The 115343-nt window shown below is 71.1% G+C and carries 94 protein-coding genes, 1 tRNA gene and 3 pseudogenes (1 of these 98 cut by a window edge); 46 read left to right on the top strand and 52 right to left on the bottom strand.

Annotated features, from left to right (window positions below; genetic code table 11):
• Positions 1 to 592, top strand: partial view of a LacI family DNA-binding transcriptional regulator gene (locus tag ABZ464_RS17470; protein ID WP_359277376.1) — the 3' portion only. The gene continues 464 nt to the left of window position 1, outside the view; only the last 592 of its 1056 coding nucleotides appear in the window; its start codon lies beyond the left edge, outside the window; it ends in the stop codon at positions 590 to 592.
• Positions 593 to 662: 70 nt separating this feature from the next.
• Here the strand turns inward: ABZ464_RS17470 and ABZ464_RS17465 are convergent.
• The 5 genes and pseudogenes from ABZ464_RS17465 to ABZ464_RS17445 all read right to left on the bottom strand — a co-directional run.
• Positions 663 to 1157 (bottom strand): annotated as a pseudogene (locus ABZ464_RS17465) (GNAT family N-acetyltransferase); the annotation flags it as partial.
• Positions 1158 to 1243: 86 nt separating this feature from the next.
• Positions 1244 to 1316: transfer RNA gene (locus tag ABZ464_RS17460), tRNA-His, on the bottom strand.
• Between the two features lie 117 nt (positions 1317 to 1433).
• The gene (orn, locus tag ABZ464_RS17455) at positions 1434 to 2036 is read right to left on the bottom strand and encodes an oligoribonuclease (RefSeq protein WP_359277374.1); all 603 of its coding nucleotides are present in this window, start codon (positions 2034 to 2036) and stop codon (positions 1434 to 1436) included.
• A gap of 292 nt (positions 2037 to 2328) precedes the next feature.
• Complete coding sequence (locus ABZ464_RS17450) at positions 2329 to 3558, bottom strand: helix-turn-helix domain-containing protein (RefSeq protein WP_359277371.1); 1230 nt, start codon at positions 3556 to 3558, stop codon at positions 2329 to 2331.
• A gap of 377 nt (positions 3559 to 3935) precedes the next feature.
• Positions 3936 to 4304, bottom strand: coding sequence for a hypothetical protein (locus ABZ464_RS17445; RefSeq protein WP_359277368.1), 369 nt, complete (start codon positions 4302 to 4304; stop codon positions 3936 to 3938).
• Between the two features lie 354 nt (positions 4305 to 4658).
• Between ABZ464_RS17445 and ABZ464_RS17440 the strand changes: the two genes are divergently transcribed.
• The 3 genes from ABZ464_RS17440 (at position 4659) to ABZ464_RS17430 (ending at position 6972) form a co-directional block, all read left to right on the top strand.
• Positions 4659 to 5186, top strand: a complete 528-nt coding sequence (locus tag ABZ464_RS17440; RefSeq protein WP_055632286.1) for a universal stress protein — start codon at positions 4659 to 4661, stop codon at positions 5184 to 5186.
• A 162-nt stretch (positions 5187 to 5348) separates the two neighbouring features.
• Positions 5349 to 5912 (top strand): GPR1/FUN34/YaaH family transporter, encoded by a 564-nt coding sequence (locus ABZ464_RS17435; RefSeq protein ID WP_359277365.1) that lies wholly within the window; start codon positions 5349 to 5351, stop codon positions 5910 to 5912.
• A gap of 217 nt (positions 5913 to 6129) precedes the next feature.
• Positions 6130 to 6972 (top strand): FkbM family methyltransferase, encoded by an 843-nt coding sequence (locus ABZ464_RS17430; RefSeq protein WP_359277362.1) that lies wholly within the window; start codon positions 6130 to 6132, stop codon positions 6970 to 6972.
• A 55-nt stretch (positions 6973 to 7027) separates the two neighbouring features.
• Here the strand turns inward: ABZ464_RS17430 and glmS are convergent, their stop codons facing one another.
• Both glmS and ABZ464_RS17420 read right to left on the bottom strand, forming a co-directional pair.
• Complete coding sequence (gene glmS / locus ABZ464_RS17425) at positions 7028 to 8845, bottom strand: glutamine--fructose-6-phosphate transaminase (isomerizing) (RefSeq protein ID WP_359277359.1); 1818 nt, start codon at positions 8843 to 8845, stop codon at positions 7028 to 7030.
• A 39-nt stretch (positions 8846 to 8884) separates the two neighbouring features.
• Complete coding sequence (locus ABZ464_RS17420; protein WP_133911795.1) at positions 8885 to 9142, bottom strand: hypothetical protein; 258 nt, start codon at positions 9140 to 9142, stop codon at positions 8885 to 8887.
• Between the two features lie 186 nt (positions 9143 to 9328).
• On the opposite strand from ABZ464_RS17420, the gene ABZ464_RS17415 reads away from it, so the two are divergent.
• The gene (locus ABZ464_RS17415) at positions 9329 to 10891 is read left to right on the top strand and encodes a metallophosphoesterase family protein (RefSeq protein ID WP_359277356.1); all 1563 of its coding nucleotides are present in this window, start codon (positions 9329 to 9331) and stop codon (positions 10889 to 10891) included.
• 76 nt (positions 10892 to 10967) lie between these two features.
• On the opposite strand, the gene ABZ464_RS17410 is transcribed toward ABZ464_RS17415, so the two are convergent.
• From ABZ464_RS17410 to ABZ464_RS17355, 12 genes and pseudogenes are all read right to left on the bottom strand, one after another.
• Positions 10968 to 11861, bottom strand: coding sequence for a DUF4429 domain-containing protein (locus tag ABZ464_RS17410; protein ID WP_359277353.1), 894 nt, complete (start codon positions 11859 to 11861; stop codon positions 10968 to 10970).
• A 23-nt stretch (positions 11862 to 11884) separates the two neighbouring features.
• The gene (locus ABZ464_RS17405) at positions 11885 to 13435 is read right to left on the bottom strand and encodes an RICIN domain-containing protein (RefSeq protein WP_359277350.1); all 1551 of its coding nucleotides are present in this window, start codon (positions 13433 to 13435) and stop codon (positions 11885 to 11887) included.
• A 135-nt stretch (positions 13436 to 13570) separates the two neighbouring features.
• Positions 13571 to 15340, bottom strand: coding sequence for an IucA/IucC family siderophore biosynthesis protein (locus tag ABZ464_RS17400; protein WP_359277347.1), 1770 nt, complete (start codon positions 15338 to 15340; stop codon positions 13571 to 13573).
• On the bottom strand, positions 15337 to 15870 hold the full coding sequence (locus tag ABZ464_RS17395; RefSeq protein WP_359277344.1) for a GNAT family N-acetyltransferase: 534 nt from the start codon (positions 15868 to 15870) through the stop codon (positions 15337 to 15339). The genes ABZ464_RS17400 and ABZ464_RS17395 overlap by 4 nt, the downstream gene beginning before the upstream one ends.
• Entirely contained in the window at positions 15867 to 17156 is a 1290-nt protein-coding gene (locus ABZ464_RS17390) for a lysine N(6)-hydroxylase/L-ornithine N(5)-oxygenase family protein (RefSeq protein WP_359277341.1), read from the bottom strand. Before ABZ464_RS17390 ends, ABZ464_RS17395 begins: the two co-directional genes overlap by 4 nt.
• Positions 17140 to 18582: a lysine decarboxylase DesA gene (gene desA / locus ABZ464_RS17385; protein ID WP_359277338.1), complete on the bottom strand. Its 1443-nt coding sequence runs from the start codon at positions 18580 to 18582 to the stop codon at positions 17140 to 17142. Before desA ends, ABZ464_RS17390 begins: the two co-directional genes overlap by 17 nt.
• Before the next feature lie 146 nt (positions 18583 to 18728).
• A pseudogene (locus ABZ464_RS17380) lies at positions 18729 to 18896 on the bottom strand (SIP domain-containing protein); the annotation flags it as partial.
• Between the two features lie 141 nt (positions 18897 to 19037).
• Positions 19038 to 20087 carry an ABC transporter substrate-binding protein gene (locus tag ABZ464_RS17375; RefSeq protein ID WP_359277335.1) on the bottom strand — a complete coding sequence of 350 codons (1050 nt, stop codon included), beginning with the start codon at positions 20085 to 20087 and terminating at the stop codon, positions 19038 to 19040.
• A 188-nt stretch (positions 20088 to 20275) separates the two neighbouring features.
• Positions 20276 to 21436 carry an acyl-CoA dehydrogenase family protein gene (locus tag ABZ464_RS17370; RefSeq protein WP_359277331.1) on the bottom strand — a complete coding sequence of 387 codons (1161 nt, stop codon included), beginning with the start codon at positions 21434 to 21436 and terminating at the stop codon, positions 20276 to 20278.
• A 5-nt stretch (positions 21437 to 21441) separates the two neighbouring features.
• On the bottom strand, positions 21442 to 22383 hold the full coding sequence (locus ABZ464_RS17365; RefSeq protein WP_359277328.1) for a hydroxymethylglutaryl-CoA lyase: 942 nt from the start codon (positions 22381 to 22383) through the stop codon (positions 21442 to 21444).
• On the bottom strand, positions 22380 to 24299 hold the full coding sequence (locus ABZ464_RS17360; RefSeq protein ID WP_359277325.1) for a biotin carboxylase N-terminal domain-containing protein: 1920 nt from the start codon (positions 24297 to 24299) through the stop codon (positions 22380 to 22382). The genes ABZ464_RS17365 and ABZ464_RS17360 overlap by 4 nt, the downstream gene beginning before the upstream one ends.
• A gap of 14 nt (positions 24300 to 24313) precedes the next feature.
• Positions 24314 to 25930, bottom strand: a complete 1617-nt coding sequence (locus ABZ464_RS17355; RefSeq protein WP_359277322.1) for a carboxyl transferase domain-containing protein — start codon at positions 25928 to 25930, stop codon at positions 24314 to 24316.
• Between the two features lie 109 nt (positions 25931 to 26039).
• On the opposite strand from ABZ464_RS17355, the gene ABZ464_RS17350 reads away from it, so the two are divergent.
• The 3 genes from ABZ464_RS17350 (at position 26040) to ABZ464_RS17340 (ending at position 28865) form a co-directional block, all read left to right on the top strand.
• The gene (locus tag ABZ464_RS17350) at positions 26040 to 26633 is read left to right on the top strand and encodes a TetR/AcrR family transcriptional regulator (protein ID WP_359277318.1); all 594 of its coding nucleotides are present in this window, start codon (positions 26040 to 26042) and stop codon (positions 26631 to 26633) included.
• A gap of 150 nt (positions 26634 to 26783) precedes the next feature.
• The gene (locus tag ABZ464_RS17345; protein WP_359002721.1) at positions 26784 to 27941 is read left to right on the top strand and encodes an acyl-CoA dehydrogenase family protein; all 1158 of its coding nucleotides are present in this window, start codon (positions 26784 to 26786) and stop codon (positions 27939 to 27941) included.
• A gap of 36 nt (positions 27942 to 27977) precedes the next feature.
• Positions 27978 to 28865, top strand: a complete 888-nt coding sequence (locus ABZ464_RS17340) for an acyl-CoA thioesterase II (RefSeq protein WP_359277316.1) — start codon at positions 27978 to 27980, stop codon at positions 28863 to 28865.
• Here ABZ464_RS17340 and ABZ464_RS17335 read toward each other — a convergent pair.
• Positions 28862 to 29656, bottom strand: a complete 795-nt coding sequence (locus ABZ464_RS17335) for a phosphatase (protein WP_359277314.1) — start codon at positions 29654 to 29656, stop codon at positions 28862 to 28864. The two genes, ABZ464_RS17340 and ABZ464_RS17335, sit on opposite strands and share 4 nt — an antisense overlap.
• A gap of 62 nt (positions 29657 to 29718) precedes the next feature.
• The gene (locus tag ABZ464_RS17330; RefSeq protein ID WP_359277311.1) at positions 29719 to 31248 is read right to left on the bottom strand and encodes a helix-turn-helix domain-containing protein; all 1530 of its coding nucleotides are present in this window, start codon (positions 31246 to 31248) and stop codon (positions 29719 to 29721) included.
• Between the two features lie 110 nt (positions 31249 to 31358).
• On the opposite strand from ABZ464_RS17330, the gene speB reads away from it, so the two are divergent.
• Genes speB through ABZ464_RS17315 form a run of 3 tightly spaced genes read left to right on the top strand, consistent with a single transcriptional unit; the run spans position 31359 to position 34900 of the window.
• A complete protein-coding gene (gene speB / locus ABZ464_RS17325; RefSeq protein ID WP_359277308.1) occupies positions 31359 to 32327 on the top strand; it encodes an agmatinase in 969 nt (322 codons plus the stop codon).
• A complete protein-coding gene (locus tag ABZ464_RS17320) occupies positions 32324 to 34009 on the top strand; it encodes a thiamine pyrophosphate-binding protein (protein ID WP_359277305.1) in 1686 nt (561 codons plus the stop codon). Before speB ends, ABZ464_RS17320 begins: the two co-directional genes overlap by 4 nt.
• A 15-nt stretch (positions 34010 to 34024) precedes the next feature.
• Positions 34025 to 34900 (top strand): GNAT family N-acetyltransferase, encoded by an 876-nt coding sequence (locus ABZ464_RS17315; protein ID WP_359277302.1) that lies wholly within the window; start codon positions 34025 to 34027, stop codon positions 34898 to 34900.
• A 20-nt stretch (positions 34901 to 34920) separates the two neighbouring features.
• Here the strand turns inward: ABZ464_RS17315 and ABZ464_RS17310 are convergent, their stop codons facing one another.
• From ABZ464_RS17310 to ABZ464_RS17295, 4 genes are all read right to left on the bottom strand, one after another.
• Positions 34921 to 35271 carry a peptidase inhibitor family I36 protein gene (locus tag ABZ464_RS17310; RefSeq protein ID WP_359277298.1) on the bottom strand — a complete coding sequence of 117 codons (351 nt, stop codon included), beginning with the start codon at positions 35269 to 35271 and terminating at the stop codon, positions 34921 to 34923.
• 102 nt (positions 35272 to 35373) lie between these two features.
• Complete coding sequence (locus tag ABZ464_RS17305) at positions 35374 to 35979, bottom strand: hypothetical protein (RefSeq protein WP_359277295.1); 606 nt, start codon at positions 35977 to 35979, stop codon at positions 35374 to 35376.
• Between the two features lie 164 nt (positions 35980 to 36143).
• Positions 36144 to 36950, bottom strand: coding sequence for an endonuclease (locus ABZ464_RS17300; protein ID WP_359277293.1), 807 nt, complete (start codon positions 36948 to 36950; stop codon positions 36144 to 36146).
• Between the two features lie 230 nt (positions 36951 to 37180).
• The gene (locus ABZ464_RS17295; protein WP_359277290.1) at positions 37181 to 39511 is read right to left on the bottom strand and encodes a glycosyltransferase family 39 protein; all 2331 of its coding nucleotides are present in this window, start codon (positions 39509 to 39511) and stop codon (positions 37181 to 37183) included.
• A gap of 154 nt (positions 39512 to 39665) precedes the next feature.
• Here ABZ464_RS17295 and ABZ464_RS17290 point away from each other — a divergent pair, with 154 nt between their 5' ends.
• The 5 genes from ABZ464_RS17290 (at position 39666) to ABZ464_RS17270 (ending at position 47552) form a co-directional block, all read left to right on the top strand.
• Positions 39666 to 40520 carry a serine hydrolase gene (locus tag ABZ464_RS17290; protein WP_359277288.1) on the top strand — a complete coding sequence of 285 codons (855 nt, stop codon included), beginning with the start codon at positions 39666 to 39668 and terminating at the stop codon, positions 40518 to 40520.
• Between the two features lie 69 nt (positions 40521 to 40589).
• Positions 40590 to 41618 (top strand): esterase-like activity of phytase family protein, encoded by a 1029-nt coding sequence (locus ABZ464_RS17285; RefSeq protein WP_359277285.1) that lies wholly within the window; start codon positions 40590 to 40592, stop codon positions 41616 to 41618.
• A 166-nt stretch (positions 41619 to 41784) separates the two neighbouring features.
• Entirely contained in the window at positions 41785 to 45504 is a 3720-nt protein-coding gene (locus ABZ464_RS17280; protein ID WP_359277282.1) for an ABC transporter ATP-binding protein, read from the top strand.
• 115 nt (positions 45505 to 45619) lie between these two features.
• Entirely contained in the window at positions 45620 to 46036 is a 417-nt protein-coding gene (locus ABZ464_RS17275; protein WP_359277279.1) for a hypothetical protein, read from the top strand.
• Positions 46037 to 46139: 103 nt separating this feature from the next.
• Positions 46140 to 47552, top strand: a complete 1413-nt coding sequence (locus ABZ464_RS17270) for a S28 family serine protease (protein WP_359277275.1) — start codon at positions 46140 to 46142, stop codon at positions 47550 to 47552.
• A gap of 56 nt (positions 47553 to 47608) precedes the next feature.
• Here the strand turns inward: ABZ464_RS17270 and ABZ464_RS17265 are convergent, their stop codons facing one another.
• From ABZ464_RS17265 to ABZ464_RS17245, 5 genes are all read right to left on the bottom strand, one after another.
• Positions 47609 to 51733, bottom strand: a complete 4125-nt coding sequence (locus tag ABZ464_RS17265) for a trypsin-like peptidase domain-containing protein (RefSeq protein WP_359277272.1) — start codon at positions 51731 to 51733, stop codon at positions 47609 to 47611.
• A 5-nt stretch (positions 51734 to 51738) separates the two neighbouring features.
• Positions 51739 to 52059 (bottom strand): CU044_2847 family protein, encoded by a 321-nt coding sequence (locus ABZ464_RS17260; RefSeq protein ID WP_359277269.1) that lies wholly within the window; start codon positions 52057 to 52059, stop codon positions 51739 to 51741.
• 115 nt (positions 52060 to 52174) lie between these two features.
• Positions 52175 to 53959, bottom strand: coding sequence for a glycoside hydrolase family 3 N-terminal domain-containing protein (locus ABZ464_RS17255; protein ID WP_359277266.1), 1785 nt, complete (start codon positions 53957 to 53959; stop codon positions 52175 to 52177).
• 252 nt (positions 53960 to 54211) lie between these two features.
• Positions 54212 to 55078 carry a haloalkane dehalogenase gene (locus ABZ464_RS17250; protein WP_359277263.1) on the bottom strand — a complete coding sequence of 289 codons (867 nt, stop codon included), beginning with the start codon at positions 55076 to 55078 and terminating at the stop codon, positions 54212 to 54214.
• 93 nt (positions 55079 to 55171) lie between these two features.
• Positions 55172 to 56068 carry a LysR family transcriptional regulator gene (locus ABZ464_RS17245; protein ID WP_359277424.1) on the bottom strand — a complete coding sequence of 299 codons (897 nt, stop codon included), beginning with the start codon at positions 56066 to 56068 and terminating at the stop codon, positions 55172 to 55174.
• 88 nt (positions 56069 to 56156) lie between these two features.
• Between ABZ464_RS17245 and ABZ464_RS17240 the strand changes: the two genes are divergently transcribed.
• Genes ABZ464_RS17240 through ABZ464_RS17230 form a run of 3 tightly spaced genes read left to right on the top strand, consistent with a single transcriptional unit; the run spans position 56157 to position 59000 of the window.
• Complete coding sequence (locus ABZ464_RS17240) at positions 56157 to 57122, top strand: EamA family transporter (RefSeq protein WP_359277260.1); 966 nt, start codon at positions 56157 to 56159, stop codon at positions 57120 to 57122.
• A 4-nt stretch (positions 57123 to 57126) separates the two neighbouring features.
• Positions 57127 to 58362: a 3-phosphoshikimate 1-carboxyvinyltransferase gene (aroA, locus tag ABZ464_RS17235; RefSeq protein ID WP_359277257.1), complete on the top strand. Its 1236-nt coding sequence runs from the start codon at positions 57127 to 57129 to the stop codon at positions 58360 to 58362.
• Entirely contained in the window at positions 58359 to 59000 is a 642-nt protein-coding gene (locus tag ABZ464_RS17230; protein WP_359277254.1) for a GNAT family protein, read from the top strand. The genes aroA and ABZ464_RS17230 overlap by 4 nt, the downstream gene beginning before the upstream one ends.
• A gap of 86 nt (positions 59001 to 59086) precedes the next feature.
• Here ABZ464_RS17230 and ABZ464_RS17225 read toward each other — a convergent pair whose 3' ends face one another.
• The 3 genes from ABZ464_RS17225 to ABZ464_RS17215 form a co-directional block, all read right to left on the bottom strand.
• The gene (locus tag ABZ464_RS17225) at positions 59087 to 60235 is read right to left on the bottom strand and encodes an ATP-binding cassette domain-containing protein (RefSeq protein ID WP_359277251.1); all 1149 of its coding nucleotides are present in this window, start codon (positions 60233 to 60235) and stop codon (positions 59087 to 59089) included.
• Positions 60232 to 60774: a PadR family transcriptional regulator gene (locus ABZ464_RS17220; protein WP_359277248.1), complete on the bottom strand. Its 543-nt coding sequence runs from the start codon at positions 60772 to 60774 to the stop codon at positions 60232 to 60234. Before ABZ464_RS17220 ends, ABZ464_RS17225 begins: the two co-directional genes overlap by 4 nt.
• Before the next feature lie 90 nt (positions 60775 to 60864).
• Positions 60865 to 61797, bottom strand: a complete 933-nt coding sequence (locus ABZ464_RS17215; protein WP_359277245.1) for a LysR substrate-binding domain-containing protein — start codon at positions 61795 to 61797, stop codon at positions 60865 to 60867.
• 49 nt (positions 61798 to 61846) lie between these two features.
• Between ABZ464_RS17215 and ABZ464_RS17210 the strand changes: the two genes are divergently transcribed.
• Complete coding sequence (locus tag ABZ464_RS17210; RefSeq protein WP_359277242.1) at positions 61847 to 62449, top strand: alpha/beta hydrolase; 603 nt, start codon at positions 61847 to 61849, stop codon at positions 62447 to 62449.
• Positions 62450 to 62618: 169 nt separating this feature from the next.
• Here the strand turns inward: ABZ464_RS17210 and ABZ464_RS17205 are convergent, their stop codons facing one another.
• On the bottom strand, positions 62619 to 63665 hold the full coding sequence (locus ABZ464_RS17205) for a LacI family DNA-binding transcriptional regulator (protein WP_359277238.1): 1047 nt from the start codon (positions 63663 to 63665) through the stop codon (positions 62619 to 62621).
• 293 nt (positions 63666 to 63958) lie between these two features.
• Here ABZ464_RS17205 and ABZ464_RS17200 point away from each other — a divergent pair, with 293 nt between their 5' ends.
• From ABZ464_RS17200 to ABZ464_RS17165, 8 genes are all read left to right on the top strand, one after another.
• A complete protein-coding gene (locus tag ABZ464_RS17200; RefSeq protein ID WP_359277236.1) occupies positions 63959 to 65110 on the top strand; it encodes a Gfo/Idh/MocA family oxidoreductase in 1152 nt (383 codons plus the stop codon).
• Positions 65107 to 66261 (top strand): dihydrodipicolinate synthase family protein, encoded by a 1155-nt coding sequence (locus tag ABZ464_RS17195; protein WP_359277233.1) that lies wholly within the window; start codon positions 65107 to 65109, stop codon positions 66259 to 66261. Before ABZ464_RS17200 ends, ABZ464_RS17195 begins: the two co-directional genes overlap by 4 nt.
• A gap of 41 nt (positions 66262 to 66302) precedes the next feature.
• Positions 66303 to 67100 (top strand): sugar phosphate isomerase/epimerase family protein, encoded by a 798-nt coding sequence (locus ABZ464_RS17190; protein WP_359277421.1) that lies wholly within the window; start codon positions 66303 to 66305, stop codon positions 67098 to 67100.
• Between the two features lie 152 nt (positions 67101 to 67252).
• The gene (locus ABZ464_RS17185) at positions 67253 to 67627 is read left to right on the top strand and encodes a DUF6507 family protein (protein ID WP_359277230.1); all 375 of its coding nucleotides are present in this window, start codon (positions 67253 to 67255) and stop codon (positions 67625 to 67627) included.
• Positions 67624 to 70101 carry a hypothetical protein gene (locus tag ABZ464_RS17180; protein ID WP_359277227.1) on the top strand — a complete coding sequence of 826 codons (2478 nt, stop codon included), beginning with the start codon at positions 67624 to 67626 and terminating at the stop codon, positions 70099 to 70101. The genes ABZ464_RS17185 and ABZ464_RS17180 overlap by 4 nt, the downstream gene beginning before the upstream one ends.
• A 15-nt stretch (positions 70102 to 70116) precedes the next feature.
• On the top strand, positions 70117 to 70983 hold the full coding sequence (locus tag ABZ464_RS17175; protein WP_359277224.1) for an immunity 49 family protein: 867 nt from the start codon (positions 70117 to 70119) through the stop codon (positions 70981 to 70983).
• On the top strand, positions 70980 to 71465 hold the full coding sequence (locus ABZ464_RS17170) for a hypothetical protein (protein WP_359277222.1): 486 nt from the start codon (positions 70980 to 70982) through the stop codon (positions 71463 to 71465). Before ABZ464_RS17175 ends, ABZ464_RS17170 begins: the two co-directional genes overlap by 4 nt.
• Before the next feature lie 7 nt (positions 71466 to 71472).
• Entirely contained in the window at positions 71473 to 72882 is a 1410-nt protein-coding gene (locus tag ABZ464_RS17165; protein WP_359277219.1) for a DUF6177 family protein, read from the top strand.
• Between the two features lie 14 nt (positions 72883 to 72896).
• Here the strand turns inward: ABZ464_RS17165 and ABZ464_RS17160 are convergent, their stop codons facing one another.
• Both ABZ464_RS17160 and ABZ464_RS17155 read right to left on the bottom strand, forming a co-directional pair.
• Complete coding sequence (locus tag ABZ464_RS17160) at positions 72897 to 73160, bottom strand: hypothetical protein (RefSeq protein ID WP_359277216.1); 264 nt, start codon at positions 73158 to 73160, stop codon at positions 72897 to 72899.
• Complete coding sequence (locus tag ABZ464_RS17155) at positions 73157 to 73294, bottom strand: hypothetical protein (RefSeq protein WP_359277213.1); 138 nt, start codon at positions 73292 to 73294, stop codon at positions 73157 to 73159. The genes ABZ464_RS17160 and ABZ464_RS17155 overlap by 4 nt, the downstream gene beginning before the upstream one ends.
• A 326-nt stretch (positions 73295 to 73620) precedes the next feature.
• Here ABZ464_RS17155 and ABZ464_RS17150 point away from each other — a divergent pair, with 326 nt between their 5' ends.
• Positions 73621 to 73893 (top strand): GntR family transcriptional regulator, encoded by a 273-nt coding sequence (locus ABZ464_RS17150; RefSeq protein ID WP_359277210.1) that lies wholly within the window; start codon positions 73621 to 73623, stop codon positions 73891 to 73893.
• 90 nt (positions 73894 to 73983) lie between these two features.
• On the opposite strand, the gene ABZ464_RS17145 is transcribed toward ABZ464_RS17150, so the two are convergent.
• From ABZ464_RS17145 to ABZ464_RS17115, 7 genes are all read right to left on the bottom strand, one after another.
• Complete coding sequence (locus ABZ464_RS17145) at positions 73984 to 74520, bottom strand: ricin-type beta-trefoil lectin domain protein (RefSeq protein WP_359277207.1); 537 nt, start codon at positions 74518 to 74520, stop codon at positions 73984 to 73986.
• A gap of 182 nt (positions 74521 to 74702) precedes the next feature.
• Positions 74703 to 75923, bottom strand: a complete 1221-nt coding sequence (locus tag ABZ464_RS17140) for a hypothetical protein (protein ID WP_359277204.1) — start codon at positions 75921 to 75923, stop codon at positions 74703 to 74705.
• Positions 75924 to 76180: 257 nt separating this feature from the next.
• The gene (gene rbsD / locus ABZ464_RS17135; RefSeq protein WP_359277201.1) at positions 76181 to 76570 is read right to left on the bottom strand and encodes a D-ribose pyranase; all 390 of its coding nucleotides are present in this window, start codon (positions 76568 to 76570) and stop codon (positions 76181 to 76183) included.
• Positions 76567 to 77475: a ribokinase gene (locus ABZ464_RS17130; RefSeq protein WP_359277198.1), complete on the bottom strand. Its 909-nt coding sequence runs from the start codon at positions 77473 to 77475 to the stop codon at positions 76567 to 76569. The genes rbsD and ABZ464_RS17130 overlap by 4 nt, the downstream gene beginning before the upstream one ends.
• A gap of 65 nt (positions 77476 to 77540) precedes the next feature.
• A complete protein-coding gene (locus tag ABZ464_RS17125) occupies positions 77541 to 79499 on the bottom strand; it encodes a substrate-binding domain-containing protein (protein ID WP_359277195.1) in 1959 nt (652 codons plus the stop codon).
• On the bottom strand, positions 79489 to 81027 hold the full coding sequence (locus ABZ464_RS17120; RefSeq protein WP_359277192.1) for a sugar ABC transporter ATP-binding protein: 1539 nt from the start codon (positions 81025 to 81027) through the stop codon (positions 79489 to 79491). Before ABZ464_RS17120 ends, ABZ464_RS17125 begins: the two co-directional genes overlap by 11 nt.
• Positions 81024 to 82118, bottom strand: coding sequence for a LacI family DNA-binding transcriptional regulator (locus ABZ464_RS17115; RefSeq protein WP_359277189.1), 1095 nt, complete (start codon positions 82116 to 82118; stop codon positions 81024 to 81026). The genes ABZ464_RS17120 and ABZ464_RS17115 overlap by 4 nt, the downstream gene beginning before the upstream one ends.
• Before the next feature lie 180 nt (positions 82119 to 82298).
• Here ABZ464_RS17115 and ABZ464_RS17110 point away from each other — a divergent pair, with 180 nt between their 5' ends.
• Positions 82299 to 84551, top strand: a complete 2253-nt coding sequence (locus ABZ464_RS17110; RefSeq protein WP_359277186.1) for an ATP-dependent RecD-like DNA helicase — start codon at positions 82299 to 82301, stop codon at positions 84549 to 84551.
• A 231-nt stretch (positions 84552 to 84782) separates the two neighbouring features.
• Complete coding sequence (locus ABZ464_RS17105) at positions 84783 to 86072, top strand: citrate synthase (RefSeq protein WP_359277184.1); 1290 nt, start codon at positions 84783 to 84785, stop codon at positions 86070 to 86072.
• Positions 86073 to 86964: 892 nt separating this feature from the next.
• On the opposite strand, the gene ABZ464_RS17100 is transcribed toward ABZ464_RS17105, so the two are convergent.
• The 4 genes from ABZ464_RS17100 to ABZ464_RS17085 form a co-directional block, all read right to left on the bottom strand.
• A complete protein-coding gene (locus tag ABZ464_RS17100; protein ID WP_359277181.1) occupies positions 86965 to 89211 on the bottom strand; it encodes a heavy metal translocating P-type ATPase in 2247 nt (748 codons plus the stop codon).
• Between the two features lie 19 nt (positions 89212 to 89230).
• Complete coding sequence (locus ABZ464_RS17095; protein WP_359277178.1) at positions 89231 to 89470, bottom strand: heavy-metal-associated domain-containing protein; 240 nt, start codon at positions 89468 to 89470, stop codon at positions 89231 to 89233.
• Between the two features lie 73 nt (positions 89471 to 89543).
• Complete coding sequence (locus tag ABZ464_RS17090) at positions 89544 to 90494, bottom strand: PrsW family intramembrane metalloprotease (RefSeq protein ID WP_359277175.1); 951 nt, start codon at positions 90492 to 90494, stop codon at positions 89544 to 89546.
• Positions 90495 to 90636: 142 nt separating this feature from the next.
• The gene (locus ABZ464_RS17085) at positions 90637 to 91296 is read right to left on the bottom strand and encodes a TetR family transcriptional regulator (RefSeq protein WP_359277172.1); all 660 of its coding nucleotides are present in this window, start codon (positions 91294 to 91296) and stop codon (positions 90637 to 90639) included.
• 141 nt (positions 91297 to 91437) lie between these two features.
• Between ABZ464_RS17085 and ABZ464_RS17080 the strand changes: the two genes are divergently transcribed.
• Together ABZ464_RS17080 and ABZ464_RS17075 are read left to right on the top strand one after the other, a co-directional pair.
• The gene (locus ABZ464_RS17080) at positions 91438 to 93762 is read left to right on the top strand and encodes an MMPL family transporter (protein WP_359277169.1); all 2325 of its coding nucleotides are present in this window, start codon (positions 91438 to 91440) and stop codon (positions 93760 to 93762) included.
• Entirely contained in the window at positions 93722 to 94765 is a 1044-nt protein-coding gene (locus ABZ464_RS17075) for a zinc-dependent alcohol dehydrogenase family protein (RefSeq protein WP_359277166.1), read from the top strand. Before ABZ464_RS17080 ends, ABZ464_RS17075 begins: the two co-directional genes overlap by 41 nt.
• Positions 94766 to 94844: 79 nt before the next feature.
• On the opposite strand, the gene ABZ464_RS17070 is transcribed toward ABZ464_RS17075, so the two are convergent.
• The 3 genes from ABZ464_RS17070 to ABZ464_RS17060 all read right to left on the bottom strand — a co-directional run bounded on the left by ABZ464_RS17070 (position 94845) and on the right by ABZ464_RS17060 (position 97443).
• Positions 94845 to 95045, bottom strand: a complete 201-nt coding sequence (locus ABZ464_RS17070) for a MerR family DNA-binding transcriptional regulator (protein WP_359277164.1) — start codon at positions 95043 to 95045, stop codon at positions 94845 to 94847.
• 359 nt (positions 95046 to 95404) lie between these two features.
• Positions 95405 to 96238: a helix-turn-helix domain-containing protein gene (locus ABZ464_RS17065; protein ID WP_359277162.1), complete on the bottom strand. Its 834-nt coding sequence runs from the start codon at positions 96236 to 96238 to the stop codon at positions 95405 to 95407.
• A 269-nt stretch (positions 96239 to 96507) separates the two neighbouring features.
• A complete protein-coding gene (locus tag ABZ464_RS17060) occupies positions 96508 to 97443 on the bottom strand; it encodes a sugar phosphate isomerase/epimerase (protein WP_359277159.1) in 936 nt (311 codons plus the stop codon).
• 158 nt (positions 97444 to 97601) lie between these two features.
• Here ABZ464_RS17060 and iolC point away from each other — a divergent pair, with 158 nt between their 5' ends.
• The 10 genes from iolC to ABZ464_RS17010 all read left to right on the top strand — a co-directional run bounded on the left by iolC (position 97602) and on the right by ABZ464_RS17010 (position 112511).
• On the top strand, positions 97602 to 98552 hold the full coding sequence (iolC, locus tag ABZ464_RS17055; protein ID WP_359277157.1) for a 5-dehydro-2-deoxygluconokinase: 951 nt from the start codon (positions 97602 to 97604) through the stop codon (positions 98550 to 98552).
• Entirely contained in the window at positions 98549 to 99439 is an 891-nt protein-coding gene (locus tag ABZ464_RS17050; RefSeq protein ID WP_359277154.1) for a deoxyribose-phosphate aldolase, read from the top strand. The genes iolC and ABZ464_RS17050 overlap by 4 nt, the downstream gene beginning before the upstream one ends.
• A gap of 7 nt (positions 99440 to 99446) precedes the next feature.
• On the top strand, positions 99447 to 100271 hold the full coding sequence (gene iolB / locus ABZ464_RS17045) for a 5-deoxy-glucuronate isomerase (protein ID WP_359277151.1): 825 nt from the start codon (positions 99447 to 99449) through the stop codon (positions 100269 to 100271).
• Positions 100268 to 102148: a 3D-(3,5/4)-trihydroxycyclohexane-1,2-dione acylhydrolase (decyclizing) gene (gene iolD, locus ABZ464_RS17040; RefSeq protein WP_359277148.1), complete on the top strand. Its 1881-nt coding sequence runs from the start codon at positions 100268 to 100270 to the stop codon at positions 102146 to 102148. Before iolB ends, iolD begins: the two co-directional genes overlap by 4 nt.
• A 14-nt stretch (positions 102149 to 102162) precedes the next feature.
• Entirely contained in the window at positions 102163 to 103665 is a 1503-nt protein-coding gene (gene mmsA, locus ABZ464_RS17035; RefSeq protein ID WP_359277145.1) for a CoA-acylating methylmalonate-semialdehyde dehydrogenase, read from the top strand.
• Positions 103666 to 103892: 227 nt separating this feature from the next.
• Entirely contained in the window at positions 103893 to 105290 is a 1398-nt protein-coding gene (locus tag ABZ464_RS17030) for an APC family permease (protein WP_359277143.1), read from the top strand.
• A gap of 128 nt (positions 105291 to 105418) precedes the next feature.
• The gene (locus tag ABZ464_RS17025) at positions 105419 to 108058 is read left to right on the top strand and encodes an alpha/beta fold hydrolase (protein ID WP_359277141.1); all 2640 of its coding nucleotides are present in this window, start codon (positions 105419 to 105421) and stop codon (positions 108056 to 108058) included.
• Positions 108055 to 108909 (top strand): ABC transporter permease, encoded by an 855-nt coding sequence (locus tag ABZ464_RS17020; protein ID WP_359277139.1) that lies wholly within the window; start codon positions 108055 to 108057, stop codon positions 108907 to 108909. Before ABZ464_RS17025 ends, ABZ464_RS17020 begins: the two co-directional genes overlap by 4 nt.
• Positions 108910 to 109005: 96 nt before the next feature.
• The gene (locus ABZ464_RS17015) at positions 109006 to 110523 is read left to right on the top strand and encodes a von Willebrand factor type A domain-containing protein (RefSeq protein WP_359277137.1); all 1518 of its coding nucleotides are present in this window, start codon (positions 109006 to 109008) and stop codon (positions 110521 to 110523) included.
• Between the two features lie 68 nt (positions 110524 to 110591).
• The gene (locus tag ABZ464_RS17010) at positions 110592 to 112511 is read left to right on the top strand and encodes an AMP-binding protein (protein WP_359277133.1); all 1920 of its coding nucleotides are present in this window, start codon (positions 110592 to 110594) and stop codon (positions 112509 to 112511) included.
• A gap of 63 nt (positions 112512 to 112574) precedes the next feature.
• Here ABZ464_RS17010 and ABZ464_RS17005 read toward each other — a convergent pair whose 3' ends face one another.
• Both ABZ464_RS17005 and ABZ464_RS17000 read right to left on the bottom strand, forming a co-directional pair.
• A complete protein-coding gene (locus ABZ464_RS17005) occupies positions 112575 to 112982 on the bottom strand; it encodes a rodlin (protein WP_359277130.1) in 408 nt (135 codons plus the stop codon).
• A gap of 191 nt (positions 112983 to 113173) precedes the next feature.
• A complete protein-coding gene (locus ABZ464_RS17000) occupies positions 113174 to 113584 on the bottom strand; it encodes a rodlin (protein WP_359277127.1) in 411 nt (136 codons plus the stop codon).
• Positions 113585 to 113771: 187 nt separating this feature from the next.
• Between ABZ464_RS17000 and ABZ464_RS16995 the strand changes: the two genes are divergently transcribed.
• From ABZ464_RS16995 to ABZ464_RS16985, 3 genes and pseudogenes are all read left to right on the top strand, one after another.
• Positions 113772 to 114185, top strand: coding sequence for a rodlin (locus ABZ464_RS16995; protein ID WP_359277124.1), 414 nt, complete (start codon positions 113772 to 113774; stop codon positions 114183 to 114185).
• 196 nt (positions 114186 to 114381) lie between these two features.
• Complete coding sequence (locus ABZ464_RS16990) at positions 114382 to 114633, top strand: chaplin (RefSeq protein WP_359277121.1); 252 nt, start codon at positions 114382 to 114384, stop codon at positions 114631 to 114633.
• 101 nt (positions 114634 to 114734) lie between these two features.
• Positions 114735 to 115343, top strand: a pseudogene (locus ABZ464_RS16985) (hypothetical protein); the annotation flags it as partial.

The raw sequence follows: 115343 nt of genomic DNA, 5'->3' as shown, positions 1-115343 counted from the left end.
CCCGGCGGTGATCAGCGGCCCCCGGTCCGCCGCGGAGACGCTGCCCTCCGTGGACTCCGACAACTACGGCGGCGGCCGCTCGGCCGTCGAGCACCTCCTTGCCCGGGGCCGCACCCGCATCGCCCACATCACCGGCCGCCTCGACGTGTACGGTGCCCAGCGCCGCGTCGACGGCTACCGCGACGCCCTGCGGGACGCGGGGTACAAGGCGGACGAGGCGCTCGTCGAGCCCGGCGACTTCACCGAGGAGGGCGGCCACCGGGCGATGGTCGCGCTGCTCGCCCGCGATCCCTCGCTGGACGCGGTGTTCGCCGGCTCGGACGTGATGGCGGCGGGCGCCCGCCAGGCCCTCCGGGAGGCGGGCCGCCGTATCCCCGAGGACGTGGCCCTGGTCGGCTACGACGACTCGGCCATCGCCCGCCACATGGAGCCGCCCCTGACGAGCGTGCGCCAGCCGATCGAGGAGATGGGCCGACGGATGCTGGACCTCCTCCTCACGGAGATCGCGGACCGCCGCCCGGCGGTGTCCCGTGGCCTGGAGCGGCGGCAGGTGGTCCTGGCGACGGATCTGGTGGGGCGGGCCTCGTCCTAGAGCCTGTGGCGAAAGCGGCTGCCGCGCGACGCACCTTGCCCCAGGGCCCGTCCGAGCCGTGGGGGAGTGGCGGGGCGGTGAGCCGCCATCTGATCTCGCCGTCCTGCTTCTCCTCGGTGGGGGAGAGCCCGGCCGCGCGGGCCACGGTGGCGGAGGCGTGGTGGTCGGGGTGGACGTGGGCGGTGATCGTACGGATGCCCTGTCGCCGTAGCCGCTCCACGAGCCCTCGGGCCGCCTCGGAGGCGAGACCGCGGCCCTGCCAGGGGGTGCCGACCACCCAGGCGATCTCGGCGTGCTCCGGGCCGCTCACCGTGGCCTGGACGGTGCCGGCGAGGCAGTCCTCCTCGGTGAGCCGCAGGACCCAGTTGTGCCAGGAGACGGTCGGGTCGGGGGAACCGGCGACCAGGCGCTCGTAGCGGGCGCGAAGGGCTTCGGGGGTGCTGGGGGCGCCGCCGATGAAGGTGTGGAGGGCGGGGTCGGCCAGAACGGCGGCCATCTCCTCGGCGTGCTCCACCCGGAGGGGGAGGAGAGTGAGCCGGGCGGTGGTGATCGGTTCCGTACGCAAGGCGCGGCTCCCTGTGTTTCCCGTGCTCCCCGGAAACGCATCAGCCGGTGACCTCCCTTTCGGGAAGTCACCGGCTGATGACTCAGGGTGAGTGACGGGACTCGAACCCGCGGCATCCTGGACCACAACCAGGTGCTCTACCAGCTGAGCTACACCCACCAAGACCGGCTGTTGACTTTGTGTCGTCTCCGACCGGCCGAGAAAAAGTGTACAGGGTCCGAAGGGGTGCTCGCGCACGGCTTTTCCCGGGGCCGTCCGAGCGCCGCTTTCGGCGCGCTACTGGGAGGGCAGCACGTGCTTCGCGGCGATCGTCCTCGCCGTGTCGGAGTCGGGGCCGGGCTGCGGTACGAAGACGGCCTCGCGGTAGTAGCGCAGTTCCGCGATCGACTCGCGGATGTCGGCGAGGGCGCGGTGGTTGCCGTTCTTCTCGGGGCTGTTGAAGTACGCCCTCGGGTACCAGCGGCGGGCCAGCTCCTTGATGGAGGAGACGTCGACGATCCGGTAGTGGAGGTAGTCCTCCAGGGTCGCCATGTCCCGGGCGAGGAAACCGCGGTCGGTGCCGACGGAGTTGCCGCACAGCGGGGCCTTGCCGGGTTCCTTCACGTGCTCTCGGACGTAGGCGAGGACCTGTTCCTCGGCCTCGGCGAGCGTCGTGCCGCCGGCCAGCTCCTCCAGCAGGCCGGACGCGGTGTGCATCTGGCGCACCACCTCCGGCATCGTCTCCAGTGCCTTGGCCGGCGGCCGGATGACGATGTCCACCCCCTCGCCGAGGATGTTCAGCTCGGAGTCGGTGACGAGGGCGGCAACCTCGATGAGCGCGTCGTCGGACAGCGAGAGGCCGGTCATCTCGCAGTCGATCCACACCATGCGATCGTTCATGCGACCACCCTAAAGCGGAGGCCCGCTTTTGTGGCGTCCCCGTGCTGCTGCGGGCCTCACCCGAAGGGGAGGGGGCAGGGCGGGCGCCTCCCACCCGGCTCGGCTGGGAGGAAGGGCGGGTGCCCCCACTCAGGCCGTCCGGCGTTTTTTGAGGACGAGGCGCCTTCAGGGCCGAAAGGGGCGTCCGGGGGCGCAGCCCCCAGCGGGGTCGAAGGGGCGGAGCCCCTGGGGGATGGGAACGGGTAAGGGCGGCGGGGGCGAAATCATCGTCCCCGCCGCCCCACTCACGCTGTTACATCCCGCTCCGCTGCCCCGGCAGGCTCGCTCGCGACGCCGCATACGCCTCGCGCGCGTGGTCGGACGCGAGGCCGGCGCCCAGCGCGCCGGAGGTCGCCGTGCGTCGGATCTGGGGCGGGACCGGGCCCGGACCCTCCGAGTGGAGGGAGGGGGGCGGACCCGCCGGTGACGGTGACGGCGGCTCGGGCTCCAGCACTCGCTCGCCCTGCGGCCGGCGCGCCCGGTACGCCGCCCGGTAGGCGGCCGGGGACGAGCCGAGCTGACGGCGGAAGTGCCCGCGCAGCGCCACCGGTGAGCGGAAGCCGCAGCGGCCCGCGACCTCGTCCACCGAGTAGTCCGACGTCTCCAGCAGGCGCTGCGCCTGGAGGACCCGCTGTGTGATCAGCCACTGCAGCGGCGCGCTGCCGGTCAGGGACCGGAAGCGGCGGTCGAAGGTGCGGCGCGACATGTACGCGCGCGCGGCCAGCGTCTCCACGTCGAACTGCTCGTGGAGGTGTTCCAGCGCCCAGGCGACGACCTCGGCCAGCGGGTCGGCGCCGATCTCCTCCGGTAAAGACCGGTCGAGGTAGCGCTCCTGGCCGCCCGACCGGCGCGGGGGGACCACCAGACGGCGGGCCAGCGCCCCGGCCGCCTCGTTGCCGTGGTCCGTCCGCACGATGTGGAGACAGAGATCGATTCCGGCGGCCGTGCCCGCCGACGTCAGGACGTCGCCGTCGTCCACGAAGAGCTCTCGTGGATCCACGTGCACCGACGGATAGCGCTTGGCCAGCGTCGGTGCGTACATCCAGTGGGTGGTGGCCGGGCGGCCGTCCAGCAGACCCGCGGCGGCCAGCACGAACGCGCCGGTGCACAGGCCCACGATGCGGGCGCCCTCTTCATGCGCCCGCCGCAGCGCGTCGAGCGCGTCCTCCGGTGGCGGAGAAGTGATCGAACGCCAGGCCGGCACGACGACCGTGCCCGCCCGTGAGATCGCTTCCAGGCCATGCGGCGCGGTCAGTTCCAGGCCTCCTGTGGTCCGCAGCGGGCCTTCTTCGCCGCCGCACACCAACAGGCGATATCGCGGCACGCCGGCGTCCTGGCGGTCAATCCCGAACACCGACAGCGGAATGGAACTCTCGAAGATGGGGCCGCCGCTGAACAGCAGCACCGCGACGATCTCCTTGCGGCGTCGCCCGGACAGTTTCCGGGCCGCGGCTTCCGGCGCGGCAGTGGAGTCGTGGCTCATCCTGCTAAGCCCCCCTCGGTGGTCGCGGCTCCTCGGTTGTGTCGCTCCTGCACGTTTCCCCTCGGTCCTGCACGAGTCCCCCGCCGTAGACAGTCAAGATCGAATCTACTGTGTCGCGCGACGCCGGAGTGGCCAGTTCAGCACCCGGCGGATTGTCGACTTGGCAACTTGGCGTGAAGCATTCGATCACGAAGCGTTGCACTCGTGGAGCGTGCAGGGAAGTGCGCCTCGTCGTAGTGGCCAATCCCCGTAGGGTGCGCAGGGCTCCCGAGGGCTTATACGCGCAGGTGGCACGGGGGGTGGGGGGTGGTTACGGCAAGGGATGCACAGGAGGCGGAAGTTGGCTGAAAAGCACCGGTCCGGTGCGTGAAAACCGGTCAACCGGCCGGTGAGTTTCCCCCGGAGTGACGACCGCCACGATGGGACCCCGTTCCGGTGCGCTGCCGGCGCCCCCGGTGATGCGCCTGCGGCGCGTGTTCCCCGGCCTCCGCCCCTGCAGTCGCCGCCGTCTCCTCCTCGGCGAGCAGCCGGGCCGCGCCCCGCTCCGACTGCCTCAGCAGCAGCCGGCAGACGGCCGTGACGGCGGCGAGGCCCAGGGCGGTCCCGGTGGCGCCGGCGAGGGAGGTGCCGTACCAGAGGAGGACCACCGGCACGAGGACACAGGAGAAGGCGGCCCAGCGGATCAGATCGGTGGTCGTGCGCTCGCTGCCGGGACGGGGGGCGGACGGCGGGCGCGACGGGGCCATGGGGCGGGTTCCTCCGTGGGGCGGCGGGTGGGGCGGTGGGTGGTGCGCGGCCGGGGCGGTCCCGGCGCACGGTGCTCAACGCCGACGGGGGCGGAGGGTCACTCCGCACCCCCCTCCGATCGGCCACGGGTAAGTGAATCCTGTGCAAACCGCCTGTACCGGGCAGCAACCATTGCGTTACGGGCGCCCCCTCGTGCATGCTCCCTGGAACCCCCACCGAGGGTGCTCGGGGTCTGGGCGTAGGAGGAGTGGCGCCGTACCCTTGGGGGTATGGGGTTGGGAAGACAATTCCCGGACACAGCTCCGACGCTCAAGCCGTCCAACCCATACAAGGATCGATACGCCGAGACAGCCATGGCCGGTCACGAATTCTTCGAACCCGCGGACCGCAAGCGGCCCGTCGCCGACCCCACGGCGGCCGAGCCCCTGGCGGCGGAAGAAGCACGCCCCACCTGCGATCCCGCCTTCAAGCACGGCGTGGTCGTCGGCTTCGACGGCTCCACCTCCAGTGAACGCGCGCTCGCGTACGCCATCGGCATGGCCCACCGCTCGCGCGCGGGCCTGATCATCGTCCATGTCGCCAACCGGCTGCCCACGACCGTGTGGGCGGGCTGCGAGCCGCCGGTCTTCGTCGACGTGCCGGACCACCGCACCGAGGTGCTCGGCCTCGAGCTCGCCTGCGCGGAATACCTCGCCGAGGTGCCGTGGATCCTGGTCGAGCGCGGCGGTGACATCTGCCACGAACTCGAAGAGGTGGGGCGGGAGTACGAGGCGGACGCGATCGTCGTCGGCTCCACGCACGGCATCGTGGGCCGTATCTTCGGCTCCGTCGCCGGACGCCTCGCGAAGCGGGCGAAGCGGCCGGTCATCGTCATCCCGTAGCTCTCCCACGGTTCTTCCGAGCTCTGCCGCCCCTCCTGCGTGCTCCCTTCGTACGGTGTCCGCGCGCCCCCCGAATTCGCTTGCTCCCGCAGGTGTTTGTGCCCTTGTGAAGGGCATATATCGGTCACCGCGCATCGCACAACCGCATGAAGGGAGCCCGCCGTGGACAATGATGTCTCCGCGGGAAGCACCACCACGATCGTCGGCCGACTCGCCCTGGGCATCACCCTGTTGGCGTTCGGACTCGGGTCCACCGACCTGCTCGACGGCGTGACGACGGCGGACGCCGTGACCATCGCTCACTACATCGGCGGCGTCGCCCTGTTCGTCGCCGGCCTGCTGGCCCTCCGAGACCGCGATACGGCGGGCGGTACGGCCTTCACCGTTCTCGGCGCCTTCTGGTTCACCTGGGCCGTCTCCGCCGGCTCCCAGGCCTCCGACAACGCCGCCGGACTCTTCCTGCTCCTGTTCGCCCTCGTGGTGCTCTCCCTGACCGCGGCGGGCGGAGACCAACTCACCCGTGGGACCTACGGGTTGTTCCTGGTGGCGCTGGTGCTGATGGCCGTCGCCGCGTTCGCCGGCAACGACTCGCTCACCAAGGTGGGCGGTTGGTTCGCCGTCGCCGCGGGAGCGGTCGCCTGGTACGCCGCCACGGCGGCGATGGCCCACTGGCCCACCGCGCTCCCGCGACGGGCTGCCGGCCGCGGTGTGACGGCCGCCGGCTGAAACGGCAGCCGACGCCGGGGAGTTCGGGCAGCCCCCGGCCAACCGAGCGGACCCCCGCGGCCGATGGCGTCGCGCGGGGTCCGTTCTCTGTTCGGCGTTCCCTGTTCCCCGCCTGGAGTTCACCCCTCCGTCGCCTTCGACGCCAGGCTTGTGATCAGGTCTTTTTCAATGTCGCGAAGCCGATGACAGAACCTGACCCCCGCTTTAGCATCGCCGGATGCGTATGTCCCAGCTCCACGAAGCCAACGCCCGCATGCTGGCCCACGCACCATCCGTCCGGCCGGTCTCCACGGGTGACATCATCCGCACCCACCGCAAGAAGTTCCCGTACCGCGGCTTCGCCGAGATCGACTCCCCGTACTGTCCGCCGTTCGTGATGTTCTGCATGAACGACGACGCGGTCGCCCTCGACACCCTGTGGAACGGCGGGTTCGGCTACGAGCCGGGCACCCTCTCCACCTGGTCCCGGCTGGCCGCCCGGAGCACGACCGTCGCCGACGTCGGCGCCCATGTCGGCTACTTCTCGATGATCGCCGCCCTCGCCAACCCCGGGGCGAGGATCCACGCGTTCGAGCCGGTGGACATGATCCACGCCCGGCTCTCGGAGAACGTCCGCGCGAACGGCGTCCAGAACGTCAAGCTCCACCAGGCCGGGGTGTCCGGCGAGGAGGGCTGGGCCGAGATCAGCGTCCGCTTCTCCGGGAACCTGCTGTCGACGGGCTCGACCCTGGAGCACGCCGCCGCCGACGCCGAGCTCAAGCGGATCCGGCTGCGCACGCTCGACGAGGTCTTCGCCGACACCAGGCTGGACCTGATCAAGATCGATGTGGAGGGGCACGAGCCGGCGGTCCTGCGCGGGGCCCGCCAGGTGCTCAAGCGCGACCGGCCGACCGTCATGCTGGAGGCCCTGCGCGACGCGCCCCTGGAGACCCTGACCGCGGAGTTCGACCCGCTCGGCTACGACTGCCACTGGGTCACCGAGGCCGACGGCACCCTGGTGCCCTGGCACGAGCCCCGGCCCCCCAAGACGCGCAACCTGATCTTCACCCCGCGGGGATGAGAACGCGCCGGGCGATCCCTCACGCCCGGCGCGCTGTTTCCCGTACCGCCGACTGCTACTCGACCGTGACCGACTTCGCCAGGTTGCGCGGCTTGTCGATGTCGCGGCCCAGGGCCTTCGCCGTGTAGTAGGCGAGGAGCTGGAGCGGGATGCCCATCAGGATCGGGTCGAGCTCGTCCTCGTTCTTCGGGACGACGATCGTCCGGTCGGCCTTCTCCTGGTGCTCGTGGGCCACCGCGAGGATCCGGCCGCTGCGGGCCTTGATCTCCTCCAGGGCCGCGCGGTTCTTCTCCAGCAGGTCGTCGTTCGGGACGATCGCGACCGTCGGGAGCGCCGGCTCGATCAGGGCGAGCGGGCCGTGCTTGAGCTCGGAGGCCGGGTAGGCCTCGGCGTGGATGTACGAGACCTCCTTGAGCTTCAGGGAGGCCTCACGGGCCACCGGGTAGCCCCGGACCCGGCCGATGAAGAGCATGGAGCGGGCCTCGGCGAACTCCTCGGCCAGCTTCTTGATCTCCTCCTCGTGGGAGAGGATCTCCGCGATCTGCCCGGGCAGCTTGCGCAGCCCCTCGATGATCCGCTTGCCGTCGCGGACCGAGAGGTCGCGGGTGCGGCCGAGGTGCAGGGCGAGGAGGGCGAAGGCCACCGTCATGTTGGTGAAGCACTTGGTGGAGACGACGCAGACCTCGGGGCCTGCGTGGACGTAGATGCCGGCGTCCGCCTCGCGGGCGATCGCCGAGCCGACCACGTTCACGACGCCGAAGACCCGCGCGCCCTTGCGCTTCAGCTCCTGGACGGCCGCCAGCACGTCGTACGTCTCACCGGACTGGGAGACGGCCACGTAGAGGGTGTCGGGGTCGACGACCGCGTTGCGGTAGCGGAACTCGGAGGCCGGCTCGGCGTCGGCGGGGATCCGGGCCAGCTCCTCGATCATCTGGGCGCCGATCATGCCCGCGTGGTACGAGGTGCCGCAGCCGAGGATCTTCACGCGGCGGATCTGGCGCGCCTCGCGGGCGTCCAGGTTGAGGCCGCCGAGGTGCACGGTGGAGAAGCGGTCGTCGATGCGGCCGCGCAGCACGCGGTCCACGGCGTCGGCCTGCTCGTGGATCTCCTTGTGCATGTAGGTGTCGTGGCCGCCCATGTCGTAGGAGGCGGCCTCCCACTCCACGGTGGTGGGCTCGGCCGTGGTGCGGGTGCCCTCCGTGGTGTAGGTGCGGAAGTCGTCGGCCTTGAGGGTGGCCATCTCGCCGTCGTCCAGCGTGACTATCTGACGGGTGTGGGTGACCAGCGCGGCGATGTCCGAGGCGACGAACATCTCCTTCTCGCCGATGCCGAGGACGACCGGGGAGCCGTTGCGGGCGACGACGATCCGGTCCGAGAAGTCGGCGTGCATGACGGCGATGCCGTACGTCCCCTCGACGACCCGGAGGGCCTGGCGGACCTTCTCCTCCAGGGTCTCCGCCTGCGAGCGGGCGATGAGGTGGGTGAGGACCTCGGTGTCGGTCTCGGAGAGGAACTCGACGCCGTCCGCCTCCAGCTTGCGGCGCAGGTCGGAGGCGTTGTCGATGATGCCGTTGTGGACGACGGCGACCTTGCTGTCGGCCGACATGTGCGGATGGGCGTTGACGTCGGAGGGGGCGCCGTGGGTGGCCCAGCGGGTGTGGGCGATACCGGTGGTGCCCTTGAAGCGCGCCGGGACCTTGGCCTCCAGGTCGCGGACCCGGCCCTTGGCCTTGACCATCTTCAGACCGGCCGTCTTCGGCGAGGTCACGACGATGCCGGCCGAGTCGTAGCCGCGGTACTCCAGCCGCTGCAGGCCTTCCAGCAGCAGCGGGGCCACGTCACGCTTCCCGATGTATCCGACGATTCCGCACATATAAGAGGTATCCCCAAGCTTTCCTGTGGCTTTTTTCTGTCACCCGTAGACGATGCGCCGCAGCTGCCGGATGGACAGCTCCGGCGGCGCGACCGCCCGGTACTGAAGGTCCGCCGCGATCCGTTCGAAGATCTCCGCGTTCACCAGGCCCTCGGCCTGCAGCTCGCGGTGGCGGCGACGGACGTAGTCCTCGGTCGTCTCGTCGAAGAAGGCGAGCACGTCCTGGATCACCCGCAGCGCCTCGCCCCGCTGGAGGGGCGTGGACCGCGTCAGATGATCAACCAGTTCGTCGTGCACCCGGTAGATCCTGAGGTACGCGAGCGGGTTTCGCAAGAAACCTGCCCGATTTCGGGCAGGGCCCTGTTAAGAGGTCTTGGGGGAACCTTGAATGTGTTATGAGCGCCTGTTCGCGAACCGTCCATTTGGCGTCTTGCGGTCCGTCGCCCGGGGCGACGAGTTTCAGACGTCATGGACACTCCTCGCATGGGCGTACCCGACCAGCTCGCCGAGCGCATGAGCATGGCCGAGCAGCACGAGTACCTGCGCGCAAGATTCTCCCGGCGCACGATGATCAGGGGCGGCGCGGTCACCCTGGGCGCCGTCACCGGTGGCGCGTTCGTGACCGGGGCCACGGCCCAGGCCGCCGTTCCCACGCAGCCCCTGTCGCACACAGAAGAGGTCGACGGCTCGCTCGTCGCCCCCTTCGGCCGTCACCTCGCCTGGGGCAACGACCCCCGCACGGAGATCACCGTCTCCTGGCAGGTCCCGGTCGCCGTGAAGAAGCCCTTCATCCGCATCGGCGCCCACCCCTGGGACCTCTCCCGCAAGATCGAGGCCGAGGTCCGCACGCTCTACACCCCGGCCGGGGTCGGCGCGTCCGGCGACCACACCCAGTACTACCTGCACGCCAAGCTCACCCACCTGCGCCCGGGCCGTACGTACTACTACGGCGTCGGCCACCAGGGCTTCGACCCGGCCGAGGCGCACCTGCTGGGCACCCTGGGCACCTTCACCACCGCCCCCGCCCACAAGGCGCCCTTCACCTTCACCGCCTTCGGCGACGAGGGTGTCAGCTACCACGGCCTGGCCAACAACAGCCTCCTCCTCGGCCAGAACCCGGCCTTCCACCTGCACGCCGGTGACATCGCCTACGCCGACCCGGCCGGTCAGGGCAAGACCGCCGACACCGGCTTCGACTCGCGGATCTGGGACCAGTTCCTCGCCCAGACCGAGTCCGTCGCCAAGTCGGTGCCGTGGATGGTGTCGTACGGCAACCACGACATGGAGGCCTGGTACTCGCCCAACGGCTACGGCGGCGAGGAAGCCCGCTGGAACCTCCCGGACAACGGCCCGGACAAGAAGAACCTCCCGGGCGTCTACTCCTTCGTCTACGGCAACACGGCGGTCATCTCGCTGGACCCCAACGACGTCTCCTTCGAGATCCCGGCCAACCTCGGCATCTCCGGCGGCACCCAGACCACCTGGTTCGAGGGGCAGCTGAAGAAGTACCGCGCCGCCAAGGACATCGACTTCGTCGTCGTGTTCTTCCACCACTGTGCGTACTGCACCTCCACCGCCCACGCCTCGGAGGGCGGTGTCCGCCAGGAGTGGGTGCCGCTGTTCGACAAGTACCAGGTGGACCTGGTCATCAACGGCCACAACCACCAGTACGAGCGCACCGACGTGATCAAGGGCAACACGGTCACCAAGAAGCTCCCGATCGGCGGCACGGCCTACCCCGAGACCGAGGGCGTCGTCTACGTCACGGCGGGCGCGGCCGGCCGCAGCCTGTACGCGTTCACCGCCCCCGACTCCTACGAGGGCCACCTCAACGAGGTCGACTCGGTGGCGTCCTTCATCAACACCAAGGACGGCAAGGTCAACGAGACCGTCGCCTGGTCCCGGGTCCGCTACCTGAACTACTCCTTCCTGCGCGTGGACGTCACCCCCGCGCCGAAGGGCCACTACACCACCCTGAAGGTCCAGGGCATCGCCGAGACCGGCGACCGCATCGACCACTTCACGGTGGCCCGCAAGGCCAAGTAGCACAGCCGTACGCCCGGAAGGCGGGGCGTACCGGCCACGCGCCAATCCTCCCCCCGGCAGGCGGTCCTCACCGGCGTCACAAGCGCTTGAGGACCGCCTGTTTGGCGAGGGTGAACTCCTCGTCCGTCAGCACCCCGTCCCGGTGCAGCGCGCCCAGCTCCCGCAGCCGGCGCAGCAGCGCGTCGTGGTCGTCGTCGGCCCGGGCGGCGGGGATCTGCGGCTCCGGGCCGGACAGCGGCACGGCGGCCCCTACGGCCTCCCCGGGGGCGCCGGCCGGATGCGGCAGCCGGGCCTGCACGGCCGCCGCGACCAGCGCCATCAGCGGATCCTTCTTGAAGCCCCACAGCTCGACGGCGTTCGGGTCGTACTTCGGCGGCGCCTTCGTGGGCGCGTGGCGCACCGTGAACCGCAGATGCCCGTTCTCCAGGCCGACCGCCGGCTGCCACTCCACGCCCACGACGTCCTCGACCCGGATCGTGCGGGTCCCGGCGGCCGCCTTCGCGTCCTCCGTCTTCCAGTTCCACTCCAGCCGTACGTGCTCGCCGTCGAAGCTCGCCGTGCCGTCCCCGGCGGAGAAGGACAGCGGCACGGCCGGGCCGGGCAGCAGATACCCGTCCACCGGACCGGCCGGCACCCGGTCCAGCAGCAGCGCGTGCCGCACCTCGTCCACGAAGTACTCGGCCACCCCGTACCGGTCGGCGTCGACGAGCAGCTGATACGGGTCGTGCGGTTCGGTGAGCCGGCCGCCGGTGGCGTGCAGCAGCGGATCGGCGCCGTCCCGCAGCCGGAGCCTGAGCCGCCCGGTCCGCTTGCCCTGCTCGAACGAGATCCCCGCCAACGCCCCCAGCGGGACCACGAGTTCGCCGAGTTCCTTGCGCAGCAGCCCGACCCCCTTGTCGCGGCCCGGCGTCAGCCGCAGCGCGTCACCGTCGAAGACCCAGGTGCCGTCCTTCTGGAGGATTTCCGCCATGGGGTGATTCTGACACCGGGCCGTCAGAGCCCCAACGCGTTCGCCGTCGCGTCGTCGACCCCGTCCAGGGAGAAGCGAACTGCCTTGCCCGCCGCGGGAGTCGACCGCATCCGGACCTCTCCGGAGCGCACCCCGAGCGCGATCCGCGGATTGTCCTGGCAGACGACGGTGAACGCGTCCTCGCCCGCCCGCTCCACCAGGAACGCCTGGTCCTCCGGGAAGGGCGCGTCGGCCTGGTCGTAGGCGCACGGCCGCTGCTGCATCCCGTCGCCCGCGACCCGCTCGCCCGCGATGTCCAGGCAGAGCTTCGACGCGACGTTCACCAGGGCCACCGCGCCGCCGTCCAGGGCGACGACCCGCCACTGCTGGGCCTCGCGGCCGTCGCAGGCGGCCAGGACGGGATCGGGGGCGGGCACCGGGCCCTGGGTCGGGTCCGCGGACGCGCCTCCCGTCGGGCCGGTGACACAGCGCCCGTTCGCCACGCTCTTCAGGACGACGGGGACGACCGCGGCGGCGGAGGCGCCGGACGCGGAGGGGGACGGCGACGCGGTACCCCCGGTGGCGCTCGCGTCCGGGGTGACCTGTGGCTCGGCGCCCTCGGCGGGGTCGGAGCCGGACAGCTGCCGCAGGACGGCGGTGGTGAGGAGGGAGGTCAGCACCACGGTGACCGCCACCATGAGCACCGACCGTCTGCGCCGGCCCGGCGCACGGGAGAACGCCTCCTGGGCAGGCGAGGCAGACGCGTCCGGCGTGGCCGACGGGGCCCCCGGTCCGGCCGACGGCCCCCGCCCGGCAGCCCGCCCCGCGACCCGCCCCGCCGACCGGGCCTTGCGGTAGGCGGCCCCGCCCCACACCAGCACCTGGTCCACCAGCAGCCGCCGCGCCTCCTCCGCCTCGCCCGAGGCGAGCGTGCGCAGCTGCCGCAGGTCGTGGGCGCAGAACCGGCAGATGTCGAGGTGCTGCCCGAGATCGGCGGGGGCCTCGCGGTGCGTGCCGCGGGCGATCGCGCCGAGCATGCCGCCGTAGTGGAGGCATCTCGGGTCGGCGGTGCGGTCGGCGCGCACCCGCAGAAACGTGTCGACGAGCCGACCGCGCGCCGACTGCGCCAGGGACTCGGCGAACTCCTCGGTGGTGCTCAGCAGCCGGGCCGCCTGCGCCGACTCGCCCTCCTCGGCCAGACACAGCCACAGCGCGGCCCGTGACTGGTCGGCGAGCTGCTCGAAGGCGGCCAGCAGGACCGAGCTGTGCTCCACGCGGCGCAGGGTGTCGACCGGGCCGAAGTTGTCGGCGGCCCGCCGCGACCAGGCGCGGAACTCCGGGCGCAGCAGCGCCGCGCGTTCGTCGCGCAGCCAGCCGTGGGCGGTGCGGCGGACGTCGGCGAGGAGGGCGGTGCGCAGGGCGGGGCCCGGTCGCCGGGGGCCGCGGGTGAGGACCTGGGCCGCCAGGTCGGTGGCGTCGCGCGGCCTCGCGCAGAAGGCCTCCGCGTAGGCGTGGACCGCCGGGGCGTGTTCCGGGAGGATCCCCGGCCCGGGCTGTGGGTGGTGCGGGGCTTGCTGTGCGAGGTGCTCGGACATGGTCGGTCTCCCCGAAGGAGCGGGCACGGCAAGGTGAGGACCGTAGTGCCGCTCCCTGTGGGGGGTCTGTGGTTCCCCCCGGAGACGCCGACGGGTTCCCCCGAGGACCGTACTCGGGGGAACCCGCCGTCTTGATCAGAACCCTGTGACGGGATTTTTCAGGGTGCCGATCAGCTGGAGGGCGCCCGAGGGGTCGCTCAGGTCCACCATCTGCCTGTTGTCGCGCAACTGGAGCCGGTTGAGGCAGGACAGGGCGAACTCGGGGGCGAACATGTCGTACTGGCGGAACTTGTCGGCGAGTTCGGGGTTCGCCTCCTGGTAGGCGCGGGTGACCTCGGCGACCGTGCGCCAGAAGTCGTCCTCGTCCAGGATCCCCTCGGTGGCGAGGTTCGCCGCGAGGAAGCGGAAGAAGCAGTCGAAGACGTCCGTGAAGATCGACAGCAGTTTCTTGTCCTCGGGCACCTCGACCCGGATGCGCCGCACCTCGGGCGGCAGCACCGCGTCCGGGTCCAGGACGGCGATCTCCTCGGCGATGTCCTTGTAGACCGCCCGCTGCACGATCCCGTCCCGCAGCACCAGGATGGTGTTCTCGCCGTGCGGCATGAAGACCAGGTCGTAGGCGTAGAAGCTGTGCAGCAGCGGGGTGTAGTACGCCTCGAGGTAGTGGCGCAGCCACGCGGCCGGGGCGAGCCCCGACTGCTCGACGAGCGCGCCGGCCACCGACTTCCCCTCGTGGTCCACATGGACCAGGGCGGCCATCGTCGCGAGCGACTCGCCGTCCTGGAGGGAGGGCACCGGGCTCTCGCGCCACAGCGCGGCGAGCATCTTGCGGTACGGCGAGTAGCGGTCCGTCGCCGCCTCGTACTCCAGGTGCCGGTAGCCGACGGCGGCCCGCTCCCGGATGATCGACAGGCCGGTCGACTTCAGCACCGGGTCGTTCTCGACGAGCTGGGCCAGCCAGTCGTTGATGGCGGGCGTGGCCTCCATGTAGGCGGCGGAAAGCCCGCGCATGAAGCCCATGTTGAGGACGGACAGGGCCGTCTTGACGTAGTGCTTCCCGGGGTGCGAGGAGTTGAAGAAGGTCCGGATGGACTGCTGGGCCAGATACTCGTCGTCGCCCTCGCCCAGGCACACCAGGTTCTTCCGGGCGACCTCGGCGGAGAAGGTGACGGTGAGCTTGTTCCACCACTGCCAGGGGTGGACGGGGATGAGGAGGTAGTCGGCGGGGTCGAGATCCTGCGTGCGCAGGATCCCGTCGAACCGCTCGACGGTGGCGGCGCCCAGCTCCTCCCGCAGGAAGCTCTCGTACTCGATGCCCACACCCGCCGTGAAGGCCGCCCGTGACCGGTGGGCGGCCAGCCACACCAGCCGGACCGGGCTCGCGGTCTCCGGGGCGTACGACAGGTAGTCGTGGACGCCGAAGCCGAGCCGTCCGTTGTTGGCGACGAAGCAGGGGTGGCCCTCGGTCATACCGGTCTCGACCGCCTGGAAGCCGCTCCTGACCAGCTCGGCCGAGGTGACCCGCGGCTTGGTGAGCTTGTAGCAGGTGCCGGAGAGGGTGGAGGAGATCTCCTCCAGGTAGACCGGCAGGATCTCGTCGCTCAGCCCGAGGGCCTGCTTCAGCTCGATGAAGAAGTCCAGTGCGGCGAGCGGGAGTTCGGCGCCGTCGCGGGTGCGGGCGATCGAACCGGCGTCGACCTCCCAGTGGTCGAGGGCACGGCGGACGGCGGTGAAGCGGTAGGACGTCAGACCGTCGTCGCTGCGGACGACGTACCGCCCGTCCTGCTCCTCGGGCGTGATCAGCCGCTCGTGCGCGAACTCCGCGAGGGCTTTGCGGACGAGCAGGCGGTTGGCCTTCTCCCAGCGCTCGGGGGAGAGGTGGGCCACGGCGTCGGAGAGACTCACGCGGCCACCCCCGTCGCGGCGAGGAACCGTCCCCGGGTGCAGAAGCTCAGCAAGGCCCTTTTCTCCGGCTTCTCGATCTCGCGTGCGGCGACGAAGCCGACGGCCTCGTTTAGGGCGTGGACCGCCGTGTTGGCGACGTCCGGCTCGACGACGACCCGCTCGACCGCCGGGTCGTCGAAGAGGTGCGCCATCACGGCGGTGATGACCGCGCGGGTGAAGCCGTGCACGGGCGTGTCGGTCGCCGGGGTGAGGAAGTGCATGCCCACATCGCCCGGCAACGGCTCGTACAGGCCGACCAGTTCACGGTGGACGGGGTCGTACTTCTCCATCAGGAAGACCGGGGTGCCGTCCTCGTCGAGGCCGAGCAGCGCGTGGTGGTGCGGGTCGGCGGCGACCTCCATGTAGGCGCGCTCGACGTCCACCAGCGAGGCGTCCTGCATCATCCAGTAGGCCGCTTTGGGATGCGTCACCCAGGAGTGCAGCAGCTCGGCGTCCCGGAGCGGGTCGAGCGGGCGGAAGGTGAAGGTCATACGGCGAACTCCTGGAACGCGATGGTCTTCTCGACCGGGTAGTACTCGCTGCCGAGCAGCTCACGGATGATGGAGCTGTTGCGGTACGGGCCCATGCCGAGGTCGGGGGACGTGATGGAGTGCGTGTGCACGCCGGCGTTCTGCAGGAACACGCCCCGGCCGGTGGTGTCGATGGCGTAGTTGCGGGCCACGTCGAAGCGGCCGTGCTCGTCGAAGCGCAGGCGGTCGCGGACCGGGGCGAGGAAAGCCGGCGGCTGGTAGTGGTAGCCGGTGGCCAGCACCAGGCCCTCGGTGGCGATCTCGTAGTCCTTGCCCTGCTCGTCCTGCCGGAAGCCGAGCCGGTAGTGGCCGTCCTCGTAACGGGCGCTGTTCAACGTGGAGTTGGTGAGCAGCCGGGTGGGGACGGGCCGGTCGCCGTGCTCGACGTTCTTCTGGTACAGCAGGTCGAAGATCGAGTCGATCAGATCCGAGTTGATGCCCTTGAAGAGGCCCTTCTGCTGCTTCTCCAGCCGGTAGCGGGTCTCCTCGGGCAGCGCGCGGAAGTAGTCGATGTAGTCCGGGGACGTCATCTCCAGGGTCAGCTTGGTGTACTCCAGCGGGAAGAACCGCGGGGACCGGGTGACCCAGTTGAGCTGGTAGCCGTGCACGTCGATCTCGGCGAGCAGCTCGTGGTAGATCTCGGCGGCGCTCTGCCCGCTGCCGACGATCGTGATGGACTTCTTCGTTTGGAGCTCGGCCTTGCGCCGCATGTACTCGGCGTTGTGGAACAGCCCGCCCGCAAGGCCCCGGCAGACCTCCGGGACGTACGGGGTGGTGCCGGTGCCGAGGACCAGCCGACGGGCGCGGAAGACGTGCCCGTCCGTGGTGCGCACGGCGTACAGCGCCTCGCTCTCGTCGTACGTCACCTCGGCGACGGTCGTCGAGAAGCGCACGTTGCTCAGCTTGCCGGCGGCCCAGCGGCAGTAGTCGTCGTACTCGACGCGCAGCGGGTAGAAGTTCTCGCGGATGTAGAACTGGTAGAGCCGCCCCTTCTCCTTCAGGTAGTTGAGGAAGGAGTACGGCGAGGTCGGGTCGGCCAGGGTGACCAGGTCCGACATGAACGGCGTCTGGAGGTGGGCGCCGTCGAGGAACATGCCGGCGTGCCACTCGAAGTCCGGCTTGGACTCCAGGAACACGCCGTCGAGTGCGTCGATCGGCTCGGTGAGGCAGGCGAGGCCGAGGTTGAAGGGGCCGAGCCCGATCCCCACGAAGTCATAGGTGCGGCTGGCTTCACGAAGCGCGGTCAAGGGACTCTCCCAGGTACTGCTCGGCATGGCCGGCGATCAGGTCGAGGACGGCGGCGATGTCGGCCGCGGTCGTCTCGGGGTTGAGCAGGGTGAACTTCAGGTAGTGGCGGCCCGCGACCTTGGTGCCCGCGACCACCGCGTCACCGGAGGCGAACAGGGCCTTGCGGGCGTAGAGGTTGGCGCGGTCGATCTCGGCCGGGTCGGTCACGGCCCGCGGGATGTAGCGGAAGACCAGGGTGGACAGCGAGGGCCGCACGACGACGTCGAAGCGCGAGTCGGCGGCCAGCAGGCCCCAGCCCTCGACGGCCAGGTCGCACACCTCGTCGAAGAGCTGTCCGATGCCGTCGGCGCCCATGGTGCGCAGGGTCATCCACAGCTTGAGCGCGTCGAACCGGCGGGTGGTCTGCAGGGACTTGTCCACCTGGTTGGGGATACGTTCCTGCACCATCCGGCGCGGGTTCAGGTACTCGGCGTGGTAGGTGGCGTGCCGCAGCGTGGCCGCGTCCCGGACCAGCACGGCCGACGAACTCACCGGCTGGAAGAAGGACTTGTGGTAGTCGACGGTGACGGAGTCGGCGCGCTCGATGCCGTCGATGCGGTGCCGGTACTTCTGGGAGGCGAGCAGTCCGCAGCCGTAGGCCGCGTCGACGTGCATCCAGGTGCCGTACTGGTCGCACAGCTCGGCGATCTCGGGCAGCGGGTCGATGGAGCCGAAGTCGGTGGTGCCGCCGGTGGCGACGACGGCCATGGGGACGAGACCGGCCTTCTGGCAGCGCTCCAGCTCATGGGCGAGCGCGACGGTCTGCATCCGCTTGTCGTGGTCGACGGGGATCGACACGACCGCGTCCTGCCCCAGCCCCAGCAGTTTCGCGGACTTCTTCACGCTGAAGTGGCTGACCTCGGAGGCGAAGATCCGCAGTTTCGCCAGGCTGTCGGTCTTGGCCTCCTCGCGGGCGAGCAGCAGCGCCTGGAGATTGCTCTGCGTGCCACCGGAGGTGAACACCCCGTCGGCGGCCGGGCCGAGGCCGATGCGCTCGGTCGTCCAGTCGATCAGTTTCCGCTCGATGAGCGTGCCGCCGGCCGACTGGTCCCAGGTGTCGAGGGAGGAGTTGACGGCGGACAGCACGGCCTCGCCGAGCACGGCCGGGATGACGACCGGGCAGTTGAGGTGGGCGAGGTAGCGCGGGTGGTGGAAGTAGATCGCGTCGCGGAGGTAGACCTCCTCCAGCTCGTCGAGCACCGCGGCGGTGTCGTACAGGGGCTGGTCGAGGTCGATGCCGTCGATACGGGGGGCGAGGGCGTCGACCGTGACGCCGGTGAACGGACGGTCGGTGGCGGCGAGTTTGGCGGCCACCCGCTCGACTCCCTCGGTCACGGAGCGGCGGTACTGCTCCGCGGTGGTGTCGTTGAGCAGGTGCGAGCGCATGGGGAGCCTTCCGGGGGTGGGGACGGGTCCGCTGCGGGACGGACTGAGGGGCGGAGCCCCGGGTTCAACTTAGGTTAGCCTAACCTAATTTATTTCCCGGGGGCTCCGCCCCTCTTATGACGGTGATCACGTCACGCGGTCATGGCTCACTCGCGTTCGCGCAGCTGTTCCTCCGTCAGCCCCTCACGCCAGTACCCGACGAAGGTGACCCGCCGCCGGTCGATCCCGCACTCCTGCACGAAGTGCCGCCGCAACGCCTTCACGGACCCGGACTCACCGGCGATCCAGACGTACGGCCGTGCGGCGGGCGGCAGAAGCGGAACGGGGCGGCAATGGCCGTAGTCATGGGGGAACTCCTGAAATGTGCGGCAGGGCGAGGCTTTTCAGGGGCGCGGGGAACTGCGCGACAAGCCACATCGGACCCGCAGCTCACCCACAACATCAGGCCACCCTGATCAGGCGACCTTCTTCGCCTTCTCCAGAGCCTCGGCGAGGTTCTCAAGAAGCGGCACACACTTGTCGTACGAAAGGATCGGCTCCGGCGAACGGGCGATGACCTGACCGGCCTTCACCGCAGGAAGCTTCTTCCAGGTCGCCTCGGTGATGTCAGCGGGCTGAATCGTCGAGGTCCGGTCGTCCATCATGATGATGTCCGCCGCGTACTTGTCGACGTTCTCCCAGCTCAGCGACTCGTACCAGCCGCCACCCTGCTTCTTCGCGCTCTCCGGCGGCTCCACGAAGTTCACGCCGAGCGCCTTGAAGTACTCGAGGTCGATGGAGAGGTTGGAACCGGACACGTAGAACAGCTCGGCGCTGGCGGACCCGGCCATGACCTTGATGTCGGGCTTGGCCTTCGCCGCGGCGCGCAGCCGCGTCGCCGCCGCCTCGAACGCCTTCTTCGCGTCGGTCACCTTCGCCGCGGTCATGTCCGCACCGAGCGACTCGGCCAGCTCCCACATCCGCTCCAGCGGAGCGGTGAGCTGACGGTCGTACACGGATATGCCGACGCTCGGGGCGAGCTTGGCGATCTTGTCCTTGGACGCCTCGGGGACGTACCAGAGGGTGCCGGCGTCGTCGAACATCGTGGAGATGAGGACGTCGGGCGCGAGGGCGGCGTACTTCTCCACGTTGAACTCGTCCCAGACGTTGCCCAGGATCGTCACCTTGGAGATGTCCATGTCGCCGGCCTGGACGTCGGCCTTGCCGTCGGTGGTCTTCGTCGGGCCGAACACGCCCTTGACCTGGATGCCGTAGTCGTAGAGGGCCGCGCCGACACCGGTGAACGCGACGATGTCCGCCGGGATCCTGTCGAGCTTCACGGTGGTGCCGCGGTCGTCCTTGAAGGTCCAGGGACCGGACTTGGCGGAGGCGCTCGCCGACGAGTCCGAGCCACTGCTTTTCGCGTCGTCGTCCCCGCAGGCTGCGAGCACGGCACCGAGGCCGAGGGCGCCACCGGCGGCGAGGATGCCGCGGCGGGTGAGGTGGTTGGCTCTGGCGTTGGGCATGAGAGTGGCTGCTTTCGAACGTGCGGATCACCGCCGGACAAGTTCGAAGGTAGGTTAGCCTAACCTCAGATCTTGTCCAGGGCGGGGGTGATGTGATCCCGAAACTGTGGGATGTCTGTGCACGCTCGGATTACGCCAACTTGCCGGAATTGACGGCAAGTTGACGGTGTAAAAACGATGACTTCCAGTCAGCCCGCGAGCCCCAGCTCACGGGCGATCAGCATCCGCTGCACTTCGCTCGTCCCCTCCCCGATCTCCAGGATCTTGGAGTCCCGCCACATCCGGGCCACCGGATACTCGTTCATGAACCCGTACCCGCCGTGCACCTGGGTGGCGTCCCGGGCGTTGTCGACGGCGATCGTCGACGAGTACAGCTTCGCCAGCGCCGCCTCCTTCTTGAACGGCTCGCCCGCGACCAGCCGCGAGGCCGCGTCCCGCCACGCCAGCCGGGCCGTGTGCGCCTTCATCTCCATGTCGGCGATCTTGAACTGGATGGCCTGGTTGGCGCCGATCGGCCGCCCGAACGCCTGCCGCTCCCGCGCGTACTTCACCGACTCGTCCACACAGCCCTGCGCCAGCCCGGTGGCCAGCGCGGCGATCGCGATCCGGCCCTCGTCCAGGATCCGCAGGAACTGCGCGTACCCGCGCCCCTCCTCGCCCAGCAGGTTCGCCGCCGGGACCCGCACGTCGGAGAAGGACAGCTCCCGGGTGTCGGAGGCGTTCCAGCCGACCTTGGAGTAGGGCTGGGCCACCGTGAAGCCCGGGGTGCCCGACGGGACGATGATCGCGGAGATCAGCGGCCGGCCGTCCGGCTTGCGACCGGTGACCGCCGTGACCGTCACCAGCCCCGTGATGTCCGTGCCCGAGTTGGTGATGAAGCACTTGGTGCCGTTGATCACCCATTCGTCCGTCTCCGGGTCGAGACGGGCCGTCGTCCGGGTCGCCCCCGCGTCACTGCCGCCGTCGGGCTCGGTCAGCCCGAACGCGCCCAGCATCTCGCCGGAGCACAGCCGCGGCAGCCACTGACGCTTCTGCTCCTCGGTGCCGAACAGATGGATCGGCATGGCGCCCAGCGAGACACCCGCCTCCAGGGTGATCGCCACCGAGGAGTCGACCCGCGCCAGCTCCTCCAGGGCGATGCCGAGCGCCAGATAGTCGCCGCCCATCCCGCCGTGCTCCTCCGGGAACGGCAGCCCGAACAGGCCCATCCGGCCCATCTCACGGACGATCTCGTACGGGAACTCGTGCCGCTCGTAGAAGTCGCCGATCTTCGGCGCCACCACGTCGTGCGCGAACTCCTCCACCGTACGGCGGAGTTCCTCCAGCTCGGTGCTGAGACGGTGGTCCATGCTGATCACTGGTCCTTGTGGGAGAGGGCGCGGACGGTACGGGACGGGCTGGGTCGGCCCAGTTGTTCGGCCATCCACACGCTGGTGGCGACGAGGCGGCCGAGATCGACCCCGGTGTCGATGCCGAGACCGTGCAGCATCCACACGAGGTCTTCGGTGGCGAGGTTGCCGGTGGCGGACTTCGCGTACGGGCAGCCGCCGAGGCCGCCCGCGGAGGCGTCGACGGTGGTGACACCGTGTTCGAGGGCGGCATAGGTGTTGGCCAGCGCCTGCCCGTAGGTGTCGTGGAAGTGCACGCCGAGGACGTTCGTCGGCACGCCCTCCTCATTGAGCAGGGAGAGCAGTTCGAGGACATGGCCGGGCGTCGCGACCCCGATGGTGTCGCCGAGGCTCAGCTCGTCGCAGCCCATGTCCTGAAGCGCCCGGCAGACCCGGACGACCTGGTGCAGCGGGACCGCGCCCTCCCAGGGGTCGCCGAAGCACATGGAGACATAGCCGCGGACGTGCACCCCCTCGTCCTTGGCCCGCCGTACGACCGGCTCGAACACCGCGAGCGACTCGTCGAGCGTGCGGTTGAGGTTGGCCTTGGCGAACGACTCGGTGGCGCTGGCGAACACGGCGACCCGGCGGGCGCCCAGCGCGAGGGCGCGGTCCAGGCCGCGCTGGTTCGGCACAAGGACGGGCAGCGCCACGGAAAGGTCGGCGACCTGCGGGAACAGATCCTCGGCGTCGGCCAGTTGAGGCACCCACTTGGGGTGTACGAAGCTCGTCGCCTCGATCGTCGTCAGACCGGCGTCGGCCAGCCTGCGGATGAACTCGGCCTTCACCTCGGTCGGCACGGCCGACTTCTCGTTCTGCAGACCGTCGCGCGCGCCGACCTCGTGGATCCGCACCCGGACGGGCAGATCCTGCGCGGGCACGGTCATCGGGAGCCCTTCAGCGGTCATTCCGAGACCTCCTCGTACGGGGTGACGACGGCCAGCACCTGGTCCATGGCGACCGTCGTGCCCGGGGTGACGTCCAGTTCGGCGACCGTGCCGGCGTGCGGGGCGGAGATGACGTGCTCCATCTTCATCGCCTCGACCACCAGCAGGCTCTGCCCGGCGGCGACCTCGTCCCCGACGGCGACCTTCACGACCGTCACCGTGCCGGGCATGGGCGCGGTGAGCGAATCGGCACCGGCGTGCGCGGAGCCGGTGAGGGAGGCGGCGACCGGGTCGTGGTCCCGGACATGCCAGGAGTCACCGTCGCGGCCCACCCAGTCGGCGGCGCGGTGGAAGGTGTGGCGGACCCCGTCGAGGGTGACCGAGACCTGGTCGTCGGTGACGGTGTGGGTGCCTCTCGGGACGTACTCCACGGGTTCGGTGACCCGTAGGGGGAAGCCCACCGGCTTCGGCGCGCCCCCCAGCCGCCAGCCGCTCGGCACCGAGAAGGGATCCGTCCACCCGCCGCCCGTCTCCGGCTTCAGCGCTTCCAGCCGTACGGCCGCCGCCGCCTCGTACACCTCCTCGGGCACCTCGGCCGACACGAGGGAATCGACCACCCGCTCCACCAGCCCCGTGTCCAGCTCGCCCGCCACCACCGCCGGATGGCCCAGCAGCCGCCTCAGGAACCCGGCGTTCGTCTGCACGCCCAGGGTCACCGTCTCCGCGAGGGCGGCCCGGAGTTTCCTGAGCGCGGTCGGGCGGTCGGGGCCGTAGGCGATGACCTTGGACAGCATCGGGTCGTAGAGGCTGCCCACCTCGGTGCCCTCGCTGAGCCCGGAGTCGGTGCGCACGCCGTCGCCCTGGGGTTCGCTCAGCCGCAGGACCGTTCCGCCGGAGGGCAGGAATCCGCGGGCCGGGTCCTCGGCGCAGATCCGCGCCTCGATCGCGTGCCCGGTGAGCCGTACGTCCTCCTGGGCGAAGTCCAGCTTCTCGCCCGCCGCGACCCGCAACTGCCACTCCACCAGGTCCAGCCCGGTGACCAGCTCCGTCACCGGATGCTCCACCTGGAGGCGGGTGTTCATCTCCATGAAGTAGTACGACGAGGGGTCGCCGCCGGGGACGATGAACTCCACCGTGCCCGCGCCCCGGTACCCGCAGGAGCGCGCCGCCTGCACGGCCGCCTCGCCCATCGCGGCCCGGATCTCCTCGTCGAGGAGCACGCTCGGCGCCTCCTCGATGACCTTCTGGTGCCGGCGTTGCAGCGAGCACTCGCGCTCACCGAGATGGACGACGTTGCCGTGGCCGTCGGCCAGGACCTGGATCTCGATGTGCCGGGGGCGGTCCACCCAGCGCTCCACGAGGAGCGTGTCGTCGCCGAAGGAGGCGCGGGCCTCGCGGCGGGCGGCGGCGATCTCCTCCTCCAGCAGGGTCAGGTCCCGCACCAGCCGCATGCCCTTGCCGCCGCCGCCCGCGGACGGCTTGAGCAGGACGGGCGCGCCCAGGGCGCGGGCCGCCTCGGCGAGGTCGGGGTCCCGTCCACCGGGGACGACGGGCACCCCGGCCGCCTGGACGGTCTCCTTGGCGCGGATCTTGTCGCCCATGAGGGAGATGGCCTCGGCGGGCGGCCCGATGAAGACCAGCCCCGCCTCCTCGCAGGCGCGCGCGAAGGCCGCGTTCTCCGCGAGGAAGCCGTACCCCGGGTGGACGGCCTGCGCGCCGGTGCGGGCGGCGGCCCCAAGCAGCCGCTCGGCCGACAGATAGCTCTCGGCGGCCGGCGCCGGACCGAGCCGTACGGCCGTGTCGGCCTCCCGGACGTGCCGGGCGTCGGCGTCGGCGTCGGAGAAGACCGCCACCGAGCGCACGCCCAGCGAGCGCAGCGTACGGATGACCCGGACGGCGATCTCGCCCCGGTTGGCGACCAGCACTGTCTCGAACATCGGTGGCAAGCCCCTCACATCCGGAAGACGCCGAACTGGGGGTCACCCAGGGGCGCGTTGGCACAGGCGGTCAGGGCGAGGCCGAGCACCTGGCGGGTCTCCAACGGGTCGATGACGCCGTCGTCCCAGAGCCGGGCGGTGGCGTAGTAGGCGCTGCCCTGACGCTCGTACTGCGCGCGGATCGGGGCCTTGAAGGCGTCTTCCGCCTCCAGTGGCCAGCTCTCGCCCCCGGCCTCCAGCTGGTCCCGCTTGACGGTCGCGAGGACCGACGCGGCCTGCTCGCCGCCCATGACGGAGATCTTGGCGTTGGGCCACATCCACAGGAAGCGGGGGGAGTAGGCCCGGCCGCACATCGAGTAGTTCCCGGCGCCGTACGACCCGCCGACCACCACCGTCAGCTTCGGCACGCGTGTGCAGGCGACGGCCGTCACCATCTTGGCGCCGTGCTTGGCGATGCCGCCCGCCTCGTAGTCCTTGCCGACCATGAACCCGGAGATGTTCTGGAGGAACACCAGCGGGATCCCGCGCTGGTCGCACAGCTCGATGAAGTGGGCGCCCTTCTGGGCGGACTCCGAGAACAGGATGCCGTTGTTGGCGACGATCCCGACCGGGTGGCCGTGGATCCGGGCGAAGCCGGTCACCAGGGTCTGCCCGAACTCGGCCTTGAACTCGGCGAACCGTGAGCCGTCCACCACGCGCGCGATGATCTCCCGTACGTCGTAGGGGGTACGGGAGTCCACCGGGACCGCGCCGTACAGCCCGTAGGGGTCGGCCTTGGGCTCGACGACAGGCCTGACCTGCCAGGGGAGCGGCCCGCGCGCGGGGAGCGTGGCGGCGATGGTGCGCACGATCCGCAGGGCGTGCGCGTCGTCCTCGGCGAGGTGGTCGGTGACCCCGGAGACACGGGAGTGCACCTCGCCGCCGCCCAGCTCCTCGGCGGTGACGACCTCACCGGTGGCGGCCTTCACCAGCGGGGGACCGCCCAGGAAGATCGTGCCCTGGCCGCGCACGATCACGGCCTCGTCGCTCATCGCGGGCACATACGCCCCGCCCGCCGTGCAGGAGCCGAGGACGGCCGCGATCTGCGGGATCCGGGCCGCCGACATCCGGGCCTGGTTGTAGAAGATCCGCCCGAAGTGCTCCCGGTCCGGAAACACCTCGTCCTGCATGGGCAGGAAGGCGCCGCCCGAGTCGACCAGGTACAGACAGGGCAGCCGGTTCTCCAGGGCCACCTCCTGAGCCCGCAGGTGCTTCTTCACGGTCATCGGGTAGTAGGTGCCGCCCTTGACCGTGGCGTCGTTGGCCACGATCACGCACTCGCGCCCGCTGACCCGCCCGATCCCGGCGATCACTCCGGCCGCCGGGGCCTGCCCCTCGTACATCCCGTCGGCCGCGAGCGGCGCGAGTTCGAGGAAGGGCGAGCCGGGGTCGAGCAGCCCGTCGACCCGGTCCCGGGGCAGCAGCTTCCCGCGCGCGGTGTGCCGCGCCCGCGCCCGCTCGCCGCCCCCGAGCCGGGCGGCGGCCAGCTTGCCGTGCAGTTCCCCGACGAGCTCGCGGTGCGCCCGCTCGTTGGCCCGCCAGGCCTGAGACGCGGGGTCCGCCGTGCTCGTCAGCTCCGGTGCCTGCTCCATCCTGCGGTACCCCTCACCCGGCGTCCGTCGTCGGCGTCGTCCTGTTAATGAGCGTTAACCATTCCCTTCAGGTTAACGAGCGCTAACCTCGCTGTCTAGAATTACTTTCATGGCCACCAGAACCGACGCCCCCACCCGCCGCGAGCAGATCCTCAAGGAGGCCGCGCGGCTGTTCGCCGAGCGCGGTTTCCACGGCGTCGGGGTCGACGAGATAGGAGCGGCGGTCGGTATCAGCGGCCCCGGTCTGTACCGGCACTTCCCGGGCAAGGACGCGATGCTCGCCGAGCTGCTGGTGGGGATCAGCGGCCAGCTCCTGACCGGCGCGAAGCGCCGGCTGGCGGAGGCCGACGGGGGTGCGGCGGAGGTGGTCCTCGACTCGCTCATCGAGGGGCACATCGACTTCGCGATCGACGACCGCCCCCTGATCACCCTGCACGACCGCGAGCTGGACCGCCTCCGCGACAGCGACCGCAAGCTGGTCCGCCAGCTCCAGCGGCAGTACGTCGAGCTGTGGGTGGAGGTGGTCCGCGAGATCTACCCGGCCCTCACCGAACCGGCGGCCCGCTCGGCCGTCCACTCCGTCTTCGGCCTCCTCAACTCCACCCCCCACCTGGCCCGCCCCGGCTCCGTCCCGGGCCGCACGGCGACGGCGGCACTGCTGCACCGGATGGCCCGGGGGGCGTTCGCGGCGGCGGGGGCCTGACAGGGTCTTCGGGGCTAGCCTGTCGGCGTGACGAGCGTTACGGGTGCTCTGCCCCGAAGGCTCTGGACTCCTCTCCCTACCCACCGGTACGGTAATCATCTGAGCAAGCGCTTAGATATGGACCCTTTGAGCCAGGTGGAGGTGGCGGCGGTGCGCCGTACGGTGTTCAACGAGGATCACGAGGCGTTCCGGGAGACCCTCCGGGCCTTCATCGAGGCCGAGGTCGTCCCCGTCTACGACGCGTGGCTCGAGGCCGGCCAGGCGCCGCGCGACTTCTACTACAAGCTCGCCGAGCTGGGCGTCTTCGGCATCCGCGTCGACGAGGAGTACGGCGGCGCCGGCATCGACTCGTACAAGTTCGAGGCCATCCTCTACGAGGAGACCGCCCGCGCCGGCATCACCTTCGGCGGCTCCGGCGTGCACGTCCTGCTCGGCCTGCCGTACATCAAGCTCCTCGCCACCGACGAGCAGAAGAAGCGCTTCCTGCCGAAGTTCGTCTCCGGCGAGGAGATGTGGGCCATCGCGATGACCGAGCCGGGCACCGGCTCCGACCTCGCCGGCATGCGCACCACCGCCAAGCTCTCCGAGGACGGCACGCACTACGTCCTCAACGGCGCCAAGACCTTCATCACCGGCGGCGTCCACGCCGACCGCATGATCGTCTGCGCCCGCACCTCCGCGCCGACCGCCGAGGACCGCCGCCACGGCATCTCCCTCTTCGTCGTCGACACCAAGGCCGAGGGCTACTCCGTCGGCCGCAAGCTCGACAAGCTCGGCCTGAAGACCTCCGACACCGCCGAGCTGGCGTTCGTCGACGTCAAGGTCCCCGTCGAGGACCTCCTCGGCGAGGAGAACAAGGGCTTCTACTACCTCGGCCACAACCTGGCCTCCGAGCGCTGGGGCATCGCCTACGGTGCCTACGCCCAGGCCAGGGCCGCCGTCCGGTTCGCCAAGGACTACGTCAAGGAGCGCACCGTCTTCGGCCAGACCGTCGCGTCGTTCCAGAACACCAAGTTCGAGCTGGCCGCCTGCCAGGCCGAGGTGGACGCCGCCGAGGCCGTCGTGGACCGCGCCACCGAGGCCCTGGACGCCGGCGAGCTGACCGCCGCCGAGGCCGCCTCCGCCAAGCTGTTCACCACCGAGGTCGCCCACCGCGTCATCGACCGCTGCCTCCAGCTGCACGGCGGCTACGGCTTCATGAACGAGTACCCGATCGCCCGTCTGTACGCCGACAACCGCGTCAACCGGATCTACGGCGGCACCAGCGAGATCATGAAGTCGATCATCGCGAAGGACATGGGTCTGTAAGGTCCCGGCAATTACCGGCCGCTACAACTGGAAGCCATGAACCAGGCACTTCAGGGTCTCCTCGATCTGCTCGACCTCGAGCAGATCGAGGAGAACATCTTCCGCGGCCGGTCCCGCTCCGCCGTCGTCCCCCGGGTCTTCGGGGGACAGGTGGCGGCGCAGGCGCTGGTCGCCGCAGGGCGTACGGTCCCCGCCGACCGGCACGCCCACTCCCTGCACGCGTACTTCCTGCGCATGGGCGACCCGGGCGCGCCCATCGTCTACAACGTCGAGCGGATCCGCGACGGCCGCTCCTTCACGACCCGCCGCGCGGTCGCCGTCCAGCACGGCCGGCCGATCTTCGCGCTGTCGGCGTCCTTCCAGTCGTACGAGGAGGGCCTCGACCACCAGGCCCCCATGCCGCCCGCCCCCGACCCCGAGACGGTCCCCACCGGACAGGAACGGCTGCGCGGCTACGACCATCTCGACCCCGCGATCGTCGAACGGTTCCTCGAGGCCCGCGAGGCGATCGACCTGCGGTACGTCGACGACCCGCCCTACGGCAGGTTCGGCGAGCCGCGCGAACCGCACAGCCAGGTCTGGTTCCGCACCAACGGCAAGCTCGACGGCGCCATCGACGCACCGCTGCTGCACGTCGTCCTCGCCACCTATGTCTCCGACATGACCCTCCTCGACTCCATCCTGCTCGCGCACGGGCGCGGCGGCTGGGCCGTCGGGGACGTCGTCGGGGCCTCTCTGGACCACGCGATGTGGTTCCACCGCCCGTTCCGCGCCGACGAGTGGCTGCTCTACGACCAGGAGTCGCCGTCCGCGTCCGGCGGGCGCGGCCTCGGCCAGGCCCGCATCTACACGCAGGACGGACGGCTCGCGGTCTCGGTGATCCAGGAGGGCGTGGTCCGCGTCCCCAGGGCCGACAAGCCCTAGCCTTCCTTGAGGCCGGCCTCCGCCAGCAGGTACGCGACCATCGGGTCGTAGTGGCGCGGGGTCGGCACATGGTCGTCGAGGGGGACCGCCACCTGTACGGTCCCCTCGGCCTCCGCGATGAACAGCGCCGGGTCGTTGCAGTCGGCGTACCCGACCGAGTCCACGCCGTGCTGCCCCGCGTACCCGGCCCAGCCGTGGTCGGCGACCACCAGGTCGGGCAGCGGGCGGCCCGCCCGCTCCAGCGCGGTCAGGATCGCCTTCATCGGCGCGCCCGAGTGCGTGTGCCACAGGGTCGCCCCGTGCTCCAGCACCGCCACCCCCGCGACCTGCCAGACGTACCCCTCGTCCGTCTGCAGCCCGTCCGGGATCACCACGATCTCGCAGCCGGCCGCCCGCAGCGCGGCGGAGGTCTCGTGGTGCACGTCCAGCAGACCGCCCGGGTGACCGGTCGCGAACAGCACCCGCTGCCGGTCCTCGGCGGCCTTGCGCAGCCGCGCGGCCAGCCGGTCCAGACCGTCCACGGTCAGCTCCGGGTCGATGGTGTCCTGGCCGTAGCGGTGCTCGGCGTCGTCGTTGACGCCCACCCGCTCCGCCATCACCGCGAGCACGTCCTGCTCGTCCGTCCAGCGGTCGCCGAGTTCCAGACCGAACCAGTAGCTGCGGTTGCCGTTCGCGAGCTGGCGGTAGTGGGAGAGGTTGTTCTCGCGCGGCGTGGCGACCTCACCCGCGATACGGGTTCTGACGAGGTGGTCGACGAGTTCGGCGCGGCTGGGGGTCCCGGGTATCGGCATGGTTCCCATTGTGGGGCAGCGGACTGTGGCCGTCGTCACCGTTCCGGGCGCTGGGACGTGCGTCACTGGTCGATCACGCGCAGGGCGAACCACAGCTCCGCCCGGACGTCCGGGTCGTCCAGATCCGTCCCCAGCAGGGTCGCGCAGCGGGCGATGCGCTGGCGGACCGTGTTGCGGTGCACGGAGAGGGCGACCGCGGTTCTGTCCCAGCTGCCGTGCAGGGAGAGCCAGGTGCGCAGGGTTTCCTTCAGGGCGGGGGTGCCGGTGAGGGGGGCGAGGAGGGTGCGGGCGTCCTCCGGGGGGAACAGCGAGGCGAAGGGTCTGTGGGGGGTGTGGCGGACGAGGGGGGTGCGGGTCGCTCGGGCGCGGGCCAGGGCGCGGGCCGCTTGGGCGTCGGCGGTGGCGAGGTGTTGTGCGGGTACCTCGTCGCTTACGCCGAGGGTCCAGTCGGGGTGGGGTTCCGGTGGGTGGTCGGCTGGTACGAGGATGCGTACCACGTCGGATCGGAGGTCGACCAAGGGGGAGCCGAGGGATGCGCCCAGTGTGGTGGCGGAGAGCTGGTCCGGCGGGTGCGGGTGCGTGGGGGCTTGTCGCGCCCCGCGGCGGAGCCGCATATCGACAGGGCCCCGCGCCCCTGGGTTGGGATGCTCCCCTTGGCTGGAAGGTGAGGCGTGTACTACTAGCCATCGGTCGCCCGTGTCCAGCAGAGGGGTCACCTCCTCCGGTGTCGACCCCAGGAGCAGGCGTACCAGGGCCGAGGTGCGGGCCGTTGCCGAGCCCGTCTCCTGGGTGCTCGTGAGGAGAGTCAGGAGGACCGCCGCGACGGAGGCGATGGTGTGGTCGCCCGGTTCGCGGGTCGGGGTGGCGACGGTCAGGACGAAGTCGTTGCCCAGGGCGTAGGCCGTGAGGTGGGCGCCCGTGGGGGTGGTGGCGCTGGCGGTGGTGGAGCCGCGGGCGGTGAGCTGGTGGGCGAGGGCGGACAGGGAGCCGTCGGGGTCCGCGGCCGTACCCGCCGTCGCGATCTCGGTGCCCTCCGGGCCGTACAGGACCGCCCTGCCCCGGATCCGCGCGGCCAGCCGGCGCAGGACGGACGGGACCGGGTCGGGGCGGGCGGCGGCCGCGGCGAGGCTCTGCTGGGCCTCCGTCACACGGCGCAGTTCGGCCGTCCGGGCCCGCTCCATGAGCTGCCAGACCGCGCGGGCCACGGCCGCGAACGTCGTGCGGGGCGGGACCTCGACCAGGGGGAGGCCGTGGGTGTCGCAGGCCGCGATCAGGGCGGGCGGGACGGTGTGGTGCACCGGCGCCACACCGAAGCCGAGGGCCGCGCCGCCCCCCGCCACGATCCGGGCCACGTAGTCGTCGAAGTAGGCGCCCGATCCAGCCGCCTCCGGGATGTGGACGCCTGCCGTCAGCAGCAGCTCACCGCCCAGCAGATACGGGTACGGGTCGGCCATCTCCGAGGTGTGCGCCCCGTGCAGGACCGTGCCGGGGTCGGCGGGCCCGGCGATCTGCCGCAGGGCCAGGTCCTCACGGGCCAGCAGCGCGGCCAGCGGGACCGGCGGGGTGAGGGGAAACGCGGGCTTCTCGGGCATGGTGTGCGTTCCCTCCATTTCCTGGACTCCGTATGGAGGAAACGTACGCTTCGCAGCCGCCGGCCGGCCACCTACCGTGGAGGCACCCCCCAGAAAGAAGGCCTGTGACCATGAGCGGCAACGACACGCCTCGCGGACCCGTCGACTCCTCCCGCATCCCGCGGTACGCCGGGCCCGCGACCTTCGCCCGGCTGCCCCGCCTCGACGAGGTCGGCCGGGCCGACGTGGCCGTGGTGGGTGTGCCGTTCGACTCGGGTGTCTCGTACCGGCCGGGCGCCCGCTTCGGCGGCAACGCGATCCGTGAGGCGTCCCGGCTGCTGCGCCCCTACAACCCCGCGCAGGACGCCTCCCCCTTCGCCCTCGCGCAGGTCGCGGACGCCGGCGACATCGCCGTGAACCCGTTCCACATCAACGAGGCCGTCGAGACGGTCGAGGCGGCGGCGGACGAGCTGCTCGGCACCGGCGCCCGGCTGATGACCCTGGGCGGCGACCACACCATCGCGCTGCCCCTGCTGCGGTCCGTGGCGAAGAAGCACGGCCCGGTCGCGCTGCTGCACTTCGACGCCCACCTGGACACCTGGGACACCTACTTCGGGGCCGAGTACACGCACGGCACGCCGTTCCGGCGGGCGGTGGAGGAGGGCATCCTCGACACCGAGGCCCTCTCGCACGTCGGCACCCGCGGTCCCCTGTACGGCAAGCAGGACCTCACCGACGACGAGAAGATGGGCTTCGGCATCGTCACCTCGGCGGACATCTACCGGCGCGGCGCCGACGAGGTCGCCGACCAGCTCCGGCAGCGCATCGGCGACCGGCCGCTGTACATCTCCATCGACATCGACTGCCTGGACCCGGCGCACGCGCCCGGCACCGGCACCCCCGAGGCCGGCGGCATGACCTCCCGCGAGCTCCTGGAGATCCTGCGCGGACTCGCCTCCTGCAACCTGGTCTCCGCCGATGTCGTCGAGGTGGCGCCCGCGTACGATCACGCGGAGATCACGTCGGTGGCCGCGTCCCACACGGCGTACGAACTGACGACCATCATGTCCCGGCAGATCGCGGAGGCTCGCGCGCAGTGACCCACGACCACGACCTGGTGCTCCGCCCGACCGCCGCGCAGACGGAGGCCGCGCTCAACCCGCCGCTCGGCCGCATCGGCGGAGACCTCGTCGTGGAGACCCTGGCCGCGCTCGGCGCGACCACGGTGTTCGGGCTGCCCGGCCAGCACGCGCTGGGCGTGTTCGACGCGCTGCGCCGCTCCTCCCTGCGGTATGTCGGCCTGCGGGTGGAGAACAACGCGGGCTTCGCGGCGGACGGCTACGGCAGGATCACCGGGGAGGCCGCCCCGCTGCTGCTGTCGACCGGCCCGGGCGCGCTGACCTCGCTCGCGGCGCTGCACGAGGCGGCCGCCGCCTCGGCGCCCGTGCTGGCGATCAGCAGCCAGATCCCGACGGCGGGACTGGGCGGCGGCCGTCGTGGCTATCTGCACGAACTCCCGGACCAGTCGGCGTCCTTCCGGGGCGTGGTGAAGTCGGTCCACACGGTCCGCACCGCGTCACAGATCCCCTCGGCCGTCGCGGCGGCCTGGACGTCGGCGCTGACCGCCCCGCACGGCCCGGTGTGGGTGGAGATCCCCCAGGACGTGCTGCTCGCGGAGACGGCGATCCCCGTGGTGACCGGCGTCGACGCCTTCCCCGAGGACCTGCCGCCCCGCCCCGAACTGACGGCCGTGGCGGCCGACTTGTTGTCGCGGGCCGAGCGGCCGGCGATCATCGCGGGCGGGGGAGTGGTGCGGGCGGACGCCTCCGGCAAGCTGCGGCAGCTGGCGGAGCGGCTCGCCGCCCCCGTCGTCACGACCTTCGGCGGCAAGGGCGCCTTCCCCTGGACGCACCCGCTCTCGCTCCAGTCCTGGCTGGAGGACCGGCACACCACGGACTTCCTGGAGGACGCCGACGTCCTGCTGGTGATCGGCTCGGGCCTGGGCGAACTCTCCTCGAACTACCACACCTTCAAGCCGCGCGGCCGGGTGATCCAGATCGAGGCCGACCTCGGCAAACTGGAGTCCAACCATCCGGCCCTCGGCATCCACGCCGACGCCCGCCTGGCCCTCCAGGCCCTGCTGGAGACGGTGACCCGACGCGCGGACCCGGAGGCCCCGGCGCGCGTACGGGCCCTGCTGGACCGTGTCGCGGAACGCATCGCCGCCCAGGACCTCACCCTGGAGCAGGACCTGCTGAGGTCGATCCGCAAGGCCCTCCCCGCCGACGCCCCGTCCTTCTGGGACATGACGATCCTGTCCTACTGGGCCTGGTCCGCCTTCGACCCCAAGGCCCCCAACTCCATGCACTCCGCGCAGGGCGCGGGCGGCCTCGGCTACGCCTTCCCGGCGGCCCTCGGCGCGGCCGCCGCCGACCCGACCCGCCCGGTCCTGGCGGTCTCCGGCGACGGCGGCGCCCTCTACTCGATCGCCGAACTGGCGACGGCGAAGCAGTACGACCTCCCGGTCACCTGGCTCGTCGTCGACGACGGCGGCTACGGCATCCTCCGCGAGTACATGACCGACGCGTTCGGCGCCACGACCGCGACGGAACTGACCCGCCCGGACTACGTCGCCCTCGCCGAGTCCTTCGGGGTCCCGGCACTGCTGACGTCCCCGGAAACCCTGGAACAGGACCTGGCCAAGGCCCTGTCGGCGCCGGGCCCGTCGGTGGTCGTACTCCCGGCCCTGCTGCGGATGTTCGCGCCCACGCATCTCGGCTGAGGCATCCTGGGGGGCATGGAATGGGCTGAGCTCTCGGAAGCGGACGTACCGGCCGTCGTGGACCTCGCCGTCCGCTGCGCGGCTGTGGACGGCGGACTCCCGGCCACCACCTCACCCGGTTTCCTCGGAAGGCGGTACGCCGGCGAGGGCGTGACCGCCGTCGGCGCCTTCCAGGACGGCCTGTTGACCGCCTCCGGCTCCGTCCGTGGAACGGGCGGGTCGACGGTGGTGACAGGCCAGGTGGATCCGTCCCATCGCGGCCGGGGGCACGGCACCGCGCTTCTCGACCGCCTCCTGGAGACGGCCCGGCGCCGAGCCGACGCATTCCGAGTGGAGACGGAGTCCCTGACACCCGAAGCCGACGTCCTGTTCACCTCACGGGGCCTCCACCGGACGTTCGCGGAGGACGTCATGCGCCGCGACCTGCGAGCCCCCTTCCCCGAGGCGGTGTTTCCGGCCGGGGTCGAGGTCGAGGAGTGGAACGACACGAACCGGGTGGACTTCTTCGAGGCCTACGCCTCGTCGTTCGCCGACCGACCCGGCTTTCCCGGCTGGTCCCAGGACCACTGGATCGACTGGACGGCGGGAGACGACGACTTCCGCCCTCCGTACTCCCTACTGGCCCGCTCCGCCGACGGCTCCGCACTCGGCTTCGTCACCTGCGCGCGGGACTTCCTGATCCAGGTGGGCACGGTTCCGCCCTGGCGCCACCGTGGCCTCGGCCGCGCGCTCGCGGTCACCGCCCTGACCCGTATGCGGGACACCGGCGAGCCCGAGGTCTTCCTCGACGTCAACCTGAACAATCCCGCGTCCGCCACCCTCTTCCGGCGCCTCGGCTTCACACCCGTCGCCCGAAGGGCCCGCTACGAACTCCGCCGGGACGTCGGCTGACGTCCCGGCGGACCCACGCGTCAGCAGGCCCCCGCGCCCACCCCGTCGATACGGCCGCCGAAGTCGCCCTGGTAGCGGGAGCGCCAGTCGCCGTTGAAGACGTCGCGCTTCTCGACCGGGCCCCAGTTGATGAAACAGGCGCGGGTGGAGGCCACGAACGAGCCGACGTGGTCGTGGAGGGACGGGGGCATGTCGCGGTAGCCGCTGCGGGACGTCCACTCCCAGCTGCTGCCGCTGAAGTTCTCGCCGCTGTAGAAGCAGACCGAGCCGTCGGAGCAGGTCGGGACGGCCGCCGCGGTGGCGGTCTGGGCGGGCAGGGCGAGCGCGGTCAGGGCGAGTGCGGCCGCTAGGGACCAAGTGCGAAGCGTCATGATCTCCATGCTCGCGGCCCGCCCCGCGACATGCCCGACCGGAAGATCCACATCACCGGTGTGAGGTAACTAGTCGTATCAGCGGTCGTATCAGCGGTCGTATCAGCTGAACCAGAAGAAGATCGTGTCGTCCCTGCGCCCCAGCCGCCGTGCCGTCTCCCACTCCTCCGCCTCGAACCGCATCAGGTCGGCCAACCTCCCCGCCGTCTCCGTGAACTCGCGGTCCAGCCGGTTCAGCACCCTCTCGTACGCCTCCGCCAGCAGCGCCGCCCGCTGGGCCGGCAGCACCCCGATCTGCGGGATCGCGTCACCGGGGTGCGGCAGCCGCAGCGGCGGTCCGCTGAAGAGGTAGGTCGCGGGCAGGACCTCCGAGGGGACGCCGTGCCGCGCGAGTTCGGTGTCCAGCGCGTAGAACCAGGACGGCCGGTGCCACACCCCGAGGTCGGTGGTGTCGGAGAAGTGCGGGGCCACGGCCTCCCGGAAGGCGTACGTGTACGCCGGGCAGAGCTCCGCGCCGGGCGGGCCGCCCTCGACGAGTTCCTCCAGCGCCCGGACGACCGACACCCGCAGGTCGACGCCCTCCTCCCGCAGCCGTGCGTCGGTCTTCTCGCACCGCTCGCGCACGATGGCGAGCATCCGCTCCTGCTCCTGTGTCCGCTCCACCGCGGTGAGCAGCCGGATCACGCCTCGCATGTCACCGGTGCTCATCTCCAGGCAGTAGCCCACTGGTTCGTCCTCCCCGCTCCCACGCCGGCCCTGGCGATCATCATGACCATGATCCACCAAGTCGCCCATGACACAGGGCCCTCCCGGGAACACTCCGGGAGGGCCCTGTGGTGGGGCTATGGGGTGGGGCTATGGGCCGCCGTGTCCTACCAGATCGCCTCGACCCACTCCGGGTGGTCGATGAACGGGTTGCGGTTGTGCTGGTAGGTGTCGTAGATGACCTGGTTGCGGCGCTCCTCGAAGGCGCTCGGCGGGTCCGCCTCGTTCCAGGCCTTGAGGACCGAGAGCTTGCCCATGTAGGGGTTGGAGCCGTTGTTGACGTTCTCGTTGGGCTCCAGGTCGGCGAAGCCGTCGCCGCCGTCGTAACGGACCGCCATGTAGAGGATCATGCGGGCCACGTCGCCGCGGTCCGCCGCGCGCGGTGCGAAGGAGTCGGAGTCGACGGTGCTGCCGCCGCCGTTGGTGACCGCGCTGCCGCCGTTGTCGAAGTCCAGGTTGCCGCGCGTGCTGTTGACCTGGACGTCGCAGGCGCGCAGGTGGTGCAGGTCGGTGCCGGGGCCGATCGCCTCGCCGAAGTCGCCGTGGGACTTGGCCCAGGTGTGCTCGCGGTTCCAGTCGCCGACGTCGCCTCCGTTGAGGGACTTGCTGCGCGAGACACCGCTGTACAGCAGGAGCACGTTGCTGGTGTTGTTCGGGTCCTGGTCGGTGACCTTCAGCGCGTCCCAGACCGCGGAGTACGAGATCTTCGAGACGTTGGCGCTGATGATCGTGTGGAGGGACGACTTCAGGCTCGTACCCGTCTTGCCGACCGCGTTCTTGTAGTACGTCGAGTCGTACGCCGTCGTCGTCGCCGCGGCGGGGGTCGCGGTGAGCGCGGGCGCGGTGAGGCCGACCAGGACGGCAGCGGTGGCAAGCGCCACCGACTTCCCTCGGCGGATGCGTGTCGCCAGCATGTGGGGTGTCCGATCTACGCGGGTTGATTGGAGGCGGCAATCGGGAGCGTGACATGCACATGCGGCCATGTAAATGGACCGTGCGTGTCCATTCGGTGACCGGAAACGGCAAAACGCCCCTTGTCTACGCGAGTTGACCGTGTGTGAACATACGAAAACGGCCCCTGACGGGATGTCAGGGGCCGTTGGTGCCGTACCGGTCGGCTCAGGCCGACTCAGGCCGGCTCAGGTCAGCTCACGTCGGACGGATCCAGCCGGTAGATCGAGGAGCTGGACGAGCTCGACGAGTCGGAAGAGCTCGACGACGAGTCGGAGCTGTACTCGCTCTCCTTCACCGCCGTCCCGTGCTGCTGCACCCAGGTGGTCAGCTCCTGGTTCTGGCTGTTGTTGCCGCCCATCCCCATGCCGCCGCCGAGCTGGATGTAGTGCAGCTCGCCCTTCTTCACCAGCTCCTTGAGCCTGGCCAGGGTCATCGCGTTGTCCGAGCCGGTGAAGCCGAACATCGAGATGACGGGCTTGCCGGTGCTCAGGATCATCTGGCCCGCGCTCTGCGAGTTGGACACCGCGATCAGCCAGGTGGCGCCGTCCTGGTGCTTCTCCAGGTACGAGATGAGCTCGCTGTCGGCGCCGCCCATGCCGCCACCGCCCATACCGCCGCCGCCACCCATGCCCCCGCCACCGGGGCCACCGCTGCTGCCGCCGGGCGCGCCGCCCGAAGCGGAGCCGTTCTCGCCGCCGGCCTGGCCGCCGCCGGGGAACTCCCCGTTCATACCGCCCTGTTGGCCGCCCTGGCCCCCGCCCGGCGCACCGCTGGGAGCGCCGCCGCCCTGGGGAAGCTCGCCGTTGCCGCCGCCGGGGAACTCGCCGCTCGCCTGGCCGCCGCCCTGCTGGCTACCGCCCTGCTGGCTACCGCCCTGCTGGGTGCCGCCGGGCGTCTGCCCGCCGGGACCCCCGGTGCCGCCCCCGTTGCCGCCGCCGAAGCCGCCCCGGCCGCCACCGCCGCCGGGACCGCCCATGCCGCCCCCGGTGGAGGGGCCCGCGGTCGGGTTGGTGCCGCCCATCATGCCGCTGGAGCTGCCGAAGGCCGGCGAGGCCGCGTACGCCGTGGGACCGGCGAGGGCCGCCACGACCGCCGCGGCGACGGACGCGCCGAGCAGCCTGAGCCGGGTGCCGGAGCTCGCGGAGCGCAGCACGGCCAGACCCACGATCGCGAGGACCATGACCGCACCGACGACCGGCCACAGCCAGGTGTTCCAGCCGGTGGCCCGGCGCAGCAGCACGATCGCCCAGATGCCGGTCACGGCCAGCCCCGCGGGCAGCACCCACGACCAGCGGACGTCACCGCCGCGGAAGGCGCGCCACAGCATGACCCCGCCGCCCCCGGTGAGCGCCGCGATGCCCGGGGCGAGCGCGGTCGTGTAGTAGGGGTGCATGGTGCCCTCGGCGAGGGCGAAGGTGAAGTAGTGCAGCATGGTCCAGCCGCCCCACAGGACGAGCGCGGCCCGCGTGAGGTCGGTGCGCGGGGTGCGCCCGCACAGCACGAGCCCGGCCACGAGAGCGATGCCCGAGAAGGGGATCAGCCAGGAGATCTGCCCGCCGAGGACGTCGTTGAACATCCGCCCGATGCCCGCGGTTCCGGCGAAGGTGCCGCCTCCACCGCCGCCGCCGCCGCCGTTGCCCTCGCCGCCGAGGACGCGGCCCAGGCCGTTGTAGCCCATGATCAGGTCCCAGGCGCTGCCGTCGGTCGAACCACCGATGTACGGCCGGTCGTCGGCGGGGACGAGGGACACGGCGGTCGCCCACCAGAAGCTGGAGACGGCGAGCGCCACGGCCGCGAGGGCCAGGTTGACGGCCTTCTTCTTCCAGCCCGCCTTCGAGGCGTACACGTACACGGCGAAGACGGCCGGCAGGGCGATGTAGCCCTGGAGCATCTTGGTGTTGAAGGCGAGCCCGAAGCACACCGCCGAGCCGATCAGCGGCAGCAGCTTCTCGTCGCGCGTGGCGCGCAGCCCGAGGGCCGCGCCCGCCACCATCAGCAGCACCAGGATGGTGTCGGGGTTGTTGTCGCGGTTGATGGCGACCGTGATGGGCGTCAGCGCGAGCACGAGGGCGGCGACGGTGGCCGCGGCATGCCCGAACACCCGCTTCACGGAGGAGTGCAGGATCCAGATCGTGCCCAGCGCCGCGCCGATCTCCGGCGCCATCATCTGCCAGGTGCCGAAACCGAAGATCCGGCAGGACAGGCCCATCACCATGAGCGCGAACGGCGGCTTGTCGACCGTGATGAAGTTCCCGGCGTCGAGCGAGCCGAAGAACCACGCCTCCCAGCTCTTCGTACCGCTGTAGACGGCGGCGCTGTAGAAGCTGTTGAGGCTGTTGCCCGACAGGTTCCAGCCGTAGAGCACCGCCGCCAGGACGAGGATCGCGATCAGCGCGGGCAGGGACCAGCGTGGCGCCTTGTCCGGTGGGGGCGCCGCGGGGGCCGTCTCGGACGGCGTCGGCGGCGGCCAGTCGGGGGACACGGTCTCGTGCGGGGGGAGTGGATCGGTGGCAGATGTCACCCTTCGCATGCTGTACGTCGGTTGTGGGCGGCCGCTGTGCCGGACCTGGCCGCAGCCTGTGAAGACACACAGGACCCGGTAACGGGTTGTCCACGCTTTGCCCAATCCCGGCGACTCGTACAACCATTCGCCCGAACTGGTGAGTCAACTGGGCATGACTCACCGGACTCCCAGAAGCAGAAGGGTGCTGGCAGCCACCGCCCTCGGTACCGGCGTCCTCATCACCGGCGTGGCCACCGCCGCGCCCGCCACGGCCGTCACACCCACCGTCAGCTGCACGTCCAGCAAGGCGGCCCTCGCCAGCAAACTGAAGAGGGACATCACGGCCGCCCTCGCCAACCGCAAGGGCACCATCGCGGTCGGGCTCTACGACCGTTTCACCAAGACGACCTGCACCCTGCGGGCCTCCACCGCCTACGACTCCGCCAGTGTCGTCAAGGTGACCGTCCTCGCCACCCTGCTGTGGGACGCGCAGAAGACGAACCGCGCGCTCACCAGCACCGAGAAGTCGCTCGCCACCAAGATGATCACCCAGTCGGACAACACCTCCACCTCCACCCTGTGGCGGCAGCTCGGCATGACGAAGATCAAGGGTTTCCTGGCCGCCGCCGGGATGACCCAGACCAAGCCGGGCGCGAACGGCTACTGGGGCCTGACCCAGATCACGGTGACCGACGAGCAGAAGCTGCTCAAGCTGATCACCGCCTCGAACTCGGTCCTCACCACCGCCTCGCGCAACTACATCAGCACGCTGATGGGCAAGGTCATCTCCTCGCAGCGCTGGGGCACCCCCTACGGCCGCCCCGCGGGCGTCACCTGGCACGTCAAGAACGGCTGGCTCTCCCGGGCCACGCACGGCTGGCGCGTCCACAGCGTCGGCACCTTCAAGGGCGGCGGCCACGACTACATGATCACCGTCCTCACCCACGGCAACAGCACGATGAACTACGGCATCACGACCATCCAGGGCGTCGCCAAGGTCATCCACAAGGACCTCGCCGCGTCCTAGAGGTGACCTGGACCAGCTCTTCAACGGCTCGCCCCCCGCACGTCACCGACCCGTCCTACGGTGACGTCCATGCGCCTGCGAACCGTACTCGCCACCTTCACCGCCGGCCTGGCGGCGGCCGCCACCCTCACCGCCGCCGGGCCCGCGCATGCCAACGCCCCGGCCGCCCACGCCTGTTCGCCCACGGTCTCCCTCGACCGCTTCTCCGACGCCCTCGACAAGACGACGTACGACGGCACCTTCGTCGGGAACTTCTCCGCCCTTGCGCCGGACCGGGACGGCTCCCTCGTCGCCCTCTCCGACCGTTCCACCCTCTTCGACCTGGACGCCCGCACCCTCGCCCCGAAGAAGGCGGTCCCGCTCGCCGACGAGAACGGCGCCGCGCTCGACTCCGAGGGCCTGGTGATCGACCGGGACGGCACCCGGCTGATCACCTCCGAGACCGAGCCGTCCATCCGCCGCTACCGCGCCGACGGCAAGATCCTCGACCGCCTCCCGGTCCCCGCCTCCCTCCTCGTCGCCCCGGCCGGCCGCGCCACCACCAACCAGACCTTCGAGGGCCTGACGCTCCTCCCCGGCGGCCGTACCCTCCTCGCCTCGATGGAGTACGCGATCGCCGGTGACACCGCCGGGACCGTCCGCTTCCAGACCTGGCGGCGCACCAAGGGCGACCACTTCGCATGGTCGGCGCAGTACGCCTACCGCACCGACGCGCCCTTCCTCGGCGTCCCCGAGATCCAGGCCCTCCGCGACGGCCGCCTCCTCGTCCTCGAACGCGGCTTCACCTCCGGCGTCGGCAACACGGTCCGCCTCTACCTGGCCGACCCCCGCCACGCCACCGACACGAGCGCCGTCGACACCCTCACCGGACAGCAGGACGTCCGCCTGATCAAGAAGACCCTCCTCGCCGACCTCGTGACCTGCCCGTCACTGGGAGCAACCGCCAGACAGCCCCAGCCGAACCCCCTCCTGGACAACATCGAGGGCATGGTCGTCACGGGCCGCGCGAAGGGCGCGTACAAGGTCCTCCTGGTCAGCGACGACAACCAGAACACCGCTCAGACGACCCGGTTCTATTACTTGCGGGTAAGGGTCTGACACCGTTCGGGCAGCGCACGTAAGGGGCGCGGGGAACTGCGCGACCAGCCACGACGGCGCCGCACCCGCCACAGGACCGCACCCCCCAATTGTTAAGGCGGGATGAAATCCCGCCCCGCCGACGTTGGTGTCTTCCGGCAGAACAGGACGAACGGAGGGCACCAGCGTGACACCGCAGCGGGGCTGGGCACGGCGACTGGCGGGGTACGCCTGGAGATACCCCCAGGACGTAGTCCTGGCCCTCGGCTCCTCCCTCGCCGGCATGGCGGTGATGGCCCTCGTCCCCCTGGCCACCAAGGTGATCATCGACGACGTCATCGGTGCCCACACCCGCGACATGGCCCCCTGGGCGGGCCTGCTGATCGTCGCCGCCCTGCTCGTCTACGCCTCCACCTACGTCCGCCGCTACTACGGCGGCCGCCTCGCCCTCGACGTCCAGCACGACCTCCGCACGGAGATGTTCGAGACGATCACCCGCCTCGACGGCCGCCGTCAGGACGAGCTGTCGACCGGCCAGGTCGTCGGCCGGGCCACCAGCGACCTCCAGCTGATCCAGGGCCTGCTGTTCATGCTCCCGATGACCATCGGGAACCTCGCCCTCTTCGTGATCTCCCTCGTGGTGATGGCCTGGCTGTCCCTGCCCCTGACCCTGGTCGCCCTCGCGGTCGCCCCGGCCCTGTGGTGGATCGCCAAGCGCAGCCGCAGCCGCCTCCACCCCGCCACCTGGTACGCCCAGGCGCAGGCGGCGGCCGTCGCGGGCGTGGTCGACGGGGCCGTCAGCGGCGTACGCGTGGTGAAGGGCTTCGGGCAGGAGGAGCAGGAGACCGGCAAGCTCCGCGAGGTCGGCCGCCGGCTGTTCGCGGGACGTCTGCGCACCATCCGGCTGAACTCGCGTTACACCCCCGCCCTCCAGGCCGTCCCCGCCCTCGGCCAGGTCGCGATGCTGGCGCTCGGCGGCTGGCTCGCCGTACGCGGTCACATCACGCTCGGCACGTTCGTCGCGTTCTCCACCTACCTCGCCCAGCTGGTCGGCCCGGTCCGCATGCTGGCGATGGTCCTCACGGTCGGCCAGCAGGCCCGCGCCGGCACCGAGCGCGTCCTGGAGCTGATCGACACCGAGCCGTCGATGACGGACGGCACCAAGGAACTGCCCGCCGACGCGCCCGCGACCGTAGAGTTCGACGACGTCTCCTTCGGCTACGACGCCGACCACCCCGTCCTCGACGGGCTCAGCTTCGAGATCCGCCCGGGGGAGACCCTCGCGGTCGTCGGCTCCTCCGGCTCCGGCAAGTCGACGGTCTCCCTGCTCCTCCCGCGCTTCTACGACGTGACGCGCGGTGCCGTCCTGATCGGCGGCCACGACGTCCGCGAGCTGACCCAGGACTCCCTGCGGGCCGCGATCGGCCTGGTCCCGGAGGACTCCTTCCTCTTCTCCGACACGGTCCGCGCCAACATCGCGTACGGCCGCCCCGACGCGACGGACGAGCAGATCGAGACCGCCGCCCGCGCCGCCCAGGCCGACCGTTTCATCGCCGAGCTGCCGGCCGGCTACGACACCACGGTCGGCGAGCACGGGCTGACCCTCTCCGGCGGCCAGCGCCAGCGTGTCGCCCTCGCCCGCGCGATCCTCACCGACCCCCGGCTGCTGGTCCTCGACGACGCGACCTCGGCGGTGGACGCGGCCGTGGAGCACGAGATCCACGAGGCGCTCAAGCAGGTCATGGAGGGCCGCACCACCCTCCTGATAGCCCACCGCCGCTCCACCCTCAACCTCGCCGACCGCATCGCCGTCCTCGACGCGGGCCGGCTCGCCGACCTCGGCACCCACGAGGAGCTCCAGGAGCGCTCGGCGCTCTACCGGCGTCTGCTCACCGACCCGGACGAGCTGGGCGGCGTCTCGCCCGGCCACACCCAGCGGGTGGAGACCGCCGAGGACACCTCCGTACGGGACGAGCTGGACGCCGAGTTCGACGCCGAGCGCGGGGTCACGCCCCGCTTGTGGACCGGCGACCGGGAGCCCAAGGACACCGCGCTGGCGGGCATGCCGGCCACGCCCGAGCTGCTCGCCCAGGTGGAGGCGCTGCCGCCCGCCGTCGACACCCCGGACGTGGACGAGTCCCGCGCGGTCACCGCCGAGGAGTCGTACGGCCTGCGCCGGCTGCTGCGCGGCTTCGGCGCCCCGCTGCTGATCAGCCTCGGTCTGGTGGCCGTGGACGCCGGGATGGGCCTGCTGCTGCCGATCATGATCCGGCACGGCATCGACGACGGCGTCAGCCGGCTCGCGCTCGGCGCGGTCTGGACGGCGTCGCTGCTCGCCCTGCTCGCGGTGGCCGTGCAGTGGGCGGCCCAGACCGGCGAGACCCGGATGACCGGCCGCACCGGCGAACGCGTCCTCTACAGCCTCCGGCTGAAGATCTTCGCCCAGCTCCAGCGCCTCGGGCTCGACTACTACGAGCGCGAGCTGACCGGCCGGATCATGACGAGGATGACCACGGACGTCGACGCCCTCTCCACCTTCCTGCAGACCGGCCTGGTCACGGCCTTCGTCTCGGTCGTCACCTTCTTCGGGATCATGGTCGCCCTGCTGGTGATCGACCTTCAGCTGGCCCTGATCGTCTTCGCGACGCTGCCGCCGCTGATCGTCGCCACGTACTTCTTCCGCAAGGCGAGCGTGAAGGCGTACGAACTGGCTCGTGAGCGGGTGTCGGTCGTCAACGCCGACCTCCAGGAGTCGGTGTCCGGGCTGCGGATCGTGCAGGCCTTCCGGCGCGAGGGCGACGGCGGCCGGCGCTTCGCGGAACGCAGCGACAGCTACCGTCAGGCCCGGATCCGGGGCCAGTGGCTGATATCGATCTACTTCCCCTTCGTACAGCTGCTGTCGTCGGCGGCCGCCGCGGCCGTGCTGATCGCGGGCGCGGGCCGGGTGGACGCGGCGACGCTGACGACCGGCGCCCTGGTCGCGTACCTGCTCTACATCGACCTGTTCTTCGCCCCGGTGCAGCAGCTGTCCCAGGTCTTCGACGGCTACCAGCAGGCGACCGTGTCGCTGGGCCGTATCCAGGAGCTGCTGCGGGAGCCGACCTCCACGAAGTCGGCCGACGAGCCGCTGGACGTCCCCACCCTGCGCGGCGAGATCGCCTTCGAGGACGTGCGCTTCGCGTACGGCGCGGAGGAGGAGGCGCTCGGCGGCATCGACCTGCGCGTCCCCGCCGGACAGACCGTCGCCTTCGTCGGCGAGACCGGCGCCGGGAAGTCGACCCTGGTCAAGCTGGTGGCCCGGTTCTACGACCCGACGTCGGGCCGGGTGACGGTCGACGGCACGGATCTGCGCACGCTCGACATCACCTCGTACCGCCACCGTCTGGGGGTCGTCCCGCAGGAGGCGTACCTCTTCCCCGGCACCGTCCGCGACGCGATCGCCTACGGCCGCCCGGACGCCACGGACGCCGAGGTGGAGGCCGCCGCGCGGGCGGTCGGCGCCCACGAGATGATCGCGACCCTCGACGGCGGCTATCTGCACGAGGTCGCCGAACGCGGCCGCAACCTCTCCGCCGGCCAGCGCCAGCTGATCGCCCTCGCCCGCGCGGAGCTCGTCGACCCCGACATCCTGCTCCTCGACGAGGCCACCGCCGCCCTGGACCTCGCCACGGAAGCCCAGGTCAACCAGGCCACCGACCGCCTGGTGGGCCGTCGTACGACACTCGTCGTCGCCCACCGCCTGACCACGGCGGCCCGCGCGGACCGGGTGGTCGTCATGGACCACGGGCGGGTCGTCGAGGACGGCACCCACGACGAGCTCCTCGCCCTCGACGGACGCTACGCCCGCCTCTGGCGGACCTTCGTCGGCGCGGCCGAACCGGAGGAGCCCGTCGGCGCGTCCCGCTGACGTCCGTGCAACCTCCGGCGGGTCTCGGGCGTCCGTACATCAGTACGGCAAGCGCGTGTGCGACACGTGTGTGTACGGCATCGCGTACGGCGAACGTGGGAGGGGTCGGGGAACCGTGGGCAGAGACGCGCGGGGTGGGCCGGGCAAACCGGGGGCGCTGAGGCGACGGCTGGCGGTCGGGACGGCCCTGCTGACCGCCGCCGGGGTGCTGGCGCTCGCGGCGCCGGGCGAGGCCGGGGCCGCGTCCGCGCACTGCGAGGGACGCAAGGTGAGGACCCTGACCTTCACCACCGGCTATGTGAACGTCTACAAGCGCAACGGCACCGTCTGCGCCATGACCTTCCAGAAGAACCCCGGCACGGACCGGCGCATGACGGTCAGTGTCCAGGCGCGCGGCCTGGTCCCGGTGCCCGCCGCAGGGGTGCGCCCCCGCAGCATCGGACCGGTGCAGACCCACGCGGGACACCGCTGCGTACGGGTGAAGGGCTCCGTCGGCACCGGCTCGGTCAGCACCGGCTGGATCCTCTGCTGACCCCTCACGCCCGCGCCTGAGCCACCAACGCCCCCTGGTGCGACGGGTGTTGACCCGGATACCTTCCGGTTCACATCTGTCTCACAGGGAAGGGTGCACGCGCATGCGCAAGGCGCTCAGATGGCTGCTGGCGCTCACCGTGCTCATAGGCACGCTGAGTACGGCGGGCGCGGCCACCGCCGCCGAACCGGAGCCGACGGACATCAAGGACCGGCTTCTCTCCGTCCCGGGCATGAGTCTGGTCCAGGAGAAGCCGTACCCCGGCTACCGCTACTTCGTCCTGAACTACACCCAGCCGGTCGACCACCGGCACCCGTCCGCCGGCACCTTCCAGCAGCGGATCACCGTGCTGCACAAGGACGTCAGCCGCCCCACGGTCTTCTACACCGGCGGCTACAACGTCTCCACCACCCCCAGCCGCCGTGAGCCGACCCAGATCGTCGACGGCAACCAGGTCTCCATGGAGTACCGCTTCTTCACTCCCTCCCGCCCCGACCCGGCCGACTGGTCCAAGCTGGACATCTGGCAGGCGGCGAGCGACCAGCACCGCATCTTCACGGCGCTGAAGAAGATCTACTCCAAGAACTGGATCTCCACGGGCGGCTCCAAGGGCGGGATGACCGCGACCTACTACGAGCGCTTCTACCCCCGCGACATGGACGGCGTGGTGGCCTACGTCGCCCCCAACGACGTCGTCAACGACGAGGACTCCGCCTACGACCGCTTCTTCGCCACCGTCGGCACCAAGGAGTGCCGCGACCGCCTGAACGCGGTACAGCGCGAGGCCCTCGTGCGCCGTGCGCCGCTGGAGAAGAAGTACGAGGCCTACGCGGCGGAGAACGGCTACACCTTCACCACCATCGGCAGCCTGGACCGCGCCTACGAGGCCGTCGTCCTCGACTACGTCTGGGGCTTCTGGCAGTACAGCCTGCTCTCGGACTGCGACACGATCCCGGCGAACGCGGCCACCGCCACCGACGACGAGATCTGGACGTCGGTCGACACGATCTCCGGCTTCTCGTTCTACACGGACCAGGGCCTCGAGCCGTACACCCCGTACTACTACCAGGCGGGCACCCAACTCGGCGCGCCCACCATCCGCTTCCCGCACATCGAGAAGAAGTACATCCGCTACGGCTACCAGCCCCCGCGCAACTTCGTCCCGCGCGACATCAAGATGCGCTTCCAGCCCCGGGCCATGCACGACGTCGACACCTGGGTGAAGCACCACGCCCACCACATGCTCTTCGTCTACGGCCAGAACGACCCGTGGGGCGCGGAACGCTTCCGCCTGGGCCAGGGCGCCCGCGACTCCTACGTCTTCACGGCCCCCGGCCTCAACCACGGCGCGAACGTGGCAGGCCTGACCACCGACGAGAAGACCCTCGCCACGGCCCGGATCCTGGACTGGGCGGGCGTCTCGTCCACCGCGGTGGCCCAGGCGAAGCCCCTGGCGAAGTTCGACTCGAAGCTGGACGTCCGCGACGTGGAGCGAGAGCCGGCGCTGCGGCCGTAACGGCTGTTCGAGAGGTGACCGACGGCGGGGCGGAGCGGATCCGTCCCCGCCGTCCTTCATCCGCTCGGGCAGACAGGGCCGACCGATGTGTCGGGGAGGTAGGCCGCGCGTTCGTCGGCCGTGAGGTCGCGGTGGACGAACCGGCAGATCTGCTCGACGGCTTCGGCGGGCTTCAGGGAGGTGGTGATGTTCCAGAGCTGGACGGTCGTGCCGGCAGTGGCGAGAGTACGGCCGTCGGGGCTGAACGCCAGCGACACCACGTCGGCGGCTGCCACGGGCAAGGTGTGGCCCTTGGCCCGGTCGGTGTCCCACAACTGCACCGTCTCAAAGCCGACCGTGGCGAGGGTGTGGCCGTTGGGGGCGTATGCCAGTGCGTAAAGCCCACTGGTGTCCGCGTTGAAGGCGCGGCGAAGTCTGCCGGTGGCCGCGTCCAAGAGCTGGACGACTCCGTTGTTTCCGGCGATGGCGAGGGTACGACCGTCAGGAGGGCTGAAGGCCAGCTCTCTCACCCCACTGGCGGGTCCGCTGACCATGGCGCGGGCCATGCGACGAGGGACGTCCCAGAACCACACGGCGGATTCGGTGCCGCCCGACGCGAGGGTGCGGCTGTCAGGGCTGAACGCGAGGGACCCCACGTCGGCGTTGTGCTTGGTGAGGACAGCGCGGCGCGCGCCGGAGACCGCGTCCCACAGGCGAACACTGTGGTCCTCCCCGCCGGACGCAAGGGTATGGCCGTCGGGGCTGAACGCCACCGCATACACCCGTTTCGTATGTCCAGTCAGCCTGGCTCGCGCTTTTCCCGTGGCTGTGTCCCACAAACGGACGGTGCGGTCATCACTGGCGGTGGCGAGGGTGCGGCCGTCCGGGCTGAAGGCCACGGCGTTCACCTCGCCGGTGTGGCCGGTGAGCTTGTAACGGGTCTTGCGGGTCGCCATGTCCCACAGACGCGCCGTGTTGTCGGCACTGGCGGTGGCGATGATGCGGCCGTTGGGGCTGAACCGCACCGAGTACAGCCCTTTGGTGTGCCCACTGAGTGTGGAGCGGCTGGTTCCGGCGGTCGCGTCCCACAGACGTACCGTCCTGTCGCTGCCCGCGGTGGCGAGGACGCGCCCGTTCGGACTGAACGCCGCGCCCAGCACGGTGCTGGAATGTCCGGCAAGGGTCGCGCGCGAAGATCCGGTGGCGGCGTCGCGCAACTGCACGGCCCCGTCGCCCGTGGCGCAGGTGGTGCCGTCCGGGCTGTAGACCAGCCAGGACACCCACTCGTCGAATGTCGTACGGACTTTGCCCGTGGTCGCGTCCCTCAACTGAGCGGTGCCGTCGGCGGTCGCCGTGGCGAGCGTGCGGCCGTCCCGGCTGAATGCCAGGGACACGACATCGTCCGAGAATCCGGTGAGTCCCATGCCGGGATTTCCCGTTCGCGGGTCCCACAGTCGCGCCGTCCTGCCGGCGCCGACCGTGGCGAGGGTGCGGCCGTCGCTGCTGAAGGCGACCAGACGCCTCGCGCCTGCCAGTGTCCTTCGGGTGTCTCCCGTGGCCGGGTCCAGCAGGTGCACGCCCCCGGAGTCGCCGACCGCCAGCGTGCTGCCGTCCGGGCTGTAGGCCAGCGACATCACGTTGCCCAGGTGCTCCTTGAGTTCGACGCGGGTTGTGCGCGTCGGCAGGTCCCACAGACGTACGGTCTTGTCCGCTCCGCCGGTGGCCAGGGTGCGGCCGTCCCTGCTGAAGGCCACGGCCGTCACCGCACCGGTGTGTCCCCTGAGTACGTGCAGGGGCTTCGCGGACTTCGGGTCCCAGAGCCGTACCGTCCCGTCCGCTCCGGCGGAGGCCAGCGTGGTGCCGTCCGGGCTGAAGGCCACGGCGTCCACTTCGCTCGAGTGCCCGGTCAGGCGGCGGTGCTTCGGCAGCGCCGCGGCGGCGCGCAGACTCTCGACAGCCTCGGAGGTGTGGTCGGTGCGGTACGCCTGCACGGCCAACAGCGAGGCCAGGTCGGGATTCGTGGAGCTGAGTTCGCTGGAATCGGCGGCAAGCTGCCGGGACCGTGCGGCCTGCCGCTCCGCGACGACCGTCCGCCATTGCCAGATCGCCCCGCCCACCGCCACCAACGCCAGCACCAGCAGCCCCGCCAGAACGGCGACCACGCGCCTGGTGCGCCGGATCGCCGCCCGCTGCTTCGCCCGGCTCGCCTCGAGGTACGCGCCGATCTCCGCCGGAAGCCTCCGCTTCCGCGACCACTCCAGACCTTCCGCCAGCGCGGTGCCGGCCAGCAGATCGCCCGGGTCCGTCTCGCTCGCCCAGTGGCCTTGTCGCTCACGTGTACGGTCCAACCACTCCTGGAAACGGTGGTCCTGCTCGACCCACTCCCGCAACGCGCCCCAGTCGCGGATGAGCGCCTCGTGAATCAGCTCGGCCACCGGTTCGCCGGGCGGCGCGTCGGGGTGCTGCGGGGGCCGAAGCGTCTGTGTGGTGATGATGCGACGGCGGGTGAGAGCGGCGATGACGGCATCCACCGCGGCCCTCTCCCCAGGGGACGACCGGCTCGGATCCGCCGCCAGGTCACGCAGTTCGTCGAGGGGAACCTGATTGCGGACGGCTGTGACGTTGTGCCGGGGGTCGGCGGGGTGCACCAGGGACGTCAGCGCACGCTGAGCGATGACCCGCTGCTCGGGCTCCAGCTCGTGCAGGGCACTCTCGCACCAGGTCGTCACGCTTCCGCTGACCGCCCCGATGCGCCGGTACGCCTCATGGGTGAGGAATCCGTCCTTCCGTCGGAGCCACAGCTGGCTGAGCGTCATCTCCAGCAGCGGCAGCACGGTGACCGGCGCCTGGCGGGTGAGGGACGCCTCCGGCGTGATGTCCAGGACGTCGCTGATGATCTGCTCGGGCAGCCCGGGCTGGAAGCGGAGACCCACGTCCAGGGCGGGCAGGACGATGATGTCGTGCAGATCCTGTTGGCTCAGGGTGCCCGGCACATTGAGCAGTCCGGGCATCGCCGCCTCCAGCAACCTCGGTGCCAGCGCGGCCAGTTGCGGATAGAAGTCGTCCCGCATGATCAGAATCACGGTGATCTTGGTGTAGGCGTCGGCTGCCGTGGTGACTTCGTCGATGAGGGCGAGCAGCTCCCTCAGCCGCCCGTTCGTCGTCTGCACCAGGAGCTCCTCGAACTGGTCGACGACCAGCAGGACGCGCTGGACCGCACGATCAGCCGCCAGCCTCCGGTTGACCGCCGCGACGATGCCGTCACTGCTCGCACCCGGCAATCCCGCCCGTTCGATCTCGGCGAGCATGTCCTGCCGGGGCCGCGCCAGCACAGCCAGCCATCGATCGCTCCCCGGTACCTCGCCCCGCGCCAACGCCCGCAACACACCCGCCTGGATCAGTGACGACTTGCCCGATCCGGACGGGCCCAGCAGCAGCGTCAGCCGTCGCTGCCGGCCCAGGTTCGCCACGACCTGGCGCACCGCCTCGGCCCGGCCCTGGAACCACCGCGCGTGCTCCGCCGTGAACGGCTCCAGCCCCCGGTACGGGCACACCTCGCGTTCCGCCAGTTCCGGCAGGATCTCGCGCAGGACCTGCGTCGGAGTCACGTACGCGACGCCCTGCCCCCGCTCGAACTCGTCCGGCGCCGCGATCTCCGTGAGCATGCCGATGACGAGGCCCGTCACCTCGTCGAGGACGGGCCCGCCGCTGAAACCGGTGGTGAGGTCGTTCGCGGCGGTCAGTTGCAGATGAGCGCTCCTGCCGTCCACACCGGGCAGCAGATCGCCGGCCACGCCGAAACCGAAGTGCCCCTCGGGTGGGGCCTGGGCGGGGAAGCCGAAGGAGCGGACCTGGTGGCCGCGGCAGCCCTCCGCCGAGCCCAGTGCCAAGGTCACGGCCCCGGCCGGTGTACCGCTCAGCCGGATGAACGCCACGTCCTCCGCCTCGGCGGCACGCCACTGCTCGCCCAGCACCTGGCCCTCGACTGCGTCGGCGCCCTCCACATGAGGGAAGGCCAGCAGAACCTGCGCCTCCGGCCCACCTCCGGCCGCTTGCACGACATGTGCGCAGGTGACCACGATGCCGTCGGCCACCAGAAAGCCCGCACCTGCCACCACTCCGTCCGGCCGGAGGATCTGGCCCACCGCGGCGAGCAGATCCGACTCGACACCGTCGGCCGACGGTGGTTCCGATCCGGTCACGGGGATCAGCCCCCGCTCTTCCAGGACACCGTCACCCGCAGGTGGCAACCCGCCTGGCTCTTGGTGATCACCGCCCCGGCCTCGAACGCGAGGTCGACCCCGAACTCGACCGTGATCTGGTCGGGCCGGGCCCTGCGCAGCTGCTCCAGGGTGACGCGGGCGGTTTCGGTGATCGGCTCCAGCGCGCCTTCCAAGGTCAGCGGCAGCTCGCGTACGGCGTCGCCGATCCGTCCGGCCTTCACCGGGCCTCCGTCCAGCAGACCCGGTTGCTCGACCAGAATGGAGCCGCCGCCGTCCAGCGGAATCCGTGTCAGAGGTGTCACCATGTCTCGCTCGCCTCCGCGTCGACGGATCGTCAGGGGTGTGACCAGCTTCCTTGGCCCTGGCATATGCCGCATGCCCAACTGGTCCGGACGCGTGAGACGGCAGGTACTCGGTACCTCAGTACGTCAGGCCGTGCCCCAAGGGATAGAGCACCCGCGCCGGGTCGTCCGCCCGCTGTACCGGCACCGGAAGCCTGCCCCTGGGGCGTGCCGTGCCCGCGATCACCCGGGCGGCGGCGCGGAGTTCGACGTCGGTCCAGGAGTAGGTGGCCAGGACGGCCGGTACGGACGGGAGGTGGGCGACGTCGTACGGGTTGCGGACGGCGACCGCCACCACCGGGCGGCCGGCCGCCGTCACGCGTTCGGCGAGGGTGCGCTGGGGGCTTGCGGCGGTGACGTTGTAGGTCGCCACGACGACCGCGTCCGCCTCGGCCGCCGCCGCCACCGCCCGTTCGATCGTCTCGGCGGACGGGTCCGTACCGGTGGACAGGGCCGTCGCCGTGAAGCCGAGAGCGGTGAGGGCGCTGGCCAGGACCGTGGTGGGCGGGCCCGTGGTGCCGGAGGGGGAGGCCGGGTCGGCGCCCAGGACCAGGAGGCGGGGGTGCGCGCGGGGCGAGAGGGGGAGCAGCGGGCCCTCGTCGACCAGCAGGGTCGTCGTCCGTGCGGCGATCCGGTCGGCCTCGGCCAGGTGCTCGGGGCGGCCCACCAGGCGGCCCACGGCGTCGGGATCGGCGTACGGCTCGGCGAACAGCCCCAGCTTCTCCTTCAGCCGCAGGATCCGCAGCACGGAGGCGTCGAGGCGCTCCTCGGTGAGTTCCCCGTCCTGCACGGCCTTCAGGACCGCGCCGACGGCGAGGGCGAGGTCGGGCGGGTCGAGGAGCTGGTCCACGCCGGCCTTGAGGGCGAGCACGGGGACGCGGTCGTCGCCGTACTTGGTGCGGACGCCCGCCATGCCGAGCGCGTCGGTGACCACGACCCCGTCGTAGCCGAGGCGTTCGCGCAGGATGCCGGTGAGGATGGGTCGGGAGAGGGTGGCCGGGTCGCCGGAGGCGTCGAGGGCGGGGACCAGGAGGTGCCCGGTCATGATCGCGTCGACGCCGGCCGCGATCGCCGCGCGGAAGGGGGCCGCGTCCAGGCGCTCCCAGACCTCGCGGGTGTGGGTGATGACCGGGAAGCCGGTGTGGCTGTCGACGGCGGTGTCCCCGTGCCCCGGGAAGTGCTTGGCGGTGGCCGCGACCCCGGCGGCCTGATAGCCCCTCACCTCCTCGGCCACCAGGGCGGCAACGGCCTCCGGGTCGGCGCCGAAGGAGCGGACGCCGATGACCGGGTTGGCCGGGTTCACGTTCACGTCGGCCACGGGGGAGTAGTTCTGCCGAACGCCCATCGCGCGCAGTTCACCGCCCGCGATCCGGCCGAGGGTGCGGGCGTCGGCCGTGGAGTCGATCGCGCCGAGGGCCATCGCGCCCGGGAAGAGGGTGGCCGGACCGCCGATCCGGCAGACGATGCCGTGCTCCTGGTCGGTGGAGATCAGCACGGGTACGCCGCGCGGCTGTTGGAGCGCGGCCCGCTGGATGCCGTCGGAGAGCTCGGCGATCTGGCGCGGGTCGCGGGTGTTGTGCGCCCAGGTGAAGTAGATGATCCCGCCGACGCGGTACTTCGCGACCAGCTCGGCGGCGGTGCGGACACCGAGTTCCTTCAGGTTGGCGTCGATGTCGGCCTGGTCCGGGGCGGTCGCCGAGTGGCCGTACACACGGGCCACGAACAGCTGGCCGACCTTCTCCGCCAGGGTCATCCGGGACAGCAGGGCGGCCGGGCGGCCCTCGTCGGCCTGGGCCGTGCCGCCGACGGCGAGCGCCGCGGTGACGCCCGCGCCGGCGGCGAGGACGGTACGTCGGGAGGGCATGGGGGCGCTCCTTCGCGGGGTGGGGGGCTGGGGCGCACGCTACCCGCGGTGGGGCCGCCATCGGCGCATTGGAGGGGGGCGCGCCGATGACGGCATGGCCGTCGGCCGCGGTGCGGCGGAGAGGGTGGGTCGGCGATCGCGGCCAGTGGCGAGGGCCGACACCGCACCGAGGAGACTCTTCCGGCGGCTTGCGGCTTGGACGAGCGGGGAGAGGCACCGGTTCCCGTACCGCACGCAGGCCCGGTCCCCCCGTCACGCGCCCCGCAGACCGCGCCGGTCCGCCCAGGCGGACACCGCCGCCGCGATCTCGGCGGGCCGGTCCTCCGTCGCGTGGTGTCCGGCGGGGCCGCAGGCCACCGTCTCCAGCGCGGCGATGTTCCGGGCGCACCAGTCGGCGGTCTCCGGCCCGACGAGCAGGGTGGGCGAGCCCTCGAAGGTGAGCAGCAGCTTCGGTACGTCCTCGCTCTTCGCGAGCCAGGCGTCGTACGCCTCGATGCGTGCGACGAGTGCGGCCGGTTCGCCGCCGAGCGGCATCTGCCGGGCCCAGGACAGCAGTGGACGGCGGCTCTCGCGGGTGGGGTACGGCGCGAGGTAGGCCGCCAGGTCGGTGGGGGAGGCCGGGGTGAGGACGCCGCCGGAGTAGGCCTGCCGTACGAAGAGGTTCTCGTCGAGCATCGCCTCGCCCGCCGACGAACGGATCGTCTCCGCCCGCGCCCGGGCCTGTGGTGTCAGCTCGTCCCAGGCCAGCGGCTTGACGAAGGTCTCGAAGAAGGCGAGCCCGCGCACCCGCTCCGGGTGCCGCGCGGCCCAGTCGAAGGCGAGGGCGCCGCCCCAGTCGTGACCGACCAGCACCACCCGGTCCAGGCCGAGCGCGTCGAACCAGGCGTCGAGGTGACGGGCGTGGTCGTCGAAGAGGTACGGGAGGTCGGGCTTGCCGGAGCGGCCCATGCCGATGAGGTCGGGCGCGAGGAGGCGGCCCGCGCCGATGCCGGGGAGGACCCGGCGCCAGGTGTGCGAGGAGGAGGGGTTGCCGTGCAGGAACACGAAGGCGGTCCCGTCGGCTCCGGAGCCGGTCTCCTCGTGGTGGAGGAACGAGTCGAGCACGGGTGTCGTAGGCATGCTCGATACATTACATAGATATTATGTCCATGGCTACTAAATCCATGGCTACTAAATGGCCCCGGGAGGCCATGCCTGCTGTGGCCGCTGTGCCTATCCCGGCCACCGCTCCCGCAGCACCCGCACCGTCTCCGCGATCGCCGGCCGCCGGGCCGCCCCCGTGCGCCACAGCGCGTACAGCCGCCGTACGGGCATCGGGTCGAGCGGGACCTCCACGACCCCCGCCGGCAGGGGGCCCCGGCCCAGTCGGGGGATGAGGGCGACGCCGAGGCCGGCGGCGACCAGGGCGACCAGGGTCGGGTTCTCCTCCGCCGTGTGGACGACGTCCGGCTCATGGCCGGCCGCGCGCAGGGTGCGTACCAGCCAGTCGTGGCAGACCCGCCCGGGCGGCTGGCAGATCCACCGCTCGCCGCCCAGCTCCTCCCGCCGTACGGCCGTACGCCCCGCGAAGGGATGGCCCGCCGGGACCAGCAGATCGCACAGGTCGTCCCCGATCACCGCCTGCTCGACACCCGCCGGGGCGGGCAGCGGGGCGATGTCCCAGTCGTGCGCGACCGCGAGGTCCACCGCCCCCTTCGCGACCAGGTCCACCGACAGATGCGGGTCGACCTCGCAGAGCCGGGCGTCCAGCGCGGGGTGGGCGCGGGCGAGTTCGGCGAGGACGGAGGGCAGCAGACCGCGCGCCGCCGACGGGAACGCGGCGATGTCCAGCCGCCCGGCCGGCACCCCGCGCCGCTCCTCCAGCTCGGTCTCGGCCCGCTCCACGATGGCCATCAACTCCTTCGCCGTGGCGGCGAGTTGAAGTGCCTCGTCGGTGAGGCGGATGCCCCGGCCCTCCCGCTCCAGCAGGACCGTGCGGGTCTCCCGTTCCAGTTTGGCGATCTGCTGGGAGACGGCGGACGGCGTGTAGCCGAGCGCGGCGGCGGCGGCGCCGACGGTGCCGTGGACGGAGACGGCGTGCAGGGCGCGCAGGCGCTGGAGATCGAGCACCGGAGAGTCCAATCGGTAGCGTTCCTTCACCCCACCATGCAGGAAACATCGCTGGTGCTTCACGGTCGGGGCGGGTGATCCTCGACGCATGCGCCCAGCCCATCTCGCCCTCGCCGTCCTCGTCGCCGCCGTCTGGGGCGTCAACTTCACCGTCATCGAGATCGGTCTCGGCCACTTCCCGCCCCTGCTCTTCTCGGCCCTGCGGTTCCTGGTCGCGGCCCTGCCGGCGGTCTTCCTCGTGGGCCGGCCCACGGTGGCGTGGAAGTGGATCGTGGCGGTGGGGCTGGTGCTGGGCGTGGCGAAGTTCGGGCTGCTCTTCGTCTCGATGGACACGGGCATGCCGGCCGGCCTGTCCTCCCTGGTGCTCCAGATCCAGGCGGTGTTCACGGCGGCCATCGCCTTCGCCGTCCTCGGGGAGCGGCCCACCCGGCTGCGGATCCTGGGCATGCTGATCGCCCTCGCCGGGATCGGGGTCGCGGCCGTCGACGAGGGCTCCTCGGGCCCGCTCGGCGCCTTCGCCCTGTGCGTCGCGGCGGCGGCCTGCTGGGGCACCTCCAACGTCCTCACCCGCAAGGCATCCCCGCCCGACGCCCTGAACTTCATGGTCTGGGTGAGCACCGTCCCGGTCCTGCCGCTGCTGGCCCTCTCCCTCCTCACCGAGGGGCCGGGCCGGGACTACGACGCCCTGCGCGCCCTCGACTGGCAGGGCGCCGGCACGGTCGTGTACGTCGCCTGGGTCACCACCGTCTTCGGCTTCGGCGCCTGGGGCCTGCTGCTGCGCCGGTACCCCGCGTCCACCGTCGCCCCCTTCACCCTCCTGGTCCCCGTCTTCGGCATGTCGTCGGCGGCCCTGTTCCTCGGCGAGCCGATCAGCGGCCTGCGCTGGGGCGCGGCGGCCCTCCTGGTGGGCGGGGTGGCCCTGACGTCCCTGGCGCCGGCGCGGGCGCGGGCGGGGGCGGGGACGGCGGCCGGGACGACGTCACCGGCGGCCGCCCCGTCGGCGGTCCATCTCGTGGACTTGCCCCCGTCGGAGGGGGCGCGCACGGGATCATGAGGGCATGGCCCTCGTCGACATCCCCGGTTCCAAGTCCATCACCGCCCGTGCCCTGTTCCTCGCGGCCGCCGCCGACGGTGTCACCACCCTGCAGCGGCCCCTGCGTTCGGACGACACGGAGGGCTTCGCCGAAGGGCTGGTCCGGCTCGGCTACCGCGTCGGCCGCACCCCCGACAGCTGGCAGGTCGACGGCCGCCCCCAGGGCCCCGCCGTCGCCGAGGCCGACGTCTACTGCCGGGACGGCGCGACGACCGCCCGCTTCCTGCCCACCCTCGCCGCCGCCGGCCACGGCACCTACCGCTTCGACGCCTCGCCCCAGATGCGCCGCCGCCCCCTGCTCCCGCTCACCCGCGCCCTGCGCGACCTCGGTGTGGACCTGCGGCACGAGGAGGCGGAGGGCCACCACCCGCTCACCGTCACCGCGCACGGCGTCGAGGGCGGCGAGGTGGTGCTGGACGCCGGCCAGTCCTCCCAGTACCTGACCGCCCTCCTCCTGCTCGGCCCGCTCACCCGCACCGGCCTGCGCATCACCGTCACCGACCTGGTCTCCGTGCCGTACGTGGAGATCACGATCGCGATGATGCGGTCCTTCGGCGTGGAGGTGCGCCGCGAGGGCACCGCCTACGTCGTCCCGCCGGGCGGCTACCGCGCCACCACGTACGCGATCGAACCCGACGCCTCCACCTCCAGCTACTTCTTCGCCGCCGCCGCGCTCACCGGCGGCGAGGTCACCGTGGCCGGCCTCGGCGAGGGCGCGCTCCAGGGCGACCTGGGCTTCGTGGAGGTGCTGCGGCGGATGGGCGCGCTGGTGGAGGTCGGCGCGGACCGTACGACGGTGAAGGGCACCGGCGAACTCCACGGCGTCACCGTCAACATGCGGGACATCTCCGACACCATGCCGACCCTCGCCGCGATCGCCCCGTTCGCCTCGGGACCGGTGCGCATCGAGGACGTGGCGAACACCCGCGTCAAGGAGTGCGACCGCCTCGACGCCTGCGCGGAGAACCTGCGCCGGCTCGGCGTGGACGTGGCGACCGGCGAGGACTGGATCGAGATCCGGCCCGGCACGCCCCGGGGCGCCGACATCAAGACGTACGGCGACCACCGCATCGTCATGTCCTTCGCGGTGACGGGTCTGCGCACCCCCGGAATCTCGTTCGACGACCCGGGCTGCGTCCGCAAGACTTTCCCGGGTTTCCACGAGGCGTTCGCACGGTTGAAGGGGGAGATCGGCGGGTGAGTTTCCGACTGCGGGGCCCGGTGCTGCAGGGCGCGCTGGTGCGGCTGGAGCCGCTGGAGCGGCGGCACGCGGGGGAGTTGGCGGTGGCGGCGGAGGAGAACCGGGGTACGTACGCGTTCACCTGGGTGCCGCGAGCACACGAGGTCGACGCCTACATCGACGCCCAGCTCGGCCGCGCCGCCACCGGCCTCCTCGCGCCCTACGTACAGGTGTCCCTCGCCTCCGGGCAGGTGGTCGGAGCCACCTCGTACTGGGAGCCGCGCTGCTGGCGCTCGGAGGACCGCGTGGACGCCGTGGAGGTGGGCTTCACCTGGCTCGCGGCCTCCGCACAGGGCACCGGGGTGAACGCGGAGGCCAAACTCCTCCTGTTCCGCCACGCCTTCGAGGAATGGGGCGTCTCCCGCGTCGACCTCAAGACCGACGCCCGCAACGAACGCTCCCGCGCGGCCATCGAGAGCGTGGGCGCCCGCTTCGAGGGCGTCCTGCGCAACTGGTCCCGCTCCTGGGCCCCCGGCGAGGACGGCCGCCTCCGCGACTCCGCGATCTTCGCGATCACGGCGGAGGAATGGCCCGCGCGGCGGGAGGCGCTGGAGCGCCGGGTGGCGAGATTCCTGGGGGCAGCCGGGAGCGCCTCATGACGACCGCCCCGAGCACCCACCCTCCCGTACCCGTCCGGTCGTGAGCGGGTGCGGTACGGGAAATCCCCCGCCGTTCGCCGAGTCCGTCAGACGGGTTCGGTGTCGAGGGTGCGTCCGGCCGGGCCGCGGGTGTGGGTCCATGCGGGCAGGGCGGTCAGCGCTCCGGCTGCCGACAGGATGACGAGTGCGGCGGTGAGCAGCCACGATCCCGGGGGCGCGGCCTGCGTGCCGAAGAGCCAGTACAGGCCGAGCCCGGCCGGAATACCCGCCGCCACCGCGGGCACGGCCGGCAGGAGTTGCGCGGTGCACAGCGCCGCGACGACCTGGCCGGGGGTGGCGCCGAGGGTACGGGTGATGGTCAGGGTGTGCCGGGCCTGCACGGCGGTGCTCCAGCCGAGGAGCACCGTGTTGAGCGTGGACAGTGCCACCAGCGCGAGCGTGACGGCGAGCAGCACCTGGCCGGTCTGGTCGGTCCGCACCTGGAGGGGGCCGTACCGCAGGGAGGCGGGGGCCGCGTCGAGTTCGGCGTGGAAGGTGAGCAGCGCGGTGATCATGAGGGTGGTGGCGGCCGTGCCGGCGGAGGCCAGGGCGGCGCGGCCGGGCCGACCGGTGAGCAGCCGGATGCCGAGCAGCAGCGACGTGGGCAGATACGCCGTCACGGTGTTCAGGCGCCGGTGGTGCGTGAGCCCGTGAGCGGGGTCGGACAGGGCGTGGACGGTGGTGGTGCGGTCGGCGAGCCCGACCTGGTCGAGGAGCTCGGCGGCACGGATACGGGCGGTGCGCGGCGAGGCGCCGGCGAGCAGCGCGGGCAGCTCGACGTTCTGCGCCGCGCTCAGCTCGGGCATCAGGTGGTAGGACTGGAAGACGAATCCCACGGCGCGGCGCCGCAGCCGGGCCAGTGCCCGTTCGCCGAGCCGGTCGCTACGCCGCCCGCCGAGCCACACCTCGCCCTCGGTGGGCCGGTCGAGACCGCCGAGGAGCTGCAGCAGCGTGGACTTGCCGCAGCCGCTGGGCCCGGTCACCGCGAGCGTCTGTCCGGCGGGAACATCGAGGTCGACCTCGTCGACGGCCCACACCAGACTCTCGTCGGCCCCGTAGGTGCGCGTCAGGCCGGCCGCCCGCAGCACCGGACCGGCCACCTCATCGGGGCCGGGGCCTGCCGGTCCCGCGCCCGGGCTGTCCTCCGTACCCGTCCGCCGCAACCAGCGCCCGACCCGCCGACCGTCCCTCGTCATCCGTCTCCCATGCCTTTCCCCCGCGGGGTGCGGGCGGACCAGAGCCGCCCGCATGCCTCCAGCCAGCGAAGATCGGCCTGCATCCGGAGCGCGATGCCCTCCAGGAGCAGCCCGGCTTCCGAGTCCGTGTCGTGAGCGAGGGCGGCGTGCTGGGCCTCGGCGAGGCCGCGTAACAGCTCCCGCCGCCGCGCGTCCACGAGCGAGAGCGGATCGGCCAGACCCGACTCGGCGGCGGCCACCAGCTTCAGATGGAACTCCGTCATGTCCGCTTTGGGCCCGGCGCTCTCGGCCATCCATGTGGCCACCCGCTCCTGCCCGGCCGCGGTCAGCGCGTACACCTTGCGCCGGGGGCCGCGCACCGGCGCGTCCTCCCGGTCCTGGACGACGAGTCCCGCTTTTTCCAGCCGGGTGAGCGTCACATAGATCTGCCCCGCGTTCAGCGTCTCCCCCAAGGGGCCGAGCGCCGCTGCCAACCGCCTGCGCAGGTCATACCCGTGCGACGGCTCTTTGGCCAGCAGCGCCAGCACCACGTCCTGCACGGACCACCCTCCTCTGGGACCCCTCAATAGATAGCGGTTAGCTAAAAGGGCGTCAAACCGGCCCCGTCGGCGCTCGTGACCCGACACTCCTCAGCCGAGGCCGGCGGCCGCCGCCCGAAGCTCCTCCCGTACGGCACCCAGCACCGGATCCCCCTCGGCCCCCGCCCGTACGGCGACGAAGACGTTCCGCGACGGCGGCACGCCCTCGGCGGGGCGGAGCAGGGGTGAGGGGTGGGGGTGGAGGGACCGCACCAGGCGCGGTACGAGCGCCACCCCGGCCCCCGCCTCGACCAGGGCGGCCAGCGCGGCCCAGTCGCCGACGGAGTGCCGGATGTCGGGCGTGAAGCCGGCCGCCGCGCAGACCGAACGGGTCACCGCGCCGCAGCAGCTCGCCGCGTCGCCGACGATCCAGACGTCCTTCGCCAGCTCCCGCAGGGGTACGGCGGCGCGGTCCGCGAGGGGATGGCCGGGCGGGAGGGCGACGTCGAGGACATCGGTGAGGAGGTCCTCGCGGCTGTAGCGGGGGTCGGTGTGCGGGGGAGTGGCGGCGAAGTCGACGGCCACGGCGACATCGAGCTGCCCGGCGTCGAGCGCGGTGAACAGATCCGGCGGCTCCGCCTCCACGATGTCCACCCGCAGCTGTGGCAGCCGCTCCCGCAGGGCTCGCAGCGCGGTGGGCAGCAGCCCCAGGATGGCGCTGGAGAAACAGCCGACGGTCACCGTGCCCCGGCCGCCGTCGGTGTACGCCGCGAGATCGGCGCGGGCCCGCTCCAGCTGGGCGGCGATGACGTCGGCGTGGGAGAGCAGGACCCGGGCCTGGCCGGTGAGCCGTACGCCCCTGCCGTCGCGTTCGGTGAGAGGGACGCCCAGGTCACGGGCGAGGGTGGCGAGTTGCTGGGAGACCGCCGAGGGGGTGAGGTGCAGGGCCTGGGCGGTCCGCGCGACGCTGCCGCGGCGCTGGAGTTCGCGCAGGACGGTGAGGCGGCGCAGATCAATGGTGAAGGCAGTGCTTAACGGTTCCACCGCAGAAGATTAACTGGACCTGCCGGTTGGGGGAGGTCAGGATCAACACATGCCCACCACACCCGCACTTTCCGTATTGATCCTTCACGGCTGGCAGAACCACCGCCCCGAGGCTCACTGGCAGCACTGGCTGGCGGACCGCCTGACCGCCCTGGGCCACCCCGTCACGTACCCCCGGCTCCCCGACCCGGACACCCCGTCCCTGGAGACGTGGCTGACCGAACTGGAAGGGTTCCTGGCCGGCTTCGACCCCACGGCCACCGAACGGATCGTGATCGCCCACAGCCTGTCCGCGGTCCTCTGGCTGCACGCCGCCGCCCGCGAGCTCCCCGGCGTGACCGCCCCGGACCGCGTCCTCCTGGTCGCCCCGCCCTCGGCCTCCGTGGTCCGAAGCCACCCGGAGATCGCGGAATTCACACCCCCACCCCTGACCGGCCTCCCCCTCCCCACCCCCACCCACCTGGTGGCCGGCGACAACGACCCGTACCTCCCGGAGGGCGTCCAACAGGCCTACGGCACCCCCCTGGGCCTCACGGCGGAACTCCTCCCCGGAGCAGCCCACCTGGACCTGGACGCGGGCTACGGCCCCTGGCCGTCGGTACTGGAGTGGTGTCAGAACCCGGAGACGCGGCTCAGGGCGCGGGGGGAGTAGGGCTGATGCGTGGGGGCTTGGGACGGTGATTTCTCGGCGCAGGGCCGGCCAAATCAGCCCGTCCGGCGTTTGAGGACGAGGCCCGTTCAGGGCCGAAGCGGGGGTCCGGGGGCGGCAGCCCCCGGAGACGGTCGCCCCGACACACCTCACGCATCCGGCAGAGGGCGCCCTACACCCGCGGCACCCCGGAGGACCCCCGCACCATCAACTCCCCCCGCACCGTGGCGATCCCCCCGGGCGGCGGCTCCTCCCGCCCCATCGCGATCCGCCCCGCCCGAGCCCCCGCCTCCGCCAACGGCAACCGCACCGTCGTAAGCGAAGGCACCGCGTCGATGCTGAACGGCAGATCGTCGAACCCGGCCACCGACACGTCCTCGGGAATCCGCAGCCCGGAGTCCCGCAAAGCCGCACACGCGCCGAGCGCGACGGAGTCGTTCGCGGCGACCACCGCGGTCAGACTCGGGTCCCGCCGCAGCAGCTCCAGCGTCGCCTCGTACCCCGCCCGCCGGTCGTACCGCCCGTGCACGGTCCACCGCGGATCCTCCTCGATCCCCGCCGCCGCCAGCGCGGCCCGGTGCCCCTCCAGCCGGTGCCGGGTCGTCGTCCGCTCCTCGGGACCGGCGATGTACCCGAGCCGCCGGTGCCCGAGCCCGATGAGGTGCTCGGTGAGCTCCCGCCCGCCGCCGCGGTTGTCGAAGGTGAGCGCGATCGCCGAGGTGTCCGGCGCCGGCGGCCGCCCGCACAGCACGATCCGCGTCCCCGCCTCCCCCAGCTTGCGCAGCTTCGCCGCCATCGCCGCCGCGTGCGGCTCGTTCTCCATGGCCCCGCCGGTCAGCACGACGGCCGCCGCCCGCTGCCGTTGCAGCAGCGTCAGATAGGTCAGCTCCCGCTCGGGCGAGCCCCCGGTGTTGCAGACCACCGCCAGCCGCTCGCCCCCGGCGCGCCCGCCGGGTCCCCCGATCTCCCCCTGGATCGCGCTGGCCATGATCCCGAAGAAGGGGTCGGCGATGTCGTTGACCAGGATCCCCACCAGGTCGGAGGTCGCCGCCGCGAGCGCGCTCGCGGGCCCGTTCAGCACATAGTCCAGCTCGTCCACGGCCCGCAGCACCCGCTCACGGGTGGTTGCGGCGACGGGATAGTTCCCGTTCAGCACGCGCGACACCGTCGCAGGCGATACCTGCGCGCGGGCCGCCACGTCCGCCAGGGTCACCGTCATCTCGTCGTCCTCCGGTCACGCATCTCGTCGTACGTCCCCATACGTCCACGTACTCATACGTCCACGTAAGACAGGCCGGCCGCGGTCGCGGTTCCTGGCGTGTCCGTGCAGACCCTAAGGCCACAACCCCCTCTTGTTCGCCCCCTCGAACAACTCGGGATGGACACGGTCTTGTCCGGACCACTGGTCAGAGGCTAGCTTGACCTCATATAGAAAGCGCTTGCTGTAACGCTGATCAGGAAGAGGCGTACGCGGCGCACACCACCGCGTACTACGCCTACGAAGGGACCGACGTGACACGCAAGACGGTGCGTATCGCCATGAACGGCGTGACGGGGCGCATGGGCTACCGCCAGCACCTCGTCCGCTCCATCCTCGCCCTGCGCGAACAGGGCGGCCTCGACCTCGGCGACGGCACCGTGCTGTGGCCGGAACCGATCCTCGTCGGCCGCCGCGAGCACGCCCTGAAGGCGCTCGCCGAGCAGCACGGCCTGGAGCACTGGGCGACGGACGTCGACGAGGTCCTCGCCGACCCGACCGTCGACATCTACTTCGACGCCCAGGTGACCTCCGCCCGCGAGGAGGCGCTCAAGAAGGCGATCGCCGCGGGCAAGCACATCTACACCGAGAAGCCGACGGCCACCGGCCTCGACGGCGCCCTGGAGCTCGCCCGCCTCGCGAACGCGGCCGGCATCAAGCACGGCGTCGTCCAGGACAAGCTGTTCCTCCCCGGCCTGCTCAAGCTGAAGCGCCTGATCGACGGCGGCTTCTTCGGCCGGATCCTGTCCATCCGCGGCGAGTTCGGCTACTGGGTCTTCGAGGGCGACTGGCAGACCGCCCAGCGCCCCTCCTGGAACTACCGCGCCGAGGACGGCGGCGGCATCGTCGTCGACATGTTCCCGCACTGGGAGTACGTCCTGCACGAGCTGTTCGGCCGGGTGAAGTCCGTCCAGGCCCTCACCGCCACCCACATCCCGCAGCGCTGGGACGAGAGCGACAAGCCCTACGACGCGACGGCCGACGACGCGGCGTACGGCGTCTTCGAGCTCGACGGCGGCGCCATCGCCCAGATCAACTCCTCCTGGGCCGTCCGCGTCAACCGCGACGAACTCGTCGAGTTCCAGGTCGACGGCACCGAGGGCTCCGCGGTCGCCGGGCTGCGCAACTGCCGGGTCCAGCACCGCAGCGCCACCCCCAAGCCGGTCTGGAACCCGGACATCCCGGCCACCTACTCCTTCCGCGACCAGTGGCAGGAGATCCCGGACAACGGCGACTTCGACAACGGCTTCAAGGCCCAGTGGGAGCTGTTCCTCAAGCACGTCTACGCCGACGCCCCCTACCACTGGGACCTCCTCGCCGGCGCCCGCGGCGTCCAGCTCGCCGAGCTGGGCCTGAAGTCCTCGGCCGAGGGCCGCCGCCTCGACGTCCCGGAGATCTCGCTGTGACCATCCAGCTGCCCGCCCCCGACGGCACACTGCGGACGTACGACCCCCGCCAGGAGCCCCTGGCCGTCACCCCCGGCACCCCCTTCACCTCCCGTACGGTCTACTCGGCGGCGCACGTCGTCGCCGACCCCTTCGCGGACACCACCCCCGATTCACCGGCCGCCGTCGACTGGGACGCCACCCTCGCCTTCCGCCGCCACCTGTGGTCGCACGGGCTCGGCGTCGCCGAGGCGATGGACACCGCCCAGCGCGGCATGGGCCTGGACTGGGCGGGCGCGGCCGAGCTGATCCGCCGCAGCGCCGCCGAGGCGAAGGCGGTCGGCGGCCGCATCGCCTGCGGCGTGGGCACCGACCAGCTCACCGGCCCGGCGTCGCTCGCCGAGGTCCGCACGGCGTACGAGGAGCAGCTCGCCCTCGTCGAGGCCGCCGGCGCCCAGACGATCCTGATGGCCTCCCGCGCCCTGGCCGCGGCCGCCTCCGGCCCCGAGGACTACCTCGAGGTCTACGGCCACCTCCTGCGCCAGGCCGCCGAGCCGGTGATCCTGCACTGGCTGGGCCCGATGTTCGACCCGGCGCTGGAGGGCTACTGGGGCTCGTCCGACCTGGACGCGGCGACGGACACCTTCCTGGAGGTCATCGCCGCGCACCCCGACAAGGTCGACGGCATCAAGGTCTCCCTGCTGGACGCCGGGCGCGAGATCGACATCCGCCGCCGGCTCCCGCAGGGCGTGCGCTGCTACACCGGCGACGACTTCAACTACCCCGAGCTGATCGCGGGCGACGAGCAGGGCTTCAGCCACGCCCTGCTCGGCATCTTCGACCCGCTGGGCCCGCTGGCGGCGGAGGCGGTACGGCTCCTGGACACCGGCGACAAGGCCGGCTTCAGGGGACTGCTCGACCCCACGGTCGAACTCTCCCGCCACCTCTTCCAGACCCCCACCCGCTTCTACAAGACGGGCGTGGTGTTCCTGGCCTGGCTGGCGGGCCACCAGTCCCACTTCACGATGGTCGGCGGCCTGCAGTCGGCCCGCAGCCTCCCGCACTTCGCCCGCGCCTACGAACTCGCCGACGGCCTGGGCCTGTTCCCCGACCCGAAGCTGGCGGAGGACCGCATGAAGACCCTCCTGGCCCTGTACGGAGTCCCCCAGTGACCGCCACCCCGTCCTCCCTCTCCCGCTTCTCCATCAACCAGATGACGGTGAAGCAGCTGTCGATGCCCGAACTGGTGGACACCTGCTTGGAGTTGGGTGTCCCCGGGGTGGGCCTGTGGCGCGAGCCGGTCCAGACGTACGGCCTGGAGCCCACCGCCAAGCTGATCCGCGACGCGGGCCTGACGGTCACCACCCTCTGCCGCGGCGGCTTCTTCACGGCGATCGACCCCGCCGAACGCGCCAAGGCCCTGGACGACAACCGCCGGGCGGTCGAGGAGGCGGCCACCCTCGGCACCGAGGTCCTGGTCCTGGTCTCCGGCGGCCTCCCGCCCGGCTCCAAGGACCTGCACGGCGCGCGCGAACGCATCGCGGACGCCCTGTCGGTCCTGGGCCCTTACGCCGAACAGCACGGCGTCCGCCTGGCCATCGAACCCCTCCACCCCATGTACGCCGCCGACCGCTGCGTGGTCTCCACCCTCACCCAGGCCCTGGACCTCGCGGAACGCTTCCCGGCCCACCAGGTCGGCGTGACGGTCGACACGTACCACATCTGGTGGGACGACCAGGCTCCCGCCCAGATCGCCCGCGCGGGCGCCTCGGGCCGTATCCACACCTTCCAACTGGCCGACTGGACGACCCCCCTCCCGGAGGGCGTCCTCAACGGCCGCGGCCAGATCGGCGACGGCGCGATCGACATGCGCGAGTGGCAGGCGTACGTCGAGCAGGCCGGCTACACGGGCCCCATCGAGGTCGAACTCTTCAACGACGGCCTGTGGGCGCGCGACGGCCGCGAGGTCCTGGCGGAGACGGCGGAGAGGTTCGTCCAGCACACGCTCTGACCCCGGACCCACCGGACCACATGGACGGCTGACGCACGGCCGCCGGATGTCGAAAAACATCCGGCGGCCGTCTGACGTCCCGTCGCTTTGCAACTGCTCATGCGATAATACGTTCGACGTTCTGTGTGATGGACGGGCAACGGGGGAGCAGAGTGACGGGCTGGGACATAGACGTCGCCGGGGTGCGCGGCGTTCTGCGGAACACCGGCACGGCGGCGAAGGCGCTGTCGGACACGGGTCAGGCGATGCAGGGCAACCTGGAGGAGGCGGCCTCGGCGGCGGGGACGCTCACCAGCCAGTACGGCCCGTACAGCAGCACGGCAGGCCTGGTGGGCGCGGCGCTGGCGGAGTTCCTGAACCACTGGAGCCGTGACCTGCTCTATCTGGCCGAACGCACCTCCAAGTCGCTGAACGGCGCCGCGGAGGCCACGGCCCACTACGCCGAGGGCGACCTGACGATGGCGGCCACGGCCCAGCGGGAGGCGGCGAAGGAGCCGAAGGTCGACCTGCCGGGGGCGGGCAAGTGAGCGACGGGGCAACGCTGATCGACCCGTCCGGCATACCGCACTTCATCGGGGACCTGTCCACCCTGGACACGGACGTGATGTTGCTGACCGCGAACGCGGCCCAGTTCCGGGCGTCGGGCGCGGACGTCCACACCACGTTCCAGAACCTCTCCGCCGTCTACCGCACCCCTGACGCGGCCGACCTGCTCTCCTCCACCCAGCCGGTGAAGGCGAAGGCGGACGGTTTCGCCGACGACCTGGAGAAGGTCGCGTCGGCGCTGTCGGACTACAGCGCGGAAGTCCAGCCGCTGATCGACAGACTGGCAACCCTGAAGACGGACGCCACAGTGTTCGTTGATTCACTCTCCGGGGACGACGACTGGCGCAAGGACCAGGACAAGGTCGACCGCAACAACGAACTCTGGCGGGACGTCAACCACACGGTGGCGGCCTTCCAAGCGGCCGAGCGGACCTGCCACAACAAGATCACCGCGCTGGTCGGCGGCTCGAAGATCACCGTGGACGACGGCTCGCACGGCGACCACATGTACGGCTACCGGGCCGAGGACCTCGACCACGCGCCGGAGACCCCGTGGGGCGCCCCGGCCGAGCGGGAGTACGAGGGCTGGGACTGGCTGACCCACCAGGCCGGCCAGGTCTGGGACGGCATCTGGACCGACGGCGTGATGGCCACGATCCACGGCGTGGGCACCCTGTTCGGCGCCGACGGCTCGGACGCGGCGGGCCAGGCCTGGAAGGGCCTGGCCCAACTCGCCACGGCATCCGCCCTCACCAGCGCCACGCTGGGCACCTGGTGGCTCCTGCCGGAGGACAAACTCCCCTCCTGGCTCCGCGAGTCCCGCACCGCCTACAAACAGACCGTCAAGGGATTCGTCGCCTGGGACACCTGGAAGACCAACCCGTCCCGTGCGGCGGGCGCCGTGGGCTTCAACGTGCTGACCCTGCTGGGCACGGAGGGCACGGGCGCGGCGGCCAAGACGGGGGCCACGGCCCGCGCCCTGTCGACGGCAAGCAGGATCGGCCGGGCCATCGACCCGATGACGTACGCCGGCAAGGCGGGCACCTTCGCCTTCACCAAGGTCGGCGACACCTTCCGCACCCTGAAAAACCTCCACTCGGGCACCACCCTCGACCTCCTGGAACGAGCGGACGCCCTCCGCTCGCCCAAGATCCCCGACAACGCGATCCCCTACCTCGACGACGCCACAGGCAAGCTCGTGTACCTGACCGACGAGGGCCACCTCCTCAACGCGGACGGGACTCTTCACCAGCACGTCTCCAAGGCGCAGGTCGAGCCCTCGGCCGCCGAGCGGAGTGCCTCACCTGTGGCAGGAGTCCGTGAGTCCGAACTTGTCGGCGCCCACGCAGGGAGGAACTCCGTCACTGACACGGGCCGGGCGGCCGAGCATGTCGCGGAGAACGGCGCACGGGACTTTGGGCAACACCCAGGTGTCGGCGAGAATCCCCCGGCGGCCGGGAGTGGCACAGCGCACGGTTCGGGGGGCGGGTCCGGAACGGACAGGAGCACTGGGTCCGGTTCGGGTCCCGATCGCCCGGACGGCGATGGTACCCAGGGTGAGCGACAGGAACGAGAGCCGAGTACGGAGGAGCGCAAGGCCATCCAGGACGAGCATGTCCGGAAGGCCAACGAAGATCCTGAGTGGTTCAAGGAACACTACGACACTCTCGGACGGCGACGGCCCAACATCGGGCTGGTGGACGGAGTGGAGCTCCCTCAACTCGCGAAGGACCCTCAGGGCCGCTGGGTGGCCAAGCACAACTTGCCGAGCGGCCCGTCCGAAGTCAGGTTCGGCTCGAAGCCGCTTCCGCGAGGCACCGCACCGGACGAGGTCTTGCCGAGTCTCGACAGGAGGGTCGCGGACCGTCAGGCCTATCGGGAGCTCATGAACGCGCAGAGGGCGTTCGACAAGACGCCGTCTGCAGCGAACCAACAGGTCCTTGCCGCTGCGCAGGAGGCGTATGCCAGACAGCTTGGTGACGTGCCTCCGAACAGCAAGATCCCCGAGAGACTGGGGGAGGATGCCTCCAGACTCCACGCGATTCGGCACGAGTTCCCGGATGCCGAGCCGGTCGAGCTCCCGAAGACTGCCAACGGAGCCGACATGTTCGACGGGGCATACAGGCTCGGGGACGACAGAATCCTGATCGTCGAGGACAAGGCACCCGGAAACGACCTTGACTGGCGACAGGGACGCGCCGACCCGGAGGACCCCGTACAACCGCATCTCGGTGACGACGGTGGCGCGGCGGGTATGCGGGTGAAGCAGGGTACGTATATGTACCTGCGAACCATCCTGGCCGAGATGACGAAACGTGGCGATGTCGATGCTGAACTCGCCAGTGAGTTCCGTGCCGCACTCAAAGCGGGGAAGCTTCAGTACGTCCTGGTCAAGGTGAGGGACCCGGACGGTTCCCTCTATGCTGGCGTTATAGTGGAGCACTTGAGGGTCTGATGAGAAGAGAGGCACGTGGTCATCCGCATTCCTAGGCACGACTTCCCTGTGGACAACGTGGCCAAGGCCATGGCGCCCATCACTCAAATCACCGACGAAGCGCTTTCTGAACTCGAAACATCCGAATTCGACCGTTTCGATGCGCTGGATAATTCGCTCACCGTTGCCAAGTGGAACTGTGTTACGGATCCCTCGGCGGAGGAATTCTCCACGTGGGAGGCCTGGGTCACCGCGATGCAGGTAGGATCGGGGCTTTTCATCTCGGGAACGGCCACGGAAGGCCCCGTACCCTGCCGTATAGGGAGTAAAGGTGAGGTCAAATACCTCCCGGCAACCGGGCCTCAGGAATATCTGCACGCCGGGAATTGGGTCACTGCCTATTACCTGGCTGTGATCTGTCGGGAGAACGAACGACTGGACAAACTTGCCCGCGTTCCCGTCTCGTTTCTGCGGGCATCCGGAGCGGAATTTGACGAGTACATCTACGCATGGGTGGAAACCCTGCAGAATGCCTGGTTCGGTCGCCCCGAGACCTGGAACACCCTGGTCGCCGCGATCAACGCCACAGACCCAGCGGCCCCCCATATCGCCAGTGCCGAACTCATGCTGAAGATTCTCTATCCGCCGCTGGAGATCTTTCACCGTTACCAACGGCAAGAATCGGAACCGTTCAACGCTGCCCTGGCGGAAGGAATCACCTGGCATCGCGAATACTGGACCGACAACAAGGCGCGCTCGAAAAGCGGCGAAGGCCTCGTGGCTCTGGGGCCACTGGCCATCGCCTGCATGGCGTTCGACGCGGACATCGCGGTCGATGTCGAATCCGAGTACGTGCCCAAGCATCTCTTGGAGCGTACGTGGGTGGGAGAGTTCCCGACGTGACCGAGCGAGGGGCGCGAGACGCTGGGCCGGAGACGCTGGACGAAACAGCCGTGAAGCATCTCGCCGAGGAAGGGCGTCGAGCCATGATTGATGTGGCAGACATGCTCGGCGTGCCTCCCGATGTCTATACACGTGACCCGTTGAGTCTCATTCCGGCTCTGCAGGACTGGGTTTCCCGCGCGCCGCTTGACGAATTTGAGCAGTCCGACTGGATCACACTCCACGCCGACCTGGTGTGTTACCTCGCCGACATCCTCATCCAGAGGTTCGGAGCACGGTGGGCTGTCGAACACGATTCCGCCAGCCCTCGCGGATATCGCTATGTCATCGAAGCCATCGGGCGTGACGGACAGACTCGTCAGATCGACCCCGCTGAGATTGTGCGCATGGAATTCGCCGCTCTTCCGATCGAGATCGTCCGAATGCTGGCCACCGCAGAACTCAACCTGGGGCTGGCCTCGCAGCTGGCACAGGACGAATAGCGCTCGCATGGCCAAAGAAGTCATCGCCCTCACCCCGAAGATGCCCGACCAGGCGTCCTTGCTGGCCGCTCTCCACGCCGGCGGCCCCGACCTGGAGTTGACGGCCACCGATGACGGTGCGGTCGTCCAGCTGTGTACGGCTGCGGGCCGCCCGCTGGTGTCCGTAGAGGCCCCGCTGCTCGTCCATGCGCCGGGTGAGGCGGAGCGTCTCCTGGGCGCCGGGACCACCGCTCCGGAGCTGCCGTACTGGTGGACCGAGGTACGCGCCTCCACGGCGGCCCCCGAGGCGGAGCCACTGGCGGAATCCGTGTGCGGACGCTTGACCATGCTCCTCGGCGGAACCACCTGGCCGCCCGGAGCAGCCCACACCGCCCGGGTCCCCGTCCCCGACGAACCTCCCGGCGCCCAGGACTTCCCGACCGTCGACGCGCTGACCGACTCGACCGCCGTCGTCCTCTCCGATCGCCCGCTCCTCCCGCTCACCGCCTGGCTCTCCGACACTCTCCGCGCCACGGCACAGTCGAACCGCGCCCTCCACCTCGTCACGCCCCCACACGTCAGCCTCACCCTCCCCCTGCGCACCGCACTCGGCGGCGCACCCAACCGCTGGGTCGTACAGGATCCGCAGGGCGGCGGCTACTACGACGGTCTGTCCGGGGCGAGACTGGCTTGGCAGAACGGCACGTTCCTCCCGATCGACGGCACGCTCGCCGACGCCTTCACCGCAGAAGCCGCGCCCACCGAGCAGCGCCGGCTCACCGTGTCGTTCCGCACGGTGCACGCACCTGACGAGCGGCTCGTCCTGGGCCGCGCGCTGGAGGCGGCCTGGCGGCACCTCACCGGATCCCCGCCCCTCGGCTGGGGCACGGCCGAACCGGTCAATCTCCCCTGGTCACCGCACCAGTTGACCGACCTCGCCCGGGACCGGGCCCCGGCCCCCACCCAACTCGTCGCCGTGGGCGCTCCGGACCGTCCGGCCATCGCCACGCAACGCATTGCGCGCACAACTGCTGGCGTCGCCGAGGAGATCACCCTCACCCTCGGCTACGAGCATCCTGCACACGTGCCGCTCGACACCTTGGAATCCCTCGCCGCCACTCTCGTCACGGAACACGGCCTGGCGACAATGCTCACCACCGTCCGCGCCGCCCGCGCCGACCTCACCCTGCCGCCGCAGGTGGAAGGCCCGCCTGTCCCGGTCTCGTTCACCCTGGGACCACGCGACGTGCAGAAGATCGGCCTTCCCCGTGCGGCCCGCCCACCGATCGCCACCCAGCCGCGCCAACTCGGCTCACCGGCGTCCCCAGCCCTCCACTATCCCCTCGGGGACGGAACCGACCCGAGGGCCTGGACAGCACTCCAGACCCTCGGCGCCTATCTCAAGACCGCTGCGGGAAGCGCTGGTTCCCGTCCTTGACAGCCGTTACGTAGTCACTGCTCCCTGTCCGCCGCCATGATGCCGACGCATTCCTCGAGCGCCGCGTGCAACGCCGGTACGAAGGCGGCGAGTTCGGTGTCCGAGGACTTGCCTCCCTCCAGTACGGCACCGACGACGGTCACCAGGACGGCGGCGGCCTTCAGGGCGTGCGCGTCGGCCAGCTCCTCGAGGAAACCGCCCGGTCGCGCAACCACGAACGCCTCCTTGCCGGTGGCGGGGTCGACGCCGACGCTCCGGAATCTCCTCACGCTGCTCATGCGGCGGCCGCCGATGGAACGTAGTCCTGGCCCAGCGTCGCGAGAACCGCCGCACGGCGCCGCTCCCGCTGGCGGTGCCAGCGGTCCCGTTCGTCCCGCTCGGCTTCCCATACGGCGAGGTACGGCCGGACCAAGGGCAGATCGTCGGCTGCGACGACATCCGGGGCGGGCACCCGCGTCCGACGCGTCGGCGCGGACGTAGGGGCGGTCAAGAACGGTGGCGCGTCAAGGGAGCGGTGCGCTCCGCGAGGCGGCAGGAAAAGGCTCAGAATCGCGGCCAGTAGGCTGCGCATAGGTCGACTCCTCTGTAGTCGGCTCAGCCCCGGCCCGGAAGCTCTCACCCTTCCCGCCGGGGCGCTTTCGTTTCGCGACACCTTACCTGCATAGCAGTAGTGGTAGGTAGTAGTTGGTAGTAGTACTAAGTGATGCGTGGTGGCGCGCAGCGGCATACGTTCACCGAGTGGACAAGATCAGCCCTGATTCACCGCAGTATGTGTATGAGCAGCTCGCCGCGATCATCGAACGCAAGATTCGTACCGGTGTATACCCGCCGGGCACTCGACTGCCGGGCGAACTGACCATGACGCATGAGTACAAAGTCGGTCCCGGTACAGTCCGCCGCGCCCTGGACATCCTTCGCGACCAGGGCTTGGTGGTGACCGTGCGGGCCCAGGGGTCGTTCGTGGCCGACCCTCTGCCGCCGGCCCCCGAGGCTGCCGTACCCCCTGCCTAGGCGATCAGCGGCGGAGCGAGTGGCAGGCGTACGTCGAGCAGGCCGGAGGGGGATCACCGGGAACGCCGGCCCCTCTCCGGCCCCCGAGCGCTAGCCCAGCTTCCAGTGCTGGTACGGGCCGCCGTTGCAGCCGAGCATGTACGCGTCGCCGCTGCCGTCGGCGTCCAGGCAGTTGGCGAGCGGCATGTCCCTGAGCTCGACGTCGTTCCAGCCCGTGCCCTTCGCCTGCCACAGCTGGGAGGCGTCGCCGCCGTTGCAGGGGACCGTGGCAAGCCCCAGCTGCTGGGTCAGGCACGTGTTGGTCGCCGTGTGACGGATCATGACGACGTCGTAGCTGGCGTGGTAGACGATCTCCACCTGCCACTGCTGCCACTGGTTCCCTGACTGGCAACCGTTCGTGTAGACATCTCCCTTGCCGCTCTCGTTCGCGGGGCCGCCGTCGAGGCAGCGCCCGGTCGCCAGGCTGCTCAGGTGGGCCGGTCCGAGGACGGTCACCGCCGATGCGGTGCCCGTGCCGAAGAACGAGAACATCAGGCTGAGGCCGACGGCGAAGGCCGCCGCCCAACCCCGGAACGCGAGACGGCCCAGGCCGCGGGGCCGGGCCTCTAACGCCACTGTATTCAGCATGTTTTGATCTCTCCGCTTTGCCGTGCTCTGCAGTGTCTGTGGCAGGCCTGTGTCACAGGCCGCACGGCCGGAGTCAACCACTGGCGTATTGCCGGGCTGTTGTCCCCGCTTCTTCTCGGGGTGCGCGGCCGGGGCAGGGGCACCGTCCGTGCCCCTGCCCCGGCCGCACCGTCAGACCGCGGCTAGAACCGGTCCAGCAGCCAGGTGCACAGCTCCTCCGTCGGCAGCGTGTGCGGGGTCGTGGCGGACGAGCAGCGGAACTCGTCCACGCCGCTCTGGGACGGGTCCAGGCCGTCGACCCGCGCGTACAGGTCCCCCTGCCGCTCGAAGTCCGAGATGTCGACCGCGCTGACCGACGGGACGAAGCACACGTGCGGCTGCCGCAGGTCGGCCTCGCCGCCGGCCTCGATCATCGAGTCGGCGAGGATCTGGTACGTCGCGAGCGTGCCGCCCGGTGCGCCGTCCAGCTCGGGGAAGCCGCTGGTAGGGATGGTCCGCTCGGTCGGCGGGAACTTCCGGTGCAGGTAGGCGACCGTCACGTCGTCGCCCTGCGCCTGGGCGTAGAAGGTGGTGCCGGGGTAGCGGACGTCGAGCCGCAGAGTGACCTCGCCGGGCTCGACGTCGGGCAGCCCGATGCCGTCGCCGCGGCCGTTGGCGACGGCCAGCTTGCGCGGGATCCGCGGCCACTGGCCGACGCGGTCCAACTCGTTGAGCAGCGCGGTGCGTTCGGGTGCCACCCCGATCTTCTGGGTCTTCTTGTCGTAGTGCTGCCACAGCATCTGCCGCGCGGCCGCACTGTTCATCTGCTGCTCGAACGGATGGGGCTTGAGGTCCAGGCCGTACGGCAGCAGGTACGCGAACGCCTGGACGCCGACCGGGATGGAGGCGCCGCGGTGCGGGGTGTCGAACGAGAAGTACACGCCCGTCTGGTGCTCGTCCTCGTGGAAGTCGGTCTCCATCCGGGCGAGGGTGTAGCGGGCGACGAGGCCGCCCATGCTGAAGCCGCCGACGATCAGCCGCTCGTTGCCCGCACGGCGGGCGATGGCCTCACGGATGGCTCCCTCGACCGCGCTCGAGTTGGTCAGGATGGAGTCGGTGCGGTTGTCGAAGCCGAGCAGGATCACGTCCTTGCCGCGCCGGCGGAGTTCGCTGATGAGGGGGTAGTCCTCGCCCTCCAGGAACTCGTAGAGCTCCTTGAGCTTGCTCTTGCCGTGGTTGAAGCCGTCGGCGATGATCACCGGCCGGGTGAGGGTGCGGTTGCCCTCGCCGTAGAAGACCCAGGTGAAGCCCTTGTCGACGGTCCATTCCTCGTCGAAGTCCGGTACTTCTACCGGGTGGGAGGGGGAGTCGAGCGGGTCACCGATGGTGAACGGGGTGACGGGGGCCTCGGTCGTTTCGGACACAGTCGTACTCCTCGTGGGAGGGGGAGAGGGGGACGACAACATCATGTGTCACATTTCGGGCAAACCGCCTGTCGGAAATTTTCTGGAACCCGTGCAACCCTTCCCGGCCCCGGCATGTCGTACAGGGCGTCGGGACTTCTGGAGGGGGATCCGGGGGGATCGCGGGGGTTTCGACAGCTGGAGGGGGCAAGCCGAGGGGCCCGGTCGACGGACCGGGCCCCTCGAAGTACGTTGCGGCGTTTGCGCAGCTCAGCGGTTCAGAAGAACACCCCGCACCGCAGCAGCACATTCGCGTACGGCCGTGCCTCGCCCGTGCGCACCACCAGCCGCGCGCCCGCCGACAACTCCTTCAGTTCCTCGTGCGAGACGTAGGCCAGTCGGGTGAAGTGGCCCGCCAGCAGCGTCGCCGCCGCCGGATTCGCCTCCCGTACCTCCGAGGCAGCCGTCGCGCCCTCCACGACCAGTTCCTCCAGCAGGCCCTCCACGACCTCCGCGAACGACGGCACCCCCGCCCGGAAGGCGAGGTCGACCACGCGCGGCCCGTCCGGTATCGGCATGCCGGCGTCGCACACCAGCACCCCGTCACCATGGCCCAACTCGGCCAGCGCGCCGGAGAGGTGGCGGTTCAGGATCCCGGCCTTCTTCACAGGGCGTCGACCTCCTCCGCCGTGGGGAAGGACTCCTGCGCGCCCCGCCGGGTCACCGCCACCGCCCCCACCCGGGCCGCGTACGCCGCCGCCTCGGCGAGGGACGCGCCCGCGCCCAGCTTGCACGCCAGCGCCGCGGTGAAGGAGTCACCCGCGCCCGTCGTGTCCACGGCGTCCACCTTCACCGGCGGCACCCGTTCCACGCCGTCCCGCGCCGACGCCACCAGCGCGCCCTCCGCGCCCAGCGTCACGACCACCGACCTCGGGCCCTTCGCCAGCAGGATCCGCGCCCAGTCCTCGGGCCCGGACGCCGCGTCGTACGCCGCGCCGAGGATCACCCTGGCCTCGTGCTCGTTGACGATCAGCGGGTCGCAGGCCGCGAGCAGCACGGCGGGCAGCGGGCGGGGCGGGGAGGGGTTCAGCACGAAGCGGGCGTCCGGCGCCAGGCTCGCCGCCACCGCCACGACCGTCTCCAGCGGGATCTCCAGCTGTGCCGAGACGACCCGTGAGGTCCGCAGGAGGCCGGCCGCGGCCGCTGCGTCCTCCGGGGTCAGCAGGCCGTTCGCACCCGGCGACACCACGATGCTGTTGTCGCCCGACGGGTCCACGGTGATCAGCGCGACCCCCGTCGGCGCACCGCCCACCAGCACACCCGCCGTGTCGACCCCGGCCGCCCGCTGCGAGTCGAGCAGCAGCCGGCCGTACGCGTCGTCGCCGACCCGGGCCAGCAGGGCCGTACGGGCCCCGAGGCGCGCGGCCGCCACGGCCTGGTTCGCGCCCTTGCCGCCGGGGTGGACGGCCAGGTCGGAACCGAGGACCGTCTCACCGGCCCCGGGCCTGCGCTCGACGCCGATCACCAGGTCGGCGTTGGCCGAACCCACGACCAGCAGGTCGTAGTCGTACATGAAAGGACTCCCAGTATGTGACTTGGGGCGGGCGGTCCCCCTGACCGCCCGCCCGTTCCCCGTCGTCAGCCGCTGAACCCGGCCACGTTCTCCTTGGTGACCACCTTCACCGGCACCTTCACCGTCTCCTCGACCTTCTTGCCCTGCACCGCCCGCAGCGCGTTGTCCACGGCGATCTTCCCCAGCTGGGACGGCTGCTGGGCGACGGACGCGTACAGCGTCCCCTGTTCAACGGCCTTGAGGCCGTCCGGAGTTCCGTCGAAGCCCACGACCTGGACCGACGTGCCGGCCTTGGCGCCCAGCGCCTTGATCGCGCCGAGCGCCATCTCGTCGTTGGCGGCGATGACGCCCTGGACGTCCGGGTGCGCCTGGAGCAGGTTCGACATCACGTCGAGGCCCTTGGTGCGGTCGAAGTCGGCGGGCTGCTGGGCCACGACCTGGATCCCGGGGTAGGCCTCGAGGCCCTTGGCGAAGCCCGCCGCGCGCTCCCGCGCCGCCGAGGTGCCCGCCTGGCCCTGCAGGATCACGATCTTGCCGCTGCCGCCGAGCTTCTCGGCGACCGTCTTGGCGGCGAGTTCACCGCCGGCCACGTTGTCGGAGGCGACGAGCGCGTCCACGGTGGCCTTGTTGACGCCGCGGTCGACGGCGATGACCGGGATCTTCGCCTTGTCGGCGGCGTTCACCGAGTTGCTCGCCGCGTCCGAGTCCACCGGGTTGACGATGATCGAGTCGTAGCCGGAACTGGTGAAGTTCTGCAGCTGGTTGGCCTGCTGCGAGGCGTCGTTCTGCGCGTCGGTGACCGTCAGGTCCACGCCCAGCTTCTTCGCCTCCGCCTTCGCACCCGACTGGATCTGCACGAAGAACGGGTTGTTGAGCGTGGACAGGGCCAGACCGACCTTCGGCTTCGTGGCCGCGGAGGACGAGCCGTCGTGCAGGAACGACGTCGCGCCGACGATCGCCACCGTCACCACGGCCGCGAGACCGTACGTCGCCGCCTGCCGGCCCTTGTTGCCGCCGAACCCGGCACCGGCCCCGACCGGGGTCGCCCCGGCCTTGCGGCGGACCGTGTCCAGCAGCACCGCGAGCGCGATGACGACACCGATGACGACCTGCTGCCAGAAGGCGGAGACGTTCAGCAGGTTGAGGCCGTTGCGCAGCACCGCCAGGATCAGCGCGCCGATCAGGGTGCCGGACGCCTTGCCCGTGCCGCCGGCCAGCGACGCGCCGCCGATGACGACCGCGGCGATCGCGTCCAGCTCGTAGCCGTCGGCGGCCTGCGGCTGCGCGGAGGACAGCCGGGCGGCGAGGACGATGCCCGCGACGGCCGCGAACACCCCGGACAGGGCGTAGATCGCGAGCTTCTGCTTCCGCACCCGCAGACCGGAGAGGCGGGCCGCCTCCTCGTTGCCGCCGATCGCGTACATCGAACGCCCGATGTACGTCCGGCCCAGCACGAACGCCGCGATCAGCCCCATGACGACCATGACCAGCACCGGCACCGGCAGCCAGCCGCCGAGCGTGTCACCGAGGTGCGAGACGGAGTCGGGGAAGGCGATCGGGGAGCCCTCGGAGATCACCAGCGACAGACCGCGGCCCACCGACAGCATCGCGAGCGTGGCGATGAACGGCGGCAGCTTGCCGTACGCGATGAGGAAACCGTTCACCAGACCGGCCGCTATGCCGGTCAGCACGGCGAGGACGACCGCTGTCGCCACCGGTACGCCGTGCTGGGTGGCGCTCCACGCCAGCACGGTGGCCGACAGGGCGGCGACCGAGCCGACCGACAGGTCGATGCCCGCCGAGACGATCACGAAGGTCACGCCGAAGGCGAGGATGGCGGTCACGGCCGCCTGGACGCCGACGTTCAGGAGGTTGTCGGTGGTCAGGAAGTCGCCCGACAGCGCCGACATGGCGATGACGAGGACGATCAGCGCGGTGAGCGCGCCGTTGTCGAGGAGCAGTCGGCGGACCGCCGCGGCGCCGCCGCCGGCGCCCGTCGTGCTCTTGAGCGTGTCAGCGGCCACGGCCGGCCTCCGTTTCACTGGAAGTGGAAGGGGAGAGAGAGGGGTTGCTCACCGCGAGGGCCATCACGGCGTCCTGGGTGGCCTGGTCCGCGGCCAGCTCGCCGGCGATCCGGCCCTGTGCCATCACCAGCACCCGGTCGCTCATGCCGAGCACCTCGGGCAGATCGCTGGAGATCATCAGGACGGCGGCGCCCTGGGCGGTGAGTTCGTTGATCAGCTGGTAGATCTCGACCTTGGCGCCGACGTCGATGCCGCGCGTGGGCTCGTCGAGGATCAGCACCTTGGTGTCGGCGAGCAGCCACTTGCCGATGACGACCTTCTGCTGGTTGCCGCCGGACAGGGTGCGCACCTGCTGGTGGAGTCCGGCCATCCGGACCCCGAGCTGTCCGGCGATCCGCTCGGCCGCCTCGTGCCGGCCCTTCAGATCCACCAGTCCGCCGCGGGTCGCGGCGCGCAGGGTGACCAGACCGAGGTTCTCCTCGACCGACTGGTCGAGCACCAGCCCCTGCCCCTTGCGGTCCTCGGGGACGAGTCCGATGCCGGCGGCCATGGCCGCGTTGACGTCGTCCTTCGCGACCGGCGCGCCGGCGACCTTCACGGCGCCCTTGTCGTAGGGGTCGGCGCCGAAGACGGCCCGGACGACCTCGGTACGGCCGGCCCCGACCAGCCCCGCGATGCCGACGACCTCACCGGCGTGCACCTCGAAGCTGACGTCGTGGAAGACGCCGTTGCGGGTGAGCCCCTCGACGGACAGCAGCGCGGCGCCCCGGTCGGCGCGTTCCCTCGGGTACTGCTGCTCGATGGAGCGGCCCACCATGAGCCGTACGAGCTCGTCCTCGGACGTGGACGCGGGCACCTGCCCGACCGACCTGCCGTCGCGGATGACCGTGACCCGGTCGCCCAGGGCCGCGATCTCCTCGAGATGGTGGGTGATGAACACGATCCCGACGCCGTCCTCGCGCAGGGCGCGCACGATCGCGAAGAGCCTCTCGACCTCCTCGGAGGTCAGCACGGCGGTCGGCTCGTCCATGATCAGCACGCGCGCCTCGAGGCTCAGCGCCTTGGCGATCTCGACCATCTGCAGGCGCGCGATGCCGAGTTCGCGGACACGCGCGCGTGGCGACACGTTCACGCCCACGCGCGCGAGGAGCACCTCGGCGTCGGCCTCCATCCTCTTGCGGTCGATCATCCCGAAGCGGCGCGGCTGTCGCCCGAGGAAGATGTTCTCGGCGACCGTCAGATCGGGTACGAGGTTGAACTCCTGGTAGATGGTGGCGATCCCGAGGCGCTCGGCGTCCTGTGCGCCGTGGATGCGCACCTCCTCGCCGCCGGCCAGGATCCGCCCGGCGTCGGGGCGGTAGGCGCCGGAGAGCATCTTGATGAGGGTGCTCTTGCCCGCGCCGTTCTCACCGAGGAGCACGTGCACCTCGCCCCGGCGCAGGTCGAAGTCGACGCCGTCGAGCGCGACCACCCCGGGGAAGGTCTTGCGTATGCCTTCGATGCGCAGCAACTCGTCCGCGTTGCTCACGACTGGCTCCTGTTCGTTGCGGGTGACTCCGAAGAAGTCGGTGGCCCGGAGGGCGGTGGGTCGGAGGGGGGTGGCTCGGAGGGGGGTGGCTCGGAGGGGGGTGGCTCGCCGCACGACCGGCGTACGACGAGCCGGGCGGCGAGGGTGACGGACTGCGGGGGCCGTCCCTCGATGCGGTCGACCAGGGCCCGTACGGCGGCCCGGCCGAGCTCGCCCGTGGGCTGGGCGATCGCGGTGACCGGCGGATCGGTGTGCACGAACCACGGGATGTCGTCGAACGCGGCCAGCGCGAGGTCGTCGGGAACGCGCAGCCCACGCGCGCGTACGGCGTCCAGCGCGCCCAGCGCCATCAGGTTGTCGGCGGCGAACACGACCTCGGGCGGCTCGGGCAGGTCGAGGAAGCCGTCGGTGACCCGGCGGCCGCTCTCGGCCTGGAAGTCGCCCTGTCCGATGTAGGCGTCCGGGAGCGGAAGCCCGTACTCGGCCATGGCGGCCCGGAAGGCCTCGACGCGCTCGCTGCCGGTGGTGGTGGCGGCCGGGCCCGCGATGATGGCGAGCCTGCGGTGCCCGAGCCGGTGCAGATGCGCGACGAGGTCCCGTACGGCGGCCCGGCCGTCCGCCCGCACCACCGGGACGTCGACACCCGGGATCCACCGGTCGACGAACACCATCGGCGTGCCCGCGCGCGCGGCGTCGAGCATCAGCGGCGAGCCGCCGTCGGTGGGGGAGACGAGCAGTCCGTCGATCCGGCGGTCCAGCAGGGTCCGTACGTGGTGGTCCTGGAGGTCGGGGCGTTCGTCGGCGTTGCCGATGATCACGCTGTAACCGAGCGCGCGGGCCTCCTCCTCCACGGAGCGGGCCAGCTCGGTGAAGTACGGGTTCATCACGTCGCTGATGACCAGGCCGAGGGTGTGGGTCTGGTCGGTGCGCAGCGACCGGGCGACGGCGTTCGGGCGGTAGCCCAGGGCCTCGACGGCGGCCAGCACGCGGGTGCGTGCGTCCTCGCTGACCGACGGGTGGTCGTTCAGGACGCGCGACACCGTGGCGACGGAGACCCCCGCCTCGGCGGCCACGTCCTTGATGCTCGCCATCGCCGCTCCACCTCCTCGTGGAATCGATTACATCGATGTGTACGGAGGATTGGAATCGATTACACGACGGGATGCAACCCCCTGAGACCGGATCGTGATCCCAGGGGGCGAGGCGAGGGAGAGGGGCACGTGGAACAGACACCGCCCCGTGGTGTCAGACCCCGGCGGTACCGTCGGATCATGACCGATCAGGCGGGGGCCTCCCGGACGGGAGAGCAGCGGCTCGCGACGCTGGAAGGCGTGCTCGAACGCATCACGTACGCCAACGAGGACAACGGCTACACGGTGGCCAGGGTCGACACCGGCCGCGGCGCCGGCGATCTGCTCACCGTCGTGGGCGCGCTGCTCGGTGCCCAGGTCGGCGAGTCGCTGCGGATGGAGGGCCGCTGGGGCTCGCACCCGCAGTACGGCAAGCAGTTCACCGTGGAGAACTACACGACCGTCCTGCCGGCGACCGTCCAGGGCATCCGGCGCTATCTGGGATCCGGCCTGGTCAAGGGCATCGGCCCGGTCTTCGCCGACCGCATCACCCAGCACTTCGGCGTCGACACGCTGACGATCATCGAGGAGGAGCCGAAGCGCCTGATCGAGGTGCCCGGCCTCGGCCCGAAGCGGACGAAGAAGATCGCCGACGCCTGGGAGGAGCAGAAGGCGATCAAGGAGGTCATGCTGTTCCTCCAGACCGTCGAGGTGTCCACCTCCATCGCGGTCCGGATCTACAAGAAGTACGGCGACGCGTCGATCTCGGTCGTGAAGAACCAGCCCTACCGGCTGGCCGCCGACGTCTGGGGCATCGGCTTCCTCACCGCCGACAAGATCGCCCAGTCCGTCGGGATCCCGCACGACAGCCCGGAGCGCGTCAAGGCGGGCCTGCAGTACGCGCTGTCCCAGTCCACCGATCAGGGCCACTGCTATCTGCCCGAGGAGCGGCTGATCGCCGACGCGGTGAAGCTGCTCCAGGTGGACACCGGCCTGGTCATCGAGTGCCTGGCCGAACTGGCCGAGCCGGACGAGGACTCCGGCGAGCCGGGTGTCGTACGGGAGAAGGTCCCCGGTGAGGACGGCGAGGAGGTCACCGCGGTCTACCTCGTCCCCTTCCACCGCGCCGAACTCTCCCTCGCCGCCCAGGTGCTGCGGCTGCTGCGCACCGGGGAGGACCGGCTGCCGGCCTTCCGTGACGTGGCCTGGGACAAGGCGCTGGCCTGGCTGAAGGGCCGTACCGGCACCGAGCTCGCGCCCGAGCAGGAGGCGGCCGTGCGGCTGGCGCTGACCGAGAAGGTCGCGGTGCTCACCGGCGGTCCGGGCTGCGGCAAGTCCTTCACCGTGCGCTCGATCGTGGAGCTGGCCCGTGCCAAGAAGGCCAAGGTCGTGCTGGCCGCGCCCACCGGCCGCGCCGCCAAGCGTCTGGCCGAGCTGACCGGCGCCGAGGCCTCGACCGTCCACCGGCTGCTGGAGCTCAAGCCGGGCGGCGACGCGGCGTACGACCGGGACCGTCCGCTGGACGCCGACCTGGTGGTGGTCGACGAGGCGTCGATGCTGGACCTGCTGCTGGCCAACAAGCTGGTGAAGGCCGTACCGCCGGGCGCGCGGCTGCTGTTCGTCGGGGACGTCGATCAGCTGCCCAGCGTCGGTGCGGGCGAGGTGCTGCGCGACCTCCTCGCCGACGACAGCCCGGTGCCCGCCGTCCGGCTCACGCGCGTGTTCCGCCAGGCCCAGCAGTCGGGCGTGGTGACGAACGCGCACCGGATCAACGCCGGACAGCATCCGGTCACCGACGGTATGAAGGACTTCTTCCTCTTCGTCGAGGACGACACCGAGGAGGCCGGGCGGCTCACCGTGGACGTGGCGGCCCGCCGGATCCCGGCGAAGTTCGGCCTGGACCCGCGCCGGGACGTGCAGGTGCTGGCGCCCATGCACCGCGGTCCCGCCGGCGCCGGCACGCTCAACGGACTGCTCCAGCAGGCCATCACCCCCGGTCGCCCCGATCTGGCCGAGAAGCGGTTCGGCGGGCGGGTGTTCCGTGTCGGCGACAAGGTCACCCAGATCCGCAACAATTACGAGAAGGGGAAGAACGGTGTCTTCAACGGCACCGTGGGCGTGGTCACCTCGCTCGATCCGGTGGACCAGCGCCTGACGGTACTGACGGACGAGGACGAGGAGGTTCCGTACGAGTTCGACGAACTGGACGAACTGGCCCACGCGTACGCGGTGACGATCCACCGTTCACAGGGAAGTGAATATCCCGCCGTGGTGATCCCCGTCACCACGGGAGCATGGATGATGCTCCAGCGGAACCTTCTGTATACGGCCGTCACGCGCGCGAAGCGCCTCGTCGTCCTCGTCGGCTCACGCAAGGCGATCGGCCAGGCGGTGCGCACGGTCTCGGCGGGCCGGCGCTGTACGGCCCTCGATTTCCGGCTCTCGGGCCGTTGAGCACGTGGTTCACAAACGCATCACAAAAAATGATCGATCAAACGAGTCGTAAAGGTCACAGAGCACTTCCCCAACCGTGACGAAGGCGGCAGGATGAGCAAGTTGGCGGCACTGAGTGCCGTCGATAAGCCCAATGGTCGACCCCGAGTGCACTCTCCTGCGCCAAATGGGGGAGGGTAGAGACAGTCAGGGCAACCTCGAAGAAGAGGCACAACGTCGGTGAGGGATGACGTGAGCGACAACTCTGTAGTACTGCGGTACGGCGACGGCGAGTACACCTACCCGGTGATCGACAGCACCGTCGGCGACACGGGCTTCGACATCGGGAAGCTCCGCGCCCAGACCGGTCTGGTGACCCTGGACAGCGGCTACGGCAACACCGCCGCCTACAAATCCGCGATTACGTACCTGGACGGCGAGCAGGGCATCCTCCGGTACCGCGGCTACCCGATCGAGCAGCTCGCGGAGCGGTCGACCTTCCTCGAGGTCGCCTATCTGCTGATCAACGGCGAGCTGCCGACGGTCGACGAGCTGAGCGTCTTCAAGAACGACATCACGCAGCACACCCTGCTGCACGAGGACGTCAAGAACTTCTACAAGGGCTTCCCGCGTGACGCCCACCCGATGGCGATGCTGTCCTCGGTGGTCTCCGCGCTGTCCACCTTCTACCAGGACAGCCACAACCCGTTCGACGAGAAGCAGCGCAACCTCTCCACGATCCGTCTGCTCGCCAAGCTTCCGACGATCGCGGCGTACGCGTACAAGAAGTCGATCGGTCACCCGTTCGTCTACCCGCGCAACGACCTCGGTTACGTCGAGAACTTCCTGCGCATGACCTTCTCGGTCCCCGCCCAGGAGTACGAGCTCGACCCGGTCGTGGTCTCCGCCCTGGACAAGCTCCTCATCCTGCACGCGGACCACGAGCAGAACTGTTCGACCTCCACGGTCCGCCTCGTCGGCTCCTCGCAGGCGAACATGTTCGCCTCGATCTCGGCCGGCATCAACGCGCTCTGGGGCCCGCTGCACGGCGGCGCCAACCAGTCCGTGCTGGAGATGCTCGAGGGCATCCAGGCGGGCGGCGGCGATGTCGACTCCTTCATCTCCAAGGTGAAGAACAAGGAGGACGGCGTCCGCCTGATGGGCTTCGGCCACCGGGTGTACAAGTCCTTCGACCCGCGCGCCAAGATCATCAAGGCGGCGGCGCACGATGTCCTCTCGGCCCTCGGCAAGTCCGACGAACTGCTGGACATCGCCCTGAAGCTCGAGGAGCACGCGCTCTCCGACGAGTACTTCGTCTCGCGCAACCTGTACCCGAACGTGGACTTCTACACGGGTCTGATCTACCGCGCCATGGGCTTCCCGACCGAGATGTTCACGGTCCTCTTCGCCCTCGGCCGCCTCCCGGGCTGGATCGCCCAGTGGCACGAGATGATCAAGGAGCCGGGTTCCCGCATCGGCCGCCCCCGGCAGATCTACACGGGCGTGGTCGAGCGCGACTTCGTCCCGGTCGAGGAGCGCTGACGCCTCCGGCGGGGGGCCGCTCGGGTTCCCCCGCCACCGGTTCGTCCGGCACGTAGCTGGGCCGGTCCCACCTGGGGCCTGTCGTTTGGATCATGCCGCGCGTCGCGGGGTGTGGCACGCGCGTCTGCGGCGTTGTCGTCGGTTGCCGACTCCCCCGCTCTCGGCTGCGCTCGAGCGGGGGGACCCCCATCGCGTCGCCGCCCTCCTCCGCCTTGCAGCCGCACGCACCACACCCCGCTCGGCTCGGCCGAGAGGCCACGTCGGCTCAGCCGACCTGATCCGAACGACAGGCCCTAGGGGCGCGGGGAACCGCGCGACCAGCCACCGCATACCCGCACCCGAAGTCGGCCCAAGCCGCCTGCGAAGGCAAAGCGGAAGGCGCCCCGGCGTCAGTCCCCCCACGGGCCGACGACCAGGGCGCCTTCCCATGTCCCGGTGCGGATTCCCCCCACGGGATCCGGCCGGGCGTTTGTGAGGACAGCGCCTGAATTCGCTGTGTCGATATGCGGTTGTCGTGCGGTTGTCGTGCCTGCGGTTGAGCACAACGAGCAGAACTCGCCGTACTACCGCGTGTGCGATCTGCCGGGACGCGCACGCTGGGAGGGCCGCTCAAAGCTTCCCGGTGTACGTGCCCCGGCAACGCATCTCTGAGGAAGTCCCCCAAGACATCCCCAGATGCCGGTCCGCGCCCCCCAAGACGCTTTCCGACACCGTCAACTTAGACCTTCGAACCCCTTCGGTGGTTACGTTCACATCACTGTGATCTGTGTCTCTTGCATATGTCCGTTAGATGCGCAAGAGCCCGGATACAGCGAGCGAGGCCCAAGCGTAAGGATGATGCGCGAGCCTTGTGAAGAGCTTATGTGAGGCTCGCGCAGGACTCCAGGGGGTCTCAGTCAAAGGTGCGCAACCTGAGACTGTTCGTCACGACGAACACCGACGAGAAGGCCATCGTGGCCCCCGCGATCATCGGGTTGAGCAGTCCGGCGGCGGCCAGCGGCAGCGCGGCCACGTTGTATCCGAAAGCCCACACCAGATTGCCCTTGATCGTGGACAGGGTCCGCCGGGACAGCCGGATGGCGTCCGCCGCCACCCGCAGATCCCCGCGCACCAGCGTCAGATCGCTCGCCTCGATCGCCGCGTCCGTCCCGGTGCCCATGGCGAGCCCCAGATCGGCGGTGGTGAGCGCGGCCGCGTCGTTGACGCCGTCGCCGACCATCGCGACGACCCGCCCCTCGCCCTGCAGCCGCCGTACGACGTCGACCTTGTCCTCGGGCAGCACCTCGGCGATCACCTCGTCGATCCCGACGGCCGCCGCCACCGCCTCGGCCACGGCCCGGTTGTCCCCGGTCAGCAGCACCGGCGTGAGCCCCAGCGCGCGCAGTTCCCGGACCGCCTCGGCGCTGGTCTCCTTGATCGCGTCGGCGACCACGAGGACCCCGCGCGCGGCTCCGTCCCAGCCGACGACGACGGCCGTACGACCGCCCCGCTCGGCCTCGTCCTTGGCGCGGGCCAGCTCCTGCGGAAGGTCCCCGTAGAGCCGCCCCACGGCCACCTCGCGCCCCTGTACGTGCCCTCGTACACCCCGCCCGGGCACGTTCTCGAAGTGCTCGGCCGCCGGCAGCTCCCCGGCGCGTTCCTGCGCGCCCGCGGCCACCGCGCGGGCGACCGGGTGCTCGGAGGCGTGCTCCAGGGCGCCCGCGAGCCGCAGCAGCTCGGTCTCGTCCGTGCCGTCCGTGACGTACACGTCCTGGAGGGTCATCCGGCCGGTGGTGACGGTCCCCGTCTTGTCGAGGACGACGGTGTCGACGCGCCGGGTGGACTCCAGCACCTCGGGCCCCTTGATGAGGATGCCCAGCTGGGCGCCGCGCCCGGTGCCGACCAGGAGGGCCGTCGGGGTGGCGAGGCCGAGCGCGCACGGGCAGGCGATGATCAGCACGGCGACGGCCGCGGTGAACGCGGCGACGGTGTCGCCGGTCGCGCCGAGCCAGCCGCCGAAGGTGGCGGTCGCGAGGGCCAGGACCACGGGCACGAACACGCCCGCGATCCGGTCGGCGAGCCGCTGCACCTCGGCCTTGCCGTTCTGCGCGTCCTCCACGAGCCGCGCCATGCGGGCGAGCCGGGTGTCGGCGCCGATCCGGCCGGCCTCGACGACGAGCCGCCCGCCGGCGTTCACGGTCGCGCCGGTGACGGGGTCGCCCGGCCCGACGTCCACCGGCACGGACTCGCCGGTCAGCATCGACGCGTCGACCGCCGAGACGCCCTCGACGACCGTGCCGTCGGTGGCGATCTTCTCCCCGGGCCGTACGACGAACCGGTCCCCCACGACCAACCGGTCGGCCGGGATCCGGGTCTCCTGCCCGCCGCGCAGCACGGAGACGTCCTTGGCGCCCAGCTCCATCAGCGCCCTGAGCGCCGCCCCCGCGCTCCGCTTGGAGCGGGCCTCGAGATAGCGGCCGAGCAGGATGAGGGCGGTGACGCCGGCGGCGACCTCCAGATAGATCGCGGAGGCGCCGTCGGTGCGGGAGACGGTGAGTTCGAACGGGTGCCGCATCCCGGGCATGCCCGCGTCACCCAGGAAGAGCGCCCACAGGGACCAGCCGAAGGCGGCCAGCGTGCCCACGGACACGAGGGTGTCCATGGTGGCGGCGCCGTGCCGCAGGTTCGTCCAGGCGGCCCGGTGCAGCGGTGCGGCGCCCCAGACGACGACGGGCGCGGCGAGCGTCAGCGAGAGCCACTGCCAGAAGTCGAACTGCAGGGCCGGGACCATCGCGAGCAGCACGACGGGCGCCGAGAGGAGGACGGAGACGAGGAGCCGGTGGCGCAGGGCCGAGAGCTCGGGGTCGCTCTCGGCCGCGGTCCCGGCCCGGTCGTCGGCGGGCTCCTCGCGGACGGGTTCCTCGGCGGTGTATCCCGTCTTCACCACGGTCGCGATCAGGTCGGCGACCTCGGTCCCGGGCGGACAGCTGATCTTCGCCTTCTCGGTGGCGTAGTTGACCGTCGCGGTCACGCCGTCCATCCGGTTGAGCTTCTTCTCGACGCGGGACGCGCAGGACGCGCAGGTCATTCCCCCGATCAGCAGCTCGACCTCGGCGGTCGGGGCGGCTATCGGCGCGTCGGTGGCGGTGCTCGTCGTCATGGCCGTGGGCGCGATCGGGTCAGGCCCGGCCGGCCAGCTCGAAACCGGCCTCGTCGACGGCGGCGCGCACGGCCTCGTCGTCGAGCGGGGCGGCGGAGACGACGGTGACCTCACCGGTGGCGGCGACCGCCTTGACGGAGGTGACCCCGGGGAGTTCGGAGATCTCGCCTGAGACGGCGCCCTCGCAGTGGCCGCAGCTCATGCCGCTCACCTGGTAGACGGTGGTGACGGAGCCCGCGGTGTCGGTCGATGCGGTCATGTCGTTCTCCTGGGGGAGGCGGATGGGGTCGAAGGGGACCAGAGAGGTCTCCCAGTAACCCCACACTATACCCCTAGGGGGTATTTCTCCAAGAAGGGTCCCGGCGTGCCAGCGAGCGCACCCAGACCACCCCGAGCAGTGCCACGAGCACCATGCCGCCGACGGAGAACAGCGTGAGCAGATGCTGCTGCTCCGTGGTCGGCCGCGGGATGTACCCCTCGGCGAAGAGCCGCTTGTCCAGGCCGCCCGGGGTCAGCCGGGCCACCAGCCAGATCGCGATCCCGTGAGTGGAGTCCCACAGAGCGTGCATCAGCGCGACGCCGGCATACGTGCCCACGACGGGCGCGGCGAACGGGAAGCGCCCGTTCGGACGGCGGTATTCCAGCAGGACGCCGCCCGCGACCGCCGTCCACAGGCCATGGCCGAAGGGAGCGAGCACACCGCGCAGCATCTCGGTCTCCAGCAGCGCGCCGAGGTCGACGCCGACCGTCGAGACGGCCGCGTCGACGGCGTACCCGGCGCTCTCCAGGGCCGCGAAGCCGAAGCCGACGGCGGCGCCCAGCACCACCCCGGCGCGCAGGCCCCGCAGCCTGGTCTGCCGGCGCAGGACGAACATCAGCGCGCCGAGCTTCGCCGCCTCCTCGATCAGCCCCACCCCGACGAACATCCGCAGCGAGGGGTGCAGCAGGTAGGACTCCATCACCGACGCGCCCAGCACGCCCAGCGTGCCGCCGGTCAGGAAGCAGCCCAGGATCAGGCCGACGCCCAGGTCACGGCCGTGCCGCTCGTACGCCCACAGCACGAAGGAGACCGGTACGAGGAAGCTGCCGAGCAGGATCAGGGTCGGCAGCAGGGTGGTGTTCGCGGTGGCGTACGTGACGAGCGCGGTGAGCGCCCACAGCAGCAGCCCGCCGCCCAGGCAGCGCCGCCACAGTCCGGCCCGGATCCGCGGGGCCGACGGAGGGGGCTGCTGCGGTCCGGGGATACGGGCCCGGGGCGCGCCGGGCGGCGGGGAGTGGGTCACGGCAAATCCCCTCGTCGTCAAGGGTCGTCCGGGCAGGGGCGCGCGCCCGGAGCGGATTTACCGGCACTTTATGTAGGGATGTCCTGAATCGCAGTCCGGGGCGGTCGTCCGGAGGAGGGCCGTCCGTGCGGCGGGCGCGTGGCTACGGGGTCGAGGTGGCCGCGGGGGTGCGGGCCGGGCGCTCGTCGGCCAGCGGTTGCAGATAGCGGATCAGGACGTTCTTCAGCTCCCGGACGTACGCCGCGCGCTCGGCGCCCTCGTGGCCCAGGACCAGTTCCAGGCCCGCCTTGTACAGGCCCAGGCACATGTGGGCGGTGCGGGTGAGGTCGGCGGGGGGCGCGTCGGGCAGGAACGAGGCGAGCAGCTCCTCGATACGGGAGAGGAGGGTCGCGTGCAGCGCGTCGTGCTCCTCGGTGATGCGGCCGGGGATGTCGGGGCCGTGCATCAGGGCGAAGAACACCGGGTGGTCGCAGTTGAAGGCGATGAACCGGTCGACGGCCGCGCTCACGGCCTCCTCCACCGGGGTGGCGGGGTCGACCGGGGCGAGCGCCTCGCCGTAGGTCTCCCGCATCTCGTGCATGAGCCGGTCGCCCAGCTCGATCGCGATCGCTTCCTTGTTCGGGAAGAACTGGTACAGCGTGCCCGGTGAGACGCCGGCCTCACGGGCGATCGCGTTGGTGCTGGCGGCGGTGTAGCCGGTGGTGGTGAAGACGGTGGCCGCGGCCTCCAGCAGCTGCGCGATGCGCCGTTCCCCGCGCGCCTGACGGCGGCGCGGCTGTTCCTTCTCCTGGCTCTCGGGCACGCGGTTATCCCCAGCTCTTCGAACGCGGTTGACAAACGCGAGAGGTCGCTCGCATTCTGGGATCAGAAACGCGAGCGCTATCTCGTGTTTTCGATTCTACGGTTTTCACGACTGCTTGCAGGGTGAAGGGGACACCGCACGATGACCGAAGTCAACAGCCCACCCCGCCTCGGGCGATGGACCCGCTTCGTGACCGCCAGGCCGAGGCTGACCCTGCTCGCGGCCCTGGTGCTCACCGTGCTCGCGGTGCTGGCCGGCAGCGGTGTCGCCGACCGGCTGGGCAGCGGCGGCTGGGAGGACCCGGACGCGCAGTCCACCTACGCGACCGAGGCGCTGGAGCGCGGGTTCCCCGAGTCCCAGCCCAATCTGCTGCTGCTCGTCGACTCGGGCGGGGCCTCGGTGGACGCCCCGGCCGTGCGGGCCGAAGCCGCCCGGCTGACCGCCCGGCTCACCGCCGAGAAGGGGATCGTGGGCGTCGGCTCCTACTGGGACACACAGTCGCCCGCCCTGCGCGCGAAGGACGGCCACGAGGCTTTGATCGCCGCCCGCATCACGGGCGACGAGAAGACCATGGGCGAGACCCTCGACCGCATCGCCCCCTCCTACCGGGGCGAACAGGGCCCGGTGCGGGTCAGGATCGGCGGCATCGTCGCCGTGCGGCACGAGATGCAGACCACCATCCAGGAGGACCTCACCCGCGCCGAGATGATCGCCCTGCCGATCACCCTGGTGCTGCTGGTGATGGTCTTCGGCAGCGCGGTCGCCGCCCTGCTGCCGCTCGGCATCGGCATCGTCGCGATCCTGGGCACCAACGCGGTCCTCAGCGGCCTCACCGCGTTCACCGACGTCTCCGTCTTCGCGATGAACCTGACCACGGCCCTGGGCCTCGGCCTCGCCATCGACTACGCCCTGTTCATCGTCCGCCGCTTCCGCGAGGAACTGTCCACCGGCGCCGAACCGCTCGGCGCGATCGCCACCACCCTGCGCACCGCAGGACGCACGGTCCTGTTCTCCGCGCTCACCGTCGCCGTGTCCCTCGCGGCGATGCTCGTCTTCCCCCAGTACTTCCTGCGCTCCTTCGCCTACGCCGGCATGGCGGTCGTCGTGCTGGCCGCCGGGGCCGCCCTGATCCTGCTCCCGGCGGCCCTCGTCCTGCTGGGCGACCGGGTCAACGCCCTCGACCTGCGACGGGCGTTCCGCAGAAGGCCGAAGGCGACGGCAGCCGAAGGCGCGGCTCCTCCGGCCGAGGGCGGCAGGGCCTGGGCCCGCGCGGCGGACCTGGTCATGCGTCGCGCCCCGTTCTTCGCGCTGGCGACGACGGCCGCCCTCGTCCTCCTCGGACTGCCCTTCCTGGGCGTGAAGTTCGGCACGGCCGACGACCGCCAGCTGCCCTCCTCCGCCGAGTCCCATGTCGTGCAGCAGCACCTCAGGGACGGCTTCCCGGGCAACCCCGGCGGCGGCCTGGAAGTCCTCGCCGAAGGGAGCGCGACCGAGGCGCAGTACACCGCCTACAAGGCACGCGTCGCCGCGCTCCCGGAGGTGGTCCGGGTCGACGGCCCGCTGGTGAAGGGCGACGCGGCGTACTTCACCGTGCAGCCCGAGGGCGAGGCCGTCGGTGACGCGGCACAGAACCTGGTCGGGGACCTGCGCGCCCTGAAGGCCCCCTTCGACACCAAGGTGACCGGCACGGCGGCGGTCCTGGTCGACTCCAAGCACGCGATCGGCGCCCAACTGCCCTGGGCGGGAGCCTTCGTCGCCGTCGTCACCCTGCTGCTGGTCTTCCTCCTCACCGGCAGCGTGCTGATCCCGCTCCAGGCGGTGCTGCTCAACGCGCTCAGCCTGACGGCGATGTTCGGCGCGGTGGTCTGGGTCTTCCAGGACGGCCACCTCTCCGGCCTGCTGGGCTTCACCAGCCCCGGCTCCATCGAGACCACCCTGCCCGTCCTGATGTTCTGCGTGGCCTTCGGCCTCTCCATGGACTACGGCGTGTTCCTGCTCTCCCGCATCAAGGAGGAGTACGACGCCACCGGCGACCACGAGCAAGCGGTCCGCCTCGGCCTGCAGCGCACGGGCGGGCTGATCACGGCGGCGGCGGTCATCCTGGCCGTGGTCATGGTCGCGATAGGCACCTCCCGGGTCACCAACACCAAGATGCTCGGCCTGGGCATCGCCCTGGCGGTCCTGATGGACGCGATGGTGATCCGCAGCCTCCTGGTCCCGGCCATCATGCGCCTGACCGGCCGAGCGACCTGGTGGGCCCCGGCCCCCTTGCGCAGGTTCCACGAACGGTTCGGCTTGAGCGAGGGCGACCAAAACCCACCCAGGGGCGCGGGACGTGACAATATGCGGCTCCGCCGCGGGGGCGCGACCAGCCACGATGGACCCGCAGACGAAAGCGGCGACGGAAACGGCGACGGGAGCCCAGATGCAAGCGGTGGTCTTCGAGAAGTTCAGCGAACCGGCTGAGGTACGCGAGGTACCCGACCCCCGCACGGCCCCCCACGGAGTCGTCGTACGCGTCGCAGCCACCGGCCTCTGCCGAAGCGACTGGCACGGCTGGATGGGCCACGACCCCGACATCACCCTCCCGCACGTCCCCGGCCATGAACTCGCCGGAACCGTCGAGGAGACCGGCGCCGGCGTCACCCGCTGGCGCCCCGGCGACCGGGTCACCGTCCCCTTCGTCTGCGGCTGCGGAAGCTGCCCGTCCTGCACGGCCGGCGACCACCAGGTGTGCGAGCGCCAGACCCAGCCCGGCTTCACCCACTGGGGCTCCTTCGCCCAGTACGTGGCCCTGGACCACGCCGATGTGAACCTGGTCGCGATCCCGGACGACCTGTCCTACGGCACCGCGGCCTCCCTCGGCTGCCGGTTCGCCACCGCGTTCCGGGCGGTCGTGCAGCAGGGCCGGGTCGCGGCGGGGGAGTGGGTCGCGGTGCACGGCTGCGGCGGGGTCGGCCTGTCCGCGGTGATGATCGCGGCGGCGAGCGGCGCCCGGGTGGTCGCGGTGGACGTGTCGCCCCGGGCGCTGGAGCTGGCGCGGACGTTCGGTGCGACGGAGTGCGTGGACGCGAGAGAGACACCGGACACGGCGGCGGTGGTCCGTGACCTCACCGGTGGCGGCGCCCATCTCTCCCTGGACGCCCTGGGCTCCCCGGCCACCTGCGCGGCCTCGGTGAACGGACTGCGGCGCCGGGGCCGGCACATCCAGGTCGGTCTGCTGCCCTCGTCCGAGGGCACCACCCCCGTCCCGCTGGCCCGCGCCATCGCCCTCGAACTGGAGATCCTCGGCAGCCACGGCATGGCCGCGCACACCTACCCCGCGATGCTGGAGGCGGTCCGGGCCGGGATTCTGCGCCCCGACCTCCTGGTGACCTCGACGATCACTCTGGACGCCGTGCCGCGGGCGCTGGCGGCGATGGGCACGGCGCCCGGCTCCGGGGTCACCGTCATCGAGCCGTGGAGCTGAGCCGTGGAGCTGAGGAGGGACGACACCGTGCCCCGCGCGAGGGCGGGGCACGGAAGGGAACGGCAGGACGGAGGGGAGGTCAGTCGGTTCTGCGTCCGCGGTTGCCCGGCCGGGCGGCGGCCCAGGTGTGGACGGTGACGGCGTACCAGTAGGGCTTGCCGCCGTCGACGCGGTCGGGCGGGGGGAGGAGTCCGTGCTTGCGGTAGGACCGTACGGTGTCCGGCTGCACCTTGATGTGTGCCGCGATCTCCTTGTAGGACCACAGCCTTCGGTCGGTCATGAGTTGCACCTCCCTGCGCGCGCGGGGGTGGCGGCGGGAGGCCGCCCGGGGGAGCCCGGCGCTGCGCTGGCGATCACCAAGCCTGTGCCCGGCGAACGACGCAGAGTGACTGCGCGAAAGCGGCTGTTGACCGTGCGTGACAGAAGGCCCGCGTACGCGTGACATGTGTAACAGGAAGGGGGTGTTTGTGACGAAGGTGACGCGAAGGCGCGCGAGGGACGTGCGGGAGTGGCGCGTTGACAACCGCGCCGGGGCCCATGACAGAGGTGGGCCGGGCCCGCTGCGACAGGCTCGGCCCCACTCCGTCCCCGCCATCCCCCCGGGACAACCGGATCAATGGACAGGACCCCAGCCTGTATTCAGCCAACCCGCCGGGTCTTGGAAAAATGCGCACCCGGTACGGACCAATCGCCCGAACGGGCCGGCAGCACCAGACCGGTCGCCTCCCCGCTCATCCGGTCCGCCGCCGGGGACGCCGCCGCCGGTGCCCGTCTGGCCTGCGTGAACTCCCTCGGCGTACAGCCCGTCATCGCCTTGAACTCACCGCTGAGATGGGCCTGGTCGTAGAAGCCGCACTGCGCGGCGGTCTCCGCCGCGCTCCGCCCCGCCGCCAGCAGCCGACGGGCGCGTTGCAGCCGCAGCACCCGCGCCGCGGCCTTGGGGCCGAGCCCGATCTGCTCCCGGAAACGGCTCTCCAGGTGCCGTACGCTCCAGCCGACCTCCTCGGCCAGCCGCGGCACCGGAATCGCGCCACCGGTGCGCACCAGCAGCGACCAGGCCCGCACCACCCGCTCCGAACTGGGCACCCCCGCCTCCCACCACCGGGCGAACACCTCGTCCAGCAGCCCGAACCGCTCGGCCCAGCAGGGCAGCGCGGCCAGCGCGGCGGCGAGTTCCCGCAGGGGTGTGGCGAGGGTGTGCGGCAGCTCGTCGGGGTCGACGGTCCGGTTGACGAGCTCGTGCTGCGGCGTCCCGAACAGTGTGAACGCGGCCCAGGGCGTCAACAGCACCTCGACCCCCGACACCCGCCCCCCGTGCTCCCCGACGGCGGGTGTGGTGGTGGGCCCGCAGTACACGGACACGAGGGTCTCCGGCGGTCGTCCGGCCCGGGTGATGCGAATCGGCTGCTCGAACCCCAGCAGCAGGGTCACGGCCCCGATCGGCGTCTCCAACCGCCGCCGAGGCCGATCCATGGCAAGCCGGATCCCGCGATAACTCATCACCCCGGGCCGCAACCGGGGATGGGGATCCGCGCCGGCGAACTCCCAGGATCCACCCGGCCCTTGTCCGGACCGGGTGCGCACCGCGCGAGCAGTCATGGGCACCCATGGTCCTACGTCAGGGCAGTGCCGTTAAGAGGCGCGGGGCTGTATCGATATGCGGCTCCGCCGCGTGGGCGCGACAAGCCACACCCAACCCGCACGCGCGGTCGCGAAGAACCCGCCACCTCAGCAGGCGACGACTACGCCCCGCACGACCGGAGAAACGCCCGCGTACGCTGCGCGATCGGCAACGGCTTGTCCTGCTCGCACGGATACATGTCCTGCTCCACGATCGCGAACAGATCGACATCCAGCTTCCCCGCCGCCTCCAGGACGGGCCCGAGCGCCGGCACACCCGCGGGCGGCTCGCACATCACACCCTGGGCCACCGCCGGCCCGAACGGCGTCCCCTTGGCCTTCACGTCGGCGAGGATCTCCGGGTCCACCTGCTTGAGGTGGAGGTACCCGATCCGCTCCCCGTACGTCTCGATCAGCTTCACGCTGTCGCCGCCGCAGTACGCGTAGTGCCCGGTGTCCAGGCACAGCGACACGAGGTCGGAGTCGGTGCCGTCCAGGAAGCGGACGACGTTCTCCTCGCTGTCGATGTGGGTGTCGGCGTGCGGATGGACGACGATCTGCAGCCCGTACCGCTCCCGCACCTCCTTGCCGAGCCGCTCGGTCAGCGAGGTGAGGTTGCGCCACTGCTCGGGCGTGAGGGTGTCGGACTCCAGCACCTCGCCGGTCTTGTCGTCCCGCCAGAAGGACGGGATGACGACGAGGTGCTTCGCCCCCATGGCCTGCGCGAGCACCGCGTTGTCCGCGACATGCGCCCAGGTCTTCTCCCACACGGCCTCGCCGTGGTGGAGCCCGGTGAAGACCGTGCCGGCGGACACCTTGAGGCCGCGCCGCGCGGTCTCCTCGGTGAGGACGGCCGGGTCGGTCGGCAGATAGCCGTACGGGCCCAGCTCGATCCACTCGTAGCCGGACTGCGACACCTCGTCGAGGAAGCGCTGCCAGGGCACCTGTACGGGGTCGTCCGGGAACCAGACGCCCCAGCTGTCGGGGGCCGATCCGATCCGGATGCGGGAAAGTGAGGAGGGCGATGACTGCGGGGGCTGAGGTGACAACGACGTCATGGGCGTCAGCGTGCGGGCTCTCCCCGGGGGTGTCAAGGCCTGGTCCGAATGTCTGGACAAACTATTGACAGGGTGCCGCGGGCGGGACTACAAAACCGTGGAGAGCCGACACGGGGCCGGGTCCGACGACCGGCCGACACGAAGGGAACGCGAACTCGATGGCGTACGACCTGATCACCATGGGGCGGATCGGGGTGGACCTCTATCCGCTGCAGACGGGTGTGCCGCTCCCGCAGGTCACGTCCTTCGGGAAGTTCCTGGGCGGCTCGGCGTCCAACGTCGCGGTCGCCGCGGCCCGCCTCGGCCGGTCCACCGCCGTGATCACCCGCACCGGCGACGACCCCTTCGGCACCTACCTCCACGAGGCCCTGCGCGGCTTCGGCGTCGACGACCGCTATGTCACCCCGGTGCCGGGCCTGCAGACGCCGATCACCTTCTGCGAGGTCTTCCCGCCGGACGACTTCCCGCTGTACTTCTACCGCAAGCCCAAGGCCCCGGACCTGGAGATCGACGCCCACGAGCTGGACCTCGACGCCATCCGCGAGACCGGCATCTTCTGGATCACCGGCACGGGCCTGAGCGAGGAGCCCAGCCGTACGGCGACCCTCGCCGCCCTCGCGCACCGCGCCAAGGCCGGCACCACGGTCTTCGACCTCGACTGGCGCCCGATGTTCTGGTCCGACCCGGACGCGGCCCGCCCGTTCTACGCCGAGGCCCTCAAGCACACCACCGTCGCGGTCGGCAACCTCGACGAGGTGGAGGTCGCCACCGGCGTCCGCGAACCGCGGGCCGCCGCCCAGGCGCTGCTGGACGCGGGCGTCGAGCTCGCCGTCGTCAAGCAGGGCCCCAAGGGTGTCCTCGCCGTCCACGCCAGTGGTGAGTCCGCCGAGGTCCCGCCGCTGCCGGTGAACGTCCTCAACGGCCTCGGCGCGGGTGACGCCTTCGGCGGCTCCCTCTGCCACGGCCTGCTCGCCGACTGGGACCTGGAGCAGATCATGCGGCACGCCAACGCGGCCGGCGCGATCGTCGCCTCCCGTCTGGAGTGCTCCTCCGCGATGCCGACCGTCGACGAGATCGAGGCGGCCGTCGAGGCGGGTGCCGTCCTGTGAGCGTCGACATCTCCGAGCTCGTCCGGCTGCGCGCCGAGCGCCCCGAGGCGATCGCCGAGGCCGCCGCCCGCCGCCCCCGCCGCCCGCTGCTGGGCGAGAACGGCCGGCTGATGATCGTCGCCGCCGACCACCCCGCCCGGGGCGCGCTCGGCGTCGGCGGCGACAAGCTGGCCATGGCCAACCGCGCCGACCTGCTGGAACGCCTGATCCTGGCGCTGTCCCGGCCCGGTGTGGACGGTGTCCTCGCCACCGCCGACATCCTCGACGACCTGCTCCTGCTCGGCGCCCTCGACGGCAAGGTCGTCATGGGCTCGATGAACCGGGGCGGCCTGCAGGGCTCGGTGTTCGAGCTCGACGACCGCTTCACCGGCCACCGTGCCGAGGACATCGAACGGCTGAACTTCGACGCCGGGAAACTGCTCCTGCGGATCGACTACGACGACCCGGGCTCCCTCACCACCATGGAGACCACGGCCCGGGCCATCGACGCCATGGCGGCCCGCAGGCTGCCCCTGTTCGTCGAGCCGTTCCTCAGCCGGCGCACCCCCGAGGGCAAGGTCGGCAACGACCTCTCCGCCGAGGCCGTCATCAAGTCGATCGCCATCGCCTCGGGTCTCGGCGGCAGCTCCGCCTACACCTGGCTGAAGGTCCCGGTCACCGACAACCCCGACGACATGGCCGAGGTCATGGCGACCTCCACCCTGCCCGCCGTTCTCCTCGGCGGCGAGGTCGGCGGCTCCGTAGAGGAACAAGACGGGGCGTACGAGAAGTGGCGCGGGGCGCTGCAACTCCCCACGGTCCGGGGTCTGGTGGTCGGCCGTTCACTGCTCTACCCGGCGGACGGGGACGTCGCCGCCGCCGTGGACACCGCCGTAGGACTGCTGTGAGGGCCGCATGACGAACAACAGCCTGTACGTACCGCGCGGCACCACCGCCGACGCCGACCACGTCCTCGACATCGACCCGAAGCGGGCCGGCTGGACCTACAGCAGCCTCAGGATCGTCGAGCTCGTCCCGGGCGGCAGCCACTCCTTCACCACCGGTGACAGCGAGTGGATCGTGCTTCCGCTCGAAGGCGGATGTACCGTGCAAACAGAAGAAAACGAGTTCCAACTCCTGGGCAGGGAAAGCGTGTTCGCGTCGGTCTCCGACTTCGCGTACGTTCCCCGCGACGCCCGGGTCACGATCGCCTCCGGCGCGGGAGGCCGCTTCGCCCTGGCAGGAGCGAAGTGCGAGCGACAACTCCCCGCCCGCTACGGCCCCGCGCCGGAGGTCTCCGTCGAAGAACGCGGCAGCGGCACCCAGTTGCGGCACGTCCGCAACTTCGCCTCCGCCGACGCCTTCGACTGCGACAAGCTGATCGCCGTCGAGGTGATCACCCCCGGCGGCAACTGGTCCTCGTACCCGCCGCACAAGCACGACGAGCACCGGCCGGGCGAGGAGGCCGAGCTCGAGGAGATCTACTACTTCGAGATCGACGGCCCGCACGGCTTCGGCTACCAGCGCGTGTCCCCCTCCCGCGAGGGCGGCTCCGACGTGCTCGCCGAGGTCCGTTCCGGTGACGCCGTCCTCGTCCCCGACGGGTGGCACGGCCCGTCGATCGCCCAGCCCGGCCACGCCATGTACTACCTGAACGTCATGGCGGGCCCCGGAGAGAACCGCGAGTGGCGGATCTGCTTCCACCCGGACCACGTAGAGAGCACAGGGGGTTACCGATGACGACCACCAGGCTTACGGTCGCCCAGGCGCTCGTCCGCTTCCTCGCCGCCCAGTACACCGAACGCGACGGCCACCGGCAGCGGCTGATCAGCGCCACCTGGGGCATCTTCGGCCACGGCAACGTGGCCGGCCTCGGCCAGGCGCTGATCGAGTACGGCGACGACATGCCGTTCCACCAGGGCCGCAACGAGCAGTCCATGGTGCACGCGGCCGTGGGCTACGCCCGCCAGTCGAACCGGCTGTCCACCCACGCGGTGACGACGTCCATCGGCCCCGGCGCGACCAACCTGGTCACCGGCGCCGCCCTGGCCACCGTCAACCACCTCCCCGTCCTGCTGCTGCCCGGCGACATCTTCGCGACCCGCGCCGCCGACCCGGTGCTCCAGCAGCTCGAGGTGCCGTACGCGGGCGATGTCTCGGTCAACGACTCGCTGCGCCCGGTGTCCAAGTACTTCGACCGCGTCACCCGCCCGGAGGCCCTGATCCCGGCCGCCCTGCAGGCCATGCGGGTCCTCACCGACCCCGTGGAGACGGGCGCGGTCACCCTCGCGATGCCGCAGGACGTGCAGGCCGAGGCGTACGACTGGCCGGACGAGTTCTTCGCCGAGCGCACCTGGGTCGTCCGACGCCCGGGCGCCGACCCGACCGAGCTCGCCGAGGCGGTCCGGGTGATCCGCTCGGCGAAGCGGCCCCTGATCGTCGCGGGCGGCGGTGTCCACCACAGCCGCGCCGAGGAGGCCCTCGCCGAGTTCGCCGAGGCCACCGGCATCCCGGTCTCCTCCACCCAGGCAGGCAAGGGCTCCCTGCGCTACGACCACCCGCAGGACGTGGGCGGCGTCGGCCACACCGGCACCGCGACCGCCGACGAACTGGCCCGCACCGCGGACCTGATCATCGGCGTCGGCACCCGCTACACCGACTTCACCACCGCCTCCAACACCCTGTTCCAGGGCGAGGGAGTCCGCTTCCTCAACCTGAACATCGCCTCCTTCGACGGCCACAAGCTCGCCGGCACCCCGCTGATCGCGGACGCCCGCAGCGGCCTCCAGGAGCTGACCGAGGCCCTCCAGCTGCACGGGCACCGCGTCGCCGACGCGTACGTCACCGAGTACACGGAGGACAAGGAGCGCTGGGAGCAGCGCGTCGACGCCTGCTACGAGGCCGAGGAGCCGGACACCCGCCCGACGCAGCCGCAGGTCCTCGGCGCGCTCGACGCCCTCGCCGACGAGTCCGACGTGATCATCAACGCGGCCGGTTCGCTCCCCGGCGATCTGCACAAGCTGTGGCGGGCCCGCTCCCGGGACCAGTACCACCTGGAGTACGGCTACTCCTGCATGGGGTACGAGATCCCGGCGGCCATCGGAGTGAAGATGGCCGCGCCCGAGCGGAACGTCTGGGCGCTGGTCGGCGACGGTACGTATCTGATGATGCCGACGGAGATCGTGACGGCCGTGCAGGAGGGGATCGCGATCAAGATCCTGCTCGTGCAGAACCACGGTTACGCCTCGATCGGCGGGCTCTCGGAGTCCGTCGGCGGTGAGCGGTTCGGCACCGCCTACCGCTTCACCTCGGAGGACGGCACCTTCACGGGGGCGCCGCTCCCCGTCGACCTGGCCGCCAACGTGGCGAGCCTGGGCATGCGCGTCCTGCGCGCGAAAACCGTCCGCGAGCTGCGCGAGGCCCTCGCCGAGGCGCGCGCCGCCGACACTCCCACTTGTGTCTACGTGGAGACCGAAACGGCCGACACTGTGTCGGGCCCGCCGCCCGCGCAGGCCTGGTGGGATGTACCTGTCGCCGAGACCGCGACCCGATCGTCCGCGGTGAAGGCACGAGAGCTGTACGAACGGCACGTCTCCACCCGACGCCGCCATCTGTGAAGGAGTACTCGGTCATGACGAAGATCGTCAACCACTGGATCGGCGGCAAGACCGTCGAAGGCGCGTCGGGCACGTTCGGTCCGGTCACGGACCCGGCGACCGGCGCGGTCACCACCAAGGTCGCGTTCGCGACGGTGGACGAGGTCGACGCGGCGGTCGCGGCCGCCAAGGACGCCTACGTCTCCTGGGGCCAGTCCTCGCTGGCCAAGCGCACGGAGATCCTGTTCCGGTTCCGCGCGCTGCTGGACGCCAACCGTGACGCGATCGCCGAGCTGATCACCGCCGAGCACGGCAAGGTGCACAGCGACGCGCTCGGCGAGGTGGCCCGCGGTCTGGAGATCGTGGACCTGGCCTGCGGCATCAACGTCCAGCTGAAGGGCGAGCTGTCGACGCAGGTCGCGAGCCGCGTGGACGTCTCGTCCATCCGCCAGCCCCTCGGCGTCGTCGCCGGCATCACGCCGTTCAACTTCCCGGCGATGGTCCCGATGTGGATGTTCCCGATGGCCATCGCGACGGGCAACACCTTCGTGCTGAAGCCGTCCGAGAAGGACCCGTCGGCGTCCATCAAGATCGCCGAACTGCTGGCCGAGGCCGGTCTCCCCGACGGCGTGTTCAACGTCGTGCACGGCGACAAGGTGGCGGTCGACCGCCTCCTGGACCACCCGGACGTCAAGGCCGTCTCCTTCGTCGGCTCGACCCCGATCGCCCGCTACATCCACACCACGGCCTCCGCGAACCACAAGCGGGTCCAGGCCCTGGGCGGCGCCAAGAACCACATGCTGGTCCTGCCGGACGCCGACCTGGACGCGGCCGCCGACGCCGCCGTCTCCGCCGCCTACGGCTCGGCGGGCGAGCGCTGCATGGCGATCTCGGCCGTGGTCGCGGTCGGCACGATCGGCGACGAACTGGTGGAGAAGATCCGCGAGCGCGCCGAGAAGATCAAGATCGGCCCCGGCAACGACCCGACCTCGGAGATGGGCCCGCTCATCACCGCCGTCCACCGCGACAAGGTGGCGTCCTACGTCACGGGCGCGGCGGCGGAGGGCGCCGAGGTGGTCCTCGACGGCACCGGCTTCACGGTCGACGGCTTCGAGGACGGCCACTGGATCGGCATCTCCCTGCTCGACAAGGTCCCGACCTCCGCGAAGGCCTACCAGGACGAGATCTTCGGCCCGGTGCTGTGCGTGCTCCGCGTGGACACGTACGAGGAGGGCGTGGCGCTGATCAACAGCTCGCCGTTCGGCAACGGCACCGCGATCTTCACCCGGGACGGCGGCGCGGCCCGCCGCTTCCAGCTGGAGATCGAGGCCGGAATGGTCGGCGTGAACGTCCCGATCCCGGTCCCCGTCGGCTACCACAGCTTCGGCGGCTGGAAGGACTCGCTCTTCGGCGACCACCACATCTACGGCAACGACGGCACGCACTTCTACACCCGTGGCAAGGTCGTCACCACCCGCTGGCCCGACCCCGCGGACGCCCCGTCCGGCGTGGACCTGGGCTTCCCGCGCAACCACTGAGGCCGACTCCCGGGGCCGTCCGCATCGCGGACGGCCCCGTTTTTTATGGCGTGCCCGCTACGGTTCCCGTACGGCGCCGGAAACCGGAATGTACGGGCACGACTGCTGTTTACGCACGCCAGTGCGCATTTGATCTACGGATTCCGTAGGAAAACGTCTATTGACGTGCTGGTTTCGTCGGGGTTCGATCAGCGCAATCTGTTGCACGAGTCGATCGGATCCGCCGCATGACCGACACGCTCCGCCCTGTCGACACCGCCCTCCCCGAGGCGCCCGGCAGTCCCCAGACGCTCAAGCGCTCCATCGGCGTCGTCGGCGGCACCCTCCTCACGCTGTCCTGCGTGACCCCCGCCTCCACCCTCTTCGTGGTCGTGCCGGACCTGTTCGGCTCGCTCGGCACCGCGACCGCCCTCACGATCGCGATCGGCTCGCTGCTCTGTATCGCCGTGGCGTTCTGCTACTCGGAGCTGGGCACCCTCATCCCCAGCGCGGGCGGCGAGTACGCCATGGTCTCGACGCTGGCCGGACGCCTCGCCGGCTGGCTGGTCTTCGTCCTCTCCCTGCTGGTCGTGCTGATCGTCCCGCCGGTGATCGCGATGGGCACCGCCGACTACCTCGCCCCGGTGGTCCACCTCGACCCCTCCCTCGCCGGTGCCGGCGTCATGCTCCTGGCCACCCTCGCCGGCCTCCTCGACCTGCGCGCCAACGCCTGGATCACCGGCGTCTTCCTGGTCCTGGAGGTGATCGCCGCAGCCGTCGTGGCCGTCCTGGGCTTCGCACACGGCCACCGGGGTCCCGGCAGCCTGGTCTCAATGAGGGTCGCGGACGCCCACGGCGGCACCGACACCGTCACCGCGATGCTGGTCGTCTCCGGCCTCGCCATCGCCCTCTTCGTCACCCAGGGCTTCTCGACCGCCGTCTACCTCTCCGAGGAGCTGGAGCACCCGCGCCGCAACGTCGCCCGCACGGTCCTCGCCACCCTCGCCATCTCCTCCGTGATCATCCTGGTCCCGGTCGTCGCCATCACCTTCGGCGCCTCCGACCTCGCCCAGCTCACCGGCGGCGACATCGGCGCCATGGTCACGGCCTGGTCGAACTCCGCCGTCGGCACCTTCGTCAGCCTCTGCGTGGCCCTGGCGATCATCAACGCCGGCATCGTGATGGTCATCCAGAACTCCCGCGTCCTGTTCGCCTCCGCCCGCGACAAGGCCTGGCCCGAGCCGGTCAACCAGGTCTTCGCCAAGCTCGGCCGCTTCGGCTCCCCCTGGGTCGCCACCCTCGCCGTCGGCGTCCCCGGCGCCGCCCTGTGCTTCGTGAACCTCGACACCCTCTACGGCGTCACCGGTGTCTCCGTCACCGGCATGTACCTGCTCGTCGCGGTCGCGGCCCTGCTCTCCCGCCGCGGCCACCACCGGCACACCCCCGCCTGGCGCATGCCCCTGTGGCCCGCCGTACCGGTCCTGCTGATCGCCGTACTCGCCTACATCCTCACCCAGCAGGAGACGAGCTACCTCCTGTGGACCGGCGGCATCACCGCCGCCGCCACCCTCTACTGGGCCCTCTACCTCCGCCCCCGCCCCGACACCCGCTGGCTGGTCACCCTGCCCGAGGACGCACAGGCCTGACACCGCCCGATACCGTCCCGATACCGCGCCTGGTGTACGTACGGGGGGTCACGTACGCCGCTGGGAGGGCGGGCAGTTCGGCCTCCGGTCGACAACTCCCCGACAGGTTGACCCCGTACCGTTGAAGCATGGATCTTCGACTGCCCGGTCTGCGAGGACCACGGCGGCCGCGACGGCTCCTCGCCGCCGCGGCCGCCGTCGTCGTACTCGCCGGGGCCGGCACGTGGACGGCCGTCGCCGATGACGACGACCGGCCCGCGGTGCGCCACAGCGATCAGGTGATGTCCGTCGACGGCGTACGCCTGGACACCTCCTACTTCACCGCCGGCGGCTCCGGCCGCCGCCCCGCCGTCCTCCTCGGCCACGGCTTCGGCGGCACCAAGGACGACGTACGGCAGCAGGCCGAGGACCTCGCCCGCGCCGGGTACGCGGTCCTGACCTGGTCGGCGCGCGGCTTCGGGAAGTCCACCGGCAAGATCGGGCTGAACGACCCCCAGGGCGAGGTCGCCGACGTCTCGAAGCTGATCGACTGGCTCGCCGCGCAGCCCCAGGTGGAGCTGGACAAGAAGGGCGACCCGCGCGTCGGCGTCGCCGGCGCCTCCTACGGCGGCGCGATCTCCCTGCTCGCCGCCGGGTACGACGACCGGGTCGACGCCATCGCCCCCTCGATCACGTACTGGAACCTCGCGGACGCCCTGTTCCCCGACGGTGTGTTCAAGAAGCTGTGGACCGGCATCTTCTTCAACACGGCCGGCGGCTGCGACAAGTTCGAGCCCGCGCTGTGCGCGATGTACCAGCGGGTCGCCGAGTCCGGCACCCCGGACGCCGCCGCCCGCGCGATGCTCGAGGAGCGCTCGCCGTCCGCCGTCGCCGACCGCGTCAAGGTCCCCACCCTCCTCGTCCAGGGCCAGGCCGACTCGCTCTTCACCCTCGCCCAGGCGGACGCCGCCGAGAAGGCGATCAAGGCCAACGGCGCCCCCGTCGACGTCGACTGGATCGCGGGCGGCCACGACGGCGGCAACCTGGAGGCCGACCGCGTCCAGGCCCGGATCACCGCCTGGTTCGACCGCTACCTCAAGGGCGAGAAGAGCGTCGACACCGGCCCCGCCTTCCGTGTCACCCGCACCGGAGGCGTCGACTCCACCGACGGGACGGTCCCGCTGCGGGGCGCGAGCGGCGACAGCTACCCCGGCCTGGAGCACGACCGCGAGACCATCGCCCTGACCGGCCGCGAGCAGTCCTTCGACAACCCGGCCGGCGCCAGCCCGCCCGCCCTCTCCGCCCTGCCCGGCCTCGGCGGCTCCGCCCTCGGGCAGCTCTCCGCGTTCGGCGTCGGCGTCTCCCTCGACTTCCCCGGCCAGTACGCCGCCTTCGAGTCCGCACCCGTCAGCGGCGAGCTGCGGATCACCGGCTCCCCGACGGTCACCGTCCATGTGAAGTCCACCAGCGACGAGGCCGTCCTCTTCGCCAAGGTGTACGACGTCGGCCCCGACGGCAGCCGACAGCTCCCCTCCCAGCTGGTCTCCCCGGTCCGCGTCGAGGGCGCCAAGGCCGGCCAGGACGTCACGATCACCCTCCCGGCGATCGACCACGACATCGAGGACGGCCACCGGCTGAGCCTGGTCCTCGCCTCCACCGACCTCGGCTACGCCTCCCCGGCCGCCCCGGCGACGTACACGGTCTCCCTGAAGGGCGGGCTGCGGGTTCCCACGGCACCCGGCGTCACGACCGCCGCCGCCCCCCTCCCGTCCTGGGTGTGGTGGCTGCCCCTCGCCGGCGCGGCCGTCGCCCTGCTGCTCCTGCTGACCGGCCGCCGCCGCACCGCGATGCCGGCCCCCGACCCGGAACTCGCCGAGGTCCCGCTGCAGATCGCCGGCCTGAGCAAGAAGTACGCGGGCGGCGACCGCTACAGCGTCCGCGAACTCTCCTTCCAGGTGGAGAAGGGCCAGGTGCTGGGCCTCCTCGGCCCCAACGGCGCCGGCAAGACGACCACCCTGCGCATGCTGATGGGCCTCATCAAGCCCGACGAGGGCGAGATCCGGCTCTTCGGCCACGCCGTCCGCCCCGGCGCCCCCGTCCTCTCCCGGGTCGGCTCCTTCGTCGAGGGCGCGGGCTTCCTGCCGCACCTCACCGGCCGGGAGAACCTCGACCTGTACTGGAAGGCCACCGGCCGCCCCGCCGAGGACGCCCATCTGGAGGAGGCCCTGGAGATCGCCGGCCTCGGCGACGCCCTGGCCCGCGCCGTACGGACGTACTCCCAGGGCATGCGCCAGCGCCTGGCCATCGCCCAGGCCATGCTGGGCCTGCCCGACCTGCTGATCCTCGACGAGCCGACCAACGGACTCGACCCGCCGCAGATCCGCGAGATGCGCGAGGTGATGATCCGGTACGCGGCCGCCGGACGCACGGTGATCGTCTCCAGCCATCTGCTGGCGGAGGTCGAACAGTCCTGCACCCACCTCGTGGTCATGGACCGTGGCCGGCTCGTCCAGGCCGGTCCCGTCGCTGAGATCGTCGGCTCCGGCGACACCCTCCTCGTCGGCACCGCCACCCCCGTGGAGGAGCCTGTCCTGGAGAAGGTCGCCGCACTGCCCGGCATCGCCTCGGCGGACCGCACCGACGACGGCCTGCTGGTACGGCTCGACGCCGACGGCAGCGCCCAGCGACTGGTCGCCGAACTCGTCCGGCTGGACGTGCCCGTCCAGTCGGTCGGCCCGCACCGCCGCCTGGAGGACGCCTTCCTCACCCTGATCGGAGGTTCCGCATGAGCACGCTCACCGAGGTCGCCTCCGGCTACCGGGCAGGCCGCACCCTGCCGTTGCGCGTCGAGCTGGCCCGTCAGCTCAAGCGCCGCCGCACGCTCGTCATGGGCGGCATCCTCGCCGCCCTGCCGTTCGTGCTGCTCATCGCGTTCGCCATCGGCGGCGAGCCGGGCGGCCGCAACAACCAGGTCACCCTGATGGACACGGCGACCGCGTCCGCCGGCAACTTCGCGGCCGTCAACCTGTTCGTGTCGGCGGGCTTCCTGCTGGTCATCCCGGTCGCCCTGTTCTGCGGGGACACGGTCGCCTCGGAGGCCGGCTGGTCCTCCCTGCGCTATCTGCTCGCGGCGCCCGTGCCCCGGGCCCGGCTGCTGTGGTCCAAGCTCGTCGTGGGCCTCGCGCTCAGCCTCGCCGCGATGATCCTGCTGCCGGTCGTCGCCCTCGCCGTCGGCACCGCCGCCTACGGCTGGGGACCGCTGGAGCTGCCCACCGGCGGCACGCTCGACGCGGTCACCGCGTCGCAGCGCCTGCTGGTCGTCGTGGGATACATCTTCGTCTCCCAACTCGTCACCGCCGGGCTCGCGTTCTGGCTGTCGACGAAGACCGACGCCGCCCTCGGCGCGGTCGGCGGCGCGGTCGGACTGACCATCATCGGCAACGTCCTGGACGCCGTCACCGCCCTCGGCGACTGGCGCGACTTCCTGCCCGCGCACTGGCAGTTCGCCTGGGCCGACGCCGTCCAGCCCGACCCCGAGTGGTCCGGCATGCTCCAGGGCACGGCCGTCTCCGTGACGTACGCCCTCGTCCTGTTCGCCCTGGCCTTCCGCGGGTTCGCCCGCAAGGACATCGTGTCCTAGACCGATTCGCAACCGGCCCGCAACCTCCCGGGCCGCACGTTCCGGCCCCCTGTCCCGTCACAGTCACAGACATCGACGGACACAGGGGGCCGACACATGACAACGCATCGGATACCGCATCGGATACCAGCACTCCTCGCCGGAGCGGCGGTTACCGCGCTGCTGCTCACCGGCTGCGCCGCCGGCGACTCCTCGGGCAGCAAGGCCTCCGACGGGGCGGCGCGCGGCAGCGAGGCCTTCCCCGCACCGGACGCGCCCGCCACCGAAGTGGACGGCGACAAGGCCGCCGCCGACCACCTCTCCACCTTCGCCCTGGACGTCGACACCGCCTCCTACGGCTACGCCCGCCGCACCCTCGCCGACGGCGCGCTGCCCGATCCGTCCACGGTCCGCCCCGAGGAGTTCGTCAACAGCTTCCGCCAGGACTACGAACGCCCCGACGGCAACGGCTTCTCGGTCACCGTGGACGGCGCCCGCACCGGCGACGACGACTGGTCCCTGGTCCGCGTCGGCCTCGCCACCCGCGCCGAGGACGAGGAGAGCGAACGCCCGCCCGCCGCCCTCACCTTCGTCGTCGACGTCTCCGGCTCGATGGGCGAACCCGGCCGGCTGGACCTCGCCCGGCACTCCCTGGACACGATGACCGACCGGCTGCGCGAGGACGACTCCGTCGCGATCGTCACCTTCAGCGCCGACGCCGAGACCGTCCTGCCCATGACCCGCCTCGGCGACCACCGGGCCCGCGTCCACGACGCGATCGACCGGCTGAGGCCCGACGACTCCACCAATCTCGGCGCCGGTGTCGAGACCGGTTACGACACCGCCGTGAAGGGCCTGCGCAAGGGTGCCACCAACCGGGTCGTCCTGGTCTCCGACGCCCTCGCCAACACCGGCGACACCGACGCCGACGCGATCCTGGAACGCATCGACACCGACCGCCGCGAGCACGGCATCACCCTGTTCGGGGTCGGCGTCGGCAGCGACTACGGCGACGCCCTCATGGAACAGCTCGCCGACAAGGGCGACGGCCACACCGTCTACGTCTCCGACGAGGACGAGGCCCGCGAGGTGTTCTGCGACGACCTCCCGCAGAACATCGAGCTGACCGCCCGCGACGCCAAGGCCCAGGTCGCCTTCGACCCCGAGACGGTCGCCGACTTCCGGCTCGTCGGCTACGAGGACCGCGCGGTCGCCGACGACGACTTCCGCGACGACCGGGTCGACGGCGGCGAGGTCGGCCCCGGCCACACCGTCACCGCCCTCTACGCCGTGCGCACCCGGCCCGGCGCCCAGGGCCGCCTCGCCACCGCCACCGTCCGCTGGCTCGACCCCGACACCCGCACCCCGCACGAGAACTCCGGCAGCCTGACGGCCGACGCCCTCCACGAGTCCCTCTCCACCGCCCCCGCCCGCTTCCAGGTCACGGCGACGGCGGCCTACTTCGCCGACGTCCTGCGCCACACCGGGCACCCCCTGCCGGACACCCCGTCCCTCGCCGAACTGGCCGACCGCGCCCACGACTTGGCCGACCGCACCGAGGACCAGGACGTACGGCGCCTCGCCGAGGCCATCGACGAGGCGGACCGGATCGGCGGCCCGGACCGCGGGCGTTGAATTTTCCTTACTTACGGGTAAGTTGACCCACCGAACACCTGCCAGCCGCACACGACACGGGAGCCGTCATGGGCGTACGCAAGGATCTGAAGCGGGCGAAGCGACGCACCGACCTCGCCTCCCGCACCCGTGTCGAGGTCACGAGGGACGCCTCCGGAGTCGTACGAGAGGCACGCACCGCACCCCTGGTGGAGCCGCCCACGACGGGCAGCATCGCCGACCTGCCGTTCACCAACGCGGCCGAGGCGCCCGGCGCGGTGGTCCTGCGCCGCCGGCACGACGACGGCTGGCGGCCGGTGGCCGCCACCGTCTTCGCCGCCGAGGTCACCGCCGTGGCGAAGGGCCTGATCGCCCAGGGACTCGAACCGGGCGGCCGGGTCGCGATCATGTCCCGCACCCGCTACGAGTGGACCCTCCTGGACTTCGCCGTCTGGGCGGCCGGCGGGCTGACCGTCCCGATCTACGCCACCTCGTCCGCCGACCAGGTCGACTGGATCGTCCGCGACTCCGGCGCCACGCTCGTCGTCGTGGAGAACGCCGAGAACGCGGCGACGGCCACCACCGGCACGGCCCACCACCCCCGGCCGCCGCAGATCCTCGAACTCGACGCGGACGCCGTCGGCACCCTCACCGCCCTCGGCCGTGTCCTCCCCGACGAGGAGGTCGCCAAGCGCCGCGCGGCCCTCACCCCCGACACCACCGCCACCCTCTGCTACACCTCCGGCACCACCGGCCGCCCCAAGGGCTGTGTCCTCACCCACGCCAATCTGCACGCCGAGGCCGCCAACCTCCTCGAACTGCTCCACCCGATCTTCAAGGAGGTCACCGGCGAGATCGCCTCCACCCTCCTCTTCCTGCCCCTCGCCCACATCATGGGCCGCACCCTGCAGATCGCCTGTCTCATGGCCCGTATCGAGACCGGCCACTTCCCGAGCGTCAAGCCCGACGAACTGCGGCCCGCGCTCAAGGAGTTCCGGCCCACCTTCCTGGTCGGCGTGCCCTATCTCTTCGAGCGCATCCACGACACCGGCCGCGCCACCGCCGAGAAGATCGGCCGCGGCGCCTCCTTCGACCGCGCCGAACGCATCGCCGTGCGCTTCGCGGAGGCGTACCTGCGGAAGTTCCTCGACCGCGGCAAGGGCCCCGGCCCCGGCCTCTACGCCGCGTGGGCCCTGTACGACCTGCTGGTCTACCGCCGCATCCGCAACGAACTCGGCGGCCGGATGCGGTACGCCATCAGCGGCGGCTCCCCGCTCGACCGCACCCTGAGCCTCTTCTTCTACGCCGCCGGAATCATCGTCTACGAGGGGTACGGCCTCACCGAGACCACCGCCGCCGCCACCCTCGTCCCACCGCTGCAACCCCGGCCCGGCACGGTCGGCCGGCCCGTCCCCGGCACCGCCGTCCGCATCGCCGACGACGGGGAGATCCTGATCAAGGGCGGGGTGGTCTTCCCCGCGTACTGGAACAATCCGGCCGCCACCGCCGAGGTTCTCACCGACGACTGGTTCGCCACCGGCGACCTCGGCGCCCTCGACGAGGACGGCTACCTCACCATCACCGGCCGCAAGAAGGACCTGCTGGTCACGTCCGGCGGCAAGAACGTCTCCCCGGCTGTCCTGGAGGACCGGCTGCGCAGCCGCACCCCGGTCGGCCAGTGTCTGGTCGTCGGCGACAACCGTGCCTTCGTCGGCGCCCTGATCACCCTCGACCCCGACGCGGTCGCCCACTGGCTGGCGGTCCGCAAGCTGCCGGCCGACACCCCCCTCTCCGAGCTCGCCCGCGACCCGCGGATGTGCGCCGACGTCCAAAAGGCCGTCGACTACGCCAACGAGGCCGTCTCCCGTGCCGAGTCGATCCGCGCCTTCACCCTGGTCGAGGGCGAGTTCACCGAGGCCAACGGCCTGCTCACGCCGTCCCTGAAGGTGAAGCGGCACGCGGTGACGGCGCGGTACGCGCAGGAGATAGAGGACCTGTACCGCAAGTGACGCACACGAACGGCGGGCCACCGGAGAACCGGTGACCCGCCGTGCGGTACGTCCGACCGAGGCTCAGCCGTTGCCCGCGCCGTTGCCCGACAGGGCCGAGATGTCGTCCAGGATGTGCGACAGCGGCTCGTCGCCCTTGGCCTGGGTGCTGTTCTCGGTGCACTGCTGGTTCTGCGGGGAGGACAGGACGTTGATGTCCTGGACGTTGATCGGGACGGCGCCGACGAGGCCCTGCAGGTTCAGCTTGGCAGGCAGGCCGACGCACGGCTTGTTCAGCGAACCCTGGACCAGCGAGAGCTGCGGGCTCATGTCGCCGAAGGTGGCCGAGTTGCCGAACTCCTGCGAGGCGCCGTTGCCGCTGGCGGAGGTCGTGCCGCTGTCGTCGCCGATGGCCAGGGCCTGCGGGGCGGAGGCGACAGCGACACCGGCCAGGGACGCGGCGACGGTCGCGGTTGCCCACAGCTTCTTCATGATCTTTACCCTTTCGAAAAGCGGACTCCGGGGGAGGAGCCGCGTGATCGTCAACGCGTCAGCCCCGGGGAATGTTGCGTATTTTGCCCCGATTGGGGCAGCGCATCGGGTAGAGGTGTTGCGCGCCCCTCGCCCGTGCGTCGAAACCGCGGGCCACCGGTGATCCGGGTGGCCCGCTGTCGAGGTGGAACTCAGTGGTTGGCGGCGCCGTTGCCCGCGAGCAGCGAGATGTCGTCCAGGATGTGCGACAGCGGCTCGTCGCCCTTGGCCTGGGTGCTGTTCTCGACGCACTGCTGGTTCTGCGGGGCGGACAGGACGTTGATGTCCTGGACGTTGATCGGGACGGCGCCGACGAGGCCCTGCAGGTTCCCCTTGACGGGCAGGCCGATGCAGGGCTTGTTGAGGGAGCCCTGGATGAGCGCCATCTGGGGGCTCATGTTGCCGAAGGTGGCTGAGTTGCCGAACGACTGGCTGGCGCCGTTGCCGCTGGCGGAGGTGGTGCCACTGTCGTTGCCGATGGCGAGCGCCGGAGCTGCGGCAGCGGCGGAGGCGCCGACGACGGAAGCGGCGACCGCGGCGGCGGCCAGAACCTTCTTGATCACTTGCTAGTCCTTTTCTGGAGAAACCCCGTCCATCGGAGCGTTCTGATCAACTGCCCAGCCGTGTTTTGGTTGCCCTCCTTCACTCGGATGGCCGAAGTGCCGCAACCATTCCCCGCTTACCGGGTTTGAGCCGGTGGCAGGCACATGGTTCTGGCCCGAGGCCAGGACAGCGAAAGGAAAAAGCGAAATGCTGAAGAAGGCAATGGCCGTGGCGGCGGTCACCACGTCCGTCATCGGTGTGTCGGCGGCGGCCGCGCCTCAGGCACTTGCCATCGGGGACGACGCCGGCACCACCTCCGCCAGCGGCAACGGTGCGCGCGAGTCGTTCGGCAACTCGGTGACCAAGGGCGACATGAGCCCACAGGCCACGCTGGTCCAGAGCTCCCTGAACAAGCTGTGCGTCGGCCTGCCCGTCAAGGGGAACGTGCAAAGCCTCCTGGGCGCGCTCCTGGACGTCGCCGTCCAGGACGTCAACGTCCTGTCCGCCCCGCAGAACCAGCAGTGCGCCGAGAACAGCACCCAGGCCAAGGGCGACGAGCCGCTGTCGCACATCCTGGACGACATCTCCGCGCTCTCGGGCAACGGCGCGCAGAACGGCTGACGGCCGGCACCACCCGTCCCGGACGGCCCGCACATCGGTGCGGGCCGTCCGGCTTTTTATATGAAGACATTCGAGTGAATACCCCGACCGCACGCGTTCGAGGCTTTCCCGTGCCGTCAATCTCTCGTGTGCAGCCTGCAGGTCATGGGGCGAGCCGATCCGACCGCGCTCGCTCGGTTCCGACCGTCAACTAGGCATGGCCGCAGAGAAGGGAAAATTCATGAAGAAGAGTGCTGCTGTCGTCGCGGGTCTGATTCTGGCCCTGGGCGCCGCCACTCCGGCGTTCGCCGACAACGAGACCATCGGCGTCGCGTCCCACTCTCCGGGCTTCCTGTCCGGAAACGTGGTCCAGATCCCGATCGACGTCAACGCCAACGTGTGCGGCAACACGATCAGTGTGATCGGGCTGCTGAACCCGGCGATCGGTAACCACTGCAGCAACCGCTGACGCCACGTCACTCCAGCCCTTCGGCTGGGCCGAGGCCGGCCCCGGGACAGCTTTCGCGCGTTCCGGGGCCGGCTTTTCCCACTTCTTCGAGCAGGAAGACGATGAGAGTGCGCAAGACCCTGAGAAAGGGGATGGTCGCGGCCGCCGCCGCGACGAGCATCCTGTACCTGTGCGGTGGCGTCGCCGTCGCGGACACCGGCGGGGACGGTACGGCCACGAGCACGCCGGGAGTGGTGTCGAGCGCCCCCGACGCGACCCAGTCGCCCGAGCCCACGACCCACACCCACGAGACGACGTCGTCCGGCGACCACGACGCCGCCCACCGCGGCTACGGCGACGAGGACTCCGGCTACGACAACTCCGAGAAGCCGGGCCACGAGAAGCCGGGCCACGACAAGCCGGGCCACGACAAGCCGGGTCACGACGCGCCCGGTTACGGGGGTCACGAGAGCCCCGGTCAGGGCGACCACGAGAAGCCCGGCCACGAAATGCCCGGTCACGGCGATCACCAGAAGCCGGGCCATGACGAGCACGGCAAGCCCGGTCATGGCGAGCACGGCAAGCCGGGCCATGACGAGCACGGCAAGCCCGGTCATGGCGAGCATGGGAAGCCGGGCCATGACGAGCACGGCAAGCCCGGTCATGGCGAGCATGGGAAGCCGGGCCATGACGAGCACGGCAAGCCCGGTCATGGCGAGCACGGCAAGCCG

The organism is Streptomyces sp. NPDC005820 (genome assembly GCF_040630255.1).
Lineage (GTDB): Bacteria > Actinomycetota > Actinomycetes > Streptomycetales > Streptomycetaceae > Streptomyces.
This window is presented reverse-complemented; position numbering and strand designations above follow the sequence as displayed.

Bases quoted from the DNA above. Each gene is read 5' to 3' on its own strand.
- ABZ464_RS17300 (WP_359277293.1), bottom strand. From the start codon at position 36,950: ATGCTGGCGACACGCATCCGCCGAGGGAAGTCGGTGGCGCTTGCCACC.
- ABZ464_RS17310 (WP_359277298.1), bottom strand. From the start codon at position 35,271: ATGACGCTTCGCACTTGGTCCCTAGCGGCCGCACTCGCCCTGACCGCG.
- ABZ464_RS17005 (WP_359277130.1), bottom strand. From the start codon at position 112,982: ATGAAGAAGCTGTGGGCAACCGCGACCGTCGCCGCGTCCCTGGCCGGT.
- ABZ464_RS17065 (WP_359277162.1), bottom strand. From the start codon at position 96,238: ATGGATCGGCCTCGGCGGCGGTTGGAGACGCCGATCGGGGCCGTGACC.
- ABZ464_RS17095 (WP_359277178.1), bottom strand. From the start codon at position 89,470: ATGACCGCATCGACCGACACCGCGGGCTCCGTCACCACCGTCTACCAG.
- ABZ464_RS17360 (WP_359277325.1), bottom strand. From the start codon at position 24,299: ATGTTCGAGACAGTGCTGGTCGCCAACCGGGGCGAGATCGCCGTCCGG.
- ABZ464_RS17395 (WP_359277344.1), bottom strand. From the start codon at position 15,870: ATGACCTTCACCTTCCGCCCGCTCGACCCGCTCCGGGACGCCGAGCTG.
- ABZ464_RS17010 (WP_359277133.1), top strand. From the start codon at position 110,592: ATGGGCGTACGCAAGGATCTGAAGCGGGCGAAGCGACGCACCGACCTC.
- ABZ464_RS17270 (WP_359277275.1), top strand. From the start codon at position 46,140: ATGCGCAAGGCGCTCAGATGGCTGCTGGCGCTCACCGTGCTCATAGGC.
- ABZ464_RS17145 (WP_359277207.1), bottom strand. From the start codon at position 74,520: ATGCTGAATACAGTGGCGTTAGAGGCCCGGCCCCGCGGCCTGGGCCGT.
- ABZ464_RS17240 (WP_359277260.1), top strand. From the start codon at position 56,157: ATGCGCCCAGCCCATCTCGCCCTCGCCGTCCTCGTCGCCGCCGTCTGG.
- ABZ464_RS17365 (WP_359277328.1), bottom strand. From the start codon at position 22,383: ATGACCGCTGAAGGGCTCCCGATGACCGTGCCCGCGCAGGATCTGCCC.
- ABZ464_RS17445 (WP_359277368.1), bottom strand. From the start codon at position 4,304: ATGGCCCCGTCGCGCCCGCCGTCCGCCCCCCGTCCCGGCAGCGAGCGC.
- iolC (WP_359277157.1), top strand. From the start codon at position 97,602: ATGGCGTACGACCTGATCACCATGGGGCGGATCGGGGTGGACCTCTAT.
- ABZ464_RS17070 (WP_359277164.1), bottom strand. From the start codon at position 95,045: ATGACCGACCGAAGGCTGTGGTCCTACAAGGAGATCGCGGCACACATC.
- ABZ464_RS17165 (WP_359277219.1), top strand. From the start codon at position 71,473: ATGGCCAAAGAAGTCATCGCCCTCACCCCGAAGATGCCCGACCAGGCG.
- ABZ464_RS17160 (WP_359277216.1), bottom strand. From the start codon at position 73,160: ATGAGCAGCGTGAGGAGATTCCGGAGCGTCGGCGTCGACCCCGCCACC.
- ABZ464_RS17060 (WP_359277159.1), bottom strand. From the start codon at position 97,443: ATGACGTCGTTGTCACCTCAGCCCCCGCAGTCATCGCCCTCCTCACTT.
- ABZ464_RS17305 (WP_359277295.1), bottom strand. From the start codon at position 35,979: ATGAGCACCGGTGACATGCGAGGCGTGATCCGGCTGCTCACCGCGGTG.
- ABZ464_RS17350 (WP_359277318.1), top strand. From the start codon at position 26,040: ATGGCCACCAGAACCGACGCCCCCACCCGCCGCGAGCAGATCCTCAAG.
- ABZ464_RS17405 (WP_359277350.1), bottom strand. From the start codon at position 13,435: ATGTCCGAGCACCTCGCACAGCAAGCCCCGCACCACCCACAGCCCGGG.
- ABZ464_RS17020 (WP_359277139.1), top strand. From the start codon at position 108,055: ATGAGCACGCTCACCGAGGTCGCCTCCGGCTACCGGGCAGGCCGCACC.
- ABZ464_RS17130 (WP_359277198.1), bottom strand. From the start codon at position 77,475: ATGTACGACTACGACCTGCTGGTCGTGGGTTCGGCCAACGCCGACCTG.
- ABZ464_RS17340 (WP_359277316.1), top strand. From the start codon at position 27,978: ATGAACCAGGCACTTCAGGGTCTCCTCGATCTGCTCGACCTCGAGCAG.
- ABZ464_RS17430 (WP_359277362.1), top strand. From the start codon at position 6,130: ATGCGTATGTCCCAGCTCCACGAAGCCAACGCCCGCATGCTGGCCCAC.
- ABZ464_RS17410 (WP_359277353.1), bottom strand. From the start codon at position 11,861: ATGGCGGAAATCCTCCAGAAGGACGGCACCTGGGTCTTCGACGGTGAC.
- ABZ464_RS17030 (WP_359277143.1), top strand. From the start codon at position 103,893: ATGACCGACACGCTCCGCCCTGTCGACACCGCCCTCCCCGAGGCGCCC.
- ABZ464_RS17370 (WP_359277331.1), bottom strand. From the start codon at position 21,436: ATGGACCACCGTCTCAGCACCGAGCTGGAGGAACTCCGCCGTACGGTG.
- ABZ464_RS17110 (WP_359277186.1), top strand. From the start codon at position 82,299: ATGACCGATCAGGCGGGGGCCTCCCGGACGGGAGAGCAGCGGCTCGCG.
- glmS (WP_359277359.1), bottom strand. From the start codon at position 8,845: ATGTGCGGAATCGTCGGATACATCGGGAAGCGTGACGTGGCCCCGCTG.
- ABZ464_RS17100 (WP_359277181.1), bottom strand. From the start codon at position 89,211: ATGACGACGAGCACCGCCACCGACGCGCCGATAGCCGCCCCGACCGCC.
- ABZ464_RS17190 (WP_359277421.1), top strand. From the start codon at position 66,303: ATGACGGTGAAGCAGCTGTCGATGCCCGAACTGGTGGACACCTGCTTG.
- speB (WP_359277308.1), top strand. From the start codon at position 31,359: ATGAGCGGCAACGACACGCCTCGCGGACCCGTCGACTCCTCCCGCATC.
- desA (WP_359277338.1), bottom strand. From the start codon at position 18,582: ATGCGCTCGCACCTGCTCAACGACACCACCGCGGAGCAGTACCGCCGC.
- ABZ464_RS17260 (WP_359277269.1), bottom strand. From the start codon at position 52,059: ATGGTGACACCTCTGACACGGATTCCGCTGGACGGCGGCGGCTCCATT.
- ABZ464_RS17315 (WP_359277302.1), top strand. From the start codon at position 34,025: ATGGAATGGGCTGAGCTCTCGGAAGCGGACGTACCGGCCGTCGTGGAC.
- ABZ464_RS17205 (WP_359277238.1), bottom strand. From the start codon at position 63,665: ATGACGGTGACCCTGGCGGACGTGGCGGCCCGCGCGCAGGTATCGCCT.
- ABZ464_RS17440 (WP_055632286.1), top strand. From the start codon at position 4,659: ATGGCCGGTCACGAATTCTTCGAACCCGCGGACCGCAAGCGGCCCGTC.
- mmsA (WP_359277145.1), top strand. From the start codon at position 102,163: ATGACGAAGATCGTCAACCACTGGATCGGCGGCAAGACCGTCGAAGGC.
- ABZ464_RS17225 (WP_359277251.1), bottom strand. From the start codon at position 60,235: ATGACGAGGGACGGTCGGCGGGTCGGGCGCTGGTTGCGGCGGACGGGT.
- ABZ464_RS17335 (WP_359277314.1), bottom strand. From the start codon at position 29,656: ATGCCGATACCCGGGACCCCCAGCCGCGCCGAACTCGTCGACCACCTC.
- ABZ464_RS17255 (WP_359277266.1), bottom strand. From the start codon at position 53,959: ATGCCCTCCCGACGTACCGTCCTCGCCGCCGGCGCGGGCGTCACCGCG.
- orn (WP_359277374.1), bottom strand. From the start codon at position 2,036: ATGAACGATCGCATGGTGTGGATCGACTGCGAGATGACCGGCCTCTCG.
- ABZ464_RS17450 (WP_359277371.1), bottom strand. From the start codon at position 3,558: ATGAGCCACGACTCCACTGCCGCGCCGGAAGCCGCGGCCCGGAAACTG.
- ABZ464_RS17080 (WP_359277169.1), top strand. From the start codon at position 91,438: ATGACCGAAGTCAACAGCCCACCCCGCCTCGGGCGATGGACCCGCTTC.
- iolB (WP_359277151.1), top strand. From the start codon at position 99,447: ATGACGAACAACAGCCTGTACGTACCGCGCGGCACCACCGCCGACGCC.
- ABZ464_RS16995 (WP_359277124.1), top strand. From the start codon at position 113,772: ATGCTGAAGAAGGCAATGGCCGTGGCGGCGGTCACCACGTCCGTCATC.
- ABZ464_RS17250 (WP_359277263.1), bottom strand. From the start codon at position 55,078: ATGCCTACGACACCCGTGCTCGACTCGTTCCTCCACCACGAGGAGACC.
- ABZ464_RS17375 (WP_359277335.1), bottom strand. From the start codon at position 20,087: ATGCCCAACGCCAGAGCCAACCACCTCACCCGCCGCGGCATCCTCGCC.
- ABZ464_RS17330 (WP_359277311.1), bottom strand. From the start codon at position 31,248: ATGCCCGAGAAGCCCGCGTTTCCCCTCACCCCGCCGGTCCCGCTGGCC.
- ABZ464_RS17075 (WP_359277166.1), top strand. From the start codon at position 93,722: ATGCAAGCGGTGGTCTTCGAGAAGTTCAGCGAACCGGCTGAGGTACGC.
- ABZ464_RS17025 (WP_359277141.1), top strand. From the start codon at position 105,419: ATGGATCTTCGACTGCCCGGTCTGCGAGGACCACGGCGGCCGCGACGG.
- ABZ464_RS17415 (WP_359277356.1), top strand. From the start codon at position 9,329: ATGGGCGTACCCGACCAGCTCGCCGAGCGCATGAGCATGGCCGAGCAG.
- ABZ464_RS17210 (WP_359277242.1), top strand. From the start codon at position 61,847: ATGCCCACCACACCCGCACTTTCCGTATTGATCCTTCACGGCTGGCAG.
- aroA (WP_359277257.1), top strand. From the start codon at position 57,127: ATGGCCCTCGTCGACATCCCCGGTTCCAAGTCCATCACCGCCCGTGCC.
- ABZ464_RS17290 (WP_359277288.1), top strand. From the start codon at position 39,666: ATGACTCACCGGACTCCCAGAAGCAGAAGGGTGCTGGCAGCCACCGCC.
- ABZ464_RS17015 (WP_359277137.1), top strand. From the start codon at position 109,006: ATGACAACGCATCGGATACCGCATCGGATACCAGCACTCCTCGCCGGA.
- ABZ464_RS17355 (WP_359277322.1), bottom strand. From the start codon at position 25,930: ATGGAGCAGGCACCGGAGCTGACGAGCACGGCGGACCCCGCGTCTCAG.
- iolD (WP_359277148.1), top strand. From the start codon at position 100,268: ATGACGACCACCAGGCTTACGGTCGCCCAGGCGCTCGTCCGCTTCCTC.
- ABZ464_RS16990 (WP_359277121.1), top strand. From the start codon at position 114,382: ATGGCCGCAGAGAAGGGAAAATTCATGAAGAAGAGTGCTGCTGTCGTC.
- ABZ464_RS17115 (WP_359277189.1), bottom strand. From the start codon at position 82,118: ATGGCGAGCATCAAGGACGTGGCCGCCGAGGCGGGGGTCTCCGTCGCC.
- ABZ464_RS17285 (WP_359277285.1), top strand. From the start codon at position 40,590: ATGCGCCTGCGAACCGTACTCGCCACCTTCACCGCCGGCCTGGCGGCG.